Raw genomic sequence first — 115,343 nt, forward strand, 5'->3', positions numbered from 1 at the left:
ACCTCGCTGTGTTGTTTGGTCGTACTCTCAACTCTAGCGGATACAGATGTTTTTTTGTATTCTTTTTTAGCAAGAACAGATTTTGGTGTTGAGCCAAAATAATATTATCTATTTTCTTGTCACAGTTTTGTTTTTATCTTTAATTTCACCAGGTTTTGCTCATGCGAATGTTGATTCATCAATTGAAGAACAAAAAAAGGCAATAGCTTTATCAGAATCTATTTTATTTAATTTAAATACAGGAAAATTAGAAATTGATAAAGAATTAGCCCAGGAAAAATACGCATTTCCAAATTCCGAATTGAATAGAATTGAAAACGTATTAGATTCATTAGACGTTGAAGAAACAAAAAATTTACTTTTATCTCAAGGTATCGACATGGAGAATTATGAAGGTGAAATTCTATTAAAAGAAGATAGAGATGGAGTTATCCAACCGTTTGCTTGGCCGATTATTTGGCTTGCTGGAATCGGATTAGTTAGTTTTATCGGTTACTTATTTTATGATAAATACTTAACAGATAGAGAAAAAAGGAATCTAATTAATCGTTGCTACGATTCTGGTGGTCTCCCAGTAATAGACGAACGAGATACCTCTGGTCGATTTGGTACAACTAGTGATACTGCTGCAATAACTGTTGGTGGTTTTAATTTTGCATGCGCTAGAAATTAAAAGTTTTAATTAAAGAATTGATAACAAAAGTGAATATAATTCTTATAATTTTTGTTATTCAATATTGTGGTAGCAATCCTTTCATTGTGAAGTATAGGCAAACGCATGCATAACAACAAAAGTCCAGGTACTCAATTAATTTTGAGCCCGGACTTTTTATATTACTTAATATGGTATGTTAAATTTTGATAAAGAGCACTGATTTCATTTTCTGAATGTAACTTTGAAATAAAGTTTGCTCACAAACTCACATCTTTCGTTACCCTAAAAGAACCCTTTGATCAAAAAGGGTTTTTCCTTTGCGAAGAATTACACAATTTTTAACGAGAATATAAAACCCTAAAAGATATTAAATAGATGATTAGACCGACTATAGGTATAGAAGCTGTTGAAAACATAGGATACCAAACATAATCTAGAAAATAATTCGGAATAAACATATATGAACCAAGAATAAAAAAGGAATAAAATAGTATAAAAACGAAAGAAATTCTTACTGCTTTTCCTGTAACTTCTATAGAACGTTCATCTGAAACATCATATTCAGGAAGGATATAATCTTTAATTTTGGCCTGTTTATTCTTTTTCACAATGAGTAGTTGGATAACATTCATAAGTAATAAGATGATTGTGATAACTATAAATAGTTGCCCTGGTAATTTACTTATATAAACAGAAAATTCGTCTAAATAACCTCTATTCATTAATTCAAATTGTTGTTGAACTCTAACAAAATCATAAACCATAAAAGCTAACGAAGCATATAACAAAGCCCTTAAAATAACTGTCAACGACATATTCATCATTCTTCCTCCTTTTTGGTAAAAATCTCTTCAATTGGTTCATTGAAAACATTCGCAATATTCATTGCCAAAAGGAGTGAAGGAATATAACTACCTTTTTCCAATGATACAATAGTTTGTCTAGTTACCCCGACTTTTTCAGCGAGTTTTCCTTGTGTTAAATTATATTTAGCTCTAAATTCCTTCACACGATTAACGAGCAATATAACCACCTCTTCTTTCTTATTTTTAATTGTAAAGTTTGTTTGTCTTTTTGTCTAGTTAACTTTGCTTTTTATTTAAAATTATCAAAGGTAATGGTTCCGCAATAAAAAAACTGCATCTGAAAAGACGCAGTTCATCACGTATTAATGCAATTAGGGTGACACTATAACATTCTTTTTTCCTTATTTAATATATTTTTTCTGTTTCTTTTAGATGTTTAATTTTTTTAAATGCTTGTTGCTTACAAAGATGTGTATTAGTTGATTTATCAACACCTCTTGGGCTCTTGGGTTCCGTATTGACCTGTTTAGCTTGTTCAATTACTTCCTTAAAAGCTGCTTTAATTTCCTCAATTGTATAACCAGCTTCCAGTAATTCTTGAGTTGTTTGTTCTAATCTGTTCATTTTGAAATCCTCATTTATATTTTATCTATCTCCAACATTAATAATATTTAAATTTGCTAGAAATATCAAAAGAGCCGTATTTGTAGGTGCGTATAGTAAGGCTATAGTGCGTTTGGATAGCAAGGTGACTAAATCATCACATATAGAAGAAACTCCTAATAAAGAGCATCCAGTGCATTTCTACAACTGGTTAGAGGAAAGGGATAGCCTTTCAGAAATATGCAGTAGACCAAACATAGAAAACTGGCTGGAATGGTGAATGGAAATAGTTATCCAAATGAAAGTCCTATGAGGTATTATTAAATTAACGATCAGGTTAATTTAATAAGAAAGTTTTAAAATAACATTATTATTAATAGGGGCTGGTAAATTGACCAATTTATATTTTGTTAGGCACGCACATTCTATTTATACACCCGATGAATTAAATAGACCTTTATCAGAAAGAGGTTTTACTGATGCAACAATGGTTACAAAATTATTAAAAACAGAGGAAATTGGTATTGTTGTTTCAAGTCCGTATAAACGAGCTGTTCAAACTGTCAAAGGAATATCAGAATACATAAATACAGGAGTTGAAATAATAGATGGTTTTAAAGAACGTACTTTAACCACTGTTCCTGCTAGCGATTTTACTACTGCAATAACAAAAGTATGGGAGGACTACAACTTTTCGTGGGAAGGTGGAGAGTCTAACTTTGTCGCTCAAAAAAGGGGTGTAGAAACCACTTTTAATATATTAGAGAGGCACAAAGGTGAAAATGTAGTTATCGGAACACATGGGAATATAATGGTTTTAATCATGAATTTCTTTGACAGAAAGTATGATTTTTCTTTTTGGCAAAATCTTGATATGCCAGATATATATAAATTAACTTTTGATGGTAAGGTGTTAAAAAACGCAGAGAGATTATGGAGAAGAATTTAATATTCTTCTTGAATTAACCGGGTGCTTTAGTTAAATAATTAATAAAAAAGACCACTCCGTGATGGGTGGCAATAATAGTTAATATGCTAGTAATGTCCCACCGAAATGTCCTACCGTTGAAATGCTGAAAACCATTGTGGGAGTAGGGACGAAACGTTATAGATTAAATCTTAATCATTTATTCTTTTAATCTTTAAAAACATGCTCTTAATAATTAATATATAATCAAGCAGCTACAGAAATGTGGTTGCTTTTTATTATGGTCAAAAGAAGCAAAATAAAAATTGAAGATGTAAAAACAAGGATACCCAAAATAAATATTGGGCGTCCTTTTTATTTATTATTCTTCTATGATTTCTAACAAATCGGTTATTTCGCAATCCAATGCTTTACAAATTTTTTCTAAAGTCTCGAATTTAATACCATCAGTATTTTCGTTGTAAAGCTTGCTTAATCCATTTCTATGTAACCCAGTAGCATTTGCAAGATCAGAAATTTTCATTTTACGTTCCCCAAGCAGTTTTGACAAATGAACTTTAATCATTTCTATACACCATCCTTTTAATAAAATGTACATTACGGTGGTCATTTTTTCAATATTAGTGTTGACAATGCACACTGAAATGTATATTATAGTGTGTATAAAGCACATTGTAGTGTGCGAAAACCATCAAAGGTTAGTCGGTGAATGGACAAGAAATAGCCGACATGCTGCAGGAAAGCGAGGTGAAAACGATGGCATTTGAATACTTAGCACAATACGAAACATTCAATTCAATAGAGGAAATGGATCAGCATGTGGAAGAGCATATCCAGCAACATTTTTATGAACTGACAGAATCAGAACGTGCCATCGTTTATAAGCTTGCTTCACACTCTCTTAATTATCCTGGAGTGTGTCACTTAAAAGCTTCCACAATTGCTGAAGGCTTAGAGATCAGTACCAAAACAGTTTATCGAGCTATCAAGAAATTAGAATCACTAAGCATTATTAAGAAACTGTCAACTACTAAGGAAAAGGGAGGTAGAGGCGCAAACATTTATATTATTTTACCAGTCCAATCTGAAATATGTGAGAACCATTATGAGTCTTTTGAGATTGTTCCATTACAAGAAGTCTATAACCAGGTTCATAATGAAAAAGAAACTCATAAGAAATACATGAACGAGTACCAGGTGATGTTATATGACTTTATGTATTCGTTACCTCTTCTGGATAACTTTAAGGATGATCTGCATAAAGTGGTACTAGCATCTAATGTAAGCAGCATTCAAGAATTCATAAAGGCAAAGAACATCATTTTTAAGATGGTCAATGATATTAAAGATGGTGTGCTGACGGTCACTAAAACAATACGAGCCATATTCATAGGGGCTCATAAGAAGGCATTACAACGTAGAGATAGACATACACCAAAGTTAGTTCAAAAGCATGTAAATGAGTATCCAGTCCGTTTCTATAACTGGCTAACTGAATGAGATGGACCAACAATAGTATTTTAATTATGAAGGATGTGAGGACACATGAAAGTGACAGCTAAAGAGTGGTGTGTCATGTCAGACCACAATAAACAATTACTTTTGAATGCAGTAGCAAACAAATAATTATTGAAAGAAGGGAATCAGAATGCAACAACAAACATTAAGAACAGTCGTACGTGAGAATAGTAACAATGCAAATAGTTTATCTGTACAAATGATTGATTTACGAGTTGTACAACAGGCGATAGCTAATTTGATGAATAGATTTGATGAAATCACAGATAGAGGCTGGCATGAGGATCGTGGCATGGCATGTCTGTCTATTTTACAAATTCAAGATTCATTACGTTTAATTGATATGGCTTTTCATCCGTTATTCAAAAATATTACAGAAGAAGTTAATACTCTTAATATTCATGCAGAAGAATTGTATCAGACAGTGGTTAAAAGTGAATCAGAGCAATCGACTGTGGCAGCTACTAAACTTGATATCAACAGTAAGGTAGGTTGGAACGCTTTTGCCATGGAAGGCAACATAAAAACATTCACTAAAGAATTTGGTAGAGAACCAGATAGCTTTGAGGAAGTGTTAACGTATATAACTAAAACCGTAGCGAAAGTTGTGGGTAAAGGCGAGGAAAACAAAAAAGCCACTGCTGGAACAGTGACTAGTGAAAATATTACAAATTGACTTTATCAGATATAGTGAGCGGCTACAACTATTATTATGGCTGTCTCTTACTTTTAATCATACAAACAGGAGTGATGAAGCATGCAACACGTGCCAGAAACACAATCAATAGAAGAAATGAATAAACATAGAATTTATATAAAAGCCTACATTCGTTCATTAAAAGCATGTCCAACAGAGGAAGGGACCGACCAATCAAAGCACATTCCTAAGATTATTTATTATGGGGTGAAAGCAGTCAGCACCTACCCAAAATTAATTACTGCAGATGAAGCTAAAACATGCTTTGAGTTTATATCAGGCTTAAAGGCGATTATGAGTCTCTTAACGCTGCATGAGTTTATGAATCTATTCCCAATTGAGAAAGTGTTTGACGGTGCTAAATATGAAATGAAAGACTACTATTCGACACTGGAAGCCATCAACGAATTAGGGCTAGAGCCACATGAAAGAATAGGCGAAAGCATCCTGAAGCTCATCATGGAATATATGAATCGTGACATTATGGATTTTGCTGTACAAGGTATGGTAGCCATGAGTGCTATGAGACGTTTAGACGGTCATTTAGACTTGATGGAAGAATTTATGGCAACACAGGGCATGGAGACTGAGAACACGTTCAGAAACGGCAAAGGTGAGGTTATGTATGTAAGGCATGGCAAGCCTATCAAGTTGAAGCTCAACAAGAAACAGCATTTGCATATTGTTAAATAGATCCTGAGGGCATCCACAATTTATAGTGTGGGTGCTTTTGTTTTGAATGAGTATCGAAAATTTAGATGAGCTGAAAATTCAGCCTATCAACCTTTAGATTATTTTTCCTAAGAGTTAGCGCTCAGTACAAAGAGAATATTACAGTGGGGGATTTTCGCTCCTAAATTTTCAGGAGTCAAATGAGTAGTTAGGAGGTGAACGCAATTTTGCGTTGAGTAAAATGAAAATTAGAGATGAGCACTATGGAAGAGCTACATTATTTTCATTGTTAAATTCCCAAGCGTTTGGGATTTTGCCTTCCACAGCTTATTGCGTAGAGCTTTTATATTGGAACAAAATCCAAATTTGGATCCAGCTCAATTTGTCTTGTCTCCCTAAAGAACAAAAAAAGATTGAAGCATTAGCCTCAATCTCACTCACGTATTCCTGTACACACGCTCGCCGTTTTTATTAGCCCCAATCTAGCCCCACTTAGCCCCAAAACCATGCTTTAATATGCTTTATCTTGCATTGTTTAGGTAACGGAGAACTATATCATAAACGCTGATTTATCAGACTTCAAAGCACTTGTATGTTGTATTTTGCGTCATTCCTAATATATAATAAAAAGGTTATAGGAAAAAAATATAAGGGAGCATCCATAATGGCGAATGAGGCAAAATCGCAGGTGAACATTAAGCTCATTTCGACGATTCGTCCGATTGATGGAGAATCCGAAAGTCAGGAAATGTGGCTGACAGGACAGCTACTGGAGAAGACAGGAAGCTTGTATTTAAAATATGAAGAAGTGCTAGAGGATAAAATTATCCGCACTACAATGAAACTAGGCAATGAGCAGGCACTTATTATGCGATCAGGAGCAGTAAATATGCGACTTCCACTTAACATAATGGAACAACAGAAGGGCCATTATGATAGTGAATTTGGTTCAATGCCACTTGTCATCCATACGAAAAAAATGATGTTTTCAAAACAGGTAATTAACGGAGATTTCCATGTACAGTATGATTTACTAATGGGTGGGCAATCCGTTGGCAACTATACATTAGATATTACATTTACGGAGGTACAATGATGAACGCAGTAGAACAAGTACAACAGGCCATTAAGACGGCAATTGCGCAAGCTGTTGAAAAAGCTGGCTTAGTCGATGCTGGCACAGAATTAAATATTCACCTTGAAACACCAAAGGATAAGACAAATGGGGATTATGCAACAAATATTGCAATGCAATTAACAAAATTAGCAAAAAAACCTCCTCGTGCGATTGCTGAAGCCATTTTAGAAAATCTTGAAACTTCAGGGACAGATATTGAGAAAATTGATATTGCTGGTCCTGGCTTTATTAATATCACAGTGCGTAAGGATTTCTTAACAGATGTTGTGAAGGCAGTGCTTTCGCAGGGGGCTAATTATGGTCGTTCAAATGCTGGTGCTGGAGAAAAGATCCAAGTTGAGTTTGTATCTGCAAATCCAACGGGTGATCTTCACTTAGGGCATGCACGTGGAGCTTCTGTAGGAGACTCATTATGTAATGTGTTAGATATGGCTGGCTATTACGTATCTCGTGAGTATTATATTAATGATGCAGGTAACCAAATTAATAATTTAGCCTATTCACTAGAAGCCCGTTATAAGCAAGCTTTAGGTCTAGATGCTGAGATGCCTGAGGATGGCTACCATGGTGCAGATATTATTGATATTGCTGGTAAACTAGCTGGTGAGTATGGCGATACTATTTTATCCAAAACGGATGAAGATAGATTTGCCTTCTTCCGCCAGCATGGTTTAGCGTTAGAATTAGATAAATTAAAAACAGACCTTGCCAACTTCCGTGTAAACTTTGATGTTTGGTATTCTGAAACTTCGCTATATGAAAACGGTAAGATTGAAGTAGCGTTAGATAAATTAAAGGCTAATGGTCATGTATTTGAAGAAGATGGCGCTACATGGTTCAGCTCTACAACATTTGGAGACGATAAAAACCGTGTATTAATTAAAAATGATGGTTCGTTCACATATTTAACGCCAGATATCGCCTACCATGAGGACAAAATTGTTCGTGGCTTCGATAAATTGATCAATATTTGGGGTGCTGACCACCACGGCTATATTCCGCGTATGAAAGCAGCGATTCAAGCACTTGGCTATGACCGTGATACACTTGAGGTTGAAGTTATCCAGATGGTTCAGCTTTATAAAAATGGCGAGAAATTTAAAATGTCAAAACGTACAGGGAACGCTGTGACAATGCGTGAACTAGTTGAAGAGGTTGGCTTAGATGCAGTCCGTTATTTCTTCGTAAAAACTGCAGGCGATTCTCATATGGACTTTGACCTTGACCTTGCTGTTTCTCAATCAAATGAAAACCCAGTGTACTATGCACAATACGCGCATGCACGTATTTCATCGATTTTACGTTCAGCCAATGAGCAGGGCTTCGCTGCAACAACAGATAATTTAACGCTGTTGACAGCTGAAAAAGAGATTGATTTATTGAAAAAAGTAGGCGATTTCCCGCAAGTGGTAGCTGAAGCTGCGAAGCATCGTACACCGCATCGTATCGCAAACTATATTCAAGAAACAGCAGCTACATTCCACAGCTTCTATAACGCTGAAAAAGTGTTAGATGCTTCGAATAAAGAGCTAACAGAAGCGCGTTTAGCCCTTATTACTGCTGTGCGTACAACAATTGCAAATGCATTACGCTTAATCGGTGTATCAGCTCCAGAAAAAATGTAATCAAGTTTTTAGCCCCTAGCACGAAATTGTGCTGGGGGTATTTTTGTGGCTTGGGTGGATAGGAAATATGAAATGATGGATGGGAGGGCTAAAGTGATGGATAGAAAGTAGAAACTGGAGGATAGAAGCGGCAAACTGGTGGATAGAACCTAGAAAAAGTTTTATTCAACTGCTTTGAGCATTGTTTTTTCTGTTAATTTCGAAAATTTCGTTGAAGTTTACGTTAACGTCAATGATATACTGGTGGAAATTGTGAGGGGGGAGAAGATGAAGACGATTCAAGAAGTGGCGAAGGAGTTTAATGTCTCTACACGAACCATACGCTATTATGAGGAGCTTGGGCTTCTTCATCCTAGTCGTTCATCTACTAATCAGCGAACCTTTTCAAAAAAAGAGTTAGCCAAGCTTAAGCTTATTTTTCGAGGAAAGCGTTATGGATTTTCACTTGAGGAGATTAAGGAGATGGTTCTGCTATTTGATTTTGATCGCACAGGAATTCAACAATTAGAGCGAACGGTCGACTATGGGGAACAAAAAATTCAAGAGATTGATAGTAAAATAACAGAGCTTGCACAAATGAAGATGGAGTTACAGCAATTGCATGACATGTTTAGTGAAAAATTAGCGATTTTAAAGGGAGAGATGCACGATGAATAGTTCAAATTTATTAGCACGGAATGCCCGAAAGTATCCATCAACTGAAGCAGTGATTTGTCATGGCCGACGTGTGACCTATCGCGATTTAGATGAGCAGGTGACGAGGCTTAGTCATGCTTTGCTTGAAAGGGGTGTGCAGCAAGGAGATAAGGTCATCATTTTTATGCCAAATGTTGTAGAGTTTGTTGTTAGCTATTTTGCGATTCAACGCATTGGGGCAATTGTTGTACCGGTCAATGCGAAATTTACCTTACAAGAGGTAGAGTATGTGGCACAGCATGCAGAGGCTACAGCAATTCTTGTACATGAAGCTATTTTTAAAGTGGTCGAAAATATATCGGTTATTTCATTGAAAATTAAAACGGGTCAAGAGAAGGCTGGTTGGTTAAGCTTTGAGACAATAATTCAAAGTGCGACCTCTCAAATAATTGATTGTCAGCTCAAAGAGGATGACGCTTCAACGATTTTATATACTTCAGGGACAACTGGAAAACCAAAAGGCGTGTTATTTAGCTATCGTAATATTTTAACTGTAGCACAAATGATTGCAGTCGAGATGGAGGTAAAGCCTGAAAGCCGTATTCTTCTGATGATGCCGTTAACGCATTCAGCTCCCTTACATTTATTTTTAATGGCAGGAATTCTTGTCGGTTCAACACATGTATTAACTCCAACATTTACACCTGATTTGTTTTTGGAATCGATTGAGCAGGAGAAGACAACGCATTTCTTTGGCGCACCAGTTGCCTATTTGTTAACTGCTCAAATGCCGAGATTGCAAACCGCTGATTTATCCTCCATGAAGTGGTGGGTATATGGTGGCGCACCATTATCACAGAATGAAATCGGTTTTATACAAAAAGCTTTCCGCACAGATCATTTTACATGTGTTTATGGATTAACGGAGGCTGGTCCAAGTGGCTCATTATTGTTTGGTGAGGAACATAAGACAAAGGCAGGAAGTATTGGTCAGCGTGCACCTCTTGGAACGGAGATACGTATTATTAACGATGATGGAGAGGATGTACGTGCTGGTGAGGTAGGTGAAATTGTGCTATTTGGAGAGGGCAATATGTTAGGCTACTATAAGGACGATATTGCGACGAAGGCTGTATTTATAAATGGTTGGTTAAAAACAGGTGATTTAGCTCGTGTGGATGAAGATGGGTATATATGGATTGTTGATCGCAAGAAGGATGTGATCATTTCCGGTGGTGTCAATATTTATCCAAAGGAAATTGAAGATTGTATTGTAAGCTTTGAAGGGATTTTTGAGGTAGCTGTTATCGGTGTACCACATCCACAGTGGGGTGAAACGGTAAAGGCTATTTATGCTGCCAAAACGGAAATTGATGATAAGGCTCTTCAACATTATTTAGAACAGCATCTTGCTAAATTTAAAATTCCACGGATTTTCGAGCAAGTGGAAGCGCTTCCGCGGAATGCATCAGGCAAAATATTAAAGCAATCCTTGAAGGGACAAGAGGTGAGATAATTATGAAGGTACTACATCAGGAAGAAGTGAAGACAACGAATTTTTTTAAAGACAATGATACTCTCCATCGTATTTTAGAAATGATGCTCGATAAAGAGTTTGCGGAATACGCAACGCGAGAGCTAACAGATTTTGGAGAGCTTTGTGCTGGAGATATTGATAGAAGAGCGAAGCATACGGATAGAGAGGGTGAGCCTCGATTACAACGTTATAATGCCTATGGTGAAGAGGTATCAGAGATTTGGGTCAATGATGGCTATAAAAAAACGATTGAAGAGACGTACAATACCGGGATTGTAGGCTATGTGCACAAGAATATTCCACAGCTAGGAAGAAGGGGTAACTATGTATATAGCTTTGCACAAGGGTATTTACTATCCCATGCTGAGCCAGGCTTTTATTGTCCTGTTACATTAACAATGGCAACAGCTTATTTACTTGATCATTATGCGAATGATGAGGTGAAGGAACGCTTTTTACCACATGTTTGCGCAACTGGGGATACTGAGCTCTATGAGGGGGCAACCTTTTTAACAGAACGACAAGGTGGCTCGGATGTTGGGGCAAATGTTGTAGAGGCAAGACAGGAAGGTGAGCAATTCCGTTTATATGGTGAAAAATATTTTGCATCCAATGTAGGAATGTGCGGTGTAGCGATGGTATTGGCTCGACTCAAGGGGGCTTCTGCCGGCTCTAAAGGGCTAACATTATTTGCAGTTCCTTGGCGAGCGGAGGATGGTACTGTGAATAATCTTCGTATTCGCCGTTTAAAGGATAAGCTCGGTGTGAAGGCAGTACCCTCTGGTGAGGTAGAATTTGAAGGTGCACTTGCCTATATTGTAGGTGAGCCAAATAAAGGGATTTATTATATGCTAGAGGCACTTAATCTATCAAGAATTTGCAATGCTGTAGCTTCTATAGGTATTATGCGACGCGGCTTTTTAGAGGCAAAGCATTATGTGACAAATCGTTATGCCTTTGGTAAGCCTTTAACGCAATACCCAATGATTCAGGATACACTAGGAAAATTAGCGGCAAAGCTTCATGTAGAAGTAACAACAGTTTTTGATCTTATTCAGCTATATGATAAAGTGACAAGTGGTCAGGGCAATCATGAGGATATGATCATGAATCGTTTAAATATTGCCATTATGAAAAAGGAAACAGCTGAGCAAGCGGTGAAATATGCGAGTGAAGTGATTGAATTACATGGTGGAAATGGCTATATTGAAGACTTTGTGACACCTCGCTTACTAAGAGATGCACAGGTGCTTACGGTGTGGGAAGGAACTGCCAATATACTGGCATTGGAGCTGATTCGTTTAGTAGATAAATTCCAAGCCCATGAGTTGTTTGTACGTGTTATGGAGGAACGCTTAGCTAAGTTAGCTGACAGCCCTCTAGTCCAATTAGTAATGGAACAATTAGTGCATTTGAAATCGACATTGCATACATTTAGCTCTTTGGATGAAGCAACGAAAACATTTGAGGCAAAAGCGGTAGCAGAAAAAATGGCGCATATGTATGAAAGTGTTGTAGCAGTTGAATGGGCACACAGATTCGGGGGGAAATATGAAAAGCTGGCAGATATTTATTTAGAGCATACATGGGCATTAAGAGAACTAGGGGCACCGATGAAAACAGTCCAGTATTTTACAGATATCATTTAACTTCTTTCAGCAGAAGTTTCCCACCTCTATAGGCGGTGAGATGAATGCGAATTTAAGCTAATTTTCAGAGGGTGTCCAAACACCCGCTGAAAGAAGTTAAAGCCTCCGGCGGATGTCACGGAATCGAAAAGGAGTTCTTTGTGTAAGCACAAAGCCGATTCCGAACGCAATTATGCCGAGGCATAATTGATTAAAGGAGAAGTCGTCTAGATTGGTAGGCGACTTCTTTTGTTTTCATGTATAATAAAATCAACTGAATATTATAAAGGTTCTTTACTTATGTAAAGTGAAAAGGGAAATCGGTGATATTCCGATGCGGTCCCGCCACTGTATGTGCTAGTTTTTTCAATGTACGCCACTGAAAGTTTTTCGGGAAGGCTTGAAAAAACGTATGTAGCACAAGCCAGGAGACCTGCCTTTATAGAAACACGTTTCAACCTACGAGGATAGGGTGGTGGATTTTGCGTATTTTTGTGCATTAATACCCCTCACTTTGAATGAGGGGTATTTGTTTTGATTAGAAAAAGTGGGCGATAAACTTACAAAGTTTGTCGATTACTGATCCATCAGCAAAACAAGTTGTTACAATATAGGCACCGATAAACTAGGAGGATTCACATGAAGAAATTTTGGAAATTAGGATTGGCCGCATTTTTGGCAATTGGCTTACTTGTGGCCTGTGGGGAAGGGGCAAAAAATGAAAAGCCCGCATCTTCTGAGCAGCAAGAAACATCACAGGTAGACAAAGCAACATTCCCAATGACGATAACGGATGCTGTTGGCAAGGATATTACGCTGGAAGCACCCCCTGAGAAAATAGTCTCTCTTATTCCAAGTAACACAGAGATTTTATTTGCTCTTGGCTTAAACAATGAAATAATTGGTGTTACCGATAATGATGATTATCCTGCAGAGGCAGCTGAAAAGCAAAAAGTTGGCGGTATGGAATATAATAATGAGCAAATTATTGCCTTAAATCCAGATATTGTGTTTGCTCATGAATCGAGTATGACACTTTCGGCAGGGGCCATTGAACAGCTTGAATCTGCCGGTTTAAAGGTTTTTGTGGTAAAAGATGCGAAGGACTTTAATGAGACATATACAACAATTGAACAACTAGGTCGTGCAACTGGGAAATTACCTGAGGCCGAAAAAATTATTAAAGATATGAAGGCAAAAGTAGAAGAGGTTCTAGCAAAACTCGAGGATGTAAAGCCAAAGAAAGTCTTTGTAGAAGCATCTGATGAGCCACAAATATTTACAGCTGGTAAAGATACATTTATGAATGAAATATTAAATATGATTCATGCCGAAAATGTTGCGGCAGATACAGCAGGCTGGTATGAAATCAGTTCCGAACAAATTATTGCAAAAAATCCAGATGTCATCGTGGTGACATATCATTATGTACCTGATATTTTAACAAAGCTACCACAGCGTGCTGGCTTTGACACAATTAATGCTGTGAAAAATAAAGCCATTGTTCAGGTAGATGAGAGTACAACAAGTCGTCAAGGACCTCGTTTAGGAGAGGGACTTGAAGAATTAGCGAAAGCTATCTACCCCGAGGCATTTGAGTGAGTAAAATAGTCACAGCCTATGTAACCGCCATAATGCTTCTTATCATCAGCATCTGGTGCGGCGTAGCAATAGGCTCTGTTCATATTCCGCTAGAGGTATTGTGGAATAAAGCAGCTGATGAAACGGCTGCCAATATTTTTTGGAAAATACGCCTGCCACGAGTTCTCCTAGCAGGGCTTGTGGGTGCGTCACTTGCCATTGCAGGAGCTGCTTTTCAGGGCTTGTTAAAAAACCCTTTAGCAGACCCTTATACATTAGGTGTTTCTTCAGGTGCATCAGTTGGAGCCGTAATGACAATATTTTTTGGCATATCAATTCCAGTAGTTGGACTCTATGCATTGCCAACCTTCAGTATGCTTGGAGCAGTGTTAACGATGGTAGCAGTCATGAGCTTTGCAAGAATAGTAGATCGTTCATTGAAAATGGAAACGCTGATTTTAACTGGGGTCATCTTTAGCTCATTTTTAGGCTCACTTATTTCTCTAATGATTGCCTTATCTGGTGAGGAGCTGCGGCAAGTGATAGGGTGGCTGCTTGGTTCAGTATCCATGCGCGGCTGGCCTTTCGTGCAAATGATTATCCCATTTGTAATAGTAGGTTCATTAATGCTTTGGACACAAAGAAGGGAATTAAATGTACTGCTATATGGGGAAGAACGTGCAAAGCACTTAGGTGTTAATGTGAAGCGGAGTAAGTATTTAATTTTAGTAGGTGGATCCATGTTGACAGGAGCAGCAGTAGCTGTTTCAGGTACGATTGGTTTCGTTGGATTAGTTGTACCACATATGACAAGGATGATTTGGGGCTCAGACCATCGTCATTTATTACCATTATCATTTTTAAATGGCGCTACATTGCTTATTATTTGTGACTTAATCGCACGAACAATTATTATGCCAAGGGAGCTACCGATTGGTGTTATTACTGCATTTATTGGGGCACCTGTTTTTTCCTATATTTTTTATAAGCAGCGAAGAAGCAAGGGGGTACGGGCATGATTGTCGTTGAACATCTATCAGGTGGCTATGATGACGTACCGATCGTCAAAGATATTAGTTTATCAGTGGAAAAGGGGAAGATATTAGGAATATTAGGTCCAAATGGTAGCGGAAAATCCACACTGTTAAAAGTGATTAGCGGCATATTACCAGCAACTGCAGGTACTATAAAAGTGGATGGCAAAAATATTAATTCATACAACGCTCGTGCCTTGGCAAAAAAAATGGCTGTTCTTCCACAATTACATGCGAATGCCTTCTCAAACAGTGTGCGAGAGGCTGTATCACTTGGACGCTATCCACATCAATCAGGCTTTTTTTCCAGCTGGTCGGATCATGATGAACAAGCAGTCCAACACGCAATGGCCCAAACAGATGTGACACGCTACGAACACACACCAATGGAATTTTTATCGGGTGGTGAGCAGCAACGAGTTTTTGTAGCTCAAGCTTTAGCGCAGACAGCAGAAATATTATTGCTGGATGAACCAACCAATCATTTAGATATTGCACATCAGCGGCAAATTTTAGATATGGTGCGGAAAGAAGCAGTAGAATGCGGATTAACCGTTATTATGGTGTTACATGATATGAACTTAGCTTCACTTTATTGTGATGAATTATTATTAATGGAATCGGGACAGATGCGTGCTTTTGGGGTACCCCATGAAGTATTGATGGCTTCCCAAATTGAAGATGTCTATCAGGCGAGGGTAGCGACCTATGCACATCCTGAAATTCCAAAGCCACAAATAACGATGATGCCTGAATCGGGTGAGCATCTGCAACGTGCACATATTAACAGAGAAAATTTTATGGTTACTGAACATTATATTCAGTTAAAATCTGATTTTCCTTTAAAAACAGTTTCCTCTGCTGTCCATAATCCAGGAATTGGCTGGTATGATTGCCTCTTAAATCGCTCAGTTCCAGGGGATTACGTCATAAGTGATGTCAAGCGAGAGGTTGCAGCATTTTTACAGAGGGAGAATTTTTCTTCTACGAGTACGGTTGTCATGTTAACAGCTGTTCCATCAAGGCTGGTAGCGATTAATGAATATACAGCATCCTTTGGCAGTGTGCTCGTTGCGGTTACTGCTGGTGTGGGCAATGCTGTGGATGTTTCTCGTGCACATGAACGACAGATCGAACCATATATTGGTACTATAAATACATGGGTTATTATCAATGGAAGTCTATCAGAGGAAGCTTTTTTCCAAGCAATGATGACTGCAAATGAGGCAAAAACTAAGGCATTACAGTCAGAAGATATTCGTGATGAACTTAGTGGAACTATTGCTACAGGAACTGCTACAGATAGTTTGCTGATTGCTGCTACACAAAAAGGGAAAGAAATGCTGTATGGCGGGCCCATTACAGAGGTAGGAAAAATCATTGGTAAAGGTGTTTTTGCGACAACTGTGCAAGCCATTAAAAATTATAAAAATGGATGATAGGAGATGAGAGAGATGAAGCTTTACACGAAAACAGGGGATACAGGCAAAACAAGTCTTATTGGTGGACGCGTTGACAAGGATAGCTTACGAGTGGAAACTTACGGGGCTATTGATGAATTAAATTCATTTATTGGAAAGGCAGTAAGTGAACTAGATCGTGAGCTTTTTAAAGATATTCTTATTGACTTAGAAGCAATCCAGCATGAGCTTTTTGATGCAGGAGGGGACCTTGCAAATGTTATGAAGGAGCGTCATTATAAGCTTACTGAGCAGCCGATTGAAGTGTTAGAATCACGAATAGATGCTTTATCAGATGAAGCACCGCCTTTACAGCGTTTTATTTTACCAGGAGGTGCTTCAGCCGCTGCAACCTTACACATTGCCCGTACAGTTGCACGTCGAGCAGAACGCCAAATGGTAACCCTCATGAAGGAAATTGAGGATGTACCGACAATTGTTCAAAAGTATTTAAATCGATTATCTGATTATTTATTTGCCGCTGCACGAGTTGTGAACTTTAGACTGAAGGTTTCTGATATTGAATATATTCGAAGCGGTAATGTTTTTGAAAATTAAGGTAAAATTATTGTAAAGAAATTGAGAAATGGCTACTTTGATAAAATTCAGGGTGGCTTTTTTTCTTGGAAAATGTAAGAATATAAAATTATCAGAAATATTTCCGTTTTATGTTGACTGAATGCTCACTCATTTATTAGAATAGGAATATAATGATGAAATGATGTACATTTACGTATGAGCTAGCAAATTTACCACAAAGAGAGAAAATTACGACAAACTAAAGGGGGGACCAACCATGAGTCCATTATTAATTGCAAACATTGTTTTAACAGTCGTGGTTGTGCTTTATGCAGTAGGATTATTCTTCTATCTGTTAAAAACACGCTATAAGTTTGTGCAATTGGGGAAAAAGGTTGAGTTTGATGAAAGTGTAAAAGAACGAATTCGTTATATTATGGTCAATGTATTTGGCCAAAATAAACTTCTGAAAGATCCAAAGAGTGGATTAATTCACGTGATGTTCTTTTATGGATTTTTAATGGTGCAGCTAGGTGCCATTGATTTAATTTGGAAGGGATTAGTACCTGAATCACATTTGCCGCTGGGTATTTTCTATGGTGTCTTTACGTTCTTCCAAGAGCTTGTGGTCTTAATGATTTTAGTAGCAGTTGTCTGGGCGTTTTATCGCCGCTATGTAGAAAAGTTAGTACGTCTAAAACGGGGCTGGAAAAACGGTCTTGTATTAATATTCATTGGTGGCTTAATGGTATCAACATTAATCGCTAATGGTATGGGGTTAATTTGGCATGGTGAGGATTTAACATATACAGAACCAGTTGCTTCTAGTATTGCTGCTATTTTTAGTTTCCTACCAGCAACTGCAGCAGCAGCTATATTCTATGTGATGTGGTGGGCACACTTATTAATTTTATTAACATTCCTAGTGTATGTACCGCAATCCAAGCACTTCCACTTAATTGTTAGTCCACTTAATGTTTATATGAATCGTCTAGATCGTGTAGGAACGCTAACACCAATCGACTTTGAAGCATTAGAGGAAGCTGGAGAAAATGCTGAAAGTGAAGATGAGATGCCATCTATTGGGGTTGGACGAATTCAGGACTTTACGCAAAAGCAAATGCTAGATTTATATTCCTGTGTAGAATGTGGGCGCTGTACAAATATGTGTCCTGCAACAGGAACAGGTAAAATGCTATCACCGATGGATTTAATTGTGAAGCTTCGCGACCATTTAACATTTACAGGTGCAGTGGTGACAAAGCAAAAGCCGTGGGTACCTTATCAATTCTTTGCTAATACAAAGGGGAATCAGTTAGCAATGGCAGCTGGTGCCGAGGGTGCGGTAATTGAAGATATATACAGTCCATCTTTAATTGGTGAAGTGATTACTGAAGAAGAGATTTGGGCATGTACGACTTGTCGTAACTGTGAGGATCAATGTCCAGTTATGAATGAACATGTCGATAAAATTATTGACCTTCGTCGTTATTTAACAATGACGGAAGGGAAAGTAAATCCAGATGCACAACGAGCGATGACAAATATCGAGCGTCAAGGAAATCCCTGGGGCTTAAACCGTAAAGAAAAAGAAAATTGGCGTGACCTTGATCCAACAATCAATATTCCAACAGTCAAAGAGCTGAAAAAATCTGGCGAGGAAATGGAATATTTATTATGGGTAGGCTCAATGGGTGCATTTGATAATCGTTCACAAAAAATTGCCTTAGCCTTCTGTCGTCTATTAAATGAGGCAGGTGTGAAATTTGCAATTTTAGGAAATAAAGAGAAAAATTCAGGAGATACACCTCGTCGTTTAGGAAATGAATTTTTATTCCAAGAGCTTGCGACAGCGAATATTGATGAGTTTGAGAAAAACGATGTGAAAAAAATTGTGACAATCGATCCTCATGCTTACAATATCTTTAAAAATGAATATCAAGACTTTGGCTGGAAGGGTGAAGTATATCACCACACAGAGCTATTGAATCAGCTAATTGAGGAAAATCGACTTGCATTGAATTATGAAGTTCATGAAACAATTGTATTCCATGATTCTTGTTACTTAGGTCGTTATAACGATGTTTATGATGCACCGCGTGAGATACTACGAGGTATTCCAGGTGTGAAACTTGTAGAAATGGAGCGTAATCGCGAAACGGCTATGTGCTGTGGTGCGGGTGGTGGCTTAATGTGGATGGAAGAACATGTTGGTAACCGTATTAATGTTGCACGTACAGAGCAGGCTTTAGCAACGAATGCATCTGTTATTTCATCGGGCTGTCCATACTGCTTAACAATGCTAGAGGATGGTACAAAGGCAAAAGAGGTTGAGGATACAATTGGAACATTCGACGTTGCAGAACTATTGGAGCGATCTGTGTTTGGTGAAAAAGGGAAAGTAGTTGAAAATCCTGCTGAAGAAGCTGCAGATGAGATGCTTGAAGAGGTAGTGGCTTCTGTAGACAATGTCGAAGAAGACAAGAATGTAGAAATTAACGCAGAGAAATGATGGCTATTGTAGAAATATTTTAGTTATCTGAAAAATATAAATTGCACAATAAAAAATTGTTTTGTAGAATAAGATTAAATGGAAATGGGAGTGAAGCTTAGAACTCCCATTTTTCATAGGGAAAAACCGAGCGAGCGTTCAGTCAACAACGGTACTCTGATAAATCACGGAGTACGTAAAACAAAAGGGGTGTTTTACTTGAATAGAGCTGTTATTTTAGCAGGAGCAAGAACGGCATTTGGGAAGTTTGGGGGTTCACTTTCAGCTTTAAGTGCAAGTGATTTAGGTGCTATCGCTATACGGGGTGCATTAGAGAGGTCGAATATTTCACCAGATGCTGTGAATGAAGTGATTTTAGGCTCCGTTTTACAAGGGGGACAGGGCCAAATTCCTTCTAGACAGGCTGCGATTAAAGCAGACTTACCGAAAGCTGTAAAAACAGAAACGATTAACAAAGTTTGTGCTTCAGGGATGCGTGCTGTCACACTAGCGGATCAGCTTATTCGTTTAGGGGACGAAGAAGTAATTATCGCTGGTGGTATGGAATCAATGTCCAATGCACCGTACTATCTACAAAATGGTCGAACAGGGTTACGTATGGGTGATTCAACAATGGTGGATGGAATGCTATATGATGGCTTAACATGTGCTTTTGATAAGGCAAGACCCCATATGGGAAGCTACGGTAATTCAACAGCCAAAGAGTTTTCATTAAGCCGTGAGGAGCAGGATGCTTGGTCTGTTCGCAGTCATGAGCGCGCACTGTCAGCAATCGATAAAGGTTATTTTGCTGAAGAAATCGTGCCTGTGGAAATCCCACAACGCAAGGGAGAGCCACTTCTAGTTGATACAGATGAGGCACCAAGAGCGGGTACATCCTTGGAGGTACTTGCAAAGCTTAGACCAGCCTTTGATAAGGATGGAACAATTACAGCGGGTAATGCACCTGGGGTAAATGATGGTGCATGTGCACTAGTAGTTATGAGCGAGGAACGTGCAGTACGTGAAGGCAGGGAGCCGCTAGCAATAATCATCGGTCATGAAGAGCTTGCCATCGAGCCAGAGAACTTCCCACAAACACCTGGTCTGGTGATTAACAAATTACTGAAAAAGACAGGGAAATCATTAACAGACATTGACTTAATCGAAATCAATGAAGCCTTTGCTGCAGTAGCGCTAGTCAGCACGCAACTAGCTGATTTAGATGCTGAAAAGGTCAATGTGAATGGCGGAGCAGTAGCGCTAGGTCATCCAATTGGTGCATCTGGAGCACGTATTATTTTAACGCTTGCGCAGGAATTAAAGCGCCGTGGCGGTGGTATCGGAATTGCAGCGATTTGTTCAGGTGGTGGGCAAGGAGATGCGATTATGATTGAAGTACCGAAAACAGGGGGACATGAATGATGGGTATCCAAAAGGTAATGGTCATTGGTGCAGGGCAAATGGGCTCTGGCATTGCACAAGTTTGTGCACAGGCAGGCTATGAGGTCAAATTGAATGATATGAAGCAAGAGTTTTTCGAACGTGGTCTAGGAGTTATTACGAAAAATTTATCACGCGATGTAGAAAAAGGTCGTAAAACAGAAGAAGAGAAAGCTGCTATATTAGGTCGTATCGTGATGTCACTAGATTTACAGGATGCTAGTGATGTAGATATTATCATCGAGGCTGCTGTAGAAAATATGGAAGTGAAGCAATCTATTTTTAAGCAAATTGATCAAATTGCACCAGCACATGCCATTTTAGCTACGAATACATCTTCACTTCCTATTACAGAAATCGCCGCTGTTACTAATCGACCAGAGCAAGTAATCGGGATGCATTTTATGAATCCTGTACCTGTTATGAAGCTAGTGGAAATCATTCGAGGATTAGCAACGAGTGATGAAGTATATAAAGCAGTGGAAGACATGACAGTAAAAGTATCCAAAACACCAGTGGAAGTAAATGATTTCCCAGGCTTTATTTCAAATCGTATTTTACTTCCTATGATTAACGAAGCGATTTATGCATTGTATGAAGGTGTAGCAACGAAGGAAGCAATCGATGATGTTATGAAGCTTGGTATGAATCATCCGATGGGTCCATTAACTCTGGCGGACTTTATTGGTCTTGATACATGTCTCTACATTATGGAGATTTTACATGAGGGCTTAGGTGATAGTAAGTACAGACCTTGTCCATTGCTTCGTAAATATGTGGCAGCGGGCTGGCTAGGGAAGAAATCAGGAAGAGGCTTTTACGTTTATGAATAATTCTATGGGGATGGGACAATTTCAAGAAAATGTAATGCTGCGGGACAACTTAGAGGGGTGACAATATAGATGCATTTACAGTTTACGGATGAACAAATAATGATGCGAGATATGGTTCGCGATTTTGCACAGGAAAAAATTGAACCATGGGTAGAGCGTATGGAAGCAGGGGAGTTTCCACGTGAGCTTCTTGCACAAATGGGTGAACTTGGATTGATGGGGATCACAACGCCCGAAGAGTTGGGCGGAGCTGCGATGGATTTTACATCGTACATAATTGCTATTAACGAACTATCGAAGGTGAGTGCAGTAATGGGCGTTATATTATCCGTTCATACTTCGGTAGGCACCAATCCAATTATTTATTTTGGCAATGAAGAGCAAAAGAAACGCTTTGTTCCAAAGCTTGCGACAGGTGAATATTTAGGAGCATTTTGTTTAACAGAACCAAGTGCTGGCTCGGATGCTGGCTCGTTACAATCAAAGGCAGTGAGAGATGGCGAAGAATATGTCATTAATGGCTCCAAAGTATTTATTACAAATGGTGGAGAGGCTGATGTGTATATTGTATTCGCATCGACGAATCCTGCTGAAAAAACACGCGGCATTTCAGCGTTTATAGTTGAAAAGGGAACACCAGGCTTAATTATCGGTAAAGACGAACATAAAATGGGCTTACATGGCTCACGTACAGTTCAGCTCACATTCGATAATTGCCGTGTACCAGCCGAAAACCTTCTTGGGAAAGAGGGAGAAGGCTTTAAAATTGCAATGGCTAATTTAGATGTTGGAAGGATTGGAATTGCAGCACAGGCTTTAGGGATTGCAGAAGCGGCTCTTGAAGCAGCTACCGCATATGCAAAAGAGCGCGTTCAATTTGGTAAACCAATTGTTGCACAGCAAGGAGTTGGCTTTAAGCTGGCGGATATGGCCACTGCTGTAGAATCAGCAAAATTATTAGTCTATCAAGCTGCTGATTTACGTGCCAAAGGTTTACCGTGTGGAGCAGAAGCGTCCATGGCGAAACTATTTGCATCACGCACAGCTGTCCAAACCGCAATAGAGGCTGTCCAAATTTTCGGCGGCTATGGCTACACTGAAGATTACCCTGTAGAACGATATTTCCGCGATGCAAAGGTAACCGAAATTTATGAAGGTACAAGTGAAATTCAACGTTTAGTTATTAGTAAGCATTTACTGAAATAAAATCCTATGTTGCATAGTGGATATTGCTCAGATAAGGTGGGAAATCCCTCAGGTGGGGCGAAGAACTGCTCGGGTAGCCAGGGAAACTGCTCAGGTGAGCCATGGAATCGCTCGGGTAGCTAAGAAAATTGCTCAGGTGGGTTATGGAATCGCTCGGGTGTCCAAGGAAACTGCTCAGGTGGGGCAAAGAACTGCTCGGGTAGCCAAGGAAACTGCTCAGGTGGGGCGAAGAACTGCTCGGGTAGCCAGAGAAACTGCTCAGGTGAACCCGAAAACTGCTCAGCCCAATAAATTAAATCCATGTCGCACCGAGATTCAAAATCGAAAATAGAATGCACTAAGTAAAAAGAGCAATCATCAAAGAAGCGTAATCACCTAGAAATAAATAGTTTAGCATTGGAGTCTAACTAAAAAGGGGAAATGGACAATGAACTTTCAATTAACAGAAGAGCATGAACAATTACGCGAAATGATTCGTGATTTTGCTATTAATGAAGTGGCACCTACAGCAGCAGAGCGTGACGAGAACGAAGAGTTTGATCGCGCAATTTTTGACAAAATGGCGGAGCTTGGTTTAACAGGCATTCCATGGCCAGAGGAATATGGTGGGGCAGGCTTTGATTATCTTGCGTATGTTATTGCTGTAGAAGAATTATCACGTGTCTGCGCTTCAACAGGGGTAACGTTATCAGCTCATACATCACTGGCAGGTTGGCCAATTTTTAAATTTGGTAATGAAGAACAAAAACAAAAATATCTTCGTCCAATGGCAGAAGGTAAACATATTGGGGCATACGGACTAACAGAGCCAGGGTCAGGATCAGATGCTGGTGGCATGAATACCTATGCAAAACGTGATGGTGATGACTATATATTAAACGGTTCGAAAATTTTCATTACAAATGGTGGAGTAGCAGATACATATGTTGTATTTGCTGTAACAGATCCAGAAGCTAAGAATAGCACATCCGCTTTTATCGTTGAAGCTGGATTTGAAGGCTTCTCAGTAGGGAAAAAGGAGAAAAAGTTGGGGATTCGTTCATCTCCTACAACTGAAATTATTTTTGATAACTGTCGTGTTCCAAAAGAAAATTTGCTTGGGGCTGAGGGAGAAGGCTTTAAAGTGGCAATGACAACACTTGATGGTGGACGTAATGGTATTGCGGCTCAGGCTGTAGGAATTGCACAGGGAGCATTGGATGCAGCGGTTGAGTATGCAAAAGAGCGTGTGCAATTTGGTAAACCAATTACAGCTAATCAAGGTGTGTCTTTCAAATTAGCAGATATGGCTACTCAAATTGAAGCATCTCGACTGCTTACATACCAAGCGGCTTGGTTAGAATCAAATAGTCTACCATATGGTAAAGCATCTGCAATGGCGAAATTAATGGCTGGCGATACGGCGATGAATGTAACGACTGAGGCGGTTCAAATTTTTGGCGGCTATGGTTATACGAAAGATTATCCAGTTGAGCGCTTTATGCGTGATGCTAAAATTACACAAATCTATGAAGGCACGCAAGAGATTCAACGTCTTGTTATCTCGCGTATGCTAACAAAATAATATATGACAGAAAAAGAGAAAAGGCCTCAGGTACAGTCAACAGTTAAAGATGAAAATCTCATCGCCATTCGTCGGGAACAAATGATACAAGGAGCCATCAAGTTATTTAAAGAAAAAGGTTTTCATCGTGCCACGACGAGAGAAATCGCAAAAGCTGCTGGCTTTAGTATCGGTACTTTATATGAGTATATCCGAACTAAAGAGGATGTTCTTTACCTAGTATGTGATAGTATTTATCATCACGCTATGGAGCGACTTTCAAGTTATGAGATAAAAGCAGGGACGATAGAAGAATTAAAAGAGATGATTCGAGAGTATTTCTTGCAAATTGATCACATGGTTGATGAGCTGACAATCATGTATCAAGAAACAAAATCTTTATCAAAAGAAGCGCAGCGCTATGTATTTAGTAAGGAGTTTGAAATGGTTGCCACGTTTGAACGATTACTAAAGCGATGTGTGCAGTCAGGTGAAATAACAATGACCGATAAGCAAATCCACTTGGCAGCCAATAATTTAGTTGTCTCAGGACAAAGCTGGGCGTTCCGAAAATGGGCGCTACATCGACAGCATTCGATTGATGAATTTATTGACATGCAAATAACATTGTTTATTTCAGGTATAAAGGGGTTCTGCTAAGGGGTTGTCGGTAATTGCATAGAGCGACATTGCAATTACCGACTTTTTTTATGAACTGCATAAGGTAGCTCCAGTCTGGGGTGCCTATAACACAAAGGTGTAATTGATTAAGGGGAGAAAGTAGGGATTTCATATGACAAAGGTAGAAGTATATCGTCCAAAAAATCACGTACGTTTTGTTACAGCATCGAGTCTATTTGATGGGCATGATGCTTCGGTCAACATTATGCGACGTATTTTGCAATCTAGCGGGGTAGAGGTTATTCATTTAGGACATAATCGCTCTGTAGAAGAAGTCGTGAATGCTGCGATTCAAGAAGATGCGCAAGGTGTTGCCATCTCATCCTATCAAGGCGGCCATATGGAATACTTTAAATATATGTATGATTTACTGCGTGAAAAAAGTGCCCCACATATAAAAATTTATGGTGGCGGTGGCGGTGTTATTTTGCCACGTGAAATTAAGGAGCTACATGCTTATGGGATTTCAGGGATCTTCTCGCCAGAGGATGGACGTGTTTTAGGTTTGCAAGGGATGATCAATGAACAAATTAAAGGCACTGATTTCCCTACAGCAACAGGTAGTTATCTAGATAAGCTAGAAATGTTAACGACAGAGACACCAGAAATTTTAGCGAATTTGATCACTGCTGCTGAGTCGAATAATGATGATGAAACGAAAAAAATGATAGAAGAGGCTCGTAAGCGCACGAAAGGGACACCTGTTTTAGGTATTACTGGTACTGGTGGTGCTGGGAAATCGTCCCTGACAGATGAGTTAATTCGTCGATTTTTAAAAGAATTCCCAGATAAACGTGTAGCAATTCTTTCAGTCGATCCAACTAAGCAAAAAACAGGTGGCGCATTGCTAGGTGACCGAATACGTATGAATGCGATCTTTAACAATCGAGTATATATGCGTAGTTTAGCAACTCGTGGATCCCGTACGGAGCTTTCCGCTTCAATTGGAGATGTGCTAGATGTCGCTCGTGTTGCTGGCTATGATTTAATCATTGTAGAAACAAGCGGTATCGGTCAAGGGGATGCTGAAATTACAAAATATACGGACCTATCCATGTATGTGATGACGAGCGAGTTTGGTGCTCCAACACAGCTTGAGAAAATTGATATGATTGATTTTGCGGATGTTATCGCTATCAATAAGTTTGAGCGTAAGGGCTCTGAGGATGCGCTACGTCAGGTACAGAAGCAATATCAACGTTCTCGAGAGCTTTGGCATGAATCACTAGATACAATGCCAATTTATGGTACGATTGCTAGCCAATTCAATGATAAAGGTACGAATGCTTTATTTGCTGCACTTGTTAACATTATTAATGAAAAGACAGGCTACAATTGGGAAACAGGGTATGAGCAATTTGCGAAAACGCAAAAGCAGGATGTCATTATTCCGAATGACCGTCGCTATTATTTAAGAGAAATTACAGATACAGTGCGTGGCTATCATAAAAAATCAGAGCAGCAGGTAGCATTTGCACGTCAGCTATTCCAGCTAGAGGGTGCAATTGCTGCGGTGAAAGAAAAGGCTCCTGATGATGCACTTGTCGCATCTCTTACTTCTTTAGCAGAAGGTGTCAGAGATGAACTAACAGCAGAATCCAAACGTATTTTAGATAATTGGCAGGCATTAAAGGAAGCATATGCAGGAGATGAATTTGTCACAAAGGTTCGGGATAAGGAAATTCGAACAATTTTAAAGACGACAAGTCTTTCTGGAACAAAAATTCCAAAGGTTGCATTGCCGAAATTTGAGGACTATGGTGAAATTCTACGCTGGGTTTATAAAGAAAATGTACCTGGTGAATTCCCATATACAGCAGGGGTATTCCAATTTAAACGTGAAGGGGAAGATCCGAAGCGACAATTCGCGGGTGAGGGAACACCAGAACGAACAAATAAACGATTCCATTATCTATCGAAGGACGATGATGCAAAACGTTTATCTACAGCATTTGATTCGGTAACACTCTATGGTGAAGATCCAGATTATCGACCAGATATTTATGGTAAGGTTGGGGAATCAGGTGTCTCTATATGTACGTTAGAGGATATGAAAAAGCTCTATGCGGGCTTTGATTTATGTGCTCCGTCAACATCAGTATCCATGACAATTAACGGTCCAGCACCAATTATTTTAGCAATGTTTATGAATACGGCTATTGATCAACAAGTAAAACTACGTGAGAAAGAACTTAGTCGACCTTTGACAGTTGAAGAATTTACAGAGACACGAGAGCAAACATTACAGGTTGTGCGTGGAACCGTGCAAGCGGATATTTTAAAAGAAGATCAAGGGCAAAATACATGTATTTTCTCAACAGAGTTTGCCTTACGTATGATGGGAGATATTCAACAATACTTTATTGACCATAAAGTTCGTAATTATTATTCAGTATCAATTTCTGGATATCATATTGCTGAAGCTGGCGCAAATCCAATTTCGCAATTGGCCTTTACATTGGCAAATGGCTTTACGTATGTAGAGTATTATTTAAGTCGTGGTATGAATATTAATGATTTTGCACCAAACCTATCATTCTTCTTCTCGAATGGACTTGATCCAGAGTACACGGTTATTGGACGTGTTGCTCGTCGCATTTGGGCAGTGATAATGCGTGATAAGTATAACGCTAATGAACGTGCACAAAAATTAAAGTACCATATTCAAACATCTGGACGTAGCTTGCATGCACAGGAGATTGATTTTAATGATATTCGTACAACGTTACAGGCACTAATGGCATTACAGGATAACTGTAATTCATTGCATACAAATGCCTATGATGAGGCCATCACAACGCCTACGGAAGAGTCAGTTCGCCGTGCGATGGCTATTCAGATGATTATTACAAAAGAGCATGGTTTAGCGAAAAATGAAAACCCATTACAAGGGGCATTTATCGTAGAAGAGCTAACAGATCTTGTAGAAGAAGCTGTTCTAGAAGAGTTTGATCGCATAAATGATCGTGGTGGCGTGCTAGGTGCAATGGAAACACAATATCAACGTGGTAAAATTCAAGAGGAATCCATGTACTATGAAATGTTGAAACATTCTGGTGAGCTACCGATTATCGGTGTTAACACATATTTGAATCCGAATCCACCTTCTGATGCGGATATAGATAATATGGAGATTGCTCGTGCGTCGAAAGAGGAAAAAGAGACGCAAATCCTTAATTTACAGGGATTCTGGAAGCAGCACGAAAGTGAATCAGAAGCAGCAATTACACGCTTACAGGAAGTGGCTGTTAACAACGGTAATATTTTTGCAGAGCTAATGGAAACAGTAAAAGTAGCAAGTTTAGGACAAATTACGAGGGCTTTATATGAGGTAGGCGGACAATATCGTCGTAATATGTAATTTGTAAATGTGCATATCTTCTTACTTATTAGCATTTATTCTATATTAATACAAAATGCTTTTGTAGTTGTAAGTGTCTAGTCTTAGGATTAGGCACTTTTTTTTATTTTCGTTATAATAGAACTGTAAAAAAAGGGGAGGCGCAGTAGAGGATGAAATCAGCTTTTCACTACATCATTATCTTAGCTTTAGTGTTAGGAGTTATTTTCCTGTATAATAAGCAAATTGGCGCTGTTCCTTTACTAATTCTATCTGTATATTTGTTTTACCTCGGGATAAAAAAAATATGTGGTATAAAAAACAGTAATTGAAGCTAGCAAAGAGGATAAAACTTTGTATATAATGGGTATTATGCTTATGATATGGAAAGTTACTTTTGTGCGGTCTTTTTTTGCTGCGCTCCGAAAATAAAGCAATAAAAACGTCCATTGTGATGAGAGAAAGGAAGTGCACGAATTGAATTTTCGTGAAATGACAAAGGAACAATTAGCGGAAGAATCGTTAATTAACTTAGCTTATGTAATTTTAAATGAAAAACGTGCCTCAGTGTCTTTTAATGACTTACTAACAATCCTTCAGGAGCTTGTAGGCTATAGTAATGAAGAAATCAAAGCACGCCTACTACAATTTTACACAGATTTGAATGTAGATGGTCGCTTCTTATACAATCAAGAGACAGGTTGGGGTCTACGAGAATGGTTTAAAGTTGAGCAAATTGAGGAAGAAACAGCTCCTTCTGTGAAAACTCACAAGAAAAAATCTAAAGCTTCCCTTGACGATGAAGATTTAGATGAAGATTTAGAAGAAGAAGACATCGACTTTGATGAAGATTATGAGGAATTCGTTGAAGAAGAAGATGTTGAGGAAGTCGAAGAGAAAGAAGACATTGATTTTGAAGATGAAGACATAGAGGACATTGATGAAGAAATCGATGAGGACTTTATCGAAGAAGATGACGAAGAAGAATTCGACGATGAAGAGGAAGAAATTTAATTTTCTATCTTTTATGCCCATAGTAAAAATCCTTGACTTCTATCTCGGTTACGTTTAATCTTTTACTTGGGCTCCTTAAAAAAGGAGAAAGACCGTGTATGTAATACGCTCCCCCTGCTAACCTATGCAGGAGGGGCGTTTTTTTGTTGTTAATTTTATCTTCATTCAGCAAATATTTTTGTATCGAAAGCATAGCGGCAGATACAGAAGACTCCCACCTCTACATGTGGTGAGATGAATGCGGTATTGGTTCCTTTTCAGTGGGTGTCCAAACACCTACTGAAATAGAGGAACTCAGTCTAAGAACGCCACGTCCTGTGGCAACAACTGAGTGACCAACATCATGTTGCTGCCGCTGCGTTAGCACTACGCTTTCGCACAAAAAAACATCTGTTGGCCCAAAGCTTCTGGCGGATGTCACGGATTTTCAAAGGAATGAATTGTGCGGGCACAATTCAAAATCCAGACGCAATTACGCCAAGGCGAAATTGATTCAGTTAAACACTCCCAAATTACTACTGACATGAATATAAATGTTCCCAATACTTCATGATGTATAGTAATCGGTGACACTGAATAAATGTTAGAGCAATCAATTTTTAAAAGGAAAGTAGAAAAGAGATAGAAACGATTACAGCTTCGAATCGACTACACTTTTTTGTAGGCATTCTCGGCTTTTCTTATTTTTAGGTATAAGTATTTCTTAACCTTGTCGAGACATTTACGTCAAAATATTTAGTTGTTAACACGGCGTATATGCACTTTTCTTACTTACAATTTTTAGAACATCATAAGGAGGAATTTTTTCATGACAAAGTATATTTTTGTAACAGGTGGGGTTGTGTCATCGCTTGGAAAAGGGATTGTAGCGGCATCTTTAGGTCGTTTATTAAAAAATCGCGGGTTAGAAGTAACAATTCAAAAATTTGACCCTTATATCAATATTGATCCAGGTACAATGAGCCCTTATCAACATGGTGAGGTTTTCGTAACAGATGATGGCGCAGAGGCTGATCTTGACTTAGGTCACTATGAACGTTTCATTGATATTAACCTTGGCAAACATTCTACTGTAACATCAGGTCGTGTTTATCAGTCAGTTTTACAAAAAGAACGCCGCGGTGATTACAACGGTGGTACAGTACAAGTAATTCCTCATATTACAAATGAAATCAAAGATCGTATTCAACGTGCTGGACGCGAAACAAATGCCGATGTTGTTATTACAGAAGTAGGTGGAACAGTAGGGGATATCGAGTCATTACCATTCCTTGAAGCAATTCGCCAAATGAAAACTAACTTAGGTCATAACAATGTCTTGTACGTTCATTGTACGCTTATTCCTTATATTAAAGCAGCAGGTGAGCTAAAAACAAAGCCAACGCAACATTCTGTAAAAGAATTACGTTCTTTAGGTATTCAACCAAACATTATAGTTGTGCGCACAGAGCAAGAGGTGCCTGAAGATATGAAAGAGAAATTGGCTTTATTCTGTGATGTACAGCCACATGAAATTATTGAATCTCGTGATGCTGAGCATTTATATGAAGTGCCATTAAATCTTCATGCACAAGATTTCGATGACATAGTTCTTGACCATTTTGGTATCGAAGCACCAGAGGCAGATATGGGGGAATGGCGTGAGCTTGTAACGAAAGTGAAAAGCTTACCAAATAAACGTAAAGTAGCGCTAGTAGGGAAATATGTTGAACTACAAGATGCTTACATTTCTGTAGTAGAGGCATTAAAACACGCGGGCTATGCATTTAATTCTGATATTGATATTGACTGGATTAATGCTGAGCATGTTAATGCTGACAATGTTACTTCACTATTAAAAGGAGCGAACGCTATTTTAGTCCCTGGTGGCTTTGGTGATCGTGGTGTGGAAGGTAAAATTTTAGCGACACAATATGCTCGTGAAAATAATGTTCCGTTCTTAGGTATTTGTTTAGGTATGCAACTGGCAACAGTGGAATTTGCTCGTAACGTACTTGGCTTAAAGGGAGCACATTCTACAGAGCTTGATGCACAAACAGATTATCCTATTATTGATTTCCTACCAGATCAAAATGATAATGTAGATATTGGTGGTACATTGCGTTTAGGTTTATACCCATGTAAGTTAAAAGAAGGCTCAAAAGCTAAGGATGCTTATGGAAAAGAGCTTGTTTATGAACGTCACCGTCACCGTTATGAATTTAATAATGAGTACCGTGAAGCTATGGAAGCAGCAGGTCTTATTTTCGCGGGTACTAGTCCTGATGGTAAGTTAGTGGAAATAATCGAGTTACCAGATAATGATTTCTTTGTAGCTTGTCAATTCCATCCTGAATTTGTATCACGTCCAAATCGTCCACAACCATTGTTCAGAGATTTTATAGGTGCAACATTTAAATAATGCAAAAGAGTTGTCTCAAATGCTGAGACAACTCTTTTTTTGAAGGCTATTTCAAAACTGCTGCTTTATAATTCTTCGTCATTCAGACCAAGCATTTCATCATAAGCCATTTTAACTGCTTCATAAATAAAAATGGCAGCAATAGCATGCGGAATTACAATACGCTCACCTAAATCATTTGGTAATAAACCACCTCGTACGCGTGTAGAAATATACGTATAGGCTAAATCTGCCAGTGAGTTTTGAGAGTCTGCTACTTCACAAGCAACTGCTGCAAATGGAATAAATTGATCATTTAGTTGTTGTGCCAAAGCAATGGCCTCTTTATCTTCTGCACTACGGGTAAAAATACATACTCGATCAGCTTCTGTAAGCATAGTATCCTTTGACCATGGTACTAGCTTCGTAAAACGTTCTACAGCGTGACATGCATTTAATTCAACCACCTGCATTTCGCCAAAGCATGCGAGATAGACATTGCCTTCTCCGATCCCGGCTTGCGCAAGTAATCGAGCTGTTTCTTCAATAGCGTCCTCTTCACTTTGTATTATTCTTTGTAATAATCCACTTAGTTGTGTTGTAAGAATTTTTGACATAATCCCACCTCAAACAATATTATATGTTTGAAGAGGCTATAAATCAAAAGCAGATAATTTATAATACTAGAAGGTATTAAGATAATAAAGGAGAATAATACATACTAAGGGAAGTTTTTGTGCAAGAATAATAACTCAAAAAGGGCGGAATGAAATGTGAAACGATTACTAATTGTCGATGATCAACAAGGAATTCGTTTGCTTTTGAATGAAGTATTGAAAAAGGAAGGTTATGTTACATATTTGGCTGCTAATGGCATGGAGGCACTAAAATATGCAGAAGAGGACATGGATTGTGTCCTATTAGACATGAAAATACCAGGGATGGACGGTATAGAAATTTTAAAGTGTTTAAAAGAGAAATGGCCACAACTTCCTGTATTTATGATGACTGCCTATGGTGAACTGGATGTCGTTCAGGAAGCATTAGATTTAGGAGCTATTCGATATTTCACAAAACCTTTTGATATTTTTGAAGTACGCGACGAGGTAAATAAAGTATTAAAATCTTAAAAACAGGCAGTGGTTAACACGGCCTGTTTTTAGTAGTAATATTCTAGCGTTTCTTATTCTCATTACTTCCTAAAATATTTAATTTTCAACTGTCTCTATTAAAGATAGCTTGCATAGAGAAGATTAAAGTAGCCATCTTTGTATTGCACTACACTTTCGTGCAGAAAACAGACGCTGTCGCTACGTTGCCCTGCGCTATCAGATAGAAAATAACAGCCCCTGCTATACAGGGGAGAGAACCTTCGTTACGTTGCACTGCACTGCGGTGGCACTGCCGCTACGTTGCACTCCACTTTCGTGCAGAAAATAAAAGCCCCTGCTTTTCAGGGGAGAGAACCTTCGTTACGTTGCCCTACACTGCGGTGGCACTGCCACTACGTTGCACTCCGCTTTCGTGCAGAAAATAAAAGCCCCTGCTTTTCAGGGGAGAGAACCTTCGTTACGTTGCACTGCACTGCGGTGGCACTGCCGCTACGTTGCCCTCCGCTTTCGTGCAGAAAACAGACGCTGTCGCTACGTTGCACTGCGCTATCGCGTAGAAAATAACAGCCCCTGCTTTTCAGGGGCTGTTATTTTTGCTATGATTAAATAGCATATTTATGTAGAAAGAATAGTCCTAAGAGGAGGATTTTTAGTATGGCATTAGTATCTATGAAAGAGATGTTAATTAAAGCAAAAGCAGAAGGTTATGCGGTTGGTCAATTCAACATTAACAACCTTGAGTGGACTCAAGCAATTTTACAAGCAGCAGAAGAAGAAAAATCTCCAGTTATTCTAGGCGTTTCTGAAGGCGCAGGTAAATATATGGGTGGATTTATCTCCGTTGTACACATGGTAAAGGGGTTAATGGAATCTTACGGTACAACAGTTCCAGTAGCAATCCACCTTGATCATGGTTCAAGCTTTGAAAAGTGTAAGGAAGCTATTGATGCTGGTTTCACTTCGGTTATGATTGATGCTTCACATCATCCATTTGAAGAAAATATTGAGATTACTTCGAAAGTGGTTGAATATGCACATTCAAAAGGTGTTTCTGTTGAAGCTGAGCTTGGAACAGTAGGTGGTGATGAGGATGGTGTCATCGGCGGAATCATGTATGCAGATCCAGAGGAGTGCCGTAAAATGGTTGAGTTAACAGATATCGATTGTCTAGCACCAGCACTTGGTTCAGTACATGGTCCTTACAAAGGTGAACCAAACTTAGGCTTCAAGGAAATGGAGGAAATCTCTAAGCTAGCTGATCTTCCATTAGTTTTACATGGTGGTACAGGTATCCCTACAAAAGATATTCAACGCTCCATTTCATTAGGTACAGCAAAAATTAACGTCAATACTGAAAATCAAATTTCTGCAACAAAAGTAATCCGCGAAATTCTTGATAACGATAAAGTTGTTTATGACCCTCGTAAATTCCTTGGGCCAGCTCGTGAAGCGATTAAAGCAACTGTTATTGGGAAAATTCGTGAATTCGGCAGTGCACAAAAAGCATAATTTTTGCATCTAATATGTTACAAAAACATAGATAAATACACATAATATAAGAGAAGTGTTGATGCAACTATCGACCTTCTCTTGTTTTTGAAATCATGGTTTTTTGGTAAAAATTCAATTATATGGCTCGCGATGACAATAGACACTATAGAAATCACTACATTTTGATGTCGAGCCTAAACAGTGATCAGGAGGAAATAATTATGAAATTTTTCATCGATACAGCAAACTTTGAAGAGATTAAAGAAGCACATGCATGGGGGATTTTATCTGGAGTTACAACAAATCCATCATTAGTGGCTAAAGAAGAGAATGTTTCTTTCCATGATCGACTTCGTGAAATTGCAGAGCTTGTAGATGGCTCGGTAAGTGGGGAGGTCATTGCACTAGATGCAGAAGGTATGATCAAAGAAGGCTTAGAATTGGCTGCTATTGCCCCAAATATTACAGTTAAGCTTCCAATGACACCTGCTGGATTAGAAGCATGTCGCTATTTTGCTGACAAAGGTATTAAAACGAACGTAACATTAATTTTTAGTGCAAATCAAGCATTAATGGCTGCTCGCGCAGGTGCTACATATGTATCACCATTCATCGGCCGCCTTGATGATATTGGACAAAATGGTGTAGAACTAATCGAAACAATTGCTGATATTTTCACTATTCATAATATCGAAACGCAAATCATTGCTGCATCTGTTCGTCATCCTCAGCATGTCACAGCAGCAGCACTTGCAGGTGCACATATTTCCACTACTCCTTATAAAGTATTAAAGCAACTTTTTCACCATCCATTAACGGAAAAAGGAATTGAAGGATTTTTAGCGGATTGGAATAAGAGAAAAGGCGAATAATAAGATTATAGAGTGAGCCAATCGCAAAAATTACTTTCCAATCATGAGGGAGAACGCAAAATGGATGTTTATAAAATTACAGGCGAAAATCGTCTAAAGGGTACAATTAAAGTTAGTGGTGCAAAAAATAGTGCAGTCGCCTTAATTCCAGCATCAATTTTGGCGAACTCTCCAGTGACAATTGGAGGGATACCAGAAATTTCAGATGCATGGACATTGAAGGCTTTATTAGAGGAAATTGGTGGGGAAGTTACATTTGAGGATGGTAAAATGACCATTGATCCAACTGATATGATTGCCCTTCCATTACCAAATGGCAATGTAAAAAAGCTTCGTGCTTCTTATTACCTGATGGGAGCTATGCTTGGACGCTTTAAAAAAGCTGTCATTGGTTTACCTGGTGGTTGCTTCTTAGGACCACGCCCAATAGACCAACATATAAAAGGCTTTGAGGCATTAGGAGCAAGGATTACAAATGAGCATGGAGCTATCTATTTACGTGCAGATGAATTAGTTGGTGCAAAAATATATCTAGATGTTGCAAGTGTAGGTGCAACGATAAATATTATGTTGGCTGCTGTCCTTGCAAAAGGGCGTACAGTTATTGAAAATGCAGCTAAAGAACCTGAGATAATTGATGTGGCGACACTGCTAACGAATATGGGTGCCAATATTAAAGGTGCAGGTACAAGTGTTATTCGGATTGATGGTGTTGAGGAGCTTCATGGTACGGAACATACAATTATTCCAGATCGAATTGAAGCGGCTACTTTTATGATTATGGCCGCGGCTGTTGGTGAGGGCATTACTATCGACAACGTGATTCCATTGCATTTAGAGGCAATCATTGCCAAGCTACGTGAAATGGGTGTCAAGATTGACATTGGAGAGGAAAGTATCTTTGTTCCTAAAACTGACCTCAATACGTTACATGCAGTTGATGTAAAAACATTAGTGTATCCCGGATTTCCAACAGATATTCAGCAGCCACTTGCTGTTTTAATGTCTCAGACATTCGGCTCCTCAAAGGTAACAGATACAATCTATACAGCTCGATTTAAGCATATTGATGAACTTCGTCGTATGAATGCCAATGCCCGTGTAGAGGGCAATACAGCTATTATCACAGGTCCTAGTAGATTACATGGCTCAACTGTAACTGCCACAGATCTTCGTGCAGGTGCTGCGCTCGTATTAGCGGGTCTTTTAGCTGAAGGTGAAACAGAAATTCAAGAGATCTATCATATTGAACGTGGTTATAGCTCACTTATTGAAAAATTACGTGATTTAGGCGCTGATATTCGACGTGAAACAATCGTAGCACGTGTAGCAGAGGCAAAGGAATAATGAGAGCTAAAAGTTTTAAACCAAATATGTTACAATAGAGATAATTTGAATGTTTCGGCGAAAGATTTATGCCGATAACGGGAGGCAAAACAATCATGGAACGTAGTTTATCGATGGAAGTAGTGCGAGTAACAGAGGCAGCAGCAATAGCATCCGGGAAATGGATGGGTCGCGGTTTGAAAATTGAGGCAGATGATGCAGCAACGACTGCGATGCGCGCCATGTTCGATACAATTCCAATGCATGCTACAGTAGTAATAGGCGAAGGCGAAATGGACGAAGCGCCAATGCTTTATATTGGTGAGGAACTTGGCTTACGTAATGGAGGTCCTCAAGTAGATATTGCGGTTGATCCATTAGAAGGTACAAATATTGTGGCTAAAGGTACAAATGGTGCTATGACAGTACTAGCCATTGCTGATAAAGGTAATTTGTTAAATGCACCTGATATGTATATGGAGAAAATTGCCGTAGGACCAGAATCAGCTGGTAAAGTTGATATTAACGCTTCTGTTACTTATAATTTATTACAAGTAGCTAAAGCTAAAAATAAAGATATTTCAGACGTGGTTGCTACTCTTTTAGATCGACCTCGCCACCAAGCAATAGTAGACGAGATTCGAGAAGCGGGTGCACGTATTAAATTTATTCAAGATGGTGATGTAGGGGCTGCAATTAATACTGCTTTTGATGAGACAGGTATTGATATCATGTTTGGTACAGGCGGTGCCCCTGAGGGTGTTATTGCAGCTGTTGCATTAAAATGTCTAGGTGGAGACTTCCAAGCGAAGCTAGTACCAGAAGACGAAGAACAGTTAGAGCGTTGCAAACATATGGGTGTTGACGTAGATAAAGTGCTATACTTAGATGACCTAGTTAAAGGTGACGATGCTATTTTTGCGGCAACAGCAGTAACAGATTGTGAGCTGTTAAAGGGTGTTCAGTATAAAGGAGCCTATGCTTTAACGCATTCAGTTGTTATGCGAGCTAAATCAGGAACTGTGCGTTTTGTAGAAGGTCGTCACGCACTTGATAAAAAACCTAGCTATAAATAAAATTATCTTCTAAAATATACCTAGTGCATCTTTTGCGCTAGGTACCTTCTTCTAAATTTAAACCATCCCTTAGTTTCATAAGGCTATGTTATACTTCAGTGTCTTGCACTTGAAGTAATATCCGTAGTTTTGATTTTAGTAAAAGAACGCTGATAGCTATGGAAAATTTAACTTTATAACAAAGCCTTTCGTAAAAATAACTTCCATGATAACCCCATTAAAGTATTATATTTTGAAAAAGACTGGAGTTGTGCATATGTCTGCATTGACAATCGCTCAATTAGAAAACATGACGTTAAAAGAGCTTTACGCCCTTGCACGCCAATACAAAATTTCATATTATAGCAAGCTAACGAAAAAAGAATTAATATTTGCTATTTTGAAAACGCGTTCAGAGCAAGAGGGCTACTTCTTTATGGAAGGCGTACTTGAAATTGTTTCGCAAGAAGGCTTTGGCTTCCTTCGACCAATTAATTACTCTCCAAGTAAAGAGGATATTTATATTTCGGCATCACAAATTCGTCGCTTTGACCTACGTAATGGGGACAAGGTGTCGGGTAAGGTACGTCCTCCAAAAGAAAATGAACGCTATTACGGGCTATTACAAGTGGATGCGGTGAACGGTGAAGATCCTGAAGTAGCAAAAGAACGTGTGCATTTCCCTGCACTCACACCATTATATCCCGATCGACAAATTAAACTTGAGACAACACAACGTAATTTATCGACGCGTATTATGGATTTAGTGGCACCTGTAGGCTTTGGTCAGCGTGGATTAATCGTCGCACCACCAAAAGCAGGGAAAACATCATTATTAAAAGAAATAGCCAATGCCATTACAACCAATTATCCAGAAGCTGAGTTAATTGTTTTACTTATCGATGAGCGTCCTGAGGAAGTTACAGATATTGAACGTTCTGTGAATGCAGATGTCGTAAGCTCTACTTTTGATGAGGTTCCTGAAAATCATGTGAAAGTTGCTGAAATAGTATTAGAACGAGCACGTCGTTTAGTTGAACATAAGCGTGATGTTATTATTTTAATGGACTCCATTACTCGTTTAGCACGAGCTTATAACTTAGTCATTCCGCCAAGTGGTCGAACATTATCAGGGGGAATTGATCCTGCTGCCTTCCATAGACCAAAACGCTTCTTTGGTTCTGCACGTAACATTGAAGAAGGCGGTAGCTTAACAATTTTAGCAACAGCTTTAGTAGATACTGGATCTCGAATGGATGAGGTAATCTACGAGGAATTTAAAGGGACAGGTAATTTAGAGCTTCATCTAGATCGTCAATTAGCAGAGCGACGAATTTTCCCTGCGCTGGATATACGTCGTTCAGGTACTCGAAAAGAAGAGCTTCTTCTTGCACCTGAGCAGCTTGAAAAGCTATGGGCAATTCGTAAAACATTCTCAGACGCACCTGATTTTGCAGAGCGCTTCTTAAAAAAAATACGAACAACCAAATCAAATGAAGAATTCTTTGAAAAATTAAATGAAGATATGAAAAAGGCTACAAAAGGTAAAGGGTTAATATAAAGAGAAACTGCAACCTGTTGGTCATTCTTCATAGATTGTTAGTTATACAAATCATCATTGACTAGAAATAGTTGATGGTGATTTTTTTTGCAAACAAATAATAAGAAATGTGTATTTTTTATATATTATATATGTATTGAAATTGATAATCGTTATCAATATAATGATAGCATATAATTCTAAATTTGAGGAGAAAGATATGAATTATGAGGCCTATATGCTTCTATGGCAAAATGCATATATCAAGTTAAAGCAAATTGATTATGTACAGAATACTTCTGTACGAACGACAAAAGTATTGAAATATAGCACATTATTAATAATTACTGAGGGTGCTGCAGAAATTTTGATTGATGATCAACCTTATTTTGTACAGAGCTTTACTATTTTTCATATTGGAAAATCCCAATCCCTACATATCACGGCAGATAAATTGAGTTATTATCTCATCTACTATAGAGGGGATATAGTTTACTCAGATACATTTATGCAGCATTTACAGATGAAATACCAACCATTCCAAACGATTCTTACCTGTGTACCAGCAAATCCTATCGCTATTCATACTGTACTGCAAGATATGTATATCAAATGGCAGTCGGGTTCTATTCAAGAGCATCTATCAGTAAAGGCTTCCTTTTATGGGCTCATTTATCGTGTTTTTCAAGAGCTTGTTGAGGGATATGGGAAGCCACACGAAATTGATAAAGCGGAAGCAGCTCGTCTATATATTGAGCAACATATTAATGAACCATTATCAATTCAAAAGCTAGCTGATTTACTTAACATTAGTACACGGCATTTATTACGAATTTTTAAGGCCCGTTTTGAAGTTGGTCCTCAAGTTTATTTACAGCAATTGAGAATAGAGCAAGCAAAAAAGTATCTTCTTACCAATCAATTTAGTATTAAAGAAATCGCTATTTCATTAGGATTTGAGGATGAATATTATTTTAGTCGAGCTTTTAAAAAGGTGACAAACATGGCTCCAAGTAATTATAGGCTGAATTATCCATCCAATATGTCCGAAATCACCATTACAATTGAGAACAGTTTTCAATACAATGAGAATCAGCTAGCGCAAGCAAATCGGTTCAAAAATGAAGTAATGATAACAAATAGAATCCAACAACTAAAGCTGCCATTTTTGCTTAAATTATTCGTTTTATTTTCGGCATGTGGTGAGAAGGATAGTATACACCAGACCAGCAGACTTTCAATAAAAAAAGCGATGACAAGAACAGTCATAGATGATAGTGGGCGTGAGGTAGTCATACCAGTGAAGGCTGAACGTATTGTTACAGACTGGTACCTTGGTCAAATTCTAGCGTTAGATGTTGTGCCAGTAGGAGCTGTAACAGCAAATTTAGATTTTGCAGCATTTTTGAAACCATATTACAAAGATGAAGATATTTTAAATATTGGAACAGATGGTAATGTTTCGATTGAAAAGATAGTTGAAATAAAGCCTGATTTAATCGTTACGTGGAATTCAGAAGATGTAGGAAAGTATGAAAAAATTGCACCAACTATAGTATTTTCTGAGACAGCCCATAAAACGGCTGCTGATGAAATTAAGGCAATGGGTGAATATTTAGGAAGACAGCAAGAAGCAGATGCCTTTATCAAAAATTTCGAGAATCGGATAACTAAGGCACAAGAAAAAATAAATGCTGTTGTATCAGAAGAATCCACGTTTACTATATTTGATTTATTCGCAAAGAAAGCCACAGTTGTGGGAAATAAAAGTGTGTCTGGCGGAAGGGCATTATATCAAATTCTTGGAGTAAAACCTCAGGAAAAGGTACAAAATCTTTTCGATACTAAAGACCCTAGTCGTGGACGTTATGAAATCTCCTATGAAGTTGTGGGAGACTATGTTGGGGATTATGTTTTTGTGATAAATTTCTTCAATAAAGAAGGAAAGTTTCCATCAACTTGGACCGATCTAGATGTTGTAAAGAATAGGCAAACAATTCAGTTAGCATCAGAATATTATTTTGCCTCTGATCCACTTTCTGGATTACATCAAGCTGAAGATATAGCTGACAAAATTATGAAGTTTACACTAGCAAAATAATTATTGGGGTTCTACTGATAGTTAGAAATTTTATATACCATTTATGCGGAATAATTTGATGACAAAAAATTAGGGAGGTGGGCTACCTGTTTTAATCAGGTAGCTTATTTACTAGATTTTATTATAAATGAAATTGATAATCATTATCGTTTGAGTTACAATTATCTTTACTTAATGATCCTTTGGTAGCTTGCGGACATTAAAAATAGGAGGATGCATCCATGTTATTACAACGTTTCTTTTCTTATTACAAACCATACAAGGGATTATTTATACTAGATTTTTCCTGCGCAATTTTGGTAGCACTCATAGAGTTAGCCTTTCCAATAGTGCTAAACAAGGTAATCGATGATATTCTTCCTGATGGAGAATTAAAGTGGATTATTATGGCAAGTTCTTTGCTGTTTGGGCTCTATATTTTAAATTCTATTCTGCATTTTATTGTTTCTTATTGGGGACATATGCTAGGCATTAATATTGAAACGGATATGCGAAGGGAAGCTTTCAGTCATGTACAGAAGCTGTCATTCCGATATTTTGATAACAATAAAACAGGGCATCTCGTTTCACGACTAACAAATGATTTAATGGATATCGGGGAGCTAGCCCATCACGGACCAGAAGATATATTCATTGCTATTATGACAATAATTGGGACGTTTGGCGTTATGTTTTATATAGATCCGACCTTTACTATTCTTATATTCTTGCTTGTGCCAATTATTTTAATCTTAACTATTGTTTTTGGAAAGCTTATGTCAAAGGCATTTCGTCAAATGTTTGGAGATATTGCTGATTTTAATGCACGTGTTGAAAATAATGTTAGTGGCATTCGTGTTGTACAAGCCTTCACAAATGAAGAGCATGAAATTAATCGCTTTAAGGTGAATAATGAAAGATTCCGTATGACGAAGTTATTTTCTTATAAAGTAATGGCCTGGAATGAAGCAATCTCAGGAATTTTAACAAAGGTTTTATCATTATTTACTTTGTTTATAGGCGCGTATTTTGTGTTAAATGGCAATTTAACAAATGGTGAATTTATAGCATTCATATTGTTATCTGGTATTCTTTTAGGCCCTATTAATAAAATTAATATGTTTATTGAAAGCTATCCTAAAGGCATGGCAGGCTTTAAGCGATATATTGATTTTCTTGAAACAGATCCGGAAATTGCTGATCGTCCACAAGCGAAGGCAATTAAGGACATTGAAGGAGAAATTACATTTAACAATGTATCTTTTGGCTATACAGAGGACAAGAGAGCTTTAAACCAAATTAATTTAAAGGTTCATCCTGGTGAAACGGTTGCACTTGTTGGTCCATCAGGCGCTGGCAAATCAACAATCTGTAGTCTGCTACCACGTTTTTACGAGGTGAGTGAAGGGTCTATTAAAGTTGATGGAACAGATATAAGAGATTTCAAGCTTCACTCACTACGCTCTCACATTGGGATTGTACAGCAGGATGTATTTTTATTTGATGGCACAATAAGCGAGAACATTGCTTATGGTGATTTAAATGCAAGTGAAGAAGACATATGGTATGCAGCACGACGAGCACAACTAGAAGATGTTATCAAAGCCTTACCAGAAGGAATGGATACATTGATAGGTGAGCGCGGTGTGAAATTATCTGGTGGACAGAAGCAAAGATTATCAATTGCCCGAATCTTCCTGAAAAATCCCAAAATATTGATTTTGGACGAGGCAACATCAGCCTTAGATACAGAAACAGAGCAAGCGATTCAACAAGCATTAAACGAGCTATCAGTTGGGCGTACAACCCTAGTGATTGCCCATCGTTTAGCAACCATTAAGGATGCCGATCGTATCGTCGTTGTGTCGAAGAAGGGCATTATTGAAGAAGGTACACACGATGAATTGATGAATAGCAAAAAAGCATACTATGGACTGTATACAGCACAATTTGGTTTACAAATATAAGATTCATATTGAAGAAATGACTTATCTATCATTTCTTCAATATTTATGTTTAATCATGAAAAAACAGTATGTTTAGAATTTAAAACCTTAAAACATAAAGGAGAGAAATTTGATATGGCAGTCCTTGAAATAGAACACGTTGCTATTGGTTATTCTTCTACTTTAATCGTAGATGATTTAAGTGTAGAAATTCCAAAAGGGCAAATTTCAACAATTATAGGTCCAAATGGATGTGGGAAATCTACTTTATTAAAGGCTGTAGCACGTATGCTCAGAACACAAAACGGCGCAGTTTATTTGGACGGGAAGGCAATTCATCAGTTAAAAACTAAGGAAGTTGCGAAAAGGATGGCAATTTTGCCTCAAACTGCAACAGCACCAGGAGGTTTAACTGTTTTTGAATTAGTATCCTATGGTCGTTTCCCACATCAAACAGGTTTTGGCACTCTACGCAAAGAGGATTATGAATATATTCATTGGGCAATAGATGTTACTGGTTTACGTGAATTCAGTGATCGTCCAATTGAAGCCTTGTCTGGGGGACAGCGTCAACGTGTTTGGATTGCCATGGCATTGGCACAAGGGACTGATATCCTTGTATTGGATGAGCCAACTACTTATTTAGATTTAGCACATCAACTAGATATTCTGCTGCTATTACAAAAGCTGAATAGAGAAGAGGGACGTACAATTGTGATGGTATTACATGATTTAAACCATGCATCCCGTTTTTCTCATTTTATGATAGCGATGAGAAATGGACAATTAATTGTAAATGGGAGTCCTGATGAGGTCATGACTAAAGAAAATCTACAAAAAGTATTTAGTATTGATGCAGAAATGGCTACTTGTCCTTTTAGTGAAAATCCTATTTGTCTGTCTTACCAACTTTATGGAAGAGATGAGTAGTATTCAGTTTTTAGAATTCCAGCAGGAAGGAATAGTAGGATTTATCTTGATTCAGCAGAATACTCCCACCACTATAGGTGCGAGATGAATGCGGTTTTGTTTTTTCTATTTAGCGGGCGTACAAACCCAGCTGAATCAAGATAAAGCCCCAGGCGGATGTCAACGGATTTTGAAGAGGAGCTTTTCGAGAGAGCTCGAAAAAATCCGGACGCAATTACGCTGGGGTGTAATTGATCTTTAAGGAGGAAACACATGGCTACGTCAGCTGAAGGAGTAGAAGGACTCGAAAAATTAGAGGCGCTGCAAAAACGTTCTCATCCAATACGTGCTGTAGTGGCGCTTGTTTTAGGTCTTGTGGTACTAGTATTTGCAATAGCTTTATCAATATCTTTTGGAGCGGCAGATATTTCGCTAAGTACTGTATGGAAGGCAGTTTTTAATTTTTCATCTGATTTAACTGAACATCAAATTATTCATGAAATACGTTTGCCACGAGTATTAGGGGCTGCATTAGTAGGTGCATGTTTTGCAGTTTCTGGTGCTATTATGCAAGGAATGACACGCAATCCATTAGCAGATTCAGGCTTGTTAGGATTAAACGCTGGTGCAGCATTTATGCTTGCAGTCTGCTTTGCATTTTTTCCAGGCTTATCATATATGTATATCATTATGTGGTCATTTTTAGGTGCCGGATTAGGGGTAGCTATTGTTTATGGAATCGGTTCCATTGCTAAAGGTGGCTTAACACCAATGAGACTAGTACTTGCAGGGGCAGCAGTAAGTGCACTCTTAGGAGCATTAGGTGAAGGAATTGCTCTTTATTTTCGTATTGGACAAGATTTAGCCTTTTGGTATGCAGGTGGTGTTTCAGGGACTAAGTGGAGTCATCTGCAAATCATGGGTCCCTGGATACTTGTAGCTATGATTGGTGCACTTATTCTGTCACGTTCAATTACGTTATTAAGTTTAGGAGAGGAAATTGCAATTGGATTGGGACAGCGTACAGGAGTCATTAAAGTATGGGGTATGATTATCGTGCTTGTTTTAGCGGGTGCGGCTGTTTCTGTTGTCGGTGCAGTTGGCTTTGTAGGATTAATTGTTCCGCATTTAACAAGATACATAGTAGGACATGATTATCGTTGGATTATTTCCTGTTCAGTAGTATATGGTGCACTACTTGTTGTGCTGGCTGATTTTATTGCCCGTATCATCAATCCTCCATATGAGTCGCCTATTGGAGCATTAATTGCCTTTATTGGTGTACCGTTCTTCCTATACTTAGCACGTAAAGGAGGAAAAGAACTTTGAATCATAATAGTTATTTAACCGCTAGTCAACAAAAGACAAGGAAAAAAAATCTTTTCGTTTTAAGCATCTTAACTATATTAATTATTATTACTTTTATTATCAGTATGAATACAGGGGTCATTAAATTAACACCTATGGAGGTTCTACGTACTCTATTTGGTCAGGGTGATGCACAGCAGCAGCTTATTTTATTTGAATTTAGACTTCCACGTATTGTCATTGCTGTGTTAGTGGGAATGGGGTTAGCGATCTCAGGAGCTATCTTACAAGGAATTTCAAGGAATGCTTTGGCAGATCCTGGTATTCTTGGTATCAACGCTGGTGCCGGACTTGCTGTAATGTTATTTATTTCCTTCTTTCCGGCAACGGCAGCAGCCCCCGTTTTCCTGCTTCCAGTATTAGCCTTTGTTGGATCAGGTATGACGGCAATTCTTATCTATGCACTTTCTTATAAACGTCATGAAGGAATCACACCGATGCGCTTACTTCTTACGGGGATTGCTGTAGCAGCAGGTATTAGTTCAGCAATGATTGTACTTACGCTCCGCCTTTCACCTGAAAATTATCAATTTGTGGCAACTTGGCTTGCAGGTAGTATTTGGGGCTCGAATTGGAAGTTTGTTTTATCATTATTGCCTTGGCTCGTTGTATTGCTTCCTTTTGTTTATACAAAGTCACGTGTATTAAATGTCTTGAATTTAGGTGAATTAACCGCTGTTGGTTTAGGTGCTTCGATTGAAAAGGAACGTCGCTGGCTATTAGCGGCATCTGTCGGTTTAGCAGGAGCAAGTGTTTCAGTCAGCGGAGGAATTGGCTTTGTTGGGTTAATTGCGCCACATTTAGCAAGACAACTTGTAGGGGCAAAATATCAAATTTTACTTCCTGCCTCAGCATTAGTTGGCGGTTTACTTGTACTAATGGCAGATACGATTGGCCGATCCTTACTTGAACCTTCTGAAATACCAGCAGGGATAGTTGTTGCTGTTTTAGGAGCACCATACTTCTTATACTTATTAGCTCGATTAAAACAGTAAATATATAGAAGCTAGTTAACTAGATAAAAATAAGAGTAAATTGGAATGGAGGATTATAGAGAAATGAAGGAAGAACTGTATGATGTGACGATTGTTGGTGGTGGTCCGGCAGGGCTCTATACGGCTTTTTATAGTGGAATGCGGGATTTAAAGACGAAGATTATTGAATATAGCTCTCAGCTTGGGGGCCGTATGTTAATCTATCCTGAGAAAATGATATGGGATGTCGGTGGCGTACCGCCAATTTTAGGTGGCCAGCTAATTGAGCATTTAATAGAACAGGCGAAAACATTTGATCCAACCATTGTGTTCAATCAGAAAGTTGAGCATTTAGAAAGACAAAATGATGGTACATTCATTTTGACGTCATCAACAGGTGAAAAGCATTATTCGAAAACAGTTATTTTAGCTGTTGGATACGGTGTCCTTTCCATGCAAAAGCTTGAAATAGAGGGTGCTGATAAATATGAAGTAACGAATTTGCATTATACTGTGCAGGAACTAGAGATATTCCGCAATAAACATGTTTTAATTTCTGGTGGTGGTAATTCTGCCGTGGATTGGGCAAATGAGTTAGAGCCAATTGCTGCCAGTGTAACTGTTGTTCATCGACGTGATGAATTTGGTGGACACGAAAAAAGTGTCTTAAAAATGCGTGAATCCTCAGTATGTTTAAAAACACCATTTGAAGTAGTTCAGCTACATGGAGATGGTGAATTAATTCAATCTGTTTCGATAGAAAATAAAGAAACTGGCGAAATTGAACGTATCGAATTAGATTCAATCATCGTGAATCATGGCTTAAAATGTGACTACGGTGCACTTGAAAAATGGGGATTAAGCATTGAGGATGGCGTTGCGATTGTCAATGAAAAACGTGAGACGAACATTGAAGGAATTTATGGAGCAGGCGATTTTGTAGATCATCCTAGTAAGGTTCGATATATAGCAGGTGCATTTACGGATGGTATATTAGCGTTAAATAGCGCAAAGCTGTATTTAGACCCAGATGCACCAAAAGTCGCGTATGTTTCATCTCACAATATTCGCTTTAAAGAACGTAATAAAAAAATAGGTTTGGTGGATAATGATTATCGTGAAGTACAAGGATAATTATATAAGATAAATTTTTTTACTTGAAATATTTTTTAAGGATATGCTATACTTCAAAAGTATGCAACGTGTACATATTTAGCCGACATATTCGGGCTATGTAAGGTACAGTTCGATAATACTCTGTTCCAGATGGTTCAGGGCGAGAGGAGAAAACGAATATGAAACAAGGAATTCATCCAGACTACAAAGAAGCAACAGTAACTTGCTCTTGTGGGAATACTTTCAAAACTGGTTCAGTAAAAGAAAACATCGTTGTCGAGTTCTGCAACGAATGTCACCCATTCTATACTGGCCGTCAAAAATTCGCGTCTGCTGATGGTCGCGTGGATCGTTTCAACAAAAAATACGGTCTTAAAAACTAATGTTAGTTTAATACCTGCCAAGCATGTGCTTGGCAGGTATTTTTTTCAGTATATGAATGAACACGTTGATGCAAGTCTTTTCAAGAATCTGGATCGACTAGAAGAAAGGGAGAAGACAACATGGCACAGCTATATTTTAAGCATGGCGCAATGAATAGTGGAAAGTCCATCGAAATTTTGAAAGTTGCGCATAACTATGAAGAACAACAAAAACCTGTCATGATATTTACATCAGGCTTAGATACACGAGATGAAGTGGGTTTTGTTTCAAGTAGAGTAGGCTTACGTCAAGAAGCTATACCTGTTTATGATGATACAAACATATTTGAGCTCGTGGAAAAAAATGCAGTAAAACCATACTGTGTACTTGTTGATGAAGTACAATTTTTAAAAAAGGCACATGTTTTACAGTTAGCAAATATTGTGGATGAATTAGACATTCCTGTTATGGGCTTTGGTTTGAAAAATGATTTTCAAAATGAGTTATTTGAAGGCAGTCAGTACATGCTTACATATGCAGATAAAATTGAAGAAATGAAAACCATTTGCTGGTTCTGCCATAAAAAAGCAACGATGAATTTACGTGTTGATGAAAGTGGAAAGCCTGTGTATACAGGTGATCAAATTCAAATTGGTGGTAATGATTCCTACTATCCAGTTTGCCGAAAATGTCACGCGCATCCACCGCTATAACACACCCAAGTTGAGAGCTAAGAAAAAGTAGCATACATGCGAAAATTTCCTTATACTAAGTAGTGGAAATCAATTGTGCCCCAGCAATTTGCGTCTGAATTTTTTGAGCGACTATCTGGGAGCTTTATTTTGATTTAGTCGAGGTTTGTACGTTCGCTGAATAGGGAAAAAATCACAGCCATTTATAGGGGCGGAAGTATTCTGTACCTGACGCTTTGCTATCGGTACAAAACATTTGCTGCTGTCGCTACGCTTTCGCACAGTATAAATTTGCTGAATCAAGATAAAGAATGTTCATTAAGCTAAAATGTATTAAGTTTCTTTTTGACAAGAGAAAAGAAGAAACTTCTAAAAAACTAAATAGAGGTGAAATCCATGTTTGATCGATTACAGGCAGTAGAGGATCGTTATGAAAGGCTAACAGAGCTTTTAAGTGATCCTGATATTGTGAATGATAATAAAAAATTACGTGAATTTTCCAAAGAGCAATCAGATATCCAGGAAACTGTAGATACTTATCGAGAATATAAAAATGTAAAAGAGCAAATAACTGATGCGCGTGAAATGCTAGATAGCGAAAAAGATCCTGATATGCATGAAATGGTGAAAGAGGAATTTAATCTATTAAAAGCACAGCAGGAAGAACTTGAAGAACGTTTACGCATCTTACTAATTCCAAAAGACCCGAACGATAATAAAAATGTTATTATGGAAATTCGTGGTGCAGCAGGTGGGGATGAGGCGAATATTTTTGCGGGAGATTTATTCCGTATGTATTCTCGCTATGCGGAGACACAAAGCTGGAAAATTGATATTATGGAGGCTACTCCAAACCCTATGGGTGGTTATAAAGAAGTGATCTTTATGATTAATGGACAAGGTGCTTATTCCAAATTCAAATTTGAAAATGGAGCCCACCGTGTACAACGTGTCCCTGCTACAGAATCACAGGGCCGTATCCATACATCAACGGCAACAGTAGCATGTTTACCTGAGGTAGAAGAAGTAGACGTTGAAATTCATGAAAAAGATATTCGCGTAGATACATTCGCATCTTCTGGTGCAGGTGGTCAATCCGTTAATACAACGATGTCTGCAGTTCGTATGACCCATTTACCAACAGGTGTTGTAGTATCGATGCAGGATGAGCGTTCTCAAATTAAAAACCGTGAAAAAGCGATGAAGATTCTCCGTGCTCGTGTTGCTGATATGTATATGCAAGAAGCACAAAAGGAAATCGATATCACACGTAAATCTGCTGTAGGTTCAGGCGATCGCTCTGAGCGTATTCGCACTTACAATTATCCACAAAACCGTGTAACAGACCACCGTATTGGATTAACAATTCAAAAGCTAGATCAAATCGTCGAAGGTAGACTTGACGAAATTATTGATGCCCTTATTTTAGAGGAGCAAGCATCCAAGTTAGAGCGTTTAAATGATGATCTATAAAAATGTGATGGAGGCCCTTGCATGGGCTTCTTCTTTTTTAGTGGATAATGGTCGAGAGGAAACGGCAGCACGTATTGTGATGCAGCATATTATAGGAACTAGTTACTCAGAAGTAATGCTGCATCTTCAGGATTTGCTAACAATAGAACAACAAGTGAAATTTAAGAAGCTTATTGAGGAGCATGCGAGTGGTCGCCCTGTGCAGTATTGTGTTGGCAGTGAAGAATTTTATGGACGCTCATTTATTGTGGATGAATCAGTGTTAATTCCTAGACCTGAAACAGAGGAGTTAGTACTTGGAACAATTAATCGCTTAGACAAACTCTTTAATCAACAAACAGTAAAGCTAGTTGATATTGGAACAGGTAGTGGAGCAATTGCTATTTCTATGAAGCTCGAATGTCCAGAGCTTTCAGTGGTAGCTACTGATTTATCTGAGAAGGCACTTATAACTGCACAAAAAAATGCTGAAAATCTAGCAGCTACTATTGATTTCAGATTGGGTGATTTAACAGCACCCCTTATAGGCGAACGATTCGATGTCGTTTTATCCAATCCTCCTTATATTGCCTTTGATGAAGCAAAGGAGATGTCGAGCATTGTACTAGAACATGAACCACATAGTGCCCTTTTTGCGGAGGAAGAGGGACTTATTTTATATAGAAAGCTGGCTGAACAACTACCAGCCATTATGAATAAACCTGCACTTATCGGACTAGAGATTGGTTATACACAGGGGGAGCATGTCGCTAAGTTCTTTAAAGATAGTTTTCCACAGTCTACAATATCAATAGAAAAAGATATTAATGGTAGACCTCGAATGATTTTTTGTGAAATACATGTATAAAGTATCTCCTTCTTGCCAACAATGTTGAGCAAGGAGGGATTTTTATGTTAAATGAATACAAGATTATTAGATTACCTAAACAGAATATTTTACTAGCTTTTGCTAGACTAGTATTAATAGCTATTGTTTTACAACTATGTATTTTATATATTCCATCATTAGTAGGATTTGCTAAGGAAAATACGAATCAACAACAAGAACAAGATTTTCGTATAAGAGTAATTGCAAATAGTAATACGGCACAGGATCAGCTTGAAAAAGAGCTTCTTGTCAAAGATTTAAAACAATATTTTATGCAAGCAACTGCTGCTACAATTGTGGATAATGAGCAAATACAGTTATTAAAGAGGGAAATTGAAGCACAAATAAATAAAAATTATCCACAGCTTGATACACAAGTTCAGCTTGGGGATAATTTATTTCCACCTAAGAGACAGAATGCTGTTCTCTATCCACAAAACATGTATCATTCAATTGTTGTGAAGATTGGGAATGCACGAGGGGATAACTGGTGGTGTAGCATATTCCCATCAATTTGTGAACCAGACAAGGACGAAGAGCCAGAAGAAGAAAAGGAAGAGGTTACATTTTTTATCTGGGAATGGCTAAAAGGTTTTTTTGAATAAATTGTGCACAAATTCAGATAACTTATACACAATTTCAATAAAGTTATTAACAATATGTGGATAATTCAGTGAAAATGAATAATTGAAGGAAGGTTTTAATCATGGAAACCGTTTACAAGGTTGTGGACAGTAATGTGAATAGTCAGATAAATTATACACAGGCTGTGGATATCTTAAATGCAGGGGAGGTAGTAGCTTTTCCAACAGAAACGGTATATGGTTTGGGTGCGGTTGCAACAAATGACGAGGCAGTTAAAAAAATATTTGAAGCAAAAGGTCGCCCTTCAGATAATCCATTAATCGTCCACATCGGTACGAAAGAGGAAGTTGAGCTTTATATTGAACATATTCCAGAAGTAGCTAAAACATGTATGGAGCTATTCTGGCCTGGGCCACTGACACTTGTTATGCAAGTAAAGCCAAATATGCTGGCGAAAAGTGTGACAGCCGGGCTTGATACTGTGGGTATTCGTATGCCAGATCATCCAGTTGCGCTCTCATTACTTCGACAATTAAAAAAACCACTCGCTGCACCTAGCGCTAATCGTAGTGGAAAGCCAAGCCCTACGGAAGCAATTCATGTTCAGGATGATTTGGGTGGGTACATACCTTATATTTTAGATGGTGGTTCTACAGGAATCGGGTTAGAATCCACAGTAGTGGATGTTACACACGAGCCACCAGTTATTTTACGACCAGGTGGAATTACAAAGGAAATGCTAGAGCTTGAGATTGGTCCGGTTATTCAGCCAACCAAAAATGAGCAAAACTTAGTATCTACACCAAAAGCGCCTGGTATGAAGTATACGCACTATGCTCCGAATGCCCCTGTATTATTAATTGACTGTGATGAGGAGAAAGTGAAGAAGGCTGTACAGCAATTACAAGAACAAGGGCAAAAGGTTGCACTGCTTGCCCCTGATAACTTTAGGGGCATCAAGGCAGATTTCTATTTCTCAATCGGGGCAGCACATCGTAAAGAAGAAATGGGTGCTACATTGTACCATGCATTAAGAGCATGCGATAAAACAGCAGCTACCATTATATTAGCAACTACTACTTCATCTGAAGGGGTGGGTGCCGCAATTATGAATCGATTAGAAAAGGCTTCTGGTGGGAAATGGTACACACCTTAAAAATGAATGAATAAGCATGCTAGTTATTATTTCTGGCATGCTTATTTTTTTTGTAGAAGAATAGATAGAAATGTATCTTTATACAAGGAAATATCTATTAAATAATGATGATAATACTGTATTTTCGAGCATAAAATGATAAAATATTAGTGAGAGAAGGAGTGCTTTCTTGCAGGTCATACTTGCAGGTATCTTAACGTCTATTGATGTAATTGGTCTATATGTCTTAATTCCAAATATCAGATATAAACTCTTTTTGTCAGTGTGGACGGCTGCTTTGCATATGCTATTCCCGTTATTGGGTTTTGAATTAGGAAGCTATTTAGCTAATTTGCTGTTAGAATGGGGACAATGGATTTCAAGTATTTTATTATTTGGGATTGGAATACATTTACTTCTGTTTTCACATAAGAATGAAAAAGTAACAATTTCACCGATACTTTTAGCTGTGACTGCAAGCCTAGATACCTTTTCAGTAAGTGTTTCTTTTGGTATGCTAAACTTAGAGGAAAAATTATTTATTGTTAGTGCAGGTGCAAGTGCCCTTATTTGCTCTTATGGGTCTTTAGTCATCGCTAATAAAAGTCAGGTATTTTTAGGTAGTAAGATTCAAATTATTGCAGGTATTATTTTTATCATAATGAGTATTTTAGCTATTCAACAATAGAAGAAAATAGAATGGAAGGTGATAAGTGTGAAAATACTATTTGTTTGTACCGGGAATACTTGTCGCAGTCCAATGGCAGAGGCTATTTTAAAACATCAACAGATTGCTAATGTTGAAGTTCAATCAGCAGGTATTTTTGCGATGCCTTATGCAGAAATGTCCGCACATGCGCAACAAGTATTAAATGAAGCGAATATGATACATCGACATTCAGCTACACAGCTTTCCATTACTGAAATAGAATGGGCAGATTTAATTTTAACAATGACAACAACTCATAAAGATACAATCATTACTCAATATCCAAATACAGAACACAAGGTTTTTACTTTTAAAGAATATATAATCGAAGGTAGTATGGAAAATGTTGTAGATCCTTATGGTGGAAGTAAAGAAATATATGAAGCAACATTTGTAGAATTGAAAGAATTGGTAGAACGATTAGTAAAAAAACTTGAAAAGAATTGAGGGTCGCTATGAATAAACAGTTTGGATTACGTCTTAAACTAGCACTATTTGTCGGTATTCTTGCACTAATCACCTACAGTATTAGCTTTATATTCATCGAATTTTTACAGCCTACCTTCTTTCCAGAGATTAATCGTAAACTGTTTGAAATTGTTACTTATCTACTAGGTATTGTGTGGTCAGGTATTTTGGCTTGGGTATTCTGTGGAGTCTTAATCAAACCATTACAGCAGCTAGAATTATCAGCATCACGTGTAGCAGAAGGAAAAATAGGGCAAGATGTAGAATTGCCGAAAACAAATGATGAGATTCGTTCTGTTGCAGAGGCATTCCAGCAAATGGTATTAAACTTACGACAAATGGTTGAAAGTATAGATCATAATTTCCAGCAAACAAATCAATCGATTATTCAATTATCCGATGAGGCAGCTATTGCTACGAAAAAAGCAGAAGGTATTGCCTCTACGGTAAAGCACATTTCTACAGGGGCAGAGGCCTCTGCTATAGCAGTACAGGATACAGCTGAAGCCATTGAAGACGTACGAGCGCTTGCCACAGAAGTAAATAGTAGAGCTGAAGCATCGGCAACGCAAACTAAAGAGATTTTACATAATCTTGCAAATACGACAATGGCCATTGAAACGCTAGTTAATAGTATTCAACAAATCGCTACTGGTAACAATGAAGCATTAGAGAGCATTAAAGCCTTAGAAGATAATGCTGGACAAGTGGAGCGTATCATTAGTTTAGTAGGTGATATTGCAGCACAGACAAATTTACTAGCATTAAATGCTTCCATTGAGGCAGCCCGTGCTGGTGAGCATGGTAAAGGCTTTGCTGTTGTTGCTGAAGAGGTTCGTGGTTTGGCTGATGAAAGCGCCAAAGCGGTACAAGGTATTACAAGTTTAATTCAATCCATGCAGCAAAATGTGGAGATTGTTGTTAAACAAATGAATCAACAAGTGGCTTTTGCAACGAAGGAAGCTGCCCGTGTGTCAGAAACAACAACAGCAGTAGAGGGGATGTCTTCGAGTGTGCATGGGATGGCCACAGCTATTGTAGAAATATCTTCACTAATAGAGCAGCAAATGCACAATATTGAAACAACAGCTCGTCAATCTCAAGAAGTTGCTGCTATTGCGCAAGAAACGTCAGCGGGGGCACAGGAGGTTCGCGGGGCAGCGGAAGAGCAAGCATATGCTATTGAACAGGTGGAGCAATTAGCACAGGGCTTAAAGAAGCAATCGGAAGAACTGCATAAAATGATTCAACAATTTGATAGACAAGCATAAATGGGATTTTAGACTGTAGTTCAACTCGGGTGAGTATCGAGTTTGCTACAGTTTTTTTATTATGGCTTGAAAGTGAAGGATAGAACAGCAAAAGTAATGGATAGAATCGTCAAAGTGATGGATAGAATGGCTAAAGTAATGGATAGATTAACATAAAGTGTCGAAGTGAACATCAAACCAAGGAGGGAGGCATTACATTATGCCGTGCTCACATTGAATACAGGACCGTTCTTTATTGTTAACTTTAGTAATACATAGGAAACATACTAATATAGTATGTCCACTGTAATTAAAAAGGTAAAAAAACTATAGAAGATAGAATATTACAACAAAGGACTGGTATCCGAATTTAGAAGAATAATATTCTAGTTTTCTTTGAAAAAATGACTTTAAAAGTGAATAATTTTAAAGTAGTTTACAAGAAATGTTCGTCTTTCAGGAGAAATCAGCATAAAAATGCAAGAAAAATCATGTTATTCTTGTGATAGAAGTGGTACACTAGTGTTGACTATAAATTCGAAATGAGGGAACCCAGTGAGAATAGCAATTTCTTCTGATCACGGAGGCAATAACTTACGTCGTGAGATTATGCAGCTGTTAGATGAGCTAAATATTAGCTACGAAGATTTTGGTCCACAATCTGCGGATTCAGTAGACTATCCTGATTATGCAAAACCAGTCTCAGAAAGTGTTGCTAGCGGGGAATTTGATAAAGGTATTTTAATTTGTGGCACAGGTATTGGTATGTCCATCGCTGCAAATAAAGTGAAGGGAATTCGTTGTGCTTTAGTGCATGATGTATTTAGCGCAAAGGCAACACGTTGCCACAATGACTCAAATGTTTTGACTATGGGAGAACGTGTGATAGGCCCTGGTCTTGCACGTGAAATTGTTCAAACATGGCTTGAAACAGAGTTTGAGGGTGGGCGCCATGCTCGCCGTATTGAAAAAATTAGTGAACTTGAACAATAATGAAAGCTAATTATTACACATGACACTTGTTTATGTGTGATTTCTAATTAGATATCTAAAGGAGCTGAGCATAGTGGTTATACAACAAGTACGGACACATTTGACTCAGTTGCTCAGTGAATTTGAAGAGCAGGTAACCTTACGACCAAATACTATTTTTGTCGTAGGCTGCTCAACATCTGAAGTGATTGGTCAGAAAATTGGCACAGCGGGTGCACTTGAAATTGCAGAGGCGATATTCGAGCCTCTTCAAGCATTTGCAAAGAAACATCAGCTACATTTAGCATTCCAAGGCTGTGAACATATAAATCGCGCTATTACAATGGAAGCAACAATCGCAGACCGTTTAGGCTATGAACCAGTATCTGTGGTTCCCGTTCGGACAGCAGGTGGCTCAATGTCTGCTTATGCCTATACACAATTTGACAATCCAGTTGTTGTGGAAACAGTAAAGGCTAGTGCAGGAATTGATATAGGTCAAACATTAATTGGTATGCATTTAAAGGCAGTAGCTGTCCCAGTTCGTACATCGGTGCGAATGGTAGGAGAAGCGGTTGTAACAATTGCTACAACACGTCCGAAGCTAATTGGCGGAGAACGTGCAGTATATAAATAATATTACCTCTCTTTTATAGTGGTAAATATAAATAATGATCATACTAGGAGGCTTTTCAAACATGGCATTCGAAAAATTAGCAGTACAAGACAAAGCAGTTTTAGAGGGAATCCTTGCAGAAAAAAAACGTCAACAAGCAAATATTGAGTTAATCGCATCAGAGAACTTTGTTTCTGAAGCTGTAATGGAAGCACAGGGCTCTGTTCTAACAAATAAATATGCTGAGGGTTATCCAGGTAAACGTTATTATGGTGGTTGTGAACATGTAGACGTGGTAGAGGATATTGCGCGTGACCGTGTAAAAGAAATCTTTGGCGCCGAATATGCAAACGTGCAGCCACATTCTGGTGCACAAGCAAACATGGCAGTATACCACACAATTTTAGAGCCAGGTGACACAGTTCTAGGTATGAACCTTTCTCATGGTGGTCACTTAACACACGGATCTCCTGTAAACTTCTCAGGTATTCTATATAATTTCGTAGAATATGGTGTAACAAAAGATACTCAAGTAATTGATTATGAAGATGTACGTCAAAAAGCTTTAGAACATAAACCAAAATTAATTGTTGCAGGTGCATCAGCTTATCCGCGTGAAATTGATTTTTCAAAGTTCCGTGAAATCGCAGACGAAGTAGGAGCATACTTTATGGTTGATATGGCACATATCGCTGGTTTAGTAGCTACTGGAGAACATCAATCACCAGTGCCATACGCTGATTTTGTGACATCGACAACACATAAAACATTACGTGGTCCACGTGGTGGTTTAATCCTTGCCTCGAAAGAATGGGAGCAAAAGCTAAACAAATCTGTATTCCCAGGCATTCAAGGCGGTCCTTTAATGCATGTTATCGCTGCAAAAGCAGTAGCATTCGGTGAAGCTTTACAGCCAGAATTTAAAGAATATGCAAAACAAATTAAAGCGAATGCCAAAGCATTAGGCGAAGTATTAGTGGCTGAAGGTGTTGAAATTGTATCTGGCGGTACAGATAACCATCTATTACTTCTTAATGTGAAATCCCTTGGCTTAACAGGTAAAGTAGCAGAGCATGCACTTGATGAAGTTGGGATTACAACAAATAAAAATACAATCCCTTACGATACAGAATCTCCATTTGTTACTTCTGGTATCCGTATTGGTACACCTGCTGTTACATCACGTGGTTTCAAAGAGGAAGACATGAAAGAAGTTGGCGCTATTATTGCAGCAGTTCTAAAAAATCCAGAGGATGAAGCTGTGAAAGCTGAAGCGAAAGCTCGTGTTAAAGCTCTAACTGACAAACATCCTTTATACGCATAATTATTAATCGGGGTTGTGTTTAAAGTGGAATAATTCACTTTAAACATAGCCCTTTTGATTTGTAAAATAAGGCTAAAACTGTAAGAAGTATCTTTTTTTCTAACATAAAAATAAAATCCTCTTATTTTTGAATTAATTTACATAAACTGATTAGAAAAAGATATAGTATAGTGGGTCGAGGACAGATACTGTCCTAATAAAGAAGAAATTTTTATAAAAGTGACAATTTATTGAATTTTTATGTACAATGTAAGAAAGAAGAAGTGATAGAGACGGGAGGGGTTGGATGGTTAATAAATTGATGGACATACAAAATGAAATATTGTTAAGCACAATTCGTAAATTAGGTGATAATTCAAAAGAAAGCTACGTTATTTTTGATGTGAAAAATAATCATAAAATATTGGAATGTAACGATTCTTTTTGTGCGCTAACAAACACTACACATTCACAAATTGCAGATAATGATTACTTTTCATTGCTATCAAATGAGGAACAGCAAGCATCTATTGAAATGATTAAGCAGAAAATACATAGCGGGGTCATGGTACAAGCAAAATTACACCATAATTGCTTGGACAAACCCCCTTTTTGGGCTGAAATACAAGCGCTGCCATTTCAAAATAGTAAAAATGAAACATTATATGTACTATTACTTGTGAAGGACGTTACGTATTACCACACTGAAGATTTTTTAATGCGCCTTGAAAAAGCTATGTATGAAGCAATCGAAAAGGACAATCCTTTTGATAAAAAGATGAGCATTATTTGTAGTGGTTTAGATGAATTTTTTATGCCGAATATTGTAAGTATGGTGCTAGTTAAAGCAGAATCAAATCAATTACAAGTTTTTACAGGTAATAGTAAAGTAAAAGGGATGTCAGAACGCTGTGAAAGCAAAAATCTTTACGACCAAGTTATACAAGAGGGGAAATCTATTTTCGCCACAAATTTGGATGATATTGATATTCCATTAGAACATAAAAACTTTGCCAATGCCTCTAAAAAGACAGCTGGATGGTTTGTACCGATACGAAATCAACAACAGCAATCAATAGGGTTGTTTGCAATATTTTTAAAGCCTCATCCTAGTGACCAAGAGTTTTTTGAAAACATGTTTGGTAAAATTGGTTCATTGGTGGCGCTGGCGTATTCTTATGCAAAGACACAGAAAATGATATGGGATTTAGCTTATATGGATATAACTACTGGGCTACCAAATCGACACAGTTTCTTAAATAAAGTAGAGAAAGATAAAGAACGTGGTCAAAACGGTTATATTAAAATCTTAAAACCAAGTGAATTTCCTCAAATTGTTGAGCTATATGGCCGGGAAGCAGGAGATGAGCTGTTAAGACAAATTGCAAAACGTTTAAATGAAGACAAAGATGAGTATTATGAATATATTGCTAGATTCACAAGTACTAGTTTAATTCTTTCAAGTGTGACATCTCAAACTACTTTTCAAAATTATGAGAAACGTATTAAAGAAATCATTCGTCAGCCTTTTATCGTCGGTGGAAAGCAAATCTATATAACATTGAAAACAGGCATTGCTTTTTATAATGATGATATAAAAATTGCAGATGCTATTCGCTTTGCAGACAATGCACTATCCTTTGCAGCTAATAAACCAGGTACCCATATGGAAATTTTTACCCAAGAAAGAAATGATGTCCTTGAACAGCAAATGACCGTGTTAAATCATTTGGCACAAGCGTTAAAAAACAAGGAGATATCTGTAAACTTACAGCCAAAGGTTGATTTACGTACTGGAGAAATTCAAAGTATTGAAGCACTTGCTCGCTGGATTTCTCCAAAACTTGGTTTTGTGTCACCAGCAGTTTTTATTCCTGTTGCAGAAAATGCGGGAAAAGTGCGAGAAATTGATATTCAAATATTAGAGATGGTTCTTTCATGGTTAGCCGAACGTAAGAAAATGGGGAAAAATTTAGTAAGGGTAGCGGTAAATATTTCACCAGATCATTTTTATTATGCTCACTTTGTTCAAGACATTGTAAATTTAGTTCAGCAATATGATATTGATCCAAACTATATCATATTAGAGGTGACAGAAAATATTGGCTTAGTCGATTTTCAATCAGCCTTCGCCATCATCCAGGAATTGAAGAGCTATGGGTTTAAAACATCAGTAGATGATTTTGGCACAGGTTTTTCATCGCTAAGCTATTTACAAAGACTGCCATTTACAGAATTAAAAATCGATCGAAGCTTCATCAATGCTATTAATGATGCAGCTACGCTTGCAATTGTCCGTTCTATTATACAATTGGCTTTAAATCTAGGGATGACCTCGGTGGCTGAAGGAATTGAAAACGAGGAGCAGGTTGAAATATTACGTGCACTTGGTTGTACTGTGGGACAAGGATATTTTTATTATAAACCTATGCCTATTGAGCAATTAGATAAAATACTAGATGAATAATCGCTCTTATATGTAAGTAACATTCTAGAAATGGAGTTGTCCCAAATTTATTTTTGAGACGACTCCTTTTTTCTGTTATACTAGGTGAGATAAAAATGAAATCCGAACGGTTAGGAGAGAATCCCTTTGAGCAAAGTATATGTATTTGATCATCCACTAATCCAACATAAGTTAACTTATATTCGTGATAAGAATACGGGAACAAAAGAATTTCGTGAGCTAGTTGATGAGGTAGCCACACTTATGGCATTTGAAATTACACGTGATATGCCAGTGGAAGAAATCGAAATCGAAACACCTGTCACTGTAGCAAAAACAAAAGTTCTATCTGGGAAAAAACTTGCGATTGTCCCAATTTTACGTGCAGGAATCGGGATGGTAGATGGTGTATTAAAGCTAATCCCAGCGGCAAAAGTAGGTCATATCGGTCTTTATCGTGACCCAGAAACATTAAAGCCTGTTGAATATTACGCAAAGCTTCCAGCAGATGTAGAAGAACGCGACTTCATTATTGTGGATCCAATGCTTGCAACTGGCGGTTCAGCAGTGGAGGCTATTAACTCACTGAAAAAACGTGGAGCGAAAAATATTAAATTTATGTGTTTAATCGCTGCCCCAGAAGGTGTAAAAGCAATTCAAGAAGAACATTCTGATGTCGATATTTACATTGCTGCTCTTGACGAGAAATTAAATGACCATGGCTATATTGTGCCAGGTTTAGGGGATGCAGGAGATCGTTTATTCGGTACGAAATAAGGAAGATTTCACTTGTGTTTTTCACAATGGGAATGACTGCTTTTTAGGCAACTTATAAAATTTGAAAACGTCCTTCAATAATTGAAGGACGTTTCATAGTATGTTTAGGTGATTCCCACTTGAAGTTCGGCGTTTGCGATATCAATTTCGCCTTGGCGTAATTGAGTCCGGATTTTGAATTGTGCCTGCACAATTCATTCCTTTGAAAATCCGTGACATCCGCCGGAGGCTTTATCTTCATTCAGAATGAAGATAAACGCAATTCAACGGGGATAAACACTTTTTCATACAATAAAATAAAGGACGGTGCAAATCGTTTTGACGAAAAAGTGGAAAGTAATGACGATTTTCGGAACAAGACCAGAGGCTATTAAGATGGCTCCTCTTGTATTAGAATTACAAAAACATCCTGAGCAAATAGAATCGATTGTGACTGTAACAGCTCAACATCGCCAAATGCTAGATCAAGTTTTAGAAACATTTAAAATCGTACCTGATTACGATTTAAATATTATGAAGGATCGTCAAACATTAATCGACGTGACGACGAATGCATTACATGGTTTGGATCAAGTCATGAAAGAGGCTAAGCCAGATATTGTTTTAGTACATGGCGATACAACAACTACTTTTGTTGCAGGTCTAGCAGCATTCTATAACCAAATTGCAATTGGTCATGTGGAAGCTGGTCTGCGAACTTGGAATAAGTACTCACCTTATCCAGAGGAAATGAATCGCCAATTAACAGGTGTCATGGCTGATCTTCATTTTGCACCAACTGAAGTATCGAAGAAAAATCTATTAGATGAAAATAAAAAATCAGAGACTATTTTTGTAACAGGTAATACAGCAATTGATGCATTAGCTACAACTGTAAGTGAACAGTACACACACCCTGTATTGGAGAAAATCGGTAAGGATCGCATGATTTTATTAACAGCGCATCGTCGTGAAAATCTGGGTGAACCAATGCGCCATATGTTCCGTGCGATTACGAGAATTTTATCAGAGCATGAAGATGTACAAGTTGTGTATCCGATGCATATGAACCCAGCTGTACGTGAGATTGCCAATGATATTTTAGGGGATCATAAACGAGTACATTTAATTGAGCCGCTTGAAGTATTCGATTTTCATAATTTTGCGGCAAACTCATATATGATACTTACGGATTCTGGCGGTATTCAAGAAGAGGCACCTTCGTTAGGGAAGCCTGTTCTTGTGCTAAGAGATACTACAGAGCGTCCAGAAGGTATTGCGGCGGGTACTTTAAAACTAGCAGGAACAGAAGAAGAAACAATCTACTCTCTTGCAAAAGAATTATTAGAAGATACAAATGCCTATGAAACCATGGCAAAAGCATCAAATCCTTACGGTGATGGGCATGCCTCTAAGCGAATTGTAAAAGCTCTCTTGGATTTTTTGTATAAAAGCAATTAATGTACTATTTTATAATGTTAAAAATGAGTCTATTGTACCTATTGTAATGGGTGAGCTAATTTACGAGCGAAATCATGTCGTAAATTAGCTTTTTTTTGCATAATTTCGAAAATTCATTTTGAATCTATGAATTTTCATACACAAATTTGTCAACAATTTGACAAGAGTATAGTGGCTGTGAAGTTTTTCTCCTTTACTAATTGACTTCAAATATCTCCTATTGTATGCTTACAAAGGGTAAGAATGATAAGGGTTTCTATTCGCTGATAGGCGTTGAAACACTTGTTATATCAAGTTTCTACTAAATTGACAGTTCAAAATAAAAGCTGTCGATTTGCAACGTTTTGTGCGTTTCGGTTTTTTACCGAAATAAGTAAGGGGTGTAAGGCATTTTTAGGAATTTACACCTGTAATTGAAATGACTCTCCCGTTACTATTCCGCTGTGAGTAGTGTTTTTCACTGCTCTTTTCTGATTTCACATGGTGGTCAGCAAACGTTTTCATTACTCGAAAAAATGATTCAGGAGATTACAACCAATGCTAGATTTGCATCACATTTTTGCTATGCAGAAGAGAGCGTTATTTTTTTTGCTCGCACTCTGCGCACTAGGCTGGGGCTTTACGCCTTATCAAACGGTATTTGCGGGCATCGCAATCGGTGCATTCTTTGGTACGTATAATTTTTGGATATTAGTTCGTCGTATGGAGAAGTTTGACAGGTCCATTAGTGAAGGGAAGAAAATAGGCTCACTTGGTACTGCGCTTCGCTTTGCATCAGGTGTGGCGGCAGTCGCTATAGCCATCTCGTTGCCAAACTATTTTCACTTAATTAGCACGGTTATTGGGCTAATGATTCCGTACATTTTTCTCTTTGTCGAGAGAATTGTATCACATGTAAGGAACCGCTAATGTGCTTTAAATTAGAAAGAGAGGTGAAAAAATAACAATGGATCACAAAGCTCCGTTACGCACTTTAGATTTAGGATTTACATCAATAACATTTAATCTATCTACAGTGTTGATGTTACTAGTTGCCGCAGTTATTGTATTTTTAATTGCGTTTATTTCAACTAGAAGCTTAAAACTAAAACCAACTGGTATGCAAAACTTTATGGAATGGATTATGGATTTCGTAAAGAATATTATTAAAAGCAACATGGACTGGAAAACTGGTGGACGATTCCATATTTTAGGTATTACGCTTATTATGTTTATCGCAGTATCTAACTTACTAGGTCTTCCATTCTCTATCATCTATGACCACACGCTATGGTGGAAATCACCAACAGCTGACCCAACAGTTACAATGACGCTTGCAGCAATGATTTTAGTATTATCACACTACTATGGTGTTAAAATGAAGGGTACAGGTCATTATGTTGGTACATTCTTCAAGCCAATGTCATTCATGTTCCCACTAAAGATTATCGAAGAGTTTGCCAACACATTAACGTTAGGTCTTCGTCTTTATGGTAACATTTATGCAGGTGAGATATTACTTGCATTAATAGCAGGTTTAGCTACATCTGGAACAGTACTTGGTGTTGTTGGTGCAATTGTACCAATGATGGCATGGCAAGGTTTCTCTATTTTCATCGGCTTAATCCAAGCCTTTATCTTCACAATGTTAACAATGGTTTACATGGCTCATAAAGTGAGCGATGACCATTAATATAAAGCATATATTCTATGCTTAAACCACAAAAACAAACAATTCCAAGGAGGAAATTTTCAAATGACAGGTTCATTAGGTTTATTAGCAGCAGCAATCGCAATCGGTTTAGGTGCACTTGGTGCAGGTATCGGTAACGGTCTTATCGTATCAAAAACAGTAGAAGGTATCGCTCGTCAACCAGAAGCTCGTGGCGTTCTTCAAACTACAATGTTCATCGGGGTTGCATTAGTTGAAGCCCTACCGATCATCGCAGTAGTAGTAGCATTCATCGTAATGAACAAATAATTCAGTTGAACACTGAATTTTACTAGTGGCGAAGCAGGAATCTCCAGATGAAACTTCGCCCTTCATTTTGGAACAGATAAAAGCTATGTGAAAATATAGCTTTTTAAAATAGGTAGTTTTTCAAGTAATTAAATAATGTTGAAGACAAAGCTCTTGAAGGGAGTGAAACAATCGTGTTTTTAGATTATCTTGTACTAGGTGCTGCCGCTGAAGATAAATTATTCAATGGTGGTGACATTGCTGCTACATTAATTATTTTCTTAGTGTTAATGGCGTTACTTAAAAAGTTCGCTTGGGGTCCACTTATGGGCATCATGCAACAACGTGAAGAATTAGTAGCTAGTGAAATTGAAGCAGCTGAAAAAGCGCGCAAAGATTCGCACCAATATTTAGAAGAACAAAAGAGCCTTCTTAAGGAAGCTCGTACAGAAGCACAATCGATTGTTGAAGGCGCTAAGAAGCAAGGCGAACTACAAAAAGAAGAAATTCTTACTGCAGCACGCAATGAAGCTAACCGCCTAAAAGAATCGGCTTTACGTGAAATTGAGTCTGAAAAAGAAAAAGCTATTGCAGCTGTACGTGATGAAGTCGTTTCATTATCTGTACTTGCAGCATCTAAAGTCCTTAGCAAAGAGATTTCTGAGGCAGACAACCGTGCTCTTATTGAAGAGACGATTGCGAAGGCAGGGGAAGCTCAATGAGTAATTCAACTGTAGCAAAACGTTATGCTCAAGCGCTATTTGAATTAGCGCAACAAAAAAACATTCTTGCTGAAGTTGGGGCAGACTTAAACGAGCTAACTAAGGTTGTAAAAGAATCTCCAGATTTTTTAACACTTTTAAATGCTCCTAAGTTCTCTATCGAACGTAAAAAACAAATGCTAGCTGAAATCTTTGCTGGTTCAACGCCAGAAGTTTTACACACAATTCAACTACTTGTTGAGAAAAAGCGTGTAAACGAAGTTAAGCTAATTGCAAAAGAATACGCTGAGCTAGCTGCACAGGCACAAGGTACTGCAGATGCAACAGTATTCTCTACTCGTGAACTTTCGGCTGAAGAAAGCGCAAAAATTTCTACAGCATTTGCGAAACTTGTTGGTAAACAATCATTAAACATTACAAACGAAATTGATCCATCACTTCTTGGTGGAATTCGTGTTCAAATCGGTAATCATATTTATGATAGCTCAGTAGTGAACAAACTTGAGCGCTTAAAACGTGAATTAATCGGTTAATAATTTAGAAATGTGAGAGGTGACATACATGGGCATCAAGGCTGAAGAAATCAGCAGTCTGATTAAACAACAGATTGAGAATTATGAATCTGAACTTAAAGTAAGCGAAGTTGGTACAGTTATCCGTATTGGTGACGGTATTGCTCTTGCTCATGGCCTCGACAACGCCATGGCTGGAGAGCTTTTAGAGTTCTCTAACGGTGTTATGGGTATGGCTCAAAACCTAGAAGAAGGTAACGTTGGTATCGTAATCCTAGGTCCATACACTGACATCAAAGAAGGCGATGAAGTTCGTCGTACAGGTCGTATCATGGAAGTACCAGTTGGTGAAGAACTAATTGGTCGTGTTGTAAACCCACTTGGTCAACCAGTGGATGGACAAGGTCCTATCAACACTACAAAATCTCGTCCAATCGAAAGCCCAGCTTTCGGTGTAATGGCTCGTAAATCAGTACACGAACCACTACAAACTGGTATTAAAGCGATTGACGCATTAGTACCAATCGGTCGTGGTCAACGCGAGTTAATCATCGGTGACCGTCAAACTGGTAAAACATCAGTTGCTATCGATACAATTCTTAACCAAAATGACCAAAACATGATTTGTATCTATGTAGCAATTGGTCAAAAAGAATCTACTGTACGTGGTGTAGTAGAAACGCTTCGTAAAAATGGTGCTTTAGATTATACAATCGTTGTGACAGCTTCTGCTTCTCAACCAGCTCCATTATTATTCCTAGCACCATTAGCTGGTGTATCTATGGCAGAAGAATTCATGTTACAAGGTAAGCACGTATTAATCGTGTATGATGATCTTTCTAAACAAGCATCAGCTTACCGTGAACTTTCACTTCTTCTACGTCGTCCTCCAGGTCGTGAAGCTTACCCTGGTGACGTTTTCTACTTACACAGCCGCTTACTTGAACGTGCTGCGAAGTTAAATGAAACATATCAAAATGGTTCGATTACAGCTCTTCCTTTCGTTGAGACACAAGCTGGGGATATCTCTGCATACATCCCAACGAACGTAATCTCAATCACTGATGGACAAATTTTCTTACAATCTGACTTATTCAACTCAGGTGTACGTCCAGCGATTAACGCCGGTCTTTCAGTATCACGTGTAGGTGGATCTGCTCAAATTAAAGCGATGAAAAAAGTTGCTGGTACGCTACGTCTTGACTTAGCAGCATTCCGTGAACTTGAATCATTCGCTCAATTCGGTTCAGATTTAGATAAAATTACACTTGCTAAACTTGAGCGTGGTAAACGTACGGTTGAAGTTCTTAAACAAGACCTTAACAAACCACTAAAAGTAGAAAAACAAGTTGCTATTCTTTATGCATTAACTAAAGGTCATTTAGATGATATTCCAGTACAAGATATCGTTCGTTTTGAATCTGAATTCTTAAGCTGGTTAGATACAAACCACACAGATGTTTTAGATCATGTTCGTACAACTAAAGAGCTTGCTCCTGATGCGGATTATGAAGCAGCAATCAGTGCATTCAAAAAAACATTCGCTAAATCAGAATAAGATCGACTAGTCACTTGATTAAAAAACAGAAGGTGGTGAAATACCAGTGGTAAACTTACGCGAAATAAAAGGTCGTATTACTTCTACAAAGAGTACTAAGCAAATTACGAAAGCGATGCAGATGGTTTCTTCTTCAAAGTTACGTCGTGCAGAGCAAAACGCTAAAGCTTACGTTCCTTACATGGAAAAAATCCAGGACGTAGTTGGCGCAATAGCAGCAGGTACGAAAGACAGTGGGCATGCAATGTTAACAGCTCGTCCTGTAAAGAAGACTGCTTACTTAGTCATTGGTTCTGACCGTGGTCTTGCAGGAGCTTATAACTCAAGTATCCTTCGCCAAGTACAACGTACAATTAACGAGCGTCATAGATCAAAAGACGAATACGTGATTTTAGCAGTAGGTCGTGTTGTTCGTGATTACTTTGTAAAACGTGATCATAATGTTGTCAGCAGTGTTGTTGCTCTACCAGACCAACCTACATTCGCTGATATTAAAGAAATCGCTCGTAATGCTGTTGGTATGTTCATTGATGGTACATATGATGAGCTTTATATGTACTATAATCACTTCGTAAGTGCTATTCAAAGCGATGTGACAGAGAAAAAACTTCTTCCATTAACTGATATTGCACCCGCTAGCACAAATGCTTCTTATGAATTCGAGCCATCTGGTGAAGCAATTCTTGAAGTACTTCTTCCACAATATGCGGAAAGCTTAGTATACGGCGCAATCTTAGACGGAAAAGCAAGTGAACATGCTTCCCGTATGACGGCTATGAAAAATGCAACGGATAATGCTTCTGATCTTATTTCAGATCTTTCATTGCAGTACAACCGTGCACGTCAAGCGGCTATTACACAAGAAATTACAGAAATCGTTGGTGGAGCTGCAGCCTTAGAATAGGCTAAAGCTTCCCAATGTCGTATAAGAATACGATAGGAGGGTACACAGTAATGAATAAAGGACATGTTATTCAAGTAATGGGTCCGGTTGTTGACGTAAAATTCAACAACGGCCAATTACCAGCAATCTATAACGCATTAACTGTTAAGATTGCACGTCCGAATGAAGAAGCAACAACTCTAACATTAGAAGTTGCACTTCATTTAGGTAATGATTCTGTTCGTACAATTGCAATGTCATCTACTGATGGCTTACAACGTGGAGCAGAAGTAACAGACTCAGGAAAAGCTATCTCAGTACCAGTTGGTGAAGCTACTCTAGGTCGCGTATTTAACGTACTAGGAGAAGTAATCGACTTAGGTGAAGAGATTCCTGTGGATGCTCGTCGTGATTCAATTCACCGCGAAGCTCCAACTTTCGATGAACTTTCAACTACAGTTGAAATCCTTGAAACAGGTATCAAAGTAGTAGATTTATTAGCACCATACATCAAAGGTGGTAAAATCGGTCTATTCGGTGGTGCCGGCGTAGGTAAAACGGTACTAATCCAAGAATTAATTAACAATATCGCACAAGAGCACTCAGGTATTTCTGTATTCGCTGGTGTAGGTGAGCGTACTCGTGAAGGGAACGACTTATTCTTTGAAATGAGCGATTCAGGCGTTATTAAGCAAACGGCAATGGTATTCGGTCAAATGAATGAGCCACCTGGCGCACGTATGCGTGTAGCTCTAACGGGTCTTACAATGGCGGAATACTTCCGTGATGAGCAAGGTGCAGACGTACTTTTATTTATCGACAATATCTTCCGTTTCACTCAAGCAGGTTCTGAGGTTTCTGCCCTATTAGGTCGTATGCCTTCTGCGGTAGGTTACCAACCAACACTTGCTACTGAAATGGGTAAATTACAAGAGCGTATCACATCTACGAACAAAGGTTCTGTAACTTCTATTCAAGCGATTTACGTACCAGCCGATGACTATACTGACCCGGCTCCGGCTACAACTTTCGCCCACTTAGATGCAACAACTAACCTTGAGCGTAAATTATCTGAAATGGGTATCTACCCTGCGGTTGACCCACTAGCTTCGACTTCTCGTGCATTATCACCTGAAATCGTTGGTGCTGAGCATTACGCAGTAGCTACTGGAGTACAACGTACAATCCAACGTTACCGTGAATTACAAGATATCATTGCTATCTTAGGTATGGATGAATTATCTGATGAAGATAAACAAACAGTAGAACGTGCTCGTCGTATTCAATTCTTCTTATCTCAAAACTTCCACGTTGCGGAACAATTTACTGGTCAAAAAGGTTCTTATGTACCTGTTAAAGAAACTGTTCGCTCATTCAAGGAAATCCTTGATGGCAAATGGGATCACCTACCAGAGGATGCTTTCCGTTTAGTTGGTTCTATTGATGAAGTGGTTGAAAAAGCGAAAAGCATGGGCGTAGAGGTTTAATACTAGGGACGAGGAGGAAAAAATATGAAGACAGTTCAAGTCAATATTGTCACTCCCGACGGCCCAGTATACGATTCTGAAGTATCAATGGTAATCGCTAAAACAACTTCTGGAGAAATCGGTGTTCTTGCAGGCCATATTCCTATGGTTGCTCCACTTGCAATTGGTGCAGTGAAGCTTAAAAAAGAAAACGGTTCAACTGATATTGTTGCTGTAAGCGGTGGTTTCATTGAAGTTCGTCCAGAAAAGATATCAATCTTAGCTCCTTCTGCTGAAGTTGCTGAAAATATCGACGTTAAACGTGCTAAAGAAGCCATTAAACGTGCTGAAGGGCGTCTTCAAAGTAAACAAGACAACATTGATTTCAAACGTGCTGACCTAGCATTAAAACGTGCGTTGAATCGTATCAACGTTCATGAGGGTAATATCTAATTCAAATTTTAACGGGCAGATTCAACATCTGCCCGTTTTTTAACATTATTCAGTGTTTTAAAGAAAATGGGATAATGGAGCTTAATGAATACGGAGGGATTATAATGGAATTATATGAATCGATAGGACAAGAAGCTTTGCTGGGTATTTTCTCTCATATATTTTTTATCGCTATTACTTTTTATGCGCTACAAGCTTTTATGCTTGAGAAGATCTTTAAGAAAAATAAAGTATTTCAAATTCAATTGATTTATATATTATTGAGTATTGCGATTGGATCAACTGTTTCGAATTTTTTCCTCCAGGTGTCAAGTTGGTCTGGTAAGCTTCCTTATTTGTTCTAATACGTCTTACGTCGTATAGCACCTTATGACTATCCTAAAATGCTAAAAATGAATATACATATTTCACAGGGCTTTATAACAAAATTTATCCCGCATAAACGGGCAATAATTTATCTGTATCGTAAACGAAGCGTCAGGTACAGGACTCCCACTTCAAGATTTATGTGAAGCCAAAAATATAAGTGGGAGATTGACTGTCCGTAAAAGCCCGATTGCGGCCAACACGATGTTGGTCACACAAGCATTTCCGCAGGATGAGGAGTACTTAGCTTGCGTTCTGAGGATAAGGAAAACCCCTACTAATTGGAGTTTTACTTTATGTGGTCCTTTGAAATATGTAAAAAAGATGGATTATACATTCAATAGATTTTGTTTATTGTACATAAATCTTTGGGTATGTATTAGAAAATAACGCTTTCGTTCCATGTTATTGGTCATTCACAAAATAAAATTTCATGCGTACAATAAATAAATAGCAAAATATTAATAAATGGCTTAAAATAGTGATTTGGATGCTTGAACGAGCGTTGGAAAAGTTGTACTATAGAATTGTTTGTTTACTGATTATGACATTATACTTCTTTTTTAAATAAAATTTTTGATAGCTTAATAGATTAAATTCGGAGGGACATAGGGTGGAAAAAATAATAGTGACTGGTGGTCAAAAGCTACAAGGAAAAGTACGTGTAGAGGGCGCAAAAAATGCAGTGTTACCAATCCTAGCGGCGGCTTTACTTGCTTCTGAGGGAGAAAATGTAATTAAAGAAGTCCCTAACTTAGCAGATGTCTTTACAATAAATGAAGTACTTAAAAGTTTAAATGCAGCAGTTACATATATACCAGAAGACAATGCAGTATATATAGATGCAACAAAAGAACTTTCTAGTGAAGCTCAATTTGAATATGTAAGCAAAATGCGTGCATCCATTTTAGTAATGGGTTCATTACTTGCTCGCAATGGCTATGCTCGAGTTGCTTTACCGGGTGGCTGTGCAATTGGTTCTCGCCCAATTGAGTTACATTTAAAGGGCTTTGAAGCAATGGGAGCAAAAATCTCATTTGGTCACGGATATGTAGAGGCAAAAGTAAATGGTCGTTTAAAAGGAGCAAATGTGTATTTGGACTTCCCTAGTGTAGGTGCAACAGAGAATATTATGACAGCTGCATCATTGGCACAGGGTACAACTGTAATTGAAAATGCAGCGAAAGAGCCTGAAATTGTAGATCTTGCAAACTTTATTAATAGTATGGGTGGTCGAGTTATTGGAGCAGGTACGAATACCATTCGTATCGAAGGTGTCGAAACATTATATGGAACAGAGCATCATATTATTCCTGATCGTATTGAAGCTGGTACATTTATGGTTGCAGCAGCCATCACTAAAGGGGATGTGACGATTGAAAACGCAGTCCCTGAGCATATGACAGCATTAATTGCTAAAATGCGTGAAATGGGTGTTGAAATCATTGAATTAGATGAAGGCATTCGTGTACGTGTTCCCGATAAATTAAAGGCTGTAGATATTAAAACAATGCCACATCCAGGATTCCCTACAGACATGCAATCACAGATGATGGCTTTAATGTTAACAGCTGAAGGTACGAGTATTATTACAGAAACAGTCTTTGAAAATCGCTTTATGCATGTTGAGGAGTTCCGTCGCATGAATGCTGGTGCTAAAATCGAAGGACGCTCTGTCTTTATAGAGGGACCTGTAAATCTTCAAGGTGCTGAGGTAATGGCGACGGATTTACGAGCTGCGGCTGCACTTATTTTAGCAGGCCTTGTCTCTGAAGGTGTGACACGTGTGACAAAACTTCATCACTTAGACCGTGGTTATGTAGAATTCCATGAAAAATTGGCAGCACTTGGCGCCAATATCGAACGCGTACCAGTTGAAAATGTTGTAATAAAAGAGAAATCTACTGTGGAATTACCAACAAACTAAATAGTTGCTTGATACCCTTTGCTTATAAGCAGAGGGTTTTTTTATCTTCATTCAGCAAATGTTTTTTGTATCGAAAGCATAGCGGCAGATACAGAGACTCCCACCTCTACAGATGGTGAGATGAATGTAGTTTTGGTTCCTTTTCAGTGGGTGTCCAAATACCTACTGAAATAGAGGAACTCAGGCTAAGAACTTCACTTCCTGTGAAAACGCCTGAGTGACCAACATCATGTTGCTGCCGCTATGTTAGCTCTACGCTTTCGCATAAAAATCATCTGTTGGCCTAAAGCCTCTGGCGGATGTCATGGATTTACAAAGGAATGAATAAAAGAATGTTAGCCTAAAACCTTCGCATTCTGCGAAAACGGCTAACTGACCTGCATCGGTAAAACCGCCACGTCCTGTGGCATTACCGAAATGATCGACATCGTGTCGACCCTCGTGCAGGCCTGGGCACAATTCAAAATCCGGACGCATTGTTTATCTGTGCGAAAGCGAAGCGACAGCTACAATTACGCCAAGGCGAAATTGATTGAAGCCAGCAAGAAGTGATCTTTCACATTTGGAAGATAAACTAGCTGACTTTGAACAAAAAATAATAACTTGCAATAACCTTCTTAAATAAGTTATTCGATACTAGTCGATTATATATTGTTTCGCTAAGATTCACATATTTAGATGAGTTTTAGCATATTATTCCTTATGAAAAAATGGATAATGAGTGTAGGGATCATTTGTTTGATAGGGACATTATATGTGCTCCCTGTTGCATTTAGTGAGAAACGTTCTATCGAGGAGTCAGTGCAAACAACAGATAATGCTTGTGAAATATTTATTGAAGTGGAGGGACAACAAGAGAAAATCCCTTTAGAAACATATGTTACGGGTGTAGTGGCTGCTGAAATGCCTGTTTCATTTAAAAAAGAGGCTTTAAAAGCACAGGCTATTGCAGCAAGAACATATGCATTAAAATCGACAAATTATGGTAGAGAAGCAATTGCTCCTACAGTTGCTAAACAAGTTTTTTATAATAAAGAGCAAAGGAAAGCGAATTGGACTAGCAATTTCCCAGGAAATGAAAAGAAAATTGTCGATGCTATTAATGAAACGAAAGGACAAGTACTTTTTTACAATGATCAATTAATTACAGCTATGTTTCATTCTACCAGTAACGGTAAAACAGAAAGTGCCTATGGTTATAGTGGTAATGATCTTCCATATTTACAAAGTGTAGCAAGTATGTCTGATCAATCCTCACCAAAATTCTCTGCGGTCAAGGAATGGACATTAGCTGAGTGGAATACAATCTGGCCTGATAAATGGCAGGTAGGCGATTTCTCACGCGTCCAGTATTTTTTTAATGATACAGGACGAGTTGAACGCTTACAGCTAGGTAAAAATGTATGGTCAGGACGAGAGGTTCGAACACTTTTGCAAATACCATCTACTGATTTTAAAATTTCCTATGATACTAATACTGGAAAAATACAAGTGAGTACGAAAGGATATGGTCATGGTGTTGGAATGAGTCAGTATGGAGCTGAGGCAATGGCAAGTGAAGGAAAAACTACTGACGAAATTTTACACTATTATTATCAAGATATTGAGATAAAAAAGATAGATGCATGTTTAAAATAACTTCTAGTTGTTCACACTGCAACTAGAGGTGATGAAAATGAGAGAGGATAAAAATAGTAAAACTTCTCAAAAACAAAATGAAAAAGGTCAATTACAGAAGAAACCTTGGTTTTGGCCGGCAGTTTATGCTGGTGGTGCACTAATGCTAGCAGGTATGTTATTTGGTTACAATAGTCTCGTATCAAAAGTAGAAGAGGCTCCATTACCAGATTTAGCAGAAGTAGATCCAGGTCCTGTAGTTGAAACAAATGCTCGTGTAGAAACAATGAAGTACCCATTCAAAGAAGCAAATCTTAATAAAGTACAAGTTTTACAAGAATTTTATGAAGTAGAGGCAAATGCAGAGGCACGTGAAAATGCACTAATGGTATTTAATCAAACATTTACAACGTCATCTGGTATTTCTCTTGCTATGAATGGTGAAGAATTTGAAGTGCTAGCTGCTTTAAGTGGTAAAGTACTAGAAGTAAAACTAGATGCATTTACAGGCAATAAAATTGTTATTGAGCATCCAGATGGTAAGCAAACACATTATAGCTCAGTAAAAGATATTGCTGTAAAAGAAGGCGATGAAGTAACACAAGGTCAGGCATTAGGAAAAGCAACTGACAATGAGTGGAATCAAGCAGCAGGCGTTCACTTACATTTCGAAGTACTTGAAGACGGAAAATATGTGAATCCAAAAAAATTACTAGCCTTTTAAAATAGGGAAAACCATTCGCCACAATGACAGTTAAAGATGTCGATGAGATATGGAAACTTACTGTCTGTTTATGTGGAATTAATAATCAGCAATTTATCGAGAAAGAGTAAAACGTGTTCTGAATAGCTTTGTCCTTACATAAGGTGAAGAAATGCGCATACGTGCATCTGATGCCAACGCCATTTTGTGAAATTGTGTGGAAAGGACGAAGAACGTGCACGAGCACATTCGGAAGCGCTGCATACGCCTCGGTGAATTATTGATTGAGACGCGTGAGACTGTGCGTGTCCTCGCGAAAATGACAGGTTTTTCAAAAAGTACGGTGCACAAAGACTTAACAGAGCGATTGCCAACAATTCATGAAGGATTAGCAGAGCAGGTGAAGGAAATTCTCGCCTACCATAAGGCCGTACGTCATATTCGCGGAGGAGAGGCAACGAAAAACAAGTGGAAAGAAAGAGCGAGTCAAGAATGATTCGTTCTTTTTTTGTTGTTGAAAACAGGTTTAAAAGAATGAGATGGAGCAATTTAAAAGATTATTTTAAACGTATTATTGTTTTCTATGTTTGTTCATATAATTAAAAGAAAACAGCCATAATCACTAAATTTAGGTGAAATTACCAATAGTGTATGATAAAATATTCTAGATAAAGAGATAAAGTGAAGCTTTAATCAGTGTGGATTATCCTCATCCCACACTGATTATTAGTTGAACTAACCGGACTATTACGGGCAGTTGATTTCCCAATTATATTGGCTTACGTCTTAAAGTGGGAGTCTACTGTCCGTTTATGCGGGATAAAAATGAACGTTATGTAGTGGGAACTGGCGGGAAGGAGAAATTATAGAATGTTTTCGAAAGATATTGGCATTGACTTAGGAACTGCGAATGTATTAATCCACGTTAAAGGTAAAGGAATTGTCTTAAATGAACCATCTGTAGTGGCGATTGATAAAAAAACAAATAAAGTATTGGCAGTAGGAGAAGAAGCCCGCCAAATGGTAGGGCGCACGCCAGGTAATATTACTGCAATTCGACCATTACGCGATGGTGTTATTGCAGACTTTGATGTTACTGAAGCGATGCTGAGACATTTTATCAATAAATTAAACTTAAAAGGATTCTTAACTAAACCACGTATTTTAATTTGTTGTCCAACTAACATTACTAGTGTGGAACAAAAAGCTATTCGTGAAGCGGCAGAAAAATCCGGTGGCAAAAAAGTATATTTAGAGGAAGAGCCAAAAGTTGCTGCTATTGGTGCAGGTATGGATATTTTCCAACCTAGTGGCAATATGGTAGTGGACATTGGCGGTGGAACAACGGATATTGCAGTTCTTTCAATGGGGGATATCGTAACAAGTGAATCCATTAAAGTCGCAGGAGACGTTTTTGATAATGATATATTACAATATATTAAAAAAGAATATAAATTACTAATTGGGGAACGCACCGCTGAGGCAATAAAAATGACAATTGGTACAGTATTTAAGGGCGGTAGAAATGATACTATGGATATTCGTGGTCGTGACATGGTAACAGGTCTACCACGCACAATAACAATTCAATCTGAGGAAATTGAACGCGCTTTACATGAATCAGTAGCAATGATTGTCCAATCTGCAAAAAATGTTCTAGAAAAAACGCCACCAGAGCTATCAGCTGATATAATTGATCGTGGAGTGATTATTACTGGCGGTGGTGCATTACTACATGGTATGGACCAGCTATTAATTGAAGAGTTAAAGGTACCTGTGTTTATTGCAGAACGACCGATGGATTGTGTAGCAATTGGTACAGGCATTATGCTTGAAAATATTGATCGAGTGCCTGCATCCTTATAAAAATAGAATGAGGTGATTCCTTTGTTTAAAGGGTTCTATACAGTTGCAACGGGTATGATTGCACAACAAAGACGAACAGAGTTATTAACTAATAATTTATCAAATGCGAATACACCAGGATTTAAAGCAGATCAATCAACAATTCGTTCATTTCCGGATATGCTAATGTCAAGTGTCGGAAATACGAATGCAACTGCCAAGCAGCAAATGGGCTCTCAATATATGAGCCAAGTGGGAGCGCTAAATACTGGGATTTATATGCAGGAAACATTGCCAAACTACATACAGGGTCAAATCTATAATACAGATTTCTCAACAGATATGGCCTTGATTGATGGAAATTTACCACAAAATGAAGAGGGCATCACTGGATCTATTTTCTTCCGTTTAGCACATCCGGATGGTGGCGAGGCATATACACGAAATGGGAATTTTACGTTAGATGGTCAAGGCAATTTAGTTAATGCACAAGGACTGTATGTTTTATCAGATACTGGTCAACGCATCCAGCTTCCAAATGATGATTTTCGTCTAGATGAGACCGGTGCGATTTACGTCAATAATCAGCAAGTAGCGCGTGTTGGCGTATCATTTGCGGCTAATCCGAACATGCTACGTAAGCAAGATAATGGTATAATTCGAACAGAGAATGGTGAGAACTTACCAACTGCTTATGGTGCTAACGGTGTTGCATTTGCAATGCGTCAAAATTATCTTGAGCGCTCAAACGTAGATTCTGGTCGCACGATGACAGATTTAATGACAGCTTATCGCGCATTTGAAGCCAATCAAAAGGTGCTACAGGCTTATGATCGAAGCATGGAAAAGGCTGTCAATGAAATCGGAAAAGTATAATATGCGAACTGGAGGCGTTAGATAATGCTACGTACAATGATTACTGCAACAAATACAATGGGACAATTACAAAACAAATTAGATACCATTAGTAATAACATTGCTAATAGCAATACACATGGCTATAAGACAAAAGAGGCTTCTTTCAACGAACTTCTTTATCAGCAATTTAATAATGATAAGCAAGATCGAGCAGAGCGTCTATCTCCAGTAGGTATTCGATACGGTTCAGGCGCAATGCTTGGACAAATTCAATCAAATGAAAAGCAAGGCTCACTACAAACAACTAATCGCGATTTAGATTTAGCCTTCAATAAAGCAAAACAATATTTCAATATTTTAATGCCAGATGGTGAAAATGGCACAAAAACAGTGTATACTCGTCAAGGTGACTTTTATTTATCACCATTAAATAATGGAACAGTAATGGTTGTGAATGCAGATGGATATCCATTAGCTGATGCAACAGGACAGGCTATTACATTACCAGATAATGTGAAAAATTTTGCTGTACGTAATGGAGGCGTATTAGAGGCTTCCTATCCAAATGGAGATATTATTCGTACAGATTTAGCCGTGACAGAATTTCAAAAGCCACAGCTGATGGAGCACATTTCTGGTCAATATGTTGGATTACCTGATAATCTAGCTCAGCTCGGATATACACAAGCTGAGGTTGTTACTGAATTACAAGGTGCAAATCGTCAGCAGATTGGCATGCAAAGTGGCACGTTAGAAATGTCGAATGTAAATCTTTCAAAGGAAATGACAGATTTAATTCAAACACAGCGCTCTTATCAATTCAATGCACGAGCGGTTACTTTAGCAGACCAAATGCTCGGGCTTATTAATGGAATTCGCTAGATCCATGATTACTGTTTAGTAAGGAATGAAGAGGAGTACAATCTATGACAAACGATTCACGTCGACGTTCTGTGCCGACACAAGAAACCGATACGCCACCAGAAGAGAAGGGACGCCGCTCAAATGGAGAGCAACGAGAGGTTCGATGGGTGCAAATACGGCTGATTCCGATTTGGCTACGCGTTGTACTTGTTCTCGTATTAGTCGTTGTTGCCGTAGTTTTAGGTGCAATTTTTGGCTACAGTGTTATTGGACAAGGGCAAGCTATGGATATATTTAAAACAGAAACATGGCAGCATATATTTGATATTATGAATGGTAAAGAATAATTTATTCTTTACCATCCTTTATGTTTACATAATTTAATTAAAATTGAGGGGGAATATAAATGTTATCTGCAGAGCAAATTCAAGCAATCTTACCACATCGTTATCCTTTTTTATTCGTTGATCGTATCGTTGAATTAGATGAGGGAAAACGTGCCGTAGGTTTAAAAAATGTATCCATCAATGAGGATTTTTTCAATGGACACTTTCCAGGCTATCCCGTAATGCCTGGTGTTTTAATTGTTGAGGCACTAGCACAGGTTGGTGGTGTTGCGTTATTAAATGCGGATGAATTCAAAGGTCGCTTAGCCTTCTTAACAGGTGTTGATAATTGCCGTTTCAAACGTCAGGTGGTACCAGGGGATCAGCTTCGGCTGGAAGTAGAGTTTGTTAAACTAAGAGGTGCAATGGGCAAAGGTCACGGTGTAGCAACAGTTGATGGAGAGCTGGTTTGTGAAGCAGATATTCTATTTGCTATAGGACCTGAACAGCCAAAACAGGCTTAATTTGCATTTATAGGCTAAAAGTTATAAAATAATTATATCGAATTATGTCCTTGCTGTTAATTTTTTAACAGTTTATTTATATTCTAAAATGCGATGGCGTATAGCGATTGTAAATTGAAATACATGTAATTTTAGGTTTTTTTAAAACGTAGGAGGATTATATAGATGTATAAGGAACTGTCTTCAGGTGTTAAAATTAGCATTACACGTTCGATTTCAACATCTTTTGAATCATACTTAGCAAGTATTGGTTGGGATGAAAAGCGTTTCTCTATGGAAGACTTCATTGCTAGCTGGAAGACTTATTTTCAAGACAATGCCGCATGGATTGAAAAAATTCCAGCAAATGTTTTACTGAGCACTGAATTTCATGAAGAGATGGCACAAAAAATCGATGAAGTAATTGCGAAAATTTTAAATGAAGAGCCAACTGCTAAGCAAATCGAAACAATCGAGACATTGCAAAAAGAGCTAGGTACAAAATATACGTATGACTGTAAAGCAGAAGCAGCTTACATTGAACAATTGTTAAAAGAAAAACAAAAATAGTTTGTACAAAAATCGGATAGTTCCCTCCTTTCCCGGGCACTCTATGTAGGATCACAAATGCACCCGTTGTATTTGCTGACATAGCACCCAAGAAAGGAGGTTTTTAATATGTGGAAAATGTCATTTTTGACTATTCTTTTTGCTACGCTATTCCTTGGAGGATGTAACTGGGGGAACAGAGCGGTCGAAGAAAGACCTGTGGAGAACGTTAAAAACGATGTTCGCCGAGGTGTGGACAAAGTAGAAGACGTGGTAGAGCCTGCTCGAAGACACGATGTTTACAATCGTAATGTGAATGGTGTTGAGCGTGGTACAGTTAACGAATCTACTGTAATACCTGAAGCTACAGCACCAGGAACAAACGCTGATTTGAACGGTACAAATGGCTATAATAACGTACCAAATGCAAATGGCGTTGAACGAAATGACAATGTTATTAAAGAAAATGTTGTGGAAGAAAAAGTAGACGTTCGTGAACGTAACAACATGAATACGCGATAATAATAAAAAGAGTGTCTCCAGAAATGGAACACTCTTTTTTTACTGCAAAAAATAACTCGAAAAAATAACGATGCAAAAGACAGCAGCGTTAAATTTAATCATTTTTAAGTTTTGGACGTTTCTTCATATCATGGGAGAAGCGATCCAGTAAATTATCTAAAGAAACGCCTTCCACTAGAAGCTCTGCAAGTAATTGCTCTGCATATTTTGAACGTTTTGTTTTAAGTGTACCTTTTAAGAGCACAGAAATATGATCTCCGATTTCTTGAACAGTATGTACGGCAACCTGGAAAGGGGCAGGTTCATTATCTGGAAATGAAATAACGGCACGCACATTAAAGACAGCGGCTTTTTCTAATAAATGTTCAAAGGTTGAACGATATTGTCCGTCCATAAAAAGTTCAAGAATCCATGATTGATGGCTGTTTTCCTGATTGATAATAATGCCATCGACTAAAGGAAATGATTGTATGCCATCTTTTGTGACAAGGTCAAAGGAAAGCATTTTAAACGTTTTCATTATGTATTATCCTCCTAAGTCGGTCATCTTTATTAGTATAACACATTCGATTGGACCATGTGATGAAGTGACCTTTGCTTTGTTCCTAGCCAATTTTGAAAAAGAAAAAACTGTGAATTTTCATATTTCATGAAATAGCATTAGCAATTACAGCCAAAAGCATTCAGCCTATGAATTGATTTAATTTTTGCTTGGTAAAAATGCTAATATAACCAATTTATGATTAAAAATGAAGGGAAATGATAAAAATCGACTTTTGCCATTTCAGTATATGCTCTTGTAAGATGAGAGCATCAATAGCAAAGGAGGTGAATTGATGAATCAAGTCGGACTGGTTGGAAGATTAACAAAAGATCCTGTGTTACGACACTTATCTGAGAATCGCGTGCAAACTCATTTTTCTTTAGCCATTAATCGCAATTACAAAAATAATCGTGGGGAAGTGGATGCTGACTTTATTCTTTGTACAGTATGGGGAAAACTTGCAGAGCATATCGTCAAATATTGCGGGAAAGGCTCATTAATCGGAGCAAATGGTCGTATCCAATCAAGGTCATTTGTAAATGAACAAAGTACGAAGATTTTTATTACAGAGGTAGTCGTTGAAGAGGTCCGATTTTATCAGCTTAAGCCAAGAGATAGTGGCGAGGCTATTGTGCCTACAAATCTGTCCGATGAGCAGGAAAGCTTGAAGGATTTTGTGTTACCAGAGGCAGAGGTAGTATTACCAGTAGTATAGCAGCAGCCATGTGTTACATACGGAGCAAGTGACAAAGTTGTCTGATCCGCCATTCTCCTATATTTACTTGCACCGTAATGCATGAAGAAAGGAATGATGTATACCCTATTATTGTAGTTCATTGCTGAAGACCGCACAGCAATGATGGTTTTCAACACAACTTAATAAGAGTATGAAGTAAGCAGGAAAAGAAGTAAATAAAATTGTCCACTGATATTCTCAAAACTAAAGAGCGCCAAGAACATTTTTGCTCTTGGCGCATTCAAATAATTAAAAATCAAGTGTCATTAATGCTCGAAGCTCATCATCTTCAAGCTCAGTTAACCACTGACTTGATTGAATTAATTCTTCTGATAATGCAGATTTCTGCGCCAGCATTTTATCAATTTTTTCTTCAATTGTTCCGATTGTTACAAATTTATGCACCTGCACAAATTGTGTTTGCCCAATTCGATATGCACGATCTGTTGCTTGATTTTCCACAGCTGGGTTCCACCAGCGATCTGCATGTAAAACATGATTTGCAGCAGTTAAATTCAGCCCTGTTCCACCTGCTTTTAAGGAGAGGATAAATATAGGGAAATCTCCTGCCTGAAAAGCCTCTACTAAGCGATCTCTTTGTTGCTTAGGCATTGCACCAGTTAAAAACGGTGCATCAACGTTATAAAGCTCACTAAAGCAATGCTGGAGTAATTGACCCATGCCGATATATTGTGTAAAAATGAGGCATTGCTCCCCATTGTCCACGATTTCTGCTGCCATTTGTACAATACGTTCTAATTTAGTCGATCGTGTTAGCATTGTTTCAGCATCCTCGAAAGGCTCTTTTAAATATAAGGCAGGATGATTACATAATTGCTTTAATTTACTGAGCATCTTTAAAACGCGCCCTTTTTTCTGAAAGCCTGTTAATTGCTCAAGCTGATCGAGCGTCTCTAAAATATATCCTTCATATAGAGATGCTTGCTCAGTTGTTAATGGGCAATATGCATGGGATTCTTGTTTATCTGGTAAGTTAAGCTGTAAATTCGGATCTCGTTTTGTACGACGCAATAAGAAAGGCTGTATTTTTGCACGTAGCTTTTGTTTATGAGACTCTGATTCATCTCTTTCTATTGGTAATATAAATTCTTCATTAAACCGACCAAAGCTACCTAGGTATCCCTTATGAATAAAGTCAAATATTGCCCAAAGCTCTGATAAACGGTTTTCAACTGGTGTTCCTGTTAGTGCAATATGATGAGTACCATGTAATTTACGAATCGACTTTGACTGTAATGTCTGCATATTTTTTATATTTTGCGCCTCATCAAGTACAACTGTTGCCCAATCCATCTCTTGTAAAAAACCAGCATCCTGTGAAACTGTACCATAAGTTGATAAAATCACATGTGGTTTATCTCTTTCCACCAGCTGTTTAAATACATCCTCCTTCGCTCGATTGGCCTGATAATGTGTATGCACAATTAACGAAGGTGCGAAGCGGGCAATCTCCTTTTGCCAGTTACCAAGTACTGACGTAGGGCAAATGATAATGGAGGGCTTTATAAAATCTGCTGTTTCATAAAGATGAAGCAAATAAGAAATAAGCTGAACCGTTTTACCAAGACCCATATCATCAGCTAAGCATGCACCAAAACCCTGCTCCCGCATAAAGACAAGCCATTCAAAGCCCTCTTGTTGATAGGGACGTAATTCAGTCTGTAATGTTAAAGGAACTGGTACTGTTGGAAGACCTTTTTTCTCCAGAAGCTGCTCCATAAAGGACTTAAGGGATTGCTGTAATTCGAATGCAAAAATTGGATCATCTCGCATTTCATCATCAGCTTCCTCTTCTTCAACGGAGGAAGAAAAGTTTTCTGGTAGCTCACGGAATAGTAACTCACGAACTGTCCAGCTTTCATCCTCTGCTTGCTGCATCAAAGCCCTCATTTCTTGCATCCAGTTTGCATCCACTCGGAACCATTCGGTACCAATGCGGATAAATTCACGTTTTTCATCTACAAGCTTTTTAAACTGTTCGGGTGAAATGGACTGTCCATTCATAGAAAATTGCCATTTAAATGTTAATATATCATCCAGTCCAGCTACCTTTTTTGCCGCTACATTACCAGTGCTTACACGAACACGCATTTTGGATTGCTTTAAATCCTTAAGCCAAGCTGGAAGTACTACCTCAAAGCCCAGTGCTTGCAACCTGGCAAGATCCTCACGTAAGAAAGTTCGTACTTGTAAATCTTCTAACATCACACGGATAAAAATATCACTACTTAATTCTTCCAGTGAAAGAAGATCAGCAATTTGGGCTTGCTGTTGTTCGATGTCATTAGCGAACATCTGCCATTTTACAGGTAGGGCTTCAACTATTGGCTGCGACTGCTTACGAATTGCGGGAGTCCAATAGTTTTTTGTTGTAGCTGTACTAAGGACTGTTTCTAAAAGCCAAACATCTGAAACCTCCTCAGGTTCACTTAAGCGTAAGGAGACCGTAACTGCACCAGCCTGACGATTCTGTTCTAATGGCCAGCCACCACGTAGGAAAAAGGGCATTAGCTTTGGTAAATCGTTTAATACAAGACCAACTTGTTGTAGCTTTTGCTGAACAGCTATTTCTAATAATGCTGTATCTGTTCCATCAATAGGGAATGTCAGTGAGGAAAAGTCATCAGCTATATCGGCATATGTCCAAAGTTTTGGTTCTTGCCAATATTCTTGTAAAGTCGACACTTTTTCTAGCCAGATTTTACTTTCCGTATTTTTTCCATGCCACTCTATAAATGGATGCTGATAACGTGGTGAAACAAGATCAAGAAGCTCTGATGTGGAAACTTCAACGGTAAAATCTGTCCGATTACTTAACAGCCCATAGATATTTTCTTCATAGTTAAAGAATAATGAAGAAATAAATGCATCAGCTTCAAGCGCTACGCCATCCGCTGTAAAGACTTGTAATGTAAAATATCCTTCCTGAGTGACTTCAATTTGAAGTAGTAATTTTTTTGAAAATGGGGAAGGAGCATTGATAGTCATCATCCTAAGTTTCCTTTCTCAATTTCTTCCTGTAATGCACGAAGACGTTTAAATTCACTTCGAATGGTTTGCATATAGGTTTCAAAATAAGCCACTTTGCCAGCTCGTTTTGCAGCACTGCGCATACTTTTCCAAATTCGAACTGCCTGCTTATAGTTCATGCGTGATTTTTGTGTAATTTCAGCCATAGCATATAAATGGTATAGGGGCATTACTGTTGCCGGAGCAACTTGTAGGACGTCCTTTAATCCACACATTTCTAAATACGAAAGTGATGAAGGATTCAATTGGTGAAGGGCTGCCCAATCCTGATAACGTCCTTTTTTAATCAGAAAAAATGAAAATGGCTGAAGCCCATAAACACCAAAGGCACTATACAGGAGGGCTTCCTCTTCTTCTGTGAGCTGTACATCTTCAAATAAAAGCTGGAATTGCCGGACATATTGCGCTCGCTGAACAACTGGCACAATTTGCTGTAGAAACACCTCAGTAAATGGTAGCATTGCACGCAAAATAATCGTTAGTGCAGGTAATTCACCAGCTCGTTTTGCAAACGTAGCAAGCTCAACTAAATCTGCCATTTGTTGCAACTGAATATGAGAAATTCCTTCTTGCAATAAATCTTCTTTTTGTAGCAGAACATAAAATAGCATTTTTAATGATTGTAAAGAGACCTCTGAGGAAGGCTCATCAAGTTTGTTTAAGAGTGCTAATTCCTGTTCACGTCTTGGCTTCTCATAAAATAATACTGCCCAAAGAAGCATATATATTTGTAATCGATTAGCAAATAATCCTTGACGTTCCAATAAAATCTCTCTCACTAAATCCTGTAGTGCATCATAAAATGGATCAGTGGCAAAAAGTCGTGATCGTCCAGTTAGCTCTGTCAGTATACTTTCCAATGATTGAACACTTTGATCAATAAAGTATTTCATATATGGAGAATCGATTGAATGTCCTGGTGTTTCATTGACATGACGCCAAATTGTATTAAAGATAGAAAGTTCCATAAAAAGCCTATAAAGCGGCTGCCATTCTCGTTCGAAGGGCATATGTCGTTGAAGTCGCTCTAATACATCTGTTCGTATAGCAGAGATACCATAGCCCTCTAAAATACGACCTGGCGGTAATAGGCGACGCATCACCTCATGGACCATTCGATGCCAGCTTTCTGGACTGCGTTCATCTGCTAAAGTTTTGAGCTGAACTGTTTTTTGTGAGCGCCAAGCACCTGACCAATTTTGCACAGAGTCAAAGTATTGATAAAGTGCGAGTAATGCGCCTACCTGATGGCGACACCATTTTAACTGAGGACAATTACAGCTTAAATGCTCATTAGCAAAATCAATTTCTACTGAGGCAGGTCTGACATCCTGTACACTTGCATATAATAAAGAACTCGCTCCATTAAATCGTTCAAATAACACTGATTTATTCCGTACTGAGAAAACAGCACGACGCACTAGCTCTTCGTCTTCGGTAGAGGAAGGGTGTAACGCCTGTTCAGCTTCCTTCAATTTGGTAAGGACAAATTCTTGATGCTCCTTAGCTATTTGGGAAATAGACAATGCCATAACCTCACTCCTTTCAAATATATAGCTAGTGGTTTATGCATTTTTTAGCATCTGGGTATTAAAGAAAAAAGACTGTCCTTCCATTATACGATTAAAATCCGTACATGATAAGCTGAATGATTAGAAAGAAAAAAATCATGGTCTAGATAGTTAACAAGCTAATTGATTTATGTTAAAATCTGAATAATCAGATAAATAAGGAGGGATGAAGGATGATGCAAGTTCAATATATGAAGCCATTTTATACAAAAATCACGGGAGATAAATTACGTCTCGTATTTGCTTATCAATATTTCTCTATTTTAAAAGAGAATGAGATTTTCCATTTCATTCCCATAGAAGGTAAAGAGATGATTATCAACTTGAATACGCAGCAAATTGAAAATTTATCTGAGGTCTTTGTTTTCCAAAAGGGGAATCGCTTTATTCGATTACCATTATATCAATTATTACTAATCACAAACGTTCATGAGCATTTGGCACCAATTCTTGAAAGCGCTACACCAAAGCCCCAGTTACCACTTGTTTCCTCTGTAACTGTTGGTGAAATAGATCAGCTTATTTCAGAGTTGGAGCAAAAAAACCTAGATTATTTAATTGATCAGGCATTACTAGATTACAATAAAACACTCTTTTTTGAACTTCTACACCAAAAGAGCAATCAACTTGGGGGTTTCGAAAATTGAATACACAGTATTTCAACTAAGCACCTACTTTTCGTATACGAGAAGCGGGTGCTTATATAAATTGTTTATCTTGATTCGGTGACCATACAAACGCCCGCTGAATCAAGATAAAGCCCCTGACGGATATCACGGATTTTGAAGAGGGGGCTTTTCGAGCGAACTCAAAAAAATTGGGACGCGATTATGCTAGGGCGTAATTAATAGCAGCTAGGTCAAAAGTTAAGATGTAAAGAATGAATTAGAAATTTTTACTATATAAAGCCTATTAAATTAGAATACATTACCAAAAAGGCTTGAAAGAAATCTAGGTATTCCGATATAAAGAAAAATAAAGGTGGTGAAATCATGCTTGGAAAGTGGTCAGCAACAGGTATGTCAATTTTGAATAACATGAATAGACATTACGATACAATGAGTAGGGCCATGTTGCGAATTTCTTCAGGTTACCGAATCAATAGTGCAGCTGATGATCCAGCAGGACTTGCTATTTCTGAAAAAATGCGTGCCCAAATTCGCGGACTGAATATGGCTGCAAAAAATATTCAGGATGGAATTTCACTTGTGCAAACAGCTGAGGGAGCACTGAATGAGACACATGATATGATTCAACGCATGCGTGAATTGGCAATTGAGGCAGCCAATGATACATTGACAGATGACGACAGGCAAAGGCTTGAGCTAGAGTTCAAAGAGCTAAAAAAGGAAATTCAACGCATCTCAACTGATACGGAATTTAATACAAAGACATTACTAAATGGAGATCATGCTACGAAGGGTATTAAAATTCAGGCAGGGGCAAATTCAGGTCAAAGCATTGAGCTATTCATTAATGGTATGGGCTCTGAGGCACTAGGCTTGAAGGATGCTTCTATAGCAACGCGAGAAGATGCCGATAAAGCCATTTCTACAATGGATGATGCTTTAAAACGAGTGTCAAACGAGCGTTCTCGACTAGGTGCCTATCAAAACCGTCTAGAGCATGCCTATAATGCAAACGTGAACACTGCTGAAAATTTACAAGCAGCAGAGTCTCGCATTCGTGATGCAGATATCGCAAAAGAAATGATGAACATGGTAAAAGCACAAATCCTAATGCAGGCAAGTCAATATGTACTGGCAATGCATATGCAGCAGGCACAGTCCATTTTAAAATTGCTAGAAAGTGGAACAATGAGGAATCCCCGATAATAATGGTGATTCCTTTTATTAAGTTAAAAATATAAAAGGAGAGAATTGATTGATCATAAAACCCTTCGTACCATCCCCGTTGACAAAAGGACTTCAAGCACTTGTGACACGTTTACATCCCACTCATCCACAATATCAAAAACTTCAGCAGGAACTTAAAAATAAAGAAGCGGGTGATTTTGGTGAGCAATATGTAGTGAAAGAGCTACTGCAAATGGTCCTCCTTAATGAAAGTTACATTTTCCACAATGTTATGCTTCCCTCTGTTTTTCCCATGCAAATTGATATTTTAATCATCGTCCCCAACGCTATCATAATACTAGAAATCAAAAACATTCGAGGAACAGTCCATTTTAAAAATAATCCTCGTCAGCTCATTCGTACTTCTGAAATAGGAGAAGTGCAAGTCTTTACACATCCTGAAATACAGCTTGAACAATATATCCAAGGATTGAAGCATTTTTTAGGAAAGCATCATATTACGATACCTGTATATGGGGCTGTTGTCTTCCCATTTAATAATGTAAATATTCTTAGAGGGTATGAGGGGCTGCCTATAATAATGGCAAAAGAGCTACCGTTATTTCTGCATAAACATATTGGGAAAAGCAAAGAGACAATAATGACAGAAATCAAACATATTATTTTGTCACAATTACAGCATAGAACGTCGTTTCCGCTTTGCCGTTATTATCAGATTGACATTGCGGCATTGCAGCGTGGCGTTTATTGTGAAAGCTGTGGTCAGTTTGGTATGTTGAAGTTACGCATGACTTGGTATTGTCAGCATTGCCAATATAAATGTACAAACGCATATATACAGGCACTACTGGATTATTACATGCTTATCGGAGAAACGATTACGAACAGGGAATGTCGAGAATTCTTAAAAATTGAAAGTCAGTATGTAGCAAAACGCCTTTTACAAAAATTGTGTTTACCTAGTACTGGATCAGATCGATATAGGCAGTACAATTTATCCAGTTTATATTTGAAACGCCGCTAATAGCTTGAGTTACGCTGCTAACTTTGTGTGAAACGCCACTAAAACCTTTGCTTGCGCCACTTAACTTGAGAAAATCGCCACTAAAACCCAAAATTCCACCACTAGCTACAAAACTTTTGCTAATCGGACACAGAAAGCATCTTCAATATAACAAAATAATTCACACAATCCTTAGAAAGATGTATACTATAATGCAGAACAAAAATGCTTTTATGCATTTACAGAACATATATAACTACTCGTTTTTGATAACGGAAGGAAGAATAGAGAATGACGAAATCAATTTGTGTCGTTGGACTTGGCTATATCGGTTTACCAACGGCTGTAATGTTTGCCAACCACGGCATAAAAGTACATGGGGTGGACGTAAACCCAGCAGCAGTAAAAAGTATTCAAGAGAAAAAACTTCATATAGAAGAAAACGGCTTACAGGAGCGTTTGAACAAAGCAGTCGATGAAGGTTTCCTTACAGCATCAACGACACCTCAGGAAGCAGATGTGTTTATCGTTGCTGTTCCATCGCCAATCAATCCTGATAATACAGCTAATTTAGAATATGTACGTCAAGCTACAGCTTCAATTGTGCCATATTTGAACAAAGGCAACCTAGTAATACTTGAATCAACAGTGCCACCGAAAACCGTAGAACATGTGATGCTGCCTGAGCTAATCAAGGCAAATCTTGAATTCGGTGTGGATTTATTTGTAGCGCACTCACCAGAACGTGTAATTCCAGGTCGTATTTTTGAGGAATTAGTGAACAACGACCGTATCGTTGGTGGTATCGATGAACAATCTGCACTAATGACAAAAGAGCTTTATCAAACATTTGTTAATGGTACAATCCATCTAACAGATGCAACAACAGCAGAGCTTGTGAAAGTAATGGAAAACACATATCGTGATGTTAATATTGCATTTGCTAATGAGCTAGCAAAGTTAGCAGAAAAACTGGACGTTAATATTTGGGAGGCGATTAAATTCGCGAACTACCATCCACGTGTGAATGTTCATTTCCCAGGACCAGGTGTTGGTGGTCACTGTATCGCTGTTGACCCTTGGTTCCTAGTAGAGCTAGGGGGCGAGCAGGCACAAATTATTCATCTATCACGTAATACAAATGATAGTATGCCAAGCTTCACAGCACAAAAAACACAGGCCATCTTAAATCAAAACAAAATTGCTGGTGGCAAAGTGGCAGTACTTGGACTAGCCTTCAAAGGAAATGTCGATGATATGCGCGAAAGCCCATCAACAATTGTCATTGAAGAATTACAAAACCTTGGATTAGAGGTCATTTCATACGATCCTCATATTAAAGAGAACAAACATGCTACACAAACACAAAGCCTAGAGGAAGCAACTAAAGATGCAGATATTATTGTGGTTCTAACAGATCATAATGAATTTAAGGCATTAAATGCTGCGAAAATCACAGCGCAATCAAAAATCGTCTTCGATACGAAAAATTGCTTAAATCGTGAAAAATGGGAGGATGCAGGCTTCCAATTCCATCTATTAGGAGATGCGAAAAACCGATGAAGGAAACAGTACTTGGCATAAACGTCAATACGGAAGGCTACGATGAATTAATGGACTTGGCATTTGAGCGCATTGAAAAAAAGCAAAAGGCGCTTGTCGTTGCCATCAACCCAGAAAAAATCATCAAAGCAAAAGAGGACCCTGCTCTCAAGAAACTTCTTAATGAAGCGGAATTTCAAATTCCAGATGGCATAGGCGTTATACTTGCCTCAAAGATTCAAAAAGGGCAAATACGTGAACGAGTTACAGGCGTTGATATGATGATGAAGCTTTGCGAAGAAGCATCAAAACGAGGCAAACCTATTTTCCTTTACGGTGGAAAGCCTGGAGTGGCGGATGCAGCTAAAGCAAAGCTAGAATCATTATTTCCTTCTATTAAAATTGTCGGCACACAGGATGGCTATGAGAAAAATGAACAGAAGGTAATTGACCGTATTAATGAAGCACAGCCTGATCTACTTTTTGTTGCAATGGGAAGTCCAAAGCAGGAAAATTGGATAAATGCAAATCGGGATCAATTGCATCCAACTATATATCAAGGTGTAGGAGGATCATTTGATGTACTCGCAGGTACAGTGAAACGAGCGCCAGAAATTTTCCAAAAATTTGGCCTTGAATGGTTTTACAGATTATTGAAGGAACCCAAGCGTATCAAGCGTCAAATTGCACTTCCATTATTTTTATTGGAAGTTGCAAGAAAGAAACGTTAGTAATTTTTAAAAATTGGTATTGTCGTTTTAGAATGAAAGTGTTAGACTGTATGTGTATAGGAATTTCCTCTATGAAATAATAGAATTCCCTGCAAGGAAACAACGGTTGGTAGCCCAAGCGAAAAAAGCTCAAGCATTTATATGCTTGAGCTTTTTTCGTGTTTTAATTTGTGCAACACTAGAATATTTGAACATTTATTGATAGGGTATCAGAATTTTGTTGGAAAAGTTGCGCAATATCACTTGAAAAAATAGTTCAAATAGATAACAATGGTAAAAGAGAGTTGTGTGTCCTTATTTTTCCGGAAACTATTTAGAAACTTTCCCAAAATATGATTGACAACTTTTAGGGATACTACTATACTTTTATGTGTAGTTGTTTATTTACTGCATTTCTATGTAGTAGAGACATAATTTTTGAACTTAGAGGAGGAAATTTTTCTATGGCTAACCAACCAAAGAAATACAAAAAATTCGTAGCTACAGCTGCGACAGCTACTTTAGTAGCTTCTGCTATCGTACCAGTGGCTTCTGCTGCAGGATTCACAGATGTAGAAAACAATACTCATAAAGATGCAATCAATGCTCTTTCTGATGCTGGTATCATCAATGGATACGCTGACGGCACATTCAAACCAAACCAAACAATTAACCGTGGTCAAGTGGTTAAATTATTAGGTCGTTGGTTAGAAACTGAAGGCTTTGAAGTTCCATCTGATTGGGAAACATCTCAACGCTTCAAAGATCTTCCATTAACAGCTGAAAAAGAATTAGTTAAATATGCTGCACTTGCTAAAGATGCAGGCGTATTCGCTGGTTCAAACGGCAACTTAAACTACACTCAATCTATGCAACGTCAACAAATGGCAGTTGTATTAGTACGTGCTATCAACGAAATCTATGACTTAGATCTAGTAGCTGAGTACAAAGCAGATGGATTCAAGAGCGAAATCTCTGACCTAGGTGCTGCTTTCTCTGCTGAACAACGTGAGGCTATCACTGCTTTAGAATATGCTGAGCTTACAAATGCTGCTAACCTACCTGGTAAAGCATTCAAACCAGCTGATTCAATCACTCGTGGTCAATTCGCTTCATTCCTACACCGTACAATCAACCTTGAAATCGAAGATGGAGCTGTAGATGCTACTGTAAAAGCTGTCAACAACACTACTGTTGAAGTAACATTCGATGAAAAAGTTGGTAACCTAGATGAGCTTAAATTTGAAATCGACGGTTTAGAAATTAAAAACAAAGCTCACAAACAATCTAATGATAAAGTTGTTGTATTAACTACTGCTCCTCAAGAAGCAGGTAAAGAATACACAGTTAAATTAGATGGTGAAGTAATTGGTAAATTTAAAGGCATTGATGCTGTAATTCCAACTTCAGTTGACATTGTTGAAAAATCTCAACAAAATATTCTTGGTAACAATGTAACTGTAAAAGCAAAAGTTACTGTTGCTGATGGTCAATCTAAAGCTGGTATTCCTGTAACATTTAACATTGTAAATGGTCAAGAAAACAACAACCTTAACCCAGGCGGTGCATTAAACCCACCGATCGTTGCTGAAGCACTTACAGATGAAAACGGTGTAGCTTCTTACACTTACACTCGTTATGCATCTACTGCTCGTGATTTAGTAACAAACGATGAAGTACAAGCGTACTCAACAGGTAAACCATCTTTACGTGGTTTTGCTAAAGTTTACTGGGCTTCAATCAAACCATTATCAATCACTGAAGTAACAGAAGGAAACACAATTGCTAACGGTGGTAAAAAAGTTTATAAAGTAAAACTAGCAGGTGTATCTAGTAACGTAACACCTGGTGGTCACTTCGATCGCACTGTAAATATTGGCTTCAGAGAGAATGTAAACGTTACTCCAGACAAAGCTGTAAAAACTGTAACAGTAACAGACGCAAGTGGTCGTGAATTAGGCTACCCAGGTCAATTCACAACAACTAACGCTGTAACAACATCAACGTTCAACTCAATCGTGTTAAACTTAGACCACAATGGTGAAGCTACATTCACATTAACTGGTTCTAACGCAACTGTAACACCATTCGTGTTTAAAGATGCATATGCAAATACATCAAACACTGATCCAAGTTATGGTCGTTTTGATGAGACAGAATTATTTGCAGAAGTAGCAAAAGTAACATTCGGAGCGCAACACACTTTACAATTAGTGACAGAATCACTTGGTGTACAAAATGCATCCGCATATGATGCAAGCTTTGGTGGCAATGGTGCTTATTTCGTTCGTGATGCAGCAGGCAACCAATTATACCGTGATATTTCTGGCTTCTTAAGATCAAATACACAAACTTATATTCTTCAACCAGGTGAAGCATGGATTACAAATAATAATCCATTACGTAGCAATGAAGTTTTACCAGCTGGCTTTAACTATAACTATACAAACACTAATGCAAGCTCTGCAGGTGTAGCTAGTTTAGAAAAAGCGGATAGATTAAATGGTAAATCAAGCTACCGTTACAATATGAAAGATGCATCAGATGAATTAGCGAAGGATCTGGTTAATACTGGTGGTCGTGACTACAAAGCAGTATTAAAAGATAAAGATGGTAAGCTAGCTACAACTGGTACACCAATTAAATTACATGTTAAATATGGTTCTGCACGTTCAACTAATGTTGCACCAATTTATGTAATTGATAATAATTCATTAACTGTGTACAAAATTTCTGATTTCAAGAAATCAAAGCTAGAACAAGAATTTGATTTCTTAACAAACGCTAAAGGTGAAATTTCATTCACTATCATTGGTGGTCGCGATAGCTATGCAACACCAACTGTATTTGTTGATACAAACAGATCAAATGATTTAGATGCCGCTGATTTACAACACGCTGGTGAAATTGTATACTTCGGTGACCGTACAATTACATCTGCTAACTTAACAGTAAATGATAAAAACGAGACAAATGCAATCGTTTCTGACATTGCAAACTTCTCTTACCGAACAGTTGACCAAAACAATAAACCATATTCGTTAAACCATAACACAACAAGTGGTACACAAAGTCAAGAGTTTGTAACTTCATTCCAAGTACACAGTGGTTTTGGTATTGCATATGTATATGCAACTAAAGCTGACGCAGAAGCAGGTCGTAACGAAATTGGTTCTGTTGGTCAAGATGGTACACGTACATTCACAGTACGATCTGTAAACGGAAAAGCAGACATTTATGTGAAATCTGCAGTAGGTAATAAAGTAACTGTAAATGCAAGTGCATCACAAGGCACATATCCAAACAAAACGGCTACTGCTACATTCACGAACCAATTCAACGAAGGCGTTAATTCATATGTACGTGGTAAAGTAGTTGCTATCGATAAAGAACACAAACGTGTATTATTATCAGATTCAACTGGTAAAAATGTTTATGAGTTATCATATGATAAAGCTGATTTATCTGTTGCTGGTCAAGGTATAAATGAAGCAACATTTGTGAGTGGTTTAAAAGTTGGTCAAGAATTAAACTACACAGCACCAGTTGATAATAAAAAAGCTTCATTCAATAACACAGACAGAGTATCTGGTGTAACTATCTCTACTAATGCGGTTATCATAATTAATGGTGACCAAACATCAGTACCTAAAACTTATGACTTTGCAACAGTTACTAATACTGGCGTAAAAGTTAATAGCGATCTTAAAGTGAAAGAAATCGTAATTAATGGTGATAATATTACGCTTGAAAACTTAAATACAGACGCTACTATTGTTGTAGGTATTCTAGATGTTGATGCAGGTAAATACCATGCTTCAATTCAAAACGTAAATGATACTAAACTTGTTAATGTAAAAGGCATTGGTACAGCATTACCTAATGTAGTAGTTAACCGTGGTGATTTAAACACATTCACAGTTGAAAATTCAACATTAGGTACTGTAACATTAAATATTGCTGAGCACGTAGCATTAGTTGGCACTTCAGCTATTACTACATTACATGCAAAAGTAAATGGTTTTGCAATTACTGGTACAGGTACTTTAACAAACTTAATTCTTGATAGCGGTGTTACACAAACAACACGTCCTGGTTTTACACCACTTGACCTTACGAATACTAAAATAACTCAAAATGGTACTGTAGGTGTACCATTCACTGTAGCAGATACAACTTCTGCAGATACTGTTACATTTACATTTACTGAAAATGTACTTCCTACAAATGTACGTGTTATTGAAATTTTAGCTGATGGTACTACTGCAGATTCAGCAACAATTGCAGCAGTTACTAATAATTCTAAAGCAGTGACTGTTCAACTTGCTAACACAACTAATATCAAAACTAAAAAAGTTGTAGTAATCTATAACAATATTGAATACCTTGTTGAGTATGCTACTACTTCAAACACTTGGACAGTTACTAAAAAATAATATAATTATTAATTTTCTGGTAATTTAAATAAAAGACTCTGTATGAGAGAAATCTCTACAGAGTCTTTTTTGTATTTTTTGAAACCCCCGTGTTATTACGATGGATTCTAAAGATATGAACCAGAAAAAATCGGCCGTACAATGAACTCAAATCTAGTCAACTGACTTCGTGCAAAAGGGAATCAAAATGTAATAAAATGAGTTCTATAATATTTTTTTGGGGTATTCACATAATTACACGCAAAAAAAGCACAGATTCACTGATTTATATATACTTGATTGTCAAGAAACAAGTAATAGAAAGGTGAACTGTGCAATTTGAATTTTTTCCCAGGATCAAAAGAGGTAGAAATAGGTGATAAAATAGCTTATAACCAAGAAATCCATAGTCTATTTTATATAGATATTAAATTTGGTTTATAGAAAGAAGTTTTATTTTTTAATAAACTGATCAATCATTTGCGTAATATCAGGGTTATTTGCAATCCAAACATCCCGATCTGCAGTTATATTATTTAAATGCGACTGGATATTTTTCTCTGTAATATACACACCAAAATCAGACGGTACTTTTTTTGATTCTATCTGTAAAATTCGATGCATTATTAAATTACCTATCTTTTTTCGATAATGGGATTGATCTGAATAGGTATTAAAATTTTCTGTAGAGGTTGTTGTAATAGAGTTATAGCCTGAAAAATCCCAGACAGGTACTATCTGGACAATCTCCTTTTTCCACTGCTCCAATTGATTCCATAAGCCAACCCTTTCAATGCCTGTCCATTGAAGTGCATGGGATGGCTGAATAAAAACTATTAACTCAATTTCATTTTCCTTACACAAATCAACTAATTGCTTAAAATAATCTAAATTTTTATTGGATAATTTGTATTTTGCAAGTAATTGCTCATTGACTAGATACTCTTGTAAATGTTCATAAAAACGATTATGCCCCTCATTAAGTAATTTTTGGTGATTATTTAATAAAACCTGTTCGTTATGACTACCATCTGCTAAGATACTATCTTGTGTTAAAATCGAAATTTGTTTCATATTTTCCTGAATTACATGCATGCTATCAATAATTGCTTGTTTAGTAAATAGATTAGAAATCAAATCATCCATATTCCAATATTTAGTCAGTAATCTCTTCTCAGTAAAGCTACTTGGATTAGTGCCAAATTGATTAAATGCCTCAAAGTCCAAGCCGATAATTACTCTTTTTAATGACGGATTGTTTTTTAATGCATACTCTAAATATTTTAGTTGCACATTTATTGTTGCACTAGATAAACCAAGATTATAGGCTTCATCCCCAACAATTTTATTATAGAATTTGGGATCTAATCCTTGATGTGTTCGTGATGAACCAAGAAATATTGTATCCGGCCTTTTGTTAGCAATATCTTTTGTTTTTAATAAATATACTTTAGAATCTATTTTTTGTTCGTTAAATCCTTTGAAGGTAGGAGAGTTAAAAATATTATAAGGATTCACAACATAATTTAATGTAACAATACTTATTATTAATACTAGACATAATATAACTACGGAGATACTCCATTTTCTGTATGTTTTTTTCATAGTGACCTCTAAAAATTAAAATATAAGAATGTACTTTCTTGTGTTAAATGAAGAATTGCATATATAAATAAGATAATCGTAAATAATGCTGTATACCAACTTGGTTTAAATTTTTCCTGTAGTTGTTTTGAATTTTTAAACACTAGAACAATGAGTAAGCCTACTAGTATGTATTTAATGGCACGACCATCATCGTTAAGAGGTGTCTCCCCAATTGTGAAATATTTCAACCATACATTTGGAATGAATGTACTCAATCGTTCTGGAAGCATTATACCGTTCCATCCGATCATTCCTTTTAGTACTTTTATAGCGTCAGAAAAATTATTTGCTCTAAAAAATACCAACGATAGATTCAAAAAATTAAAAGTGATGAACCATGCGAAATATTTATTCATTTGAAAGTTACTAGACTTCCAATGTCTATGAATGATTGTAGCAGCCCCATGTAAAAAACCCCAAAATACAAATGTCCAGCCTGCACCATGCCAAATACCACTAATTAAAAATAGAATCATTAATGCGGTATTTGTTCTTAACATTGTAAACTTTTTCATATGTAGAGGTGTAAATACTTTCCTCAATAGAAAGCGATTAATAGGGAAATAAATATAGCGATAAAGAAACTCACCTAATGTCATGTGCCAACGATTCCAAACATCTTGAATATTTTGAGCTTTGTATGGTGAATTAAAATTGACAGGTAGTTTTATATTAAAGAGTAATGCGCTACCTGTGGCCATATCCATATAACCACTAAAATCAAAATATAGCTGTAAAGTATAGGATAAAGAAGTAATCCAAGCTTCTATTAAAGATAAATTTTCTAATTGATCGAAGCCTTGAGTTGCCCAAACTGCTAATGTATCTGCCAAAATGACTTTTTTAAATAAGCCAATGGAAAAAATAAAAATACCAATAGCAATATCTTGGCTATTCAAAAATTTTTTTCGATTATCTGCAAATTGTGGCATTATTTTTTTATGATGTATAATCGGTCCTGCAATTAATTGAGGAAAGAATGACACAAATAATGTATAGTTTAAGAAGCTTTTTTCATTTATGTCACCATAATAAGCATCCACTAAATAACCAATTTGCTGGAAAGTGAAAAAACTAATAGCTAATGGTAGAGCTATATGTAGTAAAGTAATGTCAACATTGAACACAGTATTCAAATTTGTAATAAAAAAATCTATGTATTTGAAAAATGCCAATAAAAGTACATTAAAGCAAATACCAATTGTTAGTATACGTTTACGACGATCCGTAGATCGATTAACGAGCAGTAGATGACCGAAATAATAGTTTACTAGTATAGATACACAAATAATCGGTAAAAAATAAATATTCCACCAAGCATAAAAAAAGAGAGAGCTAATGGTTAACCAGACTTTTGCAGCGATTAAATATTTCCTGCGATTCAATGTAAAGTAAATAATAAAGACAATAGGCAAAAATAAAATTATAAATTCATAGGAATTAAATAACATACCATAGACTCCTTCTAAAGTTTAATCTTAATTTTGTAACTGCCTCACATCCTCTCCAAGAAAATCATACTATCATACTAAGGTTAAAGTTAGGTTAAATAATAAATGGTTTTTTAAATATTAGTTTACATTAGAACAATTCAAAGCCTAAGAATACACGTATACCAGTTTTAAAAATAAGCAGACAACGCAAAATACCTAATCTATACTATTTATAGTCGTGAATTTTATTATAAATATTAAGTTTGTAATAAATTGTAAAACAGGTAGGGAGGTATTCTTATTAGATTTTTATCCTTCGTTATAAATTTATTATGCTGATCATAAGTATATGGTTATTTTCAATTATAATTGGAATTACATCCTACATGTGGATGTAATTTTATAGTATAATGACCTTATGTGTAAAAAAACATAATTCGAGGAAGGTAGACTTACAATGACATTTACGGAACCCGTACGAAAATATATTTTGTCAGGTATTGTCGCATTTATTGTAATTGGACTAATTGCAGCAAGTGTTTTGGCAAACAAACAAGATGAGAAATTTATGATGGACGAGTCTTTATATAAACATGCATTACAATTGCAATCTAGTGGAGATTTAGAAGGGGCAGAGGTAGCACTTTCACAGGTTTTAAAGGATCAGCCAAATTCAGAAATTGCTAATTATGCAACTAGTCTAATTATGGCACAAAAAGGTGATATGAAGCAGGCTGCAATACTTATGCAAAAAGTCTTAGATATTAATCCGCATAAAGTGGAAGACCCAAGATTTATGATTCAATTGGGCGAAATTTTTGTCGGTGCTGAAAAATATGAAGAGGCAAAAATCGTGTTATTACGTTGTCAGGAATCTCAATGGACACTAGAAGATATTCCAACTTATCAGGAGCATGTGGCAGCACTATTAGCCCAAATCGAAAATTCGCAATTAAAGGAAGGTACTAAAAATGAGTAAGTTCTACGAAAAAGTCGCCTATCGTGATACTGAAGAAGATATACAATCACAAAAATCTGTAGACAAATGGATTTTTGGGTTGCTTCTTATTGTCATAGGATTTGTACCTTTAATCGTTATGGCGAGCGTAGTTGAGGTTCAATCACCGATGGTAACTAATGTAAGTGCACTAACAGGTGGGACAAAGGGTGACCTTTTTACGCACTATAAAGCGTTAGCTGTATTAGTTATAACAGTATTAGCAGGCATCATGTTCTTAGCCAAAATTTTATTTATGAACGGAAAAGTTCGTAAAACTAAATTGAATTATACAATAGGAGCTTTTGCTGTAGCAATTGTGTTGTCAACAATTTTTTCACCAAACATTTCTATTGCATTACATGGCCAATATAACCGTACTGACGGTGCAATTAGCTGGCTTTGCTATTTAGCATTGTTCTTTATTGCGATGAATATCGACTATCCCAAAAAAGTATTAAACTACGTTTTATATTCTTTATATCCATTTGTAGTAATTAACTTATTTATTATCACAATGAATTTCTATGGAAATGATTTATTACAAAAGGCAGCAGTTAAAAAATTAGTTATGGTGTTTTTACCTGCAGGTGCTAACATTGGTGAAGGTTCGATATTAGTAGGTACGTTAAACCAGTGGAACTATATGAGTGGTATGTTTGCCATTATGACTGTTATGTTTTTAGCAGCAGCAGTGCTAGAGAAAAGTATTGGACAAGCGATAGGTCATTTAGTGATTGCTGTGATGTCTATTGCAGTTATGCTGATGTCTATTTCGACTAGTGGATTTTTAACAGTTTCTATGATGATGCTTGTAATCCTTTTTGCAGCACTTAGATCAGAGAAGAAAGTGCAAAGTTTTGCAATAATTGTAGTTTTTTTAGTTGCAAGTGCACCTGTTTTTCATGTGCTAGCCAATAAGGATGCTCATGTTTGGACGGAATCTATTGGATTTGTTTTGAAATCAAATCCTTATGTGAAAGAAGAACCTACACCTGCAACAAGTCTGAACAGTAATATCGAATTTGACTGGATGACGAAGGCTTATGCTGCGGAAAAATTTGAATTGCCTGTGTTGCCTGAAAGAGGTACATCGGCAGGATCTGGTCGTGCTTATATTTGGGGCAAAGGTATAGATTTGGTAAAAGAACGCCCACTCTTCGGTTATGGATTAGACACTTTTATGTATAATTTCCCTCATTATGCTCTTGACGCACGTGCTGGTATGTATGATGAAAATACGATTACTGATAAGCCGCATAGCATGTATGTTGGGTGGCTATACGGTACAGGGATAATCGGTTTTTTATGTGCAATCGTCATACTAGCCATATCAATATTCACCCCATTAAGGGATGCTATTAAAAATAATCAATCTATAATTTGGATACTAGGAGTCGCTTGGGGTGCTTATTTAATACAGGCACTTTTTAACGATAGCTTACCAGGCATATCAGCTGTAATGTGGGCAATTGGGGGTATAGGATTAGCAATGACATTTAAAAATAAGGAGCAGTTAAATGGAAGAGACAATTGAGTTACGAGAGTTATTAAAGATCGTTTGGAAGGGAAAAGCTGTTATTGCAGTATGTACAATTGTATGTATGCTCTTAGCAGGAATTGCAAGCTGGTTCATACTAGATGAAAAATATGAATCGAAGGCAGTCGTACAAGTGGCAAGTGCAGTACAAGATACAGGAATTATGTCAAACTATGTGGCAGCCGAATTTACACCAACTATTTATGCACAACGTATCCAAAATAAACCAATAATGCAGCAAGCTTTTAAAGATGCAGGAGCTAAAGTGAATTATGATGAAAGGAATTTGTTTGCCACAATAGATACAGATCCATCAAAAAATCTAATTGAATTAAAATTTACTTCTAATTCGCCAACAGATGCTCAGCAACAATTGCAAATTTTAATGGAAGCAACAAAGCAAAAAATGAATGAGTCTGTTCAGGCGACATTACATGATTTGGAAAATACCTATAAAATGGAAGCTAGTGCTTTAACAAAAGAAATTGATTCCATTATTGAAAAGTACAACAAAGCGATTCGTGAAAATAATTTACCAGAATTATTAATATTGCAAACTATATTAAATACAGAAATTATACTTAATGTTTCTGATGAACAAACAGCTGCATTATCAAATGTCAATGGAAAATTGCAAAATGAATTATTACAAATGCAGGCTCAAATTCAAACGAAATCAGAAGAATATCGTAAAACACTTGCTAATTATCAATCAGTTAAAACGGGATTAGATAGCTTTAAACCAGACCCATTTATTCGGGTTATCGCAGAACCAACATTACCTGAGGTAGCAACTTCTCCAAATAAAATGTTAAATTTAGCAATTGGTTTAGTACTTGGCGCAATGATTGGTCTTGGTGTAGCGTTATTTAGACAATATTGGAAAAATAGTGAAACCGTAAAATAGATATAAGTGAGGAAGTTTTATATGAATTATCAAATGCGTTACATGCTATTTTTTATCATAGACTCTTGTATCGTGTTATCAGCGATTTATATGAGTTATTGGCTATTACATCCAACAATTAGTGGCTATTCAGATAAAGTTATTCTAGTTAGTGCTGTAACGTTATTAGTTAGTCATCATATTGCTGCTTACTTTTTTCATCTTTATGATCGAATGTGGAGCGTTGCATCAGTCAGGGAACTATTAACAATTGCCTATGCCGTTACAATATCTGTTGCAACGGCTAGTGGTATGCAATATTTGATAAAAAATGATGTATATGTTCGTGTTATGATTATTACTTGGATGTTGCATATAATTATGATTGGTGGCTCTCGTTTTATGTTACGTGTATTAAATGATCGAGAATCATTTCAAAATACGGCTAATCTAAAGCGAGTGTTAATTGTTGGAGCAGGACAAGGAGGGGCGATGCTTGCCAGAAATTTAATGCACGCCCCATATCCAGATAGATTACCTGTTCTATTTGTTGATGATGATATTAGTAAACAGCAACTTAAAGTAATGAATGTAACTGTGGCAGGGACTACAAAAGATATTTCAAAACTTGTCGTTAAGCACGGAATAGATGAAATTATTATTGCGATTCCTTCACTTGGTCGTATTGGGATAAAGAGTATTTATGAAGATTGTGCAGAAACAAATATTCCGGTAAAAATTATGCCAAGTATTGAAGATGTAATGACAGGAAAAGTAGCTGTTAATGAGATGAAGGAGATTCAAATAGAAGATTTGCTGGGACGTGATGAAGTAAAGCTAGATATGGTGGCTATTTCAAAAAAATTGACAGATAAAGTAATTCTGATTACAGGTGCAGGAGGATCCATCGGTTCTGAAATATGTCGCCAAGTAATGAATTTTCAGCCAAAACGTCTTATTCTTTTAGGGCACGGGGAGAACTCTATATATACAATCCATATGGAGCTACAACAAAGAAGTGTAGGTACAGAATTAATACCTATTATTGCGGATATTCAAGATAGAAGTAGAGTTTTTGAGGTGATTAAGGAATATTTACCAGACGTAATTTACCATGCTGCAGCACATAAACATGTGCCATTAATGGAATATAATCCAGGTGAAGCAGTAAAGAATAATATATTTGGGACAAAAAATGTAGCTGAGGCAGCACATGAATTTAGTGTCGGAAATTTTGTAATGATTTCAACTGATAAAGCAGTAAATCCGCCCAATATTATGGGTGCGACTAAAAGAGTAGCTGAAATGATTGTCCAAAATTTAGCAAAAGAAAGTAACACAAAATTTGCTGCTGTTCGATTTGGAAATGTTCTTGGTTCAAGGGGATCAGTGATACCTTTATTTAAAAAGCAAATTGCTAGTGGTGGACCAGTTACTGTAACACATCCTGATATGACTCGCTATTTTATGACGATTCCTGAAGCTTCTCGATTAGTGTTACAAGCAGGTACCCTTGGAGGAAATGGAGAAATTTTTGTTCTCGATATGGGGGAGCCGGTTAAAATTGTTGATTTAGCTCGTAACTTGATTCATCTATCTGGTTATACAGAAGATGAGATTAAAATTGAGTATACAGGTTTACGTCCAGGTGAAAAAATGTATGAGGAGCTATTAAATAAAGAAGAAATCCAAGAGGAACATGTTTATCCAAAAATTCATATTGGAAAAGCAAATCCTCTTGAGTGCGATATTTTAAAAAAATTATTGGAGAATATTTCGAGGGATGGAATTAATGAAAAAGTAAAAAAAGAGATTATATCAATTGCAAATAATAAAGAAAAAAGTTATATCAATCACTAATAATATAACTTTCTTAAGAATTTTATTTAGTACAGTAATAATAAAAAGTGGAAGTAAGTTTTTAAACTAATTAGATTTCCAATTTTCTATATATATGAATAGACATTTGTATCTGAATTAACCTAGATACTAGTTGAATTTAATTTTTATGTTATTCTGTATCCACGTAACGTTATTCAGTTGAATAGTTCCTGATAAGTGCTGATGCATTAAATCTAAGAAAGATAGGAAATAAACGATGATTAATATAAATTCATTTATAAAACAATTAACTTACTATTTTCCATCGCAAATTTACCCTTCTATAATGAACCTGATAATTATAATGATATTGGCAAGGGAACTAACTTTGGGGGATTTCGGAAACTATAATTTATTTATTACAGTTGTATCATTTGGATGCACAATTGTTACCCAATGGTTTATACAATCAATATTATTTTATAGACCTCAATATGAAAAAGAAAACAGAATTAGAGAATTTAACTTTCATTATAATAAGGGAATTTTCTATCTTTTTATATTTTTTATTGTAATAGCTATTATTATGAGTGGACTATATATTTGTAATATAAAAATGAATTATTCATTTATAATACTATTTTCAATATTTGTGCAATCAATCTTTAATTTAGAACAAGTAATTTTACAATCAAAATTAGATTATAAAAAATACGCATTGAAAAGCTTTTTAGTAACTACAATTAGATTCCTTTTAATTATTTTTATAATATACTTTATTGGACCAAATGTTGAGTTAATATTAATAGCTATTGCTATTAGTTATTTTTTATTTATTTTAAATAAAGTAAAAGAGTATCTAATGAAAGAGAAATTGGAGTTATCAGAGTCAACAAAAGTTTTTTATATAAAAATGCTTGTTTATGGAACACCATTATTAGGTTGGTTTTTATGTACTTCTTTTATGCATCTTTCAGATAGAATACTTATTAAGTTTTTTCATGATACTGAAGAGATGGCACTGTACTCAGGAAATTATTCAATAATCTCGGCAGGATTAGGATTAATTTTTGTTCCTTTAAATACTGTCTTGCAACCAATTATTATGAAAAAAGCAGCGGAAAACACTTTTAAAGTCGAAGAGTTAGAAAGTTTATTGAAAAAAATGACTACTATTTATCTGATTATTGGTATCCCAGCAATTTTATTAATAGATTCATTAAAAGAAGAAATTGTTTTTTTATTACTTGGAGAAAAATATGTAGTCGGCAGTGGCATTATTACTTATTTAATGATTGGTATGTTATTATGGAGTATTTCCATGATAGGACAAAAGGGTATGGAAATAAATAAACAGACAAATAAAATGTTTTACTTCATTCTAATAATAACTATAGCCAATTTTTTTGTGAACGTTATTTTAGTGAGATATTGGAGTTATCTCGGAGCCGCATTAGGTAACTTAATTGCTTTTTCATTATATTGTGTATTAGTATATTGGAATTCAAAGAAAAATATAAAATGGTTATTTGATTGGAAAGCAGTTACTATTCTACTTTTAACGGTAATACCCCTTATATATGGTATTAATTTTATAACTGAATTTCTTTTAAAGGATTTTAATAGCTTCATTATTATTTTAGCAAATAGTGTGGTTTTTTTAAGTATATATAGTGGATTGATTTACTTATTATTGAAATATAAAAAAATTAATATTAAATTTTAAAAAATTTTAATATATAGGAGGTGCATTTAAGAATGATAGGAATTATTTTTTTATTGAATGTGCGGTATGCACCATATATTAATAAATATACAGATATTTTAAAAAGAAATAATAAGGACTTTGAAATTATTTATTGGGATCGATTAAATAGCCCAGATGCACCAAAAGAATGGAAATCAAAAGTTTTTAACTATAATTCAAGGCTAGACAAAAGTAAAATTGCAAAAATATCAGATTTTTTGAAATTTAGAAAATTTGTTATTCGAACAATAGAATCCCGAAAGTATGAAAAGTTGATAATTTTAACTACTTTAACTGGTATTTTCTTGTCGGACAAGTTACTGAAAAATTACAGTGATAATTATATTTTAGATATTAGAGATTACTCTTTTGAGAAAAATCCAATATACAAAAAGTTAGTAGGTAAACTGGTTGAGAAATCAAATTTTACAGCAATATCTTCTGAAGGTTTTAAACACTTTTTACCTGAAAGTAAAAAATATATTAAAGTACATAATTTCAGACATGAAGATATTATGGCAAGCACAGAGTGTGCAAGAGAAAGATGGAATAAAGAAGAAAAAATAAAAATTTCTTTTTTAGGTTCTATACGACACTTTGAATTAGACACGAAGTTTATCGAAACCTTTATAAATGATAATAGATATATTTTAGAATATATAGGGGATGGACCTCACTATGTTAAGTTGAAAAAATATATTATTGAAAATAATTATGATGTTAATATTCCGGGTAGATATCATTTTAATGATAAGCCAAATATATTACAAAATGTTAATTTAATTAACGGATACTATGATGATAAAGAATATATTAATAAATTTGCAGTATCAAATAAATTCTATGATAGCTTAATATATAAAATCCCATTATTGGTTAATAAAAATGTGTATTTAGGTGATATAGTACGTGATAATTATTTAGGAATAACAGTTAATTTAGAAACATATTCAGAGAAATCTGGTATTACTAATTATATTTATGAAAGTTTAAAAGAATTTGATTATAATAAATTTGAAAAAAAATGTAATGAAATGATACAAGATATTTTATTAGAAGACCATATTTTTGAACAAAAACTATCTGATTTTATAAGTTCTTCTTAAAATTTTAAACAGAGGGGAATAATCTAATGATTAAATTTAAATTGTATTTAGGGATATTTTCTTATCTGTTTATCTATCTCTTTTTAACATTATCCATATATTTAATTAGTGTGTATACTAATTATAATGGATTAGGGGTTCCTTTATTAAATGGTAAGGATGATGGTGTTTTTTATTACGAACAGGCAATGAACATAGTAAATGGACTACCAGTTATAGAAAACCCACCAATGCATGTTATATTGATAGGCTGGTTAATGAAAATTACGAATATCGAAAACCCAATTATCATAAGAGTTTACAATTTTTTAGGTACTATGTTGATTTTACTTATTTCATTACTGGTATTAAAAAAAATAACATCTAACACAAAAGAATTGTATATATCTGGTGCTTTTTTGTGTGTAATTTTGTCTCTGTACCCTAGCCTGGTAGTATACAATGTATTATCAATTAATAGGGATGTATGGATAATTTTATTTTTCTTGTTATCCATAAATTTATTTATTAATATCTTCATTAAAAAAGGAAAGTATCCTATTATAATTTCTATACTGTGTATATTACCTTCAATTTACTTTCTTGGAGAGCATAGACATTATGCCCTTCTTAGTTATCTTTTAGGATCTGTAGCATTTTTGTTATTAAATGTAGCAAAAAATTATATAACGAACGGGGTAAAATTATTTATTTCTTTTGGAATAGTTTGTTTCAGTCTATTTTTTATTTTCTTTAAGAATATAACCATCCCTATTGTAGGGATGTCATTTATGGATGCTTTAACTTATAGAAATTTAGCTTTTGAGGGAATGGGCGGGGGAAGTCAAATGAATATATCATTATCACAACCCAATCTTATTTTGTTTTATTTCAATTATTTCTATAGTATAGTAAGCAATACTGTAGGTCCATTTCCATGGCAAGTAACAGGATTTTCATCGCTTATCCTACTATTAACTGAAGGTATATTCTTTTTCTTTGTCTTTTTCTTTCTATATAAACAAAGGAAGAATTTTAATAAAGTGGAACAATACCTTGTCGTACAAAGTGTTATTTGGTTCATGTTAATTAGTGTTACAAATGACAACTTTGGAACAGGTTCTAGATTAAGAATAATTGGATGGATTCCTATTTTAATAATTTTTTCAAAATATATTGCAATATATATTTTGAAAAAAAGGGAGAAGATTACAGGCGGAATTAGAATAGTAGATCAAAGTCAATGAAATTGAGAGCAATATTCGAATGTAGAAATTATTTTTAAAGAAGGTAGGTTTAAATGAAAGTATTATTTATTGCCTCTGTTTACAGGCATTTTAAAGCATTTCACATACCGTATATGAAATGGTTCCAGGCAAATGGCTTTGAAGTATATGCAGCCGCAAATTCTGAAGATCAAACTGAACGAGATTATTTAGATTCTTTAGGTGTGAAATGTATTGATATCCATTTTGAACGGAGCCCACTAAGTGTAAAAAATCTAAAGGCTCTTAAGCAATTGAAACAACTAAAAGAAAAATTGACATTTAATATTATTCACACACATACCCCAGTTGCTTCATTTTTAGTGAGACTTGCTTATGCCAATGACAATAAGACTAAGGTAATTTATACAGCACATGGTTTTCACTTTTATAAAGGAGCACCATTAATGAATTGGTTAACTTTTTTCTTTGCTGAAAAAATGGCTTCCAAATGGACAAATCATATCATAACAATTAATACAGAAGATTATCAGAATTCCCATTTGCTAGGTTATAGAGAAAATCAAATTAGCTATGTCCATGGGGTAGGAATAAATTCAAGTATAAAATTAATAGAACCTTTAAAAGTATCAAGGCTAAAAAAAGAATTTTCTATTAAAGATAATCAGGTTGTTATTGCCTGTGTTGCTGAACTTAATAAAAATAAAAATCAAATTTTTCTATTGAAAAATTGGAAAAAGATAAAAGCTCGATGTCCAAATGCCAAGCTCTTATTGATAGGAACTGGGAAAAGATATAAGTATTATTTTGATTATGTACAAAAAAATGAGCTTGATGATGTAGTATTTACAGGATATAGGAATGATGTACTAGATATTCTTCAAATTTCACATATTATAACCCTATTATCTAAGCGTGAAGGGCTAGGAAAATGTTTGTTAGAAGGTATGATATGTAAGTTGCCGTGTATAGCAACTAATACTAGAGGACCTAGAGATTTAATTAACGAGAGTATAAATGGTTATTTAATTGATTTAAATGATGATGATAATTTAATAAAGAAATTTATTTCATTGATTAAAAATGCTGAATTACGTAATGAAATGGGGAAAGAAAGTTATAATATAGCCCAAAGTTTTTTTTTGGAAAATGTTATAAAAGAGTATGATGAAATTTACAATAAGTATATTGAGGTTGATAATGAAAAGGTTAATAGATTTTAGTACTAGTTTTATCATGTTAATTTGTTTATCACCAATGATTCTACTAATTTGGGTTCTAATTTTAGTAAAGCTAGACTCTCCTGCAATCTTCAAACAACCACGTCCAGGCTTAAACGCTAAAGTATTCTATGTATATAAATTTCGTACAATGACAGATGAACGAGATGAAAAGGGTGGGTTTTTACCAGATGCTGAGCGATTAACATCATTTGGGAAGTTATTAAGAAAGTTAAGCCTAGATGAACTGCCGCAGTTATGGAATGTATTAAAAGGAGAAATGAGTTTTGTAGGTCCCCGTCCACTTTTAGTAGAATATTTACCACTGTATAATGAAAGACAAGCACGTAGGCATGAGGTACGTCCTGGAATAACAGGGTGGGCTCAGGTAAATGGACGTAATGCAATTTCTTGGGAGCAAAAATTCGAATATGATGTATGGTATGTGGAAAATCAATCTCTGTGGTTGGATTTTAAGATATTAATATTAACAGTGAAAAAAGTGTTTGTATCAGAGGGGATTAATCAAGAAGGTCAAGCAACAATGGAGAAATTTAAAGGGAGTAAATAAAAAATGAGAAATATTGTAGTATATGGTTCTGGCGGTTTTGCAAGGGAAGTTGTTCATTTAATTGAAAATATAAATGAATTAAATGATGAGTGGAATGTGCTTGGATATTTAGATGATAATGAATTAAACCATGGATTAATTATAAATGAATTACCAGTATTAGGCGGTGCAGAATGGTTGGAGAACAATGACATTGTATATGTTGTCATTGGCATTGGTGCACCTAATACCAAAAAGGCAATTGTTCAAAAACTAAAAAAGTATTCAAATGTGCGGTATCCTAATTTAATTCATCCTACTGTAAAAATATCAAGATTCAATCAATTAGGAGAAGGTAATATTATCTGTGAAGGGAATATATTAACAACTAATATTATCTTAGATAATTTTGTTATTCTGAATTTGAATTGTACAATAGGACACGACGTACATATAAAGAATTTTTCTACAGTCCTGCCTAACTCATCAATTTCTGGAAACGTAATGCTTGGGGAATGTGTTGATTTTGGTACAAATGCAACGATTATACAAGGTATTACGATAGGTCAAGGAACAATTGTTGGTGCTGGAGCTGTAGTAGTAAAAGATTTGCCAGCCAATTGTACTGCTGTAGGTGCTCCTGCAAAACCAATAAAATTTCATAAGTGAAAATCTTTGAGAGAAGGCATGTAACATGACACAACGAATTTTATTATCCTCACCCCATATGAGTGGACATGAACAAAAATATATAAATGAAGCATTTGAGACAAACTGGATTGCACCACTTGGACCAAATGTAGATGGATTCGAGCAAGAGCTTGCTAAATACGTAGAGATAAATGGTGCAGCAGCAGTTAGTTCAGGGACTGCCGCTATAGACTTGGCTTTAAACTTATTAGGTCTTGAGCGTGATGATATTGTATTTTGTTCAACGTTGACTTTTGTAGCAAGTGCAAATCCAATTTTGTATCGAGGAGCAAAGCCTGTTTTCATTGATTCTGAATGGGATACGTGGAATATGTCACCACAAGCCTTGCTAAGAGCATTTGAGGATACAAAGGCTAAAGGAGAATTACCAAAAGCTGTTATAATCGTTAATTTATATGGGCAAAGCGCAAAAATGGATGAACTGCTTGCCATTTGTGAATCTTACGGTGTTCCAGTAGTGGAAGATGCGGCTGAATCACTAGGATCTACTTATAAAGGAAAAAAAAGTGGAGCATTTGGTCAGTTTGGGATTTTCTCGTTTAATGGTAATAAAATCATTACAACATCTGGAGGAGGCATGTTGGTTTCTAATGATGTGGAAGCCCTGAAGCATGCGAGATTTCTTGCAACACAGGCCCGTGACGCGGCAAAGCATTACCAACATAGTGTTGTTGGTTATAATTACCGTATGAGCAATGTTGTTGCAGGAATTGGACGAGGACAGCTTGAGGTACTGGATGAGCGTGTGGCACAAAAAAGAGCAATTTTTGAACGTTATGCTGATACTTTTTCAGCTATTGACGGTTTACATATGATGCTAGAGCTAGAGGAAACATTTTCTAATCGTTGGTTGTCCACAATGACAATGGATCCTGAAAAAATCTCTATTTCACCCTATGAGTTAATAGATAAGTTGAGTGAGGCAAATATCGAAGCACGTCCAGTATGGAAACCATTGCATTTACAACCATTGTTTGAAGGATGCGATTTTTATCCTCACAATGAAAATGAAGTTGTAAGTGAAAAATTATTTAATACAGGTATTTGTTTACCATCCGATTCTAAAATGACAATAGAAGAACAACAACGCGTAATTGATCTAATTTTAAAAAATATTTAATAATAAAATTCAATTTTACTACTCTGGTTCATTTAAAGTAAAATCTTATATAGAAAATATAGATATGTCTCTTAATGAGATGTATCTTTTTATTTTATTCTCAATATTAGGTTTGCTACTACCGATATAATAGCAAAATAGGAAAAGAAAAAGTTTAAAAATATATTTAATATACATAGAAATACAATCGAAATCGCTTGAATACATCTAGACTCTAAATCATTTTTATTAAATTTAACACAATTCATCTTAAAAGTGGGGATACTATATTGATAGCAGAAATTGTAAAAACAACATTGCTAAATTGTTCGCTAGATGATAATGATCTCGTACAATATAAAGATCGCGTAAAAAATATCCATAACGCATTACCACACTATCCTTTAACAGGCTGGATCGAGTCACCTTTACAAAATCATGAGGAACTGCTTACCTCTATTGAACGTGTGGCAAGTGAAATAAGAGCTTGTGCGGATGTTCTAGTTGTTGTAGGCGTTGGTGGCTCCTTCTTAGGTGCGCGTGCAATTCAGGAGGCGCTGATGCCTTATTTTGGGCTGGCTAAGGGTGGCATTGAGGTTGTCTATGTTGGCTTGAATATGAGCGGTGCATATATTAAAGAGCTTCTGGCTTATTTAGATACGAAACAAGTATATGTCAATGTGATTTCGAAGTCAGGCGGTACAATGGAGCCGGCGTTGGCCTTTCGTGTAATGCGTTTATATATGGAGGAGCGTTATGGCGAGAAGGTAACGGAGCGTATTATTGTCACGACGGATGCGGAAAAAGGCATCTTAAAGGGAATCGCTGATAAGGCTGGGTATCGTCAATTTGTTATTCCTGCTGATGTGGGTGGGCGTTATTCTGTATTAACGCCTGTTGGTTTATTACCTGTGGCGGTTGCAGGTGTTGATATTCGTGCTTTAATGGATGGTGCACGTTATGCAGCAACAGAGCTAGCAGAAGAGGATTTGGCGCATAATGATGCCTACAAATATGCGGTGATGAGACATATGCTTTATGAGCAGGGCTATACCATTGAATTGCTTGCGTCCTTTGAGCCTGGACTCAATAAATTCCATGAATGGTGGAAACAGCTTTTTGGTGAAAGTGAAGGGAAGGCGCATAAGGGACTTTATCCTTCTACTGTTAATTTCTCCACTGATTTACATGCCATTGGGCAGTTTATTCAGGAGGGCAGTCGTGTTATGTTTGAGACATTGCTACACTTCCATGAAATAGAGGGCGATTTAGCTGTACCATTTGATGCCCGCAATGAGGATGGCTTGAATTATTTGTCGACTCGTACTTTTAATGAAATTAATGCGATTTCTAAGCAAGGAACGGCTCTTGCCCATGCAGAGGGGCAAGTGCCTGTTATTCAATTAGAATTGCCAAAGCTGGATGCTTATCATCTTGGGTATTTGATTTACTTCTTTATGAAGGCCTGTGCAATGAGTGCTTGCTTACTAGAGGTAAATCCATTTGATCAGCCTGGTGTTGAGGCCTATAAACGTAAAATGCTAGAGTTGCTGAAAGAAGAAAAGGTGATAAGTAAATGAAGAATGTCCATGAATTATATATTGGCTGGTTGGAGCAGTCTCTTCCTAGCTATTTAGCTGAGGAGCTTGCCTTAATTGCAAGTGATGAACAAGCAGTCGAAGACCGTTTTTATCAATATGTGTCCTTTGGTACTGGTGGGATGCGTGGTGTTTTAGGCGCTGGAACGAATCGTATAAATGTTTATACGATTCGTCGTGTTGCTGAAGGGCTTGCTCGTTATATTGAATCCAATGGTGAAGCTGCTAAACAGCGTGGTGTTGTTATTGCTTATGACACACGTCATTTTTCGTATGAATTTGCCTGTGAGACTGTAAGTGTACTAGGAGCACATGGTATTCGTTCTTATGTTTATAAGGAAGCAAGACCAACACCACAGCTGTCGTTTACGGTTCGGAAATTAAATGCTTATGCAGGTGTGGTCATTACTGCTAGCCATAATCCGAAGCAATATAATGGGTTTAAAGTATATGGTGAGGATGGTGCACAATTAACGCCACAATTTTCCGAAGCTATTATCGCCTATATGAACGGAATTGAGGACATTTTTACTATTCAAGTGAAGGAACTCGTGTTATTAGAGCAGCAAGGACTTATTACTTGGCTTGCAGGTGATTTGGATGATGCATATTTATCGAGTCTTTTAACCTTAAAGGAAAATCAGAATATTGCGTTGGATATGAAACTCGTTTATACACCATTGCATGGTGCAGGCTTGGTGCCCGTTAGTGAAGGGTTGCGCGCATTTGGTTTTCAACAGGTACATATTGTTGAGCAACAAGCTGTGCAGGATGGTGATTTTCCAACGATTTCTTATCCTAACCCAGAGGAATCGAAAGCTTTTGAGTTAGCTATGAAGCTTGGTGCACAGGTTGGAGCGGATCTTTTGCTGGCAACTGATCCAGATGCGGACCGTTTAGGTGTTGCAGTTAAAAATGGAGATAGCTATGAGCTGTTAACTGGTAATCAGCTTGGTGCTTTATTGCTCCATTATTTATTGTCTACAAAGCAACAGCATGGAACGCTACCTAGCAATGGCGTTATGCTAAAAACAATTGTTACATCTGAATTAGGTACTCATATTGCTGAAAAATTTGACGTAACGACAGTAAACACCTTAACGGGCTTTAAATATATTGCTGAGAAGATTGCAGAATATGAGCAATCTGGTGACTATTCGTATGTATTTGGTTATGAAGAAAGCTATGGCTATTTAATAGAAACTTTTGTGCGTGATAAGGATGCTGTACAGGTAGCATTGAAGGTTGCAGAAATGGCAGCTTTTTATGCCAAGAAAGGGCAAACTTTATTAGATGGTCTGCAAAGCCTATACGATCAATTTGGTACCTATCAAGAGGCACTAGTTTCCCAAGTATTTGAAGGTAAAAATGGTCAGGAAGAGATGAAAGCTATATTAAATAACCTTCGCCAAAACGCACCTACATCCATAGGTGGGATAGCGGTTAAACGTTTTGAGGATTATTTAACAGGTATTTCGACCTTAGCAGATGGCACTACTGAGAACATTACATTACCTAAAGAAAATGTGTTGAAGTATGTTTTAGAGGATACCTCTTGGGTCGCTATTCGTCCATCAGGTACAGAACCAAAATGTAAATTTTATTTTGGTGTTGTTGGACAAACAGCAGAAGAAGCAAAAGATAAATTAAAGCGACTTCAGGCTACATTTAAGGTTTAAAGAAATCCTATTAAAAACGCCCACTTCTTTCTATTCTAAAAAAGTGGGCGTTGCACATTATTGAAGTCGTTTTAATTCAGCTTCCTGTTGAATGGACCGCACTGACAATAGTTCGATAATGCGATGCTGGCTTTCTTGAATGGCCTCAAGTTTGTTTACTTTTTCATTTGTTTCTAAAACAGCCTGCTTGATTTGCTGCTGTTCAATTTCTATTATTTCAAGACGATTCTCCACAGACTCAAGACGTT

At 37.1% G+C, this 115,343-nt stretch carries 102 protein-coding genes and 1 riboswitch (1 of these 103 running past the window's edge); of the genes, 91 read left to right on the forward strand and 11 right to left on the reverse strand.

All coding sequences use genetic code 11. From position 1 onward, the window contains the following. The first annotated feature begins 88 nt into the window (after nucleotides 1-88). Nucleotides 89-673 (forward strand): hypothetical protein, encoded by a 585-nt coding sequence (locus ACQKIM_RS04650; RefSeq protein WP_427539779.1) that lies wholly within the window; start codon nucleotides 89-91, stop codon nucleotides 671-673. Nucleotides 674-993: 320 nt separating this feature from the next. On the opposite strand, the gene ACQKIM_RS04655 is transcribed toward ACQKIM_RS04650, so the two are convergent. The 3 genes from ACQKIM_RS04655 to ACQKIM_RS04665 form a co-directional block, all read right to left on the reverse strand. After that, nucleotides 994-1,476, reverse strand: coding sequence for a hypothetical protein (locus ACQKIM_RS04655; RefSeq protein ID WP_427539782.1), 483 nt, complete (start codon nucleotides 1,474-1,476; stop codon nucleotides 994-996). Continuing rightward, nucleotides 1,476-1,682, reverse strand: coding sequence for a helix-turn-helix transcriptional regulator (locus ACQKIM_RS04660; protein WP_427540138.1), 207 nt, complete (start codon nucleotides 1,680-1,682; stop codon nucleotides 1,476-1,478). The genes ACQKIM_RS04655 and ACQKIM_RS04660 overlap by 1 nt, the downstream gene beginning before the upstream one ends. A gap of 184 nt (nucleotides 1,683-1,866) precedes the next feature. Continuing rightward, on the reverse strand, nucleotides 1,867-2,085 hold the full coding sequence (locus ACQKIM_RS04665; protein ID WP_427539785.1) for a hypothetical protein: 219 nt from the start codon (nucleotides 2,083-2,085) through the stop codon (nucleotides 1,867-1,869). Between the two features lie 370 nt (nucleotides 2,086-2,455). Between ACQKIM_RS04665 and ACQKIM_RS04670 the strand changes: the two genes are divergently transcribed. After that, nucleotides 2,456-3,013, forward strand: a complete 558-nt coding sequence (locus ACQKIM_RS04670) for a histidine phosphatase family protein (RefSeq protein ID WP_427539788.1) — start codon at nucleotides 2,456-2,458, stop codon at nucleotides 3,011-3,013. 340 nt (nucleotides 3,014-3,353) lie between these two features. Here ACQKIM_RS04670 and ACQKIM_RS04675 read toward each other — a convergent pair whose 3' ends face one another. Next, nucleotides 3,354-3,557 (reverse strand): helix-turn-helix domain-containing protein, encoded by a 204-nt coding sequence (locus ACQKIM_RS04675; protein WP_427539791.1) that lies wholly within the window; start codon nucleotides 3,555-3,557, stop codon nucleotides 3,354-3,356. 191 nt (nucleotides 3,558-3,748) lie between these two features. Between ACQKIM_RS04675 and ACQKIM_RS04680 the strand changes: the two genes are divergently transcribed. The 21 genes from ACQKIM_RS04680 to ACQKIM_RS04780 all read left to right on the forward strand — a co-directional run bounded on the left by ACQKIM_RS04680 (nucleotide 3,749) and on the right by ACQKIM_RS04780 (nucleotide 31,989). Continuing rightward, nucleotides 3,749-4,492, forward strand: coding sequence for a helix-turn-helix domain-containing protein (locus tag ACQKIM_RS04680; RefSeq protein ID WP_427539794.1), 744 nt, complete (start codon nucleotides 3,749-3,751; stop codon nucleotides 4,490-4,492). Nucleotides 4,493-4,640: 148 nt separating this feature from the next. Beyond that, entirely contained in the window at nucleotides 4,641-5,186 is a 546-nt protein-coding gene (locus ACQKIM_RS04685) for a hypothetical protein (RefSeq protein WP_427539797.1), read from the forward strand. Between the two features lie 81 nt (nucleotides 5,187-5,267). Next, nucleotides 5,268-5,900: a hypothetical protein gene (locus ACQKIM_RS04690; RefSeq protein WP_427539800.1), complete on the forward strand. Its 633-nt coding sequence runs from the start codon at nucleotides 5,268-5,270 to the stop codon at nucleotides 5,898-5,900. A 643-nt stretch (nucleotides 5,901-6,543) separates the two neighbouring features. Next, the gene (locus ACQKIM_RS04695) at nucleotides 6,544-6,975 is read left to right on the forward strand and encodes a DUF1934 domain-containing protein (protein WP_427539803.1); all 432 of its coding nucleotides are present in this window, start codon (nucleotides 6,544-6,546) and stop codon (nucleotides 6,973-6,975) included. Further along, complete coding sequence (gene argS, locus ACQKIM_RS04700; RefSeq protein WP_427539806.1) at nucleotides 6,975-8,642, forward strand: arginine--tRNA ligase; 1,668 nt, start codon at nucleotides 6,975-6,977, stop codon at nucleotides 8,640-8,642. Before ACQKIM_RS04695 ends, argS begins: the two co-directional genes overlap by 1 nt. 267 nt (nucleotides 8,643-8,909) lie before the next feature. Continuing rightward, nucleotides 8,910-9,299, forward strand: coding sequence for a MerR family transcriptional regulator (locus tag ACQKIM_RS04705; RefSeq protein WP_427539809.1), 390 nt, complete (start codon nucleotides 8,910-8,912; stop codon nucleotides 9,297-9,299). After that, nucleotides 9,292-10,794 (forward strand): class I adenylate-forming enzyme family protein, encoded by a 1,503-nt coding sequence (locus tag ACQKIM_RS04710; RefSeq protein WP_427539812.1) that lies wholly within the window; start codon nucleotides 9,292-9,294, stop codon nucleotides 10,792-10,794. Before ACQKIM_RS04705 ends, ACQKIM_RS04710 begins: the two co-directional genes overlap by 8 nt. Before the next feature lie 2 nt (nucleotides 10,795-10,796). After that, a complete protein-coding gene (locus ACQKIM_RS04715; RefSeq protein WP_427539815.1) occupies nucleotides 10,797-12,464 on the forward strand; it encodes an acyl-CoA dehydrogenase family protein in 1,668 nt (555 codons plus the stop codon). Between the two features lie 249 nt (nucleotides 12,465-12,713). Then, a riboswitch (cobalamin riboswitch) is annotated at nucleotides 12,714-12,898 on the forward strand. 184 nt (nucleotides 12,899-13,082) lie between these two features. Continuing rightward, nucleotides 13,083-14,045: an ABC transporter substrate-binding protein gene (locus tag ACQKIM_RS04720; protein WP_427539818.1), complete on the forward strand. Its 963-nt coding sequence runs from the start codon at nucleotides 13,083-13,085 to the stop codon at nucleotides 14,043-14,045. Further along, on the forward strand, nucleotides 14,042-15,043 hold the full coding sequence (locus ACQKIM_RS04725; protein ID WP_427539821.1) for a FecCD family ABC transporter permease: 1,002 nt from the start codon (nucleotides 14,042-14,044) through the stop codon (nucleotides 15,041-15,043). The genes ACQKIM_RS04720 and ACQKIM_RS04725 overlap by 4 nt, the downstream gene beginning before the upstream one ends. Beyond that, complete coding sequence (locus ACQKIM_RS04730; RefSeq protein ID WP_427539824.1) at nucleotides 15,040-16,497, forward strand: adenosylcobinamide amidohydrolase; 1,458 nt, start codon at nucleotides 15,040-15,042, stop codon at nucleotides 16,495-16,497. Before ACQKIM_RS04725 ends, ACQKIM_RS04730 begins: the two co-directional genes overlap by 4 nt. A gap of 15 nt (nucleotides 16,498-16,512) precedes the next feature. After that, nucleotides 16,513-17,076 carry a cob(I)yrinic acid a,c-diamide adenosyltransferase gene (locus tag ACQKIM_RS04735; RefSeq protein ID WP_427539826.1) on the forward strand — a complete coding sequence of 188 codons (564 nt, stop codon included), beginning with the start codon at nucleotides 16,513-16,515 and terminating at the stop codon, nucleotides 17,074-17,076. 238 nt (nucleotides 17,077-17,314) lie between these two features. After that, entirely contained in the window at nucleotides 17,315-19,549 is a 2,235-nt protein-coding gene (locus ACQKIM_RS04740; RefSeq protein WP_427539829.1) for a heterodisulfide reductase-related iron-sulfur binding cluster, read from the forward strand. A 198-nt stretch (nucleotides 19,550-19,747) separates the two neighbouring features. Beyond that, a complete protein-coding gene (locus ACQKIM_RS04745) occupies nucleotides 19,748-20,953 on the forward strand; it encodes an acetyl-CoA C-acetyltransferase (protein WP_427539832.1) in 1,206 nt (401 codons plus the stop codon). Then, nucleotides 20,953-21,804, forward strand: a complete 852-nt coding sequence (locus ACQKIM_RS04750) for a 3-hydroxybutyryl-CoA dehydrogenase (RefSeq protein ID WP_427539835.1) — start codon at nucleotides 20,953-20,955, stop codon at nucleotides 21,802-21,804. The genes ACQKIM_RS04745 and ACQKIM_RS04750 overlap by 1 nt, the downstream gene beginning before the upstream one ends. Nucleotides 21,805-21,873: 69 nt before the next feature. Then, nucleotides 21,874-23,010, forward strand: coding sequence for an acyl-CoA dehydrogenase (locus tag ACQKIM_RS04755; protein ID WP_427539838.1), 1,137 nt, complete (start codon nucleotides 21,874-21,876; stop codon nucleotides 23,008-23,010). A gap of 427 nt (nucleotides 23,011-23,437) precedes the next feature. Further along, on the forward strand, nucleotides 23,438-24,574 hold the full coding sequence (locus ACQKIM_RS04760) for an acyl-CoA dehydrogenase (RefSeq protein ID WP_427539841.1): 1,137 nt from the start codon (nucleotides 23,438-23,440) through the stop codon (nucleotides 24,572-24,574). Nucleotides 24,575-24,577: 3 nt separating this feature from the next. Then, the gene (locus ACQKIM_RS04765; RefSeq protein WP_054770255.1) at nucleotides 24,578-25,213 is read left to right on the forward strand and encodes a TetR/AcrR family transcriptional regulator; all 636 of its coding nucleotides are present in this window, start codon (nucleotides 24,578-24,580) and stop codon (nucleotides 25,211-25,213) included. A 133-nt stretch (nucleotides 25,214-25,346) separates the two neighbouring features. Beyond that, nucleotides 25,347-28,595, forward strand: a complete 3,249-nt coding sequence (icmF, locus tag ACQKIM_RS04770; RefSeq protein ID WP_427539844.1) for a fused isobutyryl-CoA mutase/GTPase IcmF — start codon at nucleotides 25,347-25,349, stop codon at nucleotides 28,593-28,595. A gap of 456 nt (nucleotides 28,596-29,051) precedes the next feature. Beyond that, entirely contained in the window at nucleotides 29,052-29,588 is a 537-nt protein-coding gene (gene rpoE / locus ACQKIM_RS04775) for a DNA-directed RNA polymerase subunit delta (protein ID WP_427539847.1), read from the forward strand. Nucleotides 29,589-30,396: 808 nt separating this feature from the next. Further along, the gene (locus tag ACQKIM_RS04780) at nucleotides 30,397-31,989 is read left to right on the forward strand and encodes a CTP synthase (RefSeq protein ID WP_427539850.1); all 1,593 of its coding nucleotides are present in this window, start codon (nucleotides 30,397-30,399) and stop codon (nucleotides 31,987-31,989) included. 65 nt (nucleotides 31,990-32,054) lie between these two features. On the opposite strand, the gene ACQKIM_RS04785 is transcribed toward ACQKIM_RS04780, so the two are convergent. Beyond that, the gene (locus tag ACQKIM_RS04785; protein ID WP_427539853.1) at nucleotides 32,055-32,585 is read right to left on the reverse strand and encodes a DUF2529 family protein; all 531 of its coding nucleotides are present in this window, start codon (nucleotides 32,583-32,585) and stop codon (nucleotides 32,055-32,057) included. 156 nt (nucleotides 32,586-32,741) lie between these two features. Here ACQKIM_RS04785 and ACQKIM_RS04790 point away from each other — a divergent pair, with 156 nt between their 5' ends. From ACQKIM_RS04790 to ACQKIM_RS05025, 48 genes are all read left to right on the forward strand, one after another. Beyond that, the gene (locus ACQKIM_RS04790; RefSeq protein WP_427539856.1) at nucleotides 32,742-33,098 is read left to right on the forward strand and encodes a response regulator; all 357 of its coding nucleotides are present in this window, start codon (nucleotides 32,742-32,744) and stop codon (nucleotides 33,096-33,098) included. A 636-nt stretch (nucleotides 33,099-33,734) separates the two neighbouring features. Continuing rightward, the gene (locus ACQKIM_RS04795; RefSeq protein ID WP_427539859.1) at nucleotides 33,735-34,589 is read left to right on the forward strand and encodes a class II fructose-bisphosphate aldolase; all 855 of its coding nucleotides are present in this window, start codon (nucleotides 33,735-33,737) and stop codon (nucleotides 34,587-34,589) included. A 203-nt stretch (nucleotides 34,590-34,792) separates the two neighbouring features. Next, on the forward strand, nucleotides 34,793-35,443 hold the full coding sequence (gene fsa / locus ACQKIM_RS04800) for a fructose-6-phosphate aldolase (protein ID WP_427539862.1): 651 nt from the start codon (nucleotides 34,793-34,795) through the stop codon (nucleotides 35,441-35,443). Nucleotides 35,444-35,503: 60 nt separating this feature from the next. Then, nucleotides 35,504-36,790: a UDP-N-acetylglucosamine 1-carboxyvinyltransferase gene (locus tag ACQKIM_RS04805; protein WP_427539865.1), complete on the forward strand. Its 1,287-nt coding sequence runs from the start codon at nucleotides 35,504-35,506 to the stop codon at nucleotides 36,788-36,790. 95 nt (nucleotides 36,791-36,885) lie between these two features. Beyond that, a complete protein-coding gene (gene glpX / locus ACQKIM_RS04810; RefSeq protein ID WP_427539868.1) occupies nucleotides 36,886-37,845 on the forward strand; it encodes a class II fructose-bisphosphatase in 960 nt (319 codons plus the stop codon). Between the two features lie 256 nt (nucleotides 37,846-38,101). Next, nucleotides 38,102-39,385 (forward strand): transcription termination factor Rho, encoded by a 1,284-nt coding sequence (gene rho, locus ACQKIM_RS04815; protein WP_427539871.1) that lies wholly within the window; start codon nucleotides 38,102-38,104, stop codon nucleotides 39,383-39,385. Nucleotides 39,386-39,584: 199 nt separating this feature from the next. Then, entirely contained in the window at nucleotides 39,585-41,465 is a 1,881-nt protein-coding gene (locus tag ACQKIM_RS04820) for an AraC family transcriptional regulator (RefSeq protein ID WP_427539873.1), read from the forward strand. A 221-nt stretch (nucleotides 41,466-41,686) separates the two neighbouring features. Further along, the gene (locus ACQKIM_RS04825) at nucleotides 41,687-43,411 is read left to right on the forward strand and encodes an ABC transporter ATP-binding protein (RefSeq protein ID WP_427539876.1); all 1,725 of its coding nucleotides are present in this window, start codon (nucleotides 41,687-41,689) and stop codon (nucleotides 43,409-43,411) included. Between the two features lie 114 nt (nucleotides 43,412-43,525). Continuing rightward, nucleotides 43,526-44,320 (forward strand): ABC transporter ATP-binding protein, encoded by a 795-nt coding sequence (locus ACQKIM_RS04830; protein WP_427539879.1) that lies wholly within the window; start codon nucleotides 43,526-43,528, stop codon nucleotides 44,318-44,320. Between the two features lie 252 nt (nucleotides 44,321-44,572). Beyond that, nucleotides 44,573-45,628: a FecCD family ABC transporter permease gene (locus tag ACQKIM_RS04835; protein ID WP_427539882.1), complete on the forward strand. Its 1,056-nt coding sequence runs from the start codon at nucleotides 44,573-44,575 to the stop codon at nucleotides 45,626-45,628. Continuing rightward, nucleotides 45,625-46,662: a FecCD family ABC transporter permease gene (locus ACQKIM_RS04840; protein ID WP_427539885.1), complete on the forward strand. Its 1,038-nt coding sequence runs from the start codon at nucleotides 45,625-45,627 to the stop codon at nucleotides 46,660-46,662. The genes ACQKIM_RS04835 and ACQKIM_RS04840 overlap by 4 nt, the downstream gene beginning before the upstream one ends. Nucleotides 46,663-46,725: 63 nt before the next feature. Beyond that, the gene (locus ACQKIM_RS04845) at nucleotides 46,726-47,775 is read left to right on the forward strand and encodes an NAD(P)/FAD-dependent oxidoreductase (RefSeq protein ID WP_427540141.1); all 1,050 of its coding nucleotides are present in this window, start codon (nucleotides 46,726-46,728) and stop codon (nucleotides 47,773-47,775) included. Between the two features lie 161 nt (nucleotides 47,776-47,936). Further along, a complete protein-coding gene (gene rpmE, locus ACQKIM_RS04850; protein ID WP_004269457.1) occupies nucleotides 47,937-48,140 on the forward strand; it encodes a 50S ribosomal protein L31 in 204 nt (67 codons plus the stop codon). Nucleotides 48,141-48,260: 120 nt separating this feature from the next. Then, nucleotides 48,261-48,833 (forward strand): thymidine kinase, encoded by a 573-nt coding sequence (locus ACQKIM_RS04855; protein WP_427539888.1) that lies wholly within the window; start codon nucleotides 48,261-48,263, stop codon nucleotides 48,831-48,833. A 375-nt stretch (nucleotides 48,834-49,208) separates the two neighbouring features. Then, nucleotides 49,209-50,285, forward strand: coding sequence for a peptide chain release factor 1 (gene prfA, locus ACQKIM_RS04860; protein WP_427539891.1), 1,077 nt, complete (start codon nucleotides 49,209-49,211; stop codon nucleotides 50,283-50,285). Further along, nucleotides 50,272-51,132, forward strand: a complete 861-nt coding sequence (gene prmC, locus ACQKIM_RS04865) for a peptide chain release factor N(5)-glutamine methyltransferase (protein WP_427539894.1) — start codon at nucleotides 50,272-50,274, stop codon at nucleotides 51,130-51,132. The genes prfA and prmC overlap by 14 nt, the downstream gene beginning before the upstream one ends. Before the next feature lie 44 nt (nucleotides 51,133-51,176). Further along, nucleotides 51,177-51,758, forward strand: a complete 582-nt coding sequence (locus ACQKIM_RS04870) for a stage II sporulation protein R (protein WP_427539897.1) — start codon at nucleotides 51,177-51,179, stop codon at nucleotides 51,756-51,758. A gap of 101 nt (nucleotides 51,759-51,859) precedes the next feature. Beyond that, nucleotides 51,860-52,894, forward strand: a complete 1,035-nt coding sequence (locus tag ACQKIM_RS04875; RefSeq protein ID WP_427539900.1) for an L-threonylcarbamoyladenylate synthase — start codon at nucleotides 51,860-51,862, stop codon at nucleotides 52,892-52,894. 169 nt (nucleotides 52,895-53,063) lie between these two features. Continuing rightward, nucleotides 53,064-53,561, forward strand: a complete 498-nt coding sequence (locus ACQKIM_RS04880; protein ID WP_427539903.1) for a manganese efflux pump — start codon at nucleotides 53,064-53,066, stop codon at nucleotides 53,559-53,561. A gap of 27 nt (nucleotides 53,562-53,588) precedes the next feature. Further along, nucleotides 53,589-54,029 carry a low molecular weight protein arginine phosphatase gene (locus ACQKIM_RS04885; protein ID WP_427539906.1) on the forward strand — a complete coding sequence of 147 codons (441 nt, stop codon included), beginning with the start codon at nucleotides 53,589-53,591 and terminating at the stop codon, nucleotides 54,027-54,029. 8 nt (nucleotides 54,030-54,037) lie between these two features. Further along, nucleotides 54,038-55,321, forward strand: a complete 1,284-nt coding sequence (locus ACQKIM_RS04890) for a methyl-accepting chemotaxis protein (RefSeq protein ID WP_427539909.1) — start codon at nucleotides 54,038-54,040, stop codon at nucleotides 55,319-55,321. Between the two features lie 534 nt (nucleotides 55,322-55,855). Then, nucleotides 55,856-56,293 carry a ribose 5-phosphate isomerase B gene (gene rpiB / locus ACQKIM_RS04895; RefSeq protein ID WP_427539912.1) on the forward strand — a complete coding sequence of 146 codons (438 nt, stop codon included), beginning with the start codon at nucleotides 55,856-55,858 and terminating at the stop codon, nucleotides 56,291-56,293. Nucleotides 56,294-56,366: 73 nt separating this feature from the next. Next, nucleotides 56,367-56,909, forward strand: a complete 543-nt coding sequence (locus ACQKIM_RS04900) for a TIGR01440 family protein (protein ID WP_427539915.1) — start codon at nucleotides 56,367-56,369, stop codon at nucleotides 56,907-56,909. A 61-nt stretch (nucleotides 56,910-56,970) separates the two neighbouring features. Continuing rightward, nucleotides 56,971-58,212: a serine hydroxymethyltransferase gene (gene glyA / locus ACQKIM_RS04905; protein WP_427539918.1), complete on the forward strand. Its 1,242-nt coding sequence runs from the start codon at nucleotides 56,971-56,973 to the stop codon at nucleotides 58,210-58,212. A gap of 286 nt (nucleotides 58,213-58,498) precedes the next feature. After that, entirely contained in the window at nucleotides 58,499-60,658 is a 2,160-nt protein-coding gene (locus ACQKIM_RS04910; protein WP_427539921.1) for an EAL domain-containing protein, read from the forward strand. Nucleotides 60,659-60,784: 126 nt separating this feature from the next. Beyond that, nucleotides 60,785-61,414, forward strand: a complete 630-nt coding sequence (gene upp / locus ACQKIM_RS04915) for a uracil phosphoribosyltransferase (RefSeq protein WP_427539924.1) — start codon at nucleotides 60,785-60,787, stop codon at nucleotides 61,412-61,414. Between the two features lie 318 nt (nucleotides 61,415-61,732). Next, nucleotides 61,733-62,854: a non-hydrolyzing UDP-N-acetylglucosamine 2-epimerase gene (gene wecB / locus ACQKIM_RS04920; RefSeq protein ID WP_427539927.1), complete on the forward strand. Its 1,122-nt coding sequence runs from the start codon at nucleotides 61,733-61,735 to the stop codon at nucleotides 62,852-62,854. Nucleotides 62,855-63,391: 537 nt separating this feature from the next. Continuing rightward, on the forward strand, nucleotides 63,392-63,763 hold the full coding sequence (locus tag ACQKIM_RS04925; RefSeq protein ID WP_427539929.1) for an ATP synthase subunit I: 372 nt from the start codon (nucleotides 63,392-63,394) through the stop codon (nucleotides 63,761-63,763). A 37-nt stretch (nucleotides 63,764-63,800) separates the two neighbouring features. After that, nucleotides 63,801-64,526 (forward strand): F0F1 ATP synthase subunit A, encoded by a 726-nt coding sequence (atpB, locus tag ACQKIM_RS04930; protein WP_427539932.1) that lies wholly within the window; start codon nucleotides 63,801-63,803, stop codon nucleotides 64,524-64,526. Nucleotides 64,527-64,589: 63 nt separating this feature from the next. Next, the gene (atpE, locus tag ACQKIM_RS04935; protein WP_004269474.1) at nucleotides 64,590-64,814 is read left to right on the forward strand and encodes a F0F1 ATP synthase subunit C; all 225 of its coding nucleotides are present in this window, start codon (nucleotides 64,590-64,592) and stop codon (nucleotides 64,812-64,814) included. Between the two features lie 173 nt (nucleotides 64,815-64,987). Next, a complete protein-coding gene (atpF, locus tag ACQKIM_RS04940) occupies nucleotides 64,988-65,515 on the forward strand; it encodes a F0F1 ATP synthase subunit B (RefSeq protein ID WP_427539935.1) in 528 nt (175 codons plus the stop codon). Further along, nucleotides 65,512-66,048 (forward strand): F0F1 ATP synthase subunit delta, encoded by a 537-nt coding sequence (locus ACQKIM_RS04945; protein WP_427539937.1) that lies wholly within the window; start codon nucleotides 65,512-65,514, stop codon nucleotides 66,046-66,048. Before atpF ends, ACQKIM_RS04945 begins: the two co-directional genes overlap by 4 nt. Nucleotides 66,049-66,076: 28 nt before the next feature. Continuing rightward, nucleotides 66,077-67,585, forward strand: a complete 1,509-nt coding sequence (atpA, locus tag ACQKIM_RS04950; protein ID WP_427539940.1) for a F0F1 ATP synthase subunit alpha — start codon at nucleotides 66,077-66,079, stop codon at nucleotides 67,583-67,585. 46 nt (nucleotides 67,586-67,631) lie between these two features. After that, on the forward strand, nucleotides 67,632-68,489 hold the full coding sequence (gene atpG / locus ACQKIM_RS04955) for an ATP synthase F1 subunit gamma (protein WP_427539943.1): 858 nt from the start codon (nucleotides 67,632-67,634) through the stop codon (nucleotides 68,487-68,489). Nucleotides 68,490-68,539: 50 nt separating this feature from the next. Next, nucleotides 68,540-69,955, forward strand: coding sequence for a F0F1 ATP synthase subunit beta (atpD, locus tag ACQKIM_RS04960; RefSeq protein WP_427539946.1), 1,416 nt, complete (start codon nucleotides 68,540-68,542; stop codon nucleotides 69,953-69,955). A 24-nt stretch (nucleotides 69,956-69,979) separates the two neighbouring features. Beyond that, nucleotides 69,980-70,387 carry a F0F1 ATP synthase subunit epsilon gene (locus ACQKIM_RS04965; protein ID WP_427539949.1) on the forward strand — a complete coding sequence of 136 codons (408 nt, stop codon included), beginning with the start codon at nucleotides 69,980-69,982 and terminating at the stop codon, nucleotides 70,385-70,387. Nucleotides 70,388-70,491: 104 nt separating this feature from the next. Next, complete coding sequence (locus tag ACQKIM_RS04970; protein ID WP_427539952.1) at nucleotides 70,492-70,731, forward strand: DUF1146 family protein; 240 nt, start codon at nucleotides 70,492-70,494, stop codon at nucleotides 70,729-70,731. 635 nt (nucleotides 70,732-71,366) lie between these two features. Further along, nucleotides 71,367-72,680, forward strand: a complete 1,314-nt coding sequence (murA, locus tag ACQKIM_RS04975) for a UDP-N-acetylglucosamine 1-carboxyvinyltransferase (protein WP_427539955.1) — start codon at nucleotides 71,367-71,369, stop codon at nucleotides 72,678-72,680. Between the two features lie 738 nt (nucleotides 72,681-73,418). Then, on the forward strand, nucleotides 73,419-74,318 hold the full coding sequence (gene spoIID, locus ACQKIM_RS04980) for a stage II sporulation protein D (RefSeq protein ID WP_427539958.1): 900 nt from the start codon (nucleotides 73,419-73,421) through the stop codon (nucleotides 74,316-74,318). A gap of 37 nt (nucleotides 74,319-74,355) precedes the next feature. After that, nucleotides 74,356-75,021 (forward strand): peptidoglycan DD-metalloendopeptidase family protein, encoded by a 666-nt coding sequence (locus ACQKIM_RS04985; protein ID WP_427539961.1) that lies wholly within the window; start codon nucleotides 74,356-74,358, stop codon nucleotides 75,019-75,021. Nucleotides 75,022-75,235: 214 nt separating this feature from the next. Further along, nucleotides 75,236-75,496 (forward strand): sporulation transcriptional regulator SpoIIID, encoded by a 261-nt coding sequence (locus ACQKIM_RS04990; protein WP_427539964.1) that lies wholly within the window; start codon nucleotides 75,236-75,238, stop codon nucleotides 75,494-75,496. A 374-nt stretch (nucleotides 75,497-75,870) separates the two neighbouring features. Beyond that, nucleotides 75,871-76,866: a rod shape-determining protein gene (locus ACQKIM_RS04995; RefSeq protein ID WP_427539967.1), complete on the forward strand. Its 996-nt coding sequence runs from the start codon at nucleotides 75,871-75,873 to the stop codon at nucleotides 76,864-76,866. Between the two features lie 21 nt (nucleotides 76,867-76,887). Beyond that, nucleotides 76,888-77,721, forward strand: coding sequence for a flagellar hook-basal body protein (locus tag ACQKIM_RS05000; RefSeq protein WP_427539970.1), 834 nt, complete (start codon nucleotides 76,888-76,890; stop codon nucleotides 77,719-77,721). A gap of 24 nt (nucleotides 77,722-77,745) precedes the next feature. Next, nucleotides 77,746-78,585, forward strand: a complete 840-nt coding sequence (locus tag ACQKIM_RS05005) for a flagellar hook-basal body protein (protein ID WP_427539973.1) — start codon at nucleotides 77,746-77,748, stop codon at nucleotides 78,583-78,585. Nucleotides 78,586-78,629: 44 nt separating this feature from the next. Next, on the forward strand, nucleotides 78,630-78,914 hold the full coding sequence (locus tag ACQKIM_RS05010) for a DNA-directed RNA polymerase subunit beta (protein ID WP_427539976.1): 285 nt from the start codon (nucleotides 78,630-78,632) through the stop codon (nucleotides 78,912-78,914). 59 nt (nucleotides 78,915-78,973) lie between these two features. After that, the gene (gene fabZ, locus ACQKIM_RS05015) at nucleotides 78,974-79,417 is read left to right on the forward strand and encodes a 3-hydroxyacyl-ACP dehydratase FabZ (RefSeq protein WP_427539979.1); all 444 of its coding nucleotides are present in this window, start codon (nucleotides 78,974-78,976) and stop codon (nucleotides 79,415-79,417) included. A gap of 165 nt (nucleotides 79,418-79,582) precedes the next feature. Beyond that, nucleotides 79,583-79,966 (forward strand): hypothetical protein, encoded by a 384-nt coding sequence (locus ACQKIM_RS05020; RefSeq protein ID WP_427539982.1) that lies wholly within the window; start codon nucleotides 79,583-79,585, stop codon nucleotides 79,964-79,966. A 108-nt stretch (nucleotides 79,967-80,074) separates the two neighbouring features. Continuing rightward, a complete protein-coding gene (locus ACQKIM_RS05025) occupies nucleotides 80,075-80,467 on the forward strand; it encodes a hypothetical protein (RefSeq protein ID WP_427539985.1) in 393 nt (130 codons plus the stop codon). 94 nt (nucleotides 80,468-80,561) lie between these two features. On the opposite strand, the gene ACQKIM_RS05030 is transcribed toward ACQKIM_RS05025, so the two are convergent. Then, nucleotides 80,562-80,987 (reverse strand): YwpF family protein, encoded by a 426-nt coding sequence (locus tag ACQKIM_RS05030; RefSeq protein WP_427539988.1) that lies wholly within the window; start codon nucleotides 80,985-80,987, stop codon nucleotides 80,562-80,564. 316 nt (nucleotides 80,988-81,303) lie between these two features. On the opposite strand from ACQKIM_RS05030, the gene ACQKIM_RS05035 reads away from it, so the two are divergent. Beyond that, on the forward strand, nucleotides 81,304-81,726 hold the full coding sequence (locus tag ACQKIM_RS05035; protein ID WP_427539991.1) for a single-stranded DNA-binding protein: 423 nt from the start codon (nucleotides 81,304-81,306) through the stop codon (nucleotides 81,724-81,726). 270 nt (nucleotides 81,727-81,996) lie between these two features. On the opposite strand, the gene ACQKIM_RS05040 is transcribed toward ACQKIM_RS05035, so the two are convergent. Both ACQKIM_RS05040 and ACQKIM_RS05045 read right to left on the reverse strand, forming a co-directional pair. Further along, entirely contained in the window at nucleotides 81,997-84,759 is a 2,763-nt protein-coding gene (locus ACQKIM_RS05040) for a DEAD/DEAH box helicase (RefSeq protein ID WP_427539994.1), read from the reverse strand. Continuing rightward, the gene (locus ACQKIM_RS05045) at nucleotides 84,756-86,330 is read right to left on the reverse strand and encodes a hypothetical protein (RefSeq protein WP_427539997.1); all 1,575 of its coding nucleotides are present in this window, start codon (nucleotides 86,328-86,330) and stop codon (nucleotides 84,756-84,758) included. The genes ACQKIM_RS05040 and ACQKIM_RS05045 overlap by 4 nt, the downstream gene beginning before the upstream one ends. A gap of 212 nt (nucleotides 86,331-86,542) precedes the next feature. On the opposite strand from ACQKIM_RS05045, the gene ACQKIM_RS05050 reads away from it, so the two are divergent. The 6 genes from ACQKIM_RS05050 to ACQKIM_RS05075 all read left to right on the forward strand — a co-directional run bounded on the left by ACQKIM_RS05050 (nucleotide 86,543) and on the right by ACQKIM_RS05075 (nucleotide 95,877). Then, on the forward strand, nucleotides 86,543-87,016 hold the full coding sequence (locus ACQKIM_RS05050; protein WP_427540000.1) for a transcriptional regulator: 474 nt from the start codon (nucleotides 86,543-86,545) through the stop codon (nucleotides 87,014-87,016). Nucleotides 87,017-87,361: 345 nt separating this feature from the next. Then, entirely contained in the window at nucleotides 87,362-88,204 is an 843-nt protein-coding gene (locus ACQKIM_RS05055; RefSeq protein WP_427540003.1) for a flagellin, read from the forward strand. Between the two features lie 49 nt (nucleotides 88,205-88,253). Then, nucleotides 88,254-89,210: a nuclease-related domain-containing protein gene (locus ACQKIM_RS05060; protein WP_427540006.1), complete on the forward strand. Its 957-nt coding sequence runs from the start codon at nucleotides 88,254-88,256 to the stop codon at nucleotides 89,208-89,210. A 270-nt stretch (nucleotides 89,211-89,480) separates the two neighbouring features. Continuing rightward, nucleotides 89,481-90,752 (forward strand): nucleotide sugar dehydrogenase, encoded by a 1,272-nt coding sequence (locus ACQKIM_RS05065; RefSeq protein ID WP_427540009.1) that lies wholly within the window; start codon nucleotides 89,481-89,483, stop codon nucleotides 90,750-90,752. Further along, on the forward strand, nucleotides 90,749-91,462 hold the full coding sequence (locus ACQKIM_RS05070) for a WecB/TagA/CpsF family glycosyltransferase (protein ID WP_427540012.1): 714 nt from the start codon (nucleotides 90,749-90,751) through the stop codon (nucleotides 91,460-91,462). The genes ACQKIM_RS05065 and ACQKIM_RS05070 overlap by 4 nt, the downstream gene beginning before the upstream one ends. A gap of 443 nt (nucleotides 91,463-91,905) precedes the next feature. Then, nucleotides 91,906-95,877 carry an S-layer homology domain-containing protein gene (locus tag ACQKIM_RS05075; RefSeq protein ID WP_427540015.1) on the forward strand — a complete coding sequence of 1,324 codons (3,972 nt, stop codon included), beginning with the start codon at nucleotides 91,906-91,908 and terminating at the stop codon, nucleotides 95,875-95,877. Between the two features lie 432 nt (nucleotides 95,878-96,309). Here the strand turns inward: ACQKIM_RS05075 and ACQKIM_RS05080 are convergent, their stop codons facing one another. After that, the gene (locus ACQKIM_RS05080; RefSeq protein ID WP_427540018.1) at nucleotides 96,310-97,461 is read right to left on the reverse strand and encodes a hypothetical protein; all 1,152 of its coding nucleotides are present in this window, start codon (nucleotides 97,459-97,461) and stop codon (nucleotides 96,310-96,312) included. 8 nt (nucleotides 97,462-97,469) lie between these two features. Continuing rightward, entirely contained in the window at nucleotides 97,470-98,954 is a 1,485-nt protein-coding gene (locus tag ACQKIM_RS05085; RefSeq protein WP_427540021.1) for an MBOAT family O-acyltransferase, read from the reverse strand. Between the two features lie 439 nt (nucleotides 98,955-99,393). Here ACQKIM_RS05085 and ACQKIM_RS05090 point away from each other — a divergent pair, with 439 nt between their 5' ends. The 13 genes from ACQKIM_RS05090 to ACQKIM_RS05150 all read left to right on the forward strand — a co-directional run bounded on the left by ACQKIM_RS05090 (nucleotide 99,394) and on the right by ACQKIM_RS05150 (nucleotide 115,095). Further along, the gene (locus ACQKIM_RS05090; protein ID WP_427540024.1) at nucleotides 99,394-99,915 is read left to right on the forward strand and encodes a tetratricopeptide repeat protein; all 522 of its coding nucleotides are present in this window, start codon (nucleotides 99,394-99,396) and stop codon (nucleotides 99,913-99,915) included. Then, nucleotides 99,908-101,470, forward strand: coding sequence for an O-antigen ligase family protein (locus ACQKIM_RS05095; protein WP_427540027.1), 1,563 nt, complete (start codon nucleotides 99,908-99,910; stop codon nucleotides 101,468-101,470). Before ACQKIM_RS05090 ends, ACQKIM_RS05095 begins: the two co-directional genes overlap by 8 nt. Next, complete coding sequence (locus ACQKIM_RS05100) at nucleotides 101,454-102,380, forward strand: Wzz/FepE/Etk N-terminal domain-containing protein (protein WP_427540029.1); 927 nt, start codon at nucleotides 101,454-101,456, stop codon at nucleotides 102,378-102,380. Before ACQKIM_RS05095 ends, ACQKIM_RS05100 begins: the two co-directional genes overlap by 17 nt. Before the next feature lie 21 nt (nucleotides 102,381-102,401). Continuing rightward, nucleotides 102,402-104,219: a polysaccharide biosynthesis protein gene (locus ACQKIM_RS05105; RefSeq protein WP_427540032.1), complete on the forward strand. Its 1,818-nt coding sequence runs from the start codon at nucleotides 102,402-102,404 to the stop codon at nucleotides 104,217-104,219. Between the two features lie 238 nt (nucleotides 104,220-104,457). Then, nucleotides 104,458-105,906, forward strand: coding sequence for a lipopolysaccharide biosynthesis protein (locus ACQKIM_RS05110; RefSeq protein ID WP_427540035.1), 1,449 nt, complete (start codon nucleotides 104,458-104,460; stop codon nucleotides 105,904-105,906). A gap of 32 nt (nucleotides 105,907-105,938) precedes the next feature. Further along, the gene (locus ACQKIM_RS05115) at nucleotides 105,939-107,033 is read left to right on the forward strand and encodes a hypothetical protein (protein WP_427540038.1); all 1,095 of its coding nucleotides are present in this window, start codon (nucleotides 105,939-105,941) and stop codon (nucleotides 107,031-107,033) included. Between the two features lie 26 nt (nucleotides 107,034-107,059). Beyond that, complete coding sequence (locus ACQKIM_RS05120) at nucleotides 107,060-108,259, forward strand: hypothetical protein (RefSeq protein WP_427540041.1); 1,200 nt, start codon at nucleotides 107,060-107,062, stop codon at nucleotides 108,257-108,259. Nucleotides 108,260-108,312: 53 nt separating this feature from the next. Continuing rightward, nucleotides 108,313-109,461: a glycosyltransferase family 4 protein gene (locus ACQKIM_RS05125; RefSeq protein WP_427540044.1), complete on the forward strand. Its 1,149-nt coding sequence runs from the start codon at nucleotides 108,313-108,315 to the stop codon at nucleotides 109,459-109,461. Further along, nucleotides 109,439-110,029, forward strand: coding sequence for a sugar transferase (locus tag ACQKIM_RS05130; protein ID WP_427540047.1), 591 nt, complete (start codon nucleotides 109,439-109,441; stop codon nucleotides 110,027-110,029). Before ACQKIM_RS05125 ends, ACQKIM_RS05130 begins: the two co-directional genes overlap by 23 nt. A gap of 3 nt (nucleotides 110,030-110,032) precedes the next feature. Further along, complete coding sequence (locus ACQKIM_RS05135; RefSeq protein ID WP_427540050.1) at nucleotides 110,033-110,677, forward strand: acetyltransferase; 645 nt, start codon at nucleotides 110,033-110,035, stop codon at nucleotides 110,675-110,677. Between the two features lie 25 nt (nucleotides 110,678-110,702). Continuing rightward, a complete protein-coding gene (locus ACQKIM_RS05140) occupies nucleotides 110,703-111,839 on the forward strand; it encodes an aminotransferase class I/II-fold pyridoxal phosphate-dependent enzyme (RefSeq protein ID WP_427540053.1) in 1,137 nt (378 codons plus the stop codon). 269 nt (nucleotides 111,840-112,108) lie between these two features. Continuing rightward, a complete protein-coding gene (locus ACQKIM_RS05145) occupies nucleotides 112,109-113,398 on the forward strand; it encodes a glucose-6-phosphate isomerase (RefSeq protein WP_427540056.1) in 1,290 nt (429 codons plus the stop codon). After that, a complete protein-coding gene (locus ACQKIM_RS05150; protein WP_427540058.1) occupies nucleotides 113,395-115,095 on the forward strand; it encodes a phospho-sugar mutase in 1,701 nt (566 codons plus the stop codon). The genes ACQKIM_RS05145 and ACQKIM_RS05150 overlap by 4 nt, the downstream gene beginning before the upstream one ends. A 57-nt stretch (nucleotides 115,096-115,152) precedes the next feature. Here ACQKIM_RS05150 and ACQKIM_RS05155 read toward each other — a convergent pair whose 3' ends face one another. Beyond that, nucleotides 115,153-115,343, reverse strand: partial view of a hypothetical protein gene (locus tag ACQKIM_RS05155; protein WP_054770203.1) — the 3' portion only. Its footprint extends 37 nt past the window's final position; only the last 191 of its 228 coding nucleotides appear in the window; the start codon falls outside the window, past its right edge; the stop codon is at nucleotides 115,153-115,155.

Source organism: Lysinibacillus sp. NPDC047702, from assembly GCF_050272555.1.
Lineage (GTDB): Bacteria > Bacillota > Bacilli > Bacillales_A > Planococcaceae > Lysinibacillus.

What these genes read in the sequence shown, in the direction of transcription:
- ACQKIM_RS05070 (WP_427540012.1), top strand. Translation starts at nt 90,749, where the DNA reads ATGAAGGAAACAGTACTTGGCATAAACGTCAATACGGAAGGCTACGAT.
- ACQKIM_RS04985 (WP_427539961.1), top strand. Translation starts at nt 74,356, where the DNA reads ATGAGAGAGGATAAAAATAGTAAAACTTCTCAAAAACAAAATGAAAAA.
- atpB (WP_427539932.1), top strand. Translation starts at nt 63,801, where the DNA reads ATGGATCACAAAGCTCCGTTACGCACTTTAGATTTAGGATTTACATCA.
- glpX (WP_427539868.1), top strand. Translation starts at nt 36,886, where the DNA reads ATGGAACGTAGTTTATCGATGGAAGTAGTGCGAGTAACAGAGGCAGCA.
- ACQKIM_RS04690 (WP_427539800.1), top strand. Translation starts at nt 5,268, where the DNA reads ATGCAACACGTGCCAGAAACACAATCAATAGAAGAAATGAATAAACAT.
- ACQKIM_RS05150 (WP_427540058.1), top strand. Translation starts at nt 113,395, where the DNA reads ATGAAGAATGTCCATGAATTATATATTGGCTGGTTGGAGCAGTCTCTT.
- atpA (WP_427539940.1), top strand. Translation starts at nt 66,077, where the DNA reads ATGGGCATCAAGGCTGAAGAAATCAGCAGTCTGATTAAACAACAGATT.
- ACQKIM_RS05020 (WP_427539982.1), top strand. Translation starts at nt 79,583, where the DNA reads ATGTATAAGGAACTGTCTTCAGGTGTTAAAATTAGCATTACACGTTCG.
- prmC (WP_427539894.1), top strand. Translation starts at nt 50,272, where the DNA reads ATGATGATCTATAAAAATGTGATGGAGGCCCTTGCATGGGCTTCTTCT.
- ACQKIM_RS04820 (WP_427539873.1), top strand. Translation starts at nt 39,585, where the DNA reads ATGAATTATGAGGCCTATATGCTTCTATGGCAAAATGCATATATCAAG.
- ACQKIM_RS05095 (WP_427540027.1), top strand. Translation starts at nt 99,908, where the DNA reads ATGAGTAAGTTCTACGAAAAAGTCGCCTATCGTGATACTGAAGAAGAT.
- rpmE (WP_004269457.1), top strand. Translation starts at nt 47,937, where the DNA reads ATGAAACAAGGAATTCATCCAGACTACAAAGAAGCAACAGTAACTTGC.
- ACQKIM_RS04755 (WP_427539838.1), top strand. Translation starts at nt 21,874, where the DNA reads ATGCATTTACAGTTTACGGATGAACAAATAATGATGCGAGATATGGTT.
- ACQKIM_RS04910 (WP_427539921.1), top strand. Translation starts at nt 58,499, where the DNA reads ATGGTTAATAAATTGATGGACATACAAAATGAAATATTGTTAAGCACA.
- ACQKIM_RS05075 (WP_427540015.1), top strand. Translation starts at nt 91,906, where the DNA reads ATGGCTAACCAACCAAAGAAATACAAAAAATTCGTAGCTACAGCTGCG.
- fabZ (WP_427539979.1), top strand. Translation starts at nt 78,974, where the DNA reads ATGTTATCTGCAGAGCAAATTCAAGCAATCTTACCACATCGTTATCCT.
- ACQKIM_RS04890 (WP_427539909.1), top strand. Translation starts at nt 54,038, where the DNA reads ATGAATAAACAGTTTGGATTACGTCTTAAACTAGCACTATTTGTCGGT.
- ACQKIM_RS04685 (WP_427539797.1), top strand. Translation starts at nt 4,641, where the DNA reads ATGCAACAACAAACATTAAGAACAGTCGTACGTGAGAATAGTAACAAT.
- ACQKIM_RS04695 (WP_427539803.1), top strand. Translation starts at nt 6,544, where the DNA reads ATGGCGAATGAGGCAAAATCGCAGGTGAACATTAAGCTCATTTCGACG.
- ACQKIM_RS05090 (WP_427540024.1), top strand. Translation starts at nt 99,394, where the DNA reads ATGACATTTACGGAACCCGTACGAAAATATATTTTGTCAGGTATTGTC.
- ACQKIM_RS04845 (WP_427540141.1), top strand. Translation starts at nt 46,726, where the DNA reads ATGAAGGAAGAACTGTATGATGTGACGATTGTTGGTGGTGGTCCGGCA.
- ACQKIM_RS04665 (WP_427539785.1), bottom strand. Translation starts at nt 2,085, where the DNA reads ATGAACAGATTAGAACAAACAACTCAAGAATTACTGGAAGCTGGTTAT.
- atpE (WP_004269474.1), top strand. Translation starts at nt 64,590, where the DNA reads ATGACAGGTTCATTAGGTTTATTAGCAGCAGCAATCGCAATCGGTTTA.
- ACQKIM_RS05055 (WP_427540003.1), top strand. Translation starts at nt 87,362, where the DNA reads ATGCTTGGAAAGTGGTCAGCAACAGGTATGTCAATTTTGAATAACATG.
- ACQKIM_RS05100 (WP_427540029.1), top strand. Translation starts at nt 101,454, where the DNA reads ATGGAAGAGACAATTGAGTTACGAGAGTTATTAAAGATCGTTTGGAAG.
- ACQKIM_RS04765 (WP_054770255.1), top strand. Translation starts at nt 24,578, where the DNA reads ATGACAGAAAAAGAGAAAAGGCCTCAGGTACAGTCAACAGTTAAAGAT.
- ACQKIM_RS05085 (WP_427540021.1), bottom strand. Translation starts at nt 98,954, where the DNA reads ATGTTATTTAATTCCTATGAATTTATAATTTTATTTTTGCCTATTGTC.
- ACQKIM_RS04720 (WP_427539818.1), top strand. Translation starts at nt 13,083, where the DNA reads ATGAAGAAATTTTGGAAATTAGGATTGGCCGCATTTTTGGCAATTGGC.
- ACQKIM_RS05080 (WP_427540018.1), bottom strand. Translation starts at nt 97,461, where the DNA reads ATGAAAAAAACATACAGAAAATGGAGTATCTCCGTAGTTATATTATGT.
- ACQKIM_RS05130 (WP_427540047.1), top strand. Translation starts at nt 109,439, where the DNA reads ATGAAAAGGTTAATAGATTTTAGTACTAGTTTTATCATGTTAATTTGT.
- ACQKIM_RS05105 (WP_427540032.1), top strand. Translation starts at nt 102,402, where the DNA reads ATGAATTATCAAATGCGTTACATGCTATTTTTTATCATAGACTCTTGT.
- ACQKIM_RS04805 (WP_427539865.1), top strand. Translation starts at nt 35,504, where the DNA reads ATGGATGTTTATAAAATTACAGGCGAAAATCGTCTAAAGGGTACAATT.
- ACQKIM_RS04945 (WP_427539937.1), top strand. Translation starts at nt 65,512, where the DNA reads ATGAGTAATTCAACTGTAGCAAAACGTTATGCTCAAGCGCTATTTGAA.
- ACQKIM_RS04715 (WP_427539815.1), top strand. Translation starts at nt 10,797, where the DNA reads ATGAAGGTACTACATCAGGAAGAAGTGAAGACAACGAATTTTTTTAAA.
- ACQKIM_RS04680 (WP_427539794.1), top strand. Translation starts at nt 3,749, where the DNA reads ATGGCATTTGAATACTTAGCACAATACGAAACATTCAATTCAATAGAG.
- ACQKIM_RS05125 (WP_427540044.1), top strand. Translation starts at nt 108,313, where the DNA reads ATGAAAGTATTATTTATTGCCTCTGTTTACAGGCATTTTAAAGCATTT.
- glyA (WP_427539918.1), top strand. Translation starts at nt 56,971, where the DNA reads ATGGCATTCGAAAAATTAGCAGTACAAGACAAAGCAGTTTTAGAGGGA.
- ACQKIM_RS05050 (WP_427540000.1), top strand. Translation starts at nt 86,543, where the DNA reads ATGATGCAAGTTCAATATATGAAGCCATTTTATACAAAAATCACGGGA.
- ACQKIM_RS04795 (WP_427539859.1), top strand. Translation starts at nt 33,735, where the DNA reads ATGGCATTAGTATCTATGAAAGAGATGTTAATTAAAGCAAAAGCAGAA.
- ACQKIM_RS04965 (WP_427539949.1), top strand. Translation starts at nt 69,980, where the DNA reads ATGAAGACAGTTCAAGTCAATATTGTCACTCCCGACGGCCCAGTATAC.
- ACQKIM_RS05040 (WP_427539994.1), bottom strand. Translation starts at nt 84,759, where the DNA reads ATGATGACTATCAATGCTCCTTCCCCATTTTCAAAAAAATTACTACTT.
- ACQKIM_RS04970 (WP_427539952.1), top strand. Translation starts at nt 70,492, where the DNA reads ATGGAATTATATGAATCGATAGGACAAGAAGCTTTGCTGGGTATTTTC.
- ACQKIM_RS04730 (WP_427539824.1), top strand. Translation starts at nt 15,040, where the DNA reads ATGATTGTCGTTGAACATCTATCAGGTGGCTATGATGACGTACCGATC.
- ACQKIM_RS04705 (WP_427539809.1), top strand. Translation starts at nt 8,910, where the DNA reads ATGAAGACGATTCAAGAAGTGGCGAAGGAGTTTAATGTCTCTACACGA.
- ACQKIM_RS04870 (WP_427539897.1), top strand. Translation starts at nt 51,177, where the DNA reads ATGTTAAATGAATACAAGATTATTAGATTACCTAAACAGAATATTTTA.
- ACQKIM_RS04740 (WP_427539829.1), top strand. Translation starts at nt 17,315, where the DNA reads ATGAGTCCATTATTAATTGCAAACATTGTTTTAACAGTCGTGGTTGTG.
- ACQKIM_RS04760 (WP_427539841.1), top strand. Translation starts at nt 23,438, where the DNA reads ATGAACTTTCAATTAACAGAAGAGCATGAACAATTACGCGAAATGATT.
- ACQKIM_RS05135 (WP_427540050.1), top strand. Translation starts at nt 110,033, where the DNA reads ATGAGAAATATTGTAGTATATGGTTCTGGCGGTTTTGCAAGGGAAGTT.
- ACQKIM_RS04995 (WP_427539967.1), top strand. Translation starts at nt 75,871, where the DNA reads ATGTTTTCGAAAGATATTGGCATTGACTTAGGAACTGCGAATGTATTA.
- rho (WP_427539871.1), top strand. Translation starts at nt 38,102, where the DNA reads ATGTCTGCATTGACAATCGCTCAATTAGAAAACATGACGTTAAAAGAG.
- icmF (WP_427539844.1), top strand. Translation starts at nt 25,347, where the DNA reads ATGACAAAGGTAGAAGTATATCGTCCAAAAAATCACGTACGTTTTGTT.
- ACQKIM_RS05030 (WP_427539988.1), bottom strand. Translation starts at nt 80,987, where the DNA reads ATGAAAACGTTTAAAATGCTTTCCTTTGACCTTGTCACAAAAGATGGC.
- ACQKIM_RS04750 (WP_427539835.1), top strand. Translation starts at nt 20,953, where the DNA reads ATGGGTATCCAAAAGGTAATGGTCATTGGTGCAGGGCAAATGGGCTCT.
- ACQKIM_RS05005 (WP_427539973.1), top strand. Translation starts at nt 77,746, where the DNA reads ATGCTACGTACAATGATTACTGCAACAAATACAATGGGACAATTACAA.
- ACQKIM_RS04830 (WP_427539879.1), top strand. Translation starts at nt 43,526, where the DNA reads ATGGCAGTCCTTGAAATAGAACACGTTGCTATTGGTTATTCTTCTACT.
- ACQKIM_RS05110 (WP_427540035.1), top strand. Translation starts at nt 104,458, where the DNA reads ATGATTAATATAAATTCATTTATAAAACAATTAACTTACTATTTTCCA.
- ACQKIM_RS04875 (WP_427539900.1), top strand. Translation starts at nt 51,860, where the DNA reads ATGGAAACCGTTTACAAGGTTGTGGACAGTAATGTGAATAGTCAGATA.
- ACQKIM_RS04855 (WP_427539888.1), top strand. Translation starts at nt 48,261, where the DNA reads ATGGCACAGCTATATTTTAAGCATGGCGCAATGAATAGTGGAAAGTCC.
- ACQKIM_RS04785 (WP_427539853.1), bottom strand. Translation starts at nt 32,585, where the DNA reads ATGTCAAAAATTCTTACAACACAACTAAGTGGATTATTACAAAGAATA.
- ACQKIM_RS04675 (WP_427539791.1), bottom strand. Translation starts at nt 3,557, where the DNA reads ATGATTAAAGTTCATTTGTCAAAACTGCTTGGGGAACGTAAAATGAAA.
- ACQKIM_RS04655 (WP_427539782.1), bottom strand. Translation starts at nt 1,476, where the DNA reads ATGAATATGTCGTTGACAGTTATTTTAAGGGCTTTGTTATATGCTTCG.
- ACQKIM_RS05010 (WP_427539976.1), top strand. Translation starts at nt 78,630, where the DNA reads ATGACAAACGATTCACGTCGACGTTCTGTGCCGACACAAGAAACCGAT.
- ACQKIM_RS04780 (WP_427539850.1), top strand. Translation starts at nt 30,397, where the DNA reads ATGACAAAGTATATTTTTGTAACAGGTGGGGTTGTGTCATCGCTTGGA.
- argS (WP_427539806.1), top strand. Translation starts at nt 6,975, where the DNA reads ATGAACGCAGTAGAACAAGTACAACAGGCCATTAAGACGGCAATTGCG.
- ACQKIM_RS04925 (WP_427539929.1), top strand. Translation starts at nt 63,392, where the DNA reads ATGCTAGATTTGCATCACATTTTTGCTATGCAGAAGAGAGCGTTATTT.
- ACQKIM_RS05025 (WP_427539985.1), top strand. Translation starts at nt 80,075, where the DNA reads ATGTGGAAAATGTCATTTTTGACTATTCTTTTTGCTACGCTATTCCTT.
- ACQKIM_RS05065 (WP_427540009.1), top strand. Translation starts at nt 89,481, where the DNA reads ATGACGAAATCAATTTGTGTCGTTGGACTTGGCTATATCGGTTTACCA.
- prfA (WP_427539891.1), top strand. Translation starts at nt 49,209, where the DNA reads ATGTTTGATCGATTACAGGCAGTAGAGGATCGTTATGAAAGGCTAACA.
- ACQKIM_RS05045 (WP_427539997.1), bottom strand. Translation starts at nt 86,330, where the DNA reads ATGGCATTGTCTATTTCCCAAATAGCTAAGGAGCATCAAGAATTTGTC.
- ACQKIM_RS04835 (WP_427539882.1), top strand. Translation starts at nt 44,573, where the DNA reads ATGGCTACGTCAGCTGAAGGAGTAGAAGGACTCGAAAAATTAGAGGCG.
- atpD (WP_427539946.1), top strand. Translation starts at nt 68,540, where the DNA reads ATGAATAAAGGACATGTTATTCAAGTAATGGGTCCGGTTGTTGACGTA.
- ACQKIM_RS05140 (WP_427540053.1), top strand. Translation starts at nt 110,703, where the DNA reads ATGACACAACGAATTTTATTATCCTCACCCCATATGAGTGGACATGAA.
- ACQKIM_RS05035 (WP_427539991.1), top strand. Translation starts at nt 81,304, where the DNA reads ATGAATCAAGTCGGACTGGTTGGAAGATTAACAAAAGATCCTGTGTTA.
- fsa (WP_427539862.1), top strand. Translation starts at nt 34,793, where the DNA reads ATGAAATTTTTCATCGATACAGCAAACTTTGAAGAGATTAAAGAAGCA.
- ACQKIM_RS04825 (WP_427539876.1), top strand. Translation starts at nt 41,687, where the DNA reads ATGTTATTACAACGTTTCTTTTCTTATTACAAACCATACAAGGGATTA.
- ACQKIM_RS05115 (WP_427540038.1), top strand. Translation starts at nt 105,939, where the DNA reads ATGATAGGAATTATTTTTTTATTGAATGTGCGGTATGCACCATATATT.
- ACQKIM_RS04710 (WP_427539812.1), top strand. Translation starts at nt 9,292, where the DNA reads ATGAATAGTTCAAATTTATTAGCACGGAATGCCCGAAAGTATCCATCA.
- ACQKIM_RS04735 (WP_427539826.1), top strand. Translation starts at nt 16,513, where the DNA reads ATGAAGCTTTACACGAAAACAGGGGATACAGGCAAAACAAGTCTTATT.
- ACQKIM_RS05120 (WP_427540041.1), top strand. Translation starts at nt 107,060, where the DNA reads ATGATTAAATTTAAATTGTATTTAGGGATATTTTCTTATCTGTTTATC.